Origin of the sequence: Streptomyces sp. NBC_01460, assembly GCF_036227405.1 — a bacterium.
Taxonomy (GTDB): domain Bacteria; phylum Actinomycetota; class Actinomycetes; order Streptomycetales; family Streptomycetaceae; genus Streptomyces.
This window is the reverse complement of the sequence record NZ_CP109473.1, coordinates 4,746,103-4,856,042: the sequence shown is the minus strand read 5'-3', so window position 1 is coordinate 4,856,042 and position 109,940 is coordinate 4,746,103. Positions and strand designations below refer to the sequence as shown.

The 109,940-nt window shown below is 72.2% G+C and carries 109 protein-coding genes, 1 tRNA gene and 5 pseudogenes (1 of these 115 running past the window's edge); 50 read left to right on the top strand and 65 right to left on the bottom strand.

Annotation, left to right across the window (positions count from 1 at the left end; genetic code table 11):
- Nucleotides 1-181 precede the first annotated feature (181 nt).
- Nucleotides 182-763, top strand: coding sequence for an RNA polymerase sigma factor (locus OG488_RS21870; RefSeq protein WP_329231638.1), 582 nt, complete (start codon nt 182-184; stop codon nt 761-763).
- Nucleotides 760-2,046: a maleylpyruvate isomerase N-terminal domain-containing protein gene (locus OG488_RS21865; RefSeq protein ID WP_329231636.1), complete on the top strand. Its 1,287-nt coding sequence runs from the start codon at nt 760-762 to the stop codon at nt 2,044-2,046. Before OG488_RS21870 ends, OG488_RS21865 begins: the two co-directional genes overlap by 4 nt.
- A 42-nt stretch (nt 2,047-2,088) precedes the next feature.
- Here the strand turns inward: OG488_RS21865 and purU are convergent, their stop codons facing one another.
- Both purU and OG488_RS21855 read right to left on the bottom strand, forming a co-directional pair.
- Nucleotides 2,089-2,988 (bottom strand): formyltetrahydrofolate deformylase, encoded by a 900-nt coding sequence (gene purU / locus OG488_RS21860; RefSeq protein WP_329231634.1) that lies wholly within the window; start codon nt 2,986-2,988, stop codon nt 2,089-2,091.
- Between the two features lie 28 nt (nt 2,989-3,016).
- Nucleotides 3,017-3,463: an SCO4402 family protein gene (locus OG488_RS21855; protein WP_329238908.1), complete on the bottom strand. Its 447-nt coding sequence runs from the start codon at nt 3,461-3,463 to the stop codon at nt 3,017-3,019.
- Nucleotides 3,464-3,637: 174 nt separating this feature from the next.
- On the opposite strand from OG488_RS21855, the gene OG488_RS21850 reads away from it, so the two are divergent.
- Nucleotides 3,638-4,897: an ABC transporter substrate-binding protein gene (locus tag OG488_RS21850; RefSeq protein ID WP_329231633.1), complete on the top strand. Its 1,260-nt coding sequence runs from the start codon at nt 3,638-3,640 to the stop codon at nt 4,895-4,897.
- A gap of 66 nt (nt 4,898-4,963) precedes the next feature.
- On the opposite strand, the gene OG488_RS21845 is transcribed toward OG488_RS21850, so the two are convergent.
- Together OG488_RS21845 and OG488_RS21840 are read right to left on the bottom strand one after the other, a co-directional pair.
- Nucleotides 4,964-6,430 carry a hypothetical protein gene (locus OG488_RS21845; RefSeq protein ID WP_329231631.1) on the bottom strand — a complete coding sequence of 489 codons (1,467 nt, stop codon included), beginning with the start codon at nt 6,428-6,430 and terminating at the stop codon, nt 4,964-4,966.
- Between the two features lie 160 nt (nt 6,431-6,590).
- Entirely contained in the window at nt 6,591-7,973 is a 1,383-nt protein-coding gene (locus OG488_RS21840; RefSeq protein ID WP_329231629.1) for a transcriptional regulator, read from the bottom strand.
- A gap of 257 nt (nt 7,974-8,230) precedes the next feature.
- Between OG488_RS21840 and OG488_RS21835 the strand changes: the two genes are divergently transcribed.
- The 3 genes from OG488_RS21835 to OG488_RS21825 are packed head-to-tail and all read left to right on the top strand — an operon-like array spanning nt 8,231 to nt 11,411.
- A complete protein-coding gene (locus OG488_RS21835) occupies nt 8,231-8,908 on the top strand; it encodes a bifunctional DNA primase/polymerase (protein ID WP_329231627.1) in 678 nt (225 codons plus the stop codon).
- A gap of 38 nt (nt 8,909-8,946) precedes the next feature.
- Entirely contained in the window at nt 8,947-9,771 is an 825-nt protein-coding gene (locus OG488_RS21830; RefSeq protein ID WP_329231625.1) for an ABC transporter ATP-binding protein, read from the top strand.
- Nucleotides 9,768-11,411, top strand: a complete 1,644-nt coding sequence (locus OG488_RS21825) for a transporter (RefSeq protein WP_329231623.1) — start codon at nt 9,768-9,770, stop codon at nt 11,409-11,411. Before OG488_RS21830 ends, OG488_RS21825 begins: the two co-directional genes overlap by 4 nt.
- A 33-nt stretch (nt 11,412-11,444) precedes the next feature.
- Here OG488_RS21825 and OG488_RS21820 read toward each other — a convergent pair whose 3' ends face one another.
- Entirely contained in the window at nt 11,445-12,338 is an 894-nt protein-coding gene (locus OG488_RS21820) for an alpha/beta fold hydrolase (RefSeq protein ID WP_329238905.1), read from the bottom strand.
- A 732-nt stretch (nt 12,339-13,070) separates the two neighbouring features.
- Entirely contained in the window at nt 13,071-13,763 is a 693-nt protein-coding gene (locus OG488_RS21815) for a metal-dependent transcriptional regulator (protein WP_277332540.1), read from the bottom strand.
- Nucleotides 13,764-13,972: 209 nt separating this feature from the next.
- On the opposite strand from OG488_RS21815, the gene OG488_RS21810 reads away from it, so the two are divergent.
- Nucleotides 13,973-14,728, top strand: a complete 756-nt coding sequence (locus OG488_RS21810) for an SIS domain-containing protein (protein WP_329238903.1) — start codon at nt 13,973-13,975, stop codon at nt 14,726-14,728.
- A gap of 54 nt (nt 14,729-14,782) precedes the next feature.
- Here OG488_RS21810 and OG488_RS21805 read toward each other — a convergent pair whose 3' ends face one another.
- Nucleotides 14,783-16,168: a PAS domain-containing protein gene (locus tag OG488_RS21805; RefSeq protein ID WP_329231621.1), complete on the bottom strand. Its 1,386-nt coding sequence runs from the start codon at nt 16,166-16,168 to the stop codon at nt 14,783-14,785.
- Nucleotides 16,169-16,573: 405 nt separating this feature from the next.
- Entirely contained in the window at nt 16,574-17,206 is a 633-nt protein-coding gene (gene pdxH / locus OG488_RS21800) for a pyridoxamine 5'-phosphate oxidase (RefSeq protein ID WP_329231619.1), read from the bottom strand.
- A gap of 258 nt (nt 17,207-17,464) precedes the next feature.
- Here pdxH and OG488_RS21795 point away from each other — a divergent pair, with 258 nt between their 5' ends.
- Nucleotides 17,465-18,574 (top strand): citrate synthase 2, encoded by a 1,110-nt coding sequence (locus OG488_RS21795; protein WP_329231617.1) that lies wholly within the window; start codon nt 17,465-17,467, stop codon nt 18,572-18,574.
- Nucleotides 18,575-18,761: 187 nt separating this feature from the next.
- On the opposite strand, the gene OG488_RS21790 is transcribed toward OG488_RS21795, so the two are convergent.
- From OG488_RS21790 to OG488_RS21730, 13 genes are all read right to left on the bottom strand, one after another.
- Complete coding sequence (locus OG488_RS21790) at nt 18,762-19,511, bottom strand: ATP-binding cassette domain-containing protein (protein WP_329231615.1); 750 nt, start codon at nt 19,509-19,511, stop codon at nt 18,762-18,764.
- The gene (locus OG488_RS21785) at nt 19,508-20,083 is read right to left on the bottom strand and encodes a hypothetical protein (protein WP_329231614.1); all 576 of its coding nucleotides are present in this window, start codon (nt 20,081-20,083) and stop codon (nt 19,508-19,510) included. The genes OG488_RS21790 and OG488_RS21785 overlap by 4 nt, the downstream gene beginning before the upstream one ends.
- An 8-nt stretch (nt 20,084-20,091) precedes the next feature.
- On the bottom strand, nt 20,092-21,381 hold the full coding sequence (locus tag OG488_RS21780) for a magnesium transporter (RefSeq protein WP_329231612.1): 1,290 nt from the start codon (nt 21,379-21,381) through the stop codon (nt 20,092-20,094).
- Nucleotides 21,382-21,480: 99 nt separating this feature from the next.
- Entirely contained in the window at nt 21,481-21,822 is a 342-nt protein-coding gene (locus OG488_RS21775) for a hypothetical protein (RefSeq protein WP_329231610.1), read from the bottom strand.
- Between the two features lie 505 nt (nt 21,823-22,327).
- On the bottom strand, nt 22,328-22,930 hold the full coding sequence (locus OG488_RS21770) for a TetR/AcrR family transcriptional regulator (RefSeq protein WP_329231609.1): 603 nt from the start codon (nt 22,928-22,930) through the stop codon (nt 22,328-22,330).
- Nucleotides 22,918-23,652 (bottom strand): enoyl-CoA hydratase family protein, encoded by a 735-nt coding sequence (locus OG488_RS21765; RefSeq protein WP_329231606.1) that lies wholly within the window; start codon nt 23,650-23,652, stop codon nt 22,918-22,920. The genes OG488_RS21770 and OG488_RS21765 overlap by 13 nt, the downstream gene beginning before the upstream one ends.
- Nucleotides 23,649-25,226 (bottom strand): 4-coumarate--CoA ligase family protein, encoded by a 1,578-nt coding sequence (locus OG488_RS21760; RefSeq protein WP_329231604.1) that lies wholly within the window; start codon nt 25,224-25,226, stop codon nt 23,649-23,651. Before OG488_RS21760 ends, OG488_RS21765 begins: the two co-directional genes overlap by 4 nt.
- Before the next feature lie 83 nt (nt 25,227-25,309).
- Nucleotides 25,310-26,473 (bottom strand): acyl-CoA dehydrogenase family protein, encoded by a 1,164-nt coding sequence (locus OG488_RS21755; RefSeq protein WP_329231603.1) that lies wholly within the window; start codon nt 26,471-26,473, stop codon nt 25,310-25,312.
- Nucleotides 26,470-28,497: an acetyl/propionyl/methylcrotonyl-CoA carboxylase subunit alpha gene (locus tag OG488_RS21750; RefSeq protein WP_329231601.1), complete on the bottom strand. Its 2,028-nt coding sequence runs from the start codon at nt 28,495-28,497 to the stop codon at nt 26,470-26,472. Before OG488_RS21750 ends, OG488_RS21755 begins: the two co-directional genes overlap by 4 nt.
- A gap of 7 nt (nt 28,498-28,504) precedes the next feature.
- Nucleotides 28,505-30,100, bottom strand: coding sequence for an acyl-CoA carboxylase subunit beta (locus tag OG488_RS21745; RefSeq protein ID WP_329231600.1), 1,596 nt, complete (start codon nt 30,098-30,100; stop codon nt 28,505-28,507).
- Nucleotides 30,097-31,800 (bottom strand): acyclic terpene utilization AtuA family protein, encoded by a 1,704-nt coding sequence (locus OG488_RS21740; RefSeq protein WP_329231597.1) that lies wholly within the window; start codon nt 31,798-31,800, stop codon nt 30,097-30,099. The genes OG488_RS21745 and OG488_RS21740 overlap by 4 nt, the downstream gene beginning before the upstream one ends.
- The gene (locus OG488_RS21735) at nt 31,797-32,603 is read right to left on the bottom strand and encodes a TIGR03084 family metal-binding protein (protein WP_329231595.1); all 807 of its coding nucleotides are present in this window, start codon (nt 32,601-32,603) and stop codon (nt 31,797-31,799) included. Before OG488_RS21735 ends, OG488_RS21740 begins: the two co-directional genes overlap by 4 nt.
- Before the next feature lie 123 nt (nt 32,604-32,726).
- The gene (locus OG488_RS21730; RefSeq protein WP_329231593.1) at nt 32,727-33,089 is read right to left on the bottom strand and encodes a signal peptidase I; all 363 of its coding nucleotides are present in this window, start codon (nt 33,087-33,089) and stop codon (nt 32,727-32,729) included.
- A 143-nt stretch (nt 33,090-33,232) separates the two neighbouring features.
- On the opposite strand from OG488_RS21730, the pseudogene OG488_RS21725 reads away from it, so the two are divergent.
- Both OG488_RS21725 and OG488_RS21720 read left to right on the top strand, forming a co-directional pair.
- A pseudogene (locus OG488_RS21725) lies at nt 33,233-33,433 on the top strand (CopG family transcriptional regulator); the annotation flags it as partial.
- A gap of 2 nt (nt 33,434-33,435) precedes the next feature.
- Nucleotides 33,436-33,867: a PIN domain-containing protein gene (locus OG488_RS21720; protein ID WP_329238900.1), complete on the top strand. Its 432-nt coding sequence runs from the start codon at nt 33,436-33,438 to the stop codon at nt 33,865-33,867.
- 15 nt (nt 33,868-33,882) lie between these two features.
- Here OG488_RS21720 and OG488_RS21715 read toward each other — a convergent pair whose 3' ends face one another.
- From OG488_RS21715 to OG488_RS21705, 3 genes are all read right to left on the bottom strand, one after another.
- Nucleotides 33,883-34,050 (bottom strand): hypothetical protein, encoded by a 168-nt coding sequence (locus OG488_RS21715; protein WP_329231591.1) that lies wholly within the window; start codon nt 34,048-34,050, stop codon nt 33,883-33,885.
- Nucleotides 34,051-34,151: 101 nt separating this feature from the next.
- Complete coding sequence (locus OG488_RS21710; RefSeq protein ID WP_329238898.1) at nt 34,152-34,670, bottom strand: mycothiol transferase; 519 nt, start codon at nt 34,668-34,670, stop codon at nt 34,152-34,154.
- Nucleotides 34,671-34,788: 118 nt separating this feature from the next.
- Nucleotides 34,789-35,736: an EamA family transporter gene (locus OG488_RS21705; protein WP_329231589.1), complete on the bottom strand. Its 948-nt coding sequence runs from the start codon at nt 35,734-35,736 to the stop codon at nt 34,789-34,791.
- A gap of 141 nt (nt 35,737-35,877) precedes the next feature.
- Between OG488_RS21705 and OG488_RS21700 the strand changes: the two genes are divergently transcribed.
- Together OG488_RS21700 and OG488_RS21695 are read left to right on the top strand one after the other, a co-directional pair.
- Nucleotides 35,878-36,798: a LysR family transcriptional regulator gene (locus OG488_RS21700; RefSeq protein ID WP_329231587.1), complete on the top strand. Its 921-nt coding sequence runs from the start codon at nt 35,878-35,880 to the stop codon at nt 36,796-36,798.
- A 73-nt stretch (nt 36,799-36,871) separates the two neighbouring features.
- On the top strand, nt 36,872-38,035 hold the full coding sequence (locus OG488_RS21695; RefSeq protein ID WP_329231584.1) for a serine hydrolase domain-containing protein: 1,164 nt from the start codon (nt 36,872-36,874) through the stop codon (nt 38,033-38,035).
- Nucleotides 38,036-38,074: 39 nt separating this feature from the next.
- Here the strand turns inward: OG488_RS21695 and OG488_RS21690 are convergent, their stop codons facing one another.
- Both OG488_RS21690 and OG488_RS21685 read right to left on the bottom strand, forming a co-directional pair.
- Nucleotides 38,075-40,882, bottom strand: coding sequence for an FAD-binding and (Fe-S)-binding domain-containing protein (locus OG488_RS21690; RefSeq protein ID WP_329231583.1), 2,808 nt, complete (start codon nt 40,880-40,882; stop codon nt 38,075-38,077).
- 232 nt (nt 40,883-41,114) lie between these two features.
- Nucleotides 41,115-42,881, bottom strand: a complete 1,767-nt coding sequence (locus tag OG488_RS21685) for an LCP family protein (protein WP_329231581.1) — start codon at nt 42,879-42,881, stop codon at nt 41,115-41,117.
- 450 nt (nt 42,882-43,331) lie between these two features.
- On the opposite strand from OG488_RS21685, the gene OG488_RS21680 reads away from it, so the two are divergent.
- The 8 genes and pseudogenes from OG488_RS21680 to OG488_RS21645 all read left to right on the top strand — a co-directional run.
- The gene (locus tag OG488_RS21680) at nt 43,332-44,846 is read left to right on the top strand and encodes a sensor histidine kinase (RefSeq protein ID WP_329231579.1); all 1,515 of its coding nucleotides are present in this window, start codon (nt 43,332-43,334) and stop codon (nt 44,844-44,846) included.
- Nucleotides 44,843-45,292, top strand: a complete 450-nt coding sequence (locus OG488_RS21675) for a roadblock/LC7 domain-containing protein (protein WP_329231577.1) — start codon at nt 44,843-44,845, stop codon at nt 45,290-45,292. Before OG488_RS21680 ends, OG488_RS21675 begins: the two co-directional genes overlap by 4 nt.
- A complete protein-coding gene (locus OG488_RS21670) occupies nt 45,289-45,660 on the top strand; it encodes a DUF742 domain-containing protein (RefSeq protein WP_329231576.1) in 372 nt (123 codons plus the stop codon). Before OG488_RS21675 ends, OG488_RS21670 begins: the two co-directional genes overlap by 4 nt.
- Nucleotides 45,641-46,294, top strand: a complete 654-nt coding sequence (locus OG488_RS21665; protein ID WP_329231575.1) for a GTP-binding protein — start codon at nt 45,641-45,643, stop codon at nt 46,292-46,294. Before OG488_RS21670 ends, OG488_RS21665 begins: the two co-directional genes overlap by 20 nt.
- Nucleotides 46,291-47,526 (top strand): cytochrome P450, encoded by a 1,236-nt coding sequence (locus OG488_RS21660; RefSeq protein ID WP_329231572.1) that lies wholly within the window; start codon nt 46,291-46,293, stop codon nt 47,524-47,526. The genes OG488_RS21665 and OG488_RS21660 overlap by 4 nt, the downstream gene beginning before the upstream one ends.
- A complete protein-coding gene (locus OG488_RS21655; RefSeq protein WP_329231570.1) occupies nt 47,523-48,731 on the top strand; it encodes a cytochrome P450 family protein in 1,209 nt (402 codons plus the stop codon). The genes OG488_RS21660 and OG488_RS21655 overlap by 4 nt, the downstream gene beginning before the upstream one ends.
- Nucleotides 48,732-48,826: 95 nt before the next feature.
- A complete protein-coding gene (serC, locus tag OG488_RS21650; RefSeq protein ID WP_329231568.1) occupies nt 48,827-49,945 on the top strand; it encodes a phosphoserine transaminase in 1,119 nt (372 codons plus the stop codon).
- 140 nt (nt 49,946-50,085) lie between these two features.
- Nucleotides 50,086-50,510 (top strand): annotated as a pseudogene (locus tag OG488_RS21645) (Uma2 family endonuclease); the annotation flags it as partial.
- A 59-nt stretch (nt 50,511-50,569) separates the two neighbouring features.
- On the opposite strand, the gene OG488_RS21640 reads toward OG488_RS21645, so the two are convergent.
- The 4 genes from OG488_RS21640 to OG488_RS21625 all read right to left on the bottom strand — a co-directional run bounded on the left by OG488_RS21640 (nt 50,570) and on the right by OG488_RS21625 (nt 54,883).
- The gene (locus OG488_RS21640; RefSeq protein WP_329231566.1) at nt 50,570-52,321 is read right to left on the bottom strand and encodes a GAF domain-containing SpoIIE family protein phosphatase; all 1,752 of its coding nucleotides are present in this window, start codon (nt 52,319-52,321) and stop codon (nt 50,570-50,572) included.
- Between the two features lie 88 nt (nt 52,322-52,409).
- On the bottom strand, nt 52,410-52,964 hold the full coding sequence (locus OG488_RS21635; protein WP_329231565.1) for a GNAT family N-acetyltransferase: 555 nt from the start codon (nt 52,962-52,964) through the stop codon (nt 52,410-52,412).
- 21 nt (nt 52,965-52,985) lie between these two features.
- Nucleotides 52,986-53,816: an ABC transporter permease gene (locus tag OG488_RS21630; RefSeq protein WP_329231563.1), complete on the bottom strand. Its 831-nt coding sequence runs from the start codon at nt 53,814-53,816 to the stop codon at nt 52,986-52,988.
- On the bottom strand, nt 53,813-54,883 hold the full coding sequence (locus OG488_RS21625) for an ATP-binding cassette domain-containing protein (protein WP_329231561.1): 1,071 nt from the start codon (nt 54,881-54,883) through the stop codon (nt 53,813-53,815). Before OG488_RS21625 ends, OG488_RS21630 begins: the two co-directional genes overlap by 4 nt.
- Before the next feature lie 100 nt (nt 54,884-54,983).
- On the opposite strand from OG488_RS21625, the gene OG488_RS21620 reads away from it, so the two are divergent.
- Nucleotides 54,984-55,757, top strand: coding sequence for a TetR/AcrR family transcriptional regulator (locus tag OG488_RS21620; RefSeq protein ID WP_329231559.1), 774 nt, complete (start codon nt 54,984-54,986; stop codon nt 55,755-55,757).
- 44 nt (nt 55,758-55,801) lie between these two features.
- Nucleotides 55,802-56,203, top strand: a complete 402-nt coding sequence (locus tag OG488_RS21615) for a PPOX class F420-dependent oxidoreductase (protein WP_329231557.1) — start codon at nt 55,802-55,804, stop codon at nt 56,201-56,203.
- Nucleotides 56,204-56,274: 71 nt separating this feature from the next.
- On the opposite strand, the gene OG488_RS21610 is transcribed toward OG488_RS21615, so the two are convergent.
- Nucleotides 56,275-57,123, bottom strand: a complete 849-nt coding sequence (locus OG488_RS21610; protein ID WP_329231556.1) for an oxidoreductase — start codon at nt 57,121-57,123, stop codon at nt 56,275-56,277.
- Between the two features lie 106 nt (nt 57,124-57,229).
- Here OG488_RS21610 and OG488_RS21605 point away from each other — a divergent pair, with 106 nt between their 5' ends.
- A complete protein-coding gene (locus tag OG488_RS21605) occupies nt 57,230-58,159 on the top strand; it encodes a LysR family transcriptional regulator (protein WP_329231554.1) in 930 nt (309 codons plus the stop codon).
- 85 nt (nt 58,160-58,244) lie between these two features.
- On the opposite strand, the gene OG488_RS21600 is transcribed toward OG488_RS21605, so the two are convergent.
- The 6 genes from OG488_RS21600 to OG488_RS21575 form a co-directional block, all read right to left on the bottom strand.
- Nucleotides 58,245-59,036 carry an ABC transporter permease gene (locus OG488_RS21600; RefSeq protein WP_329231552.1) on the bottom strand — a complete coding sequence of 264 codons (792 nt, stop codon included), beginning with the start codon at nt 59,034-59,036 and terminating at the stop codon, nt 58,245-58,247.
- Complete coding sequence (locus OG488_RS21595; protein ID WP_406463882.1) at nt 59,033-60,037, bottom strand: ATP-binding cassette domain-containing protein; 1,005 nt, start codon at nt 60,035-60,037, stop codon at nt 59,033-59,035. Before OG488_RS21595 ends, OG488_RS21600 begins: the two co-directional genes overlap by 4 nt.
- Nucleotides 60,038-60,113: 76 nt before the next feature.
- The gene (locus OG488_RS21590; RefSeq protein ID WP_329231548.1) at nt 60,114-60,959 is read right to left on the bottom strand and encodes a DUF4097 family beta strand repeat-containing protein; all 846 of its coding nucleotides are present in this window, start codon (nt 60,957-60,959) and stop codon (nt 60,114-60,116) included.
- 86 nt (nt 60,960-61,045) lie between these two features.
- The gene (locus tag OG488_RS21585; protein WP_329231546.1) at nt 61,046-61,576 is read right to left on the bottom strand and encodes a toxin-antitoxin system HicB family antitoxin; all 531 of its coding nucleotides are present in this window, start codon (nt 61,574-61,576) and stop codon (nt 61,046-61,048) included.
- 270 nt (nt 61,577-61,846) lie between these two features.
- Nucleotides 61,847-62,515, bottom strand: a complete 669-nt coding sequence (locus OG488_RS21580; RefSeq protein WP_329231545.1) for a histidine phosphatase family protein — start codon at nt 62,513-62,515, stop codon at nt 61,847-61,849.
- A gap of 63 nt (nt 62,516-62,578) precedes the next feature.
- Complete coding sequence (locus OG488_RS21575; protein WP_329231544.1) at nt 62,579-63,577, bottom strand: WD40 repeat domain-containing protein; 999 nt, start codon at nt 63,575-63,577, stop codon at nt 62,579-62,581.
- Nucleotides 63,578-63,635: 58 nt separating this feature from the next.
- Here OG488_RS21575 and OG488_RS21570 point away from each other — a divergent pair, with 58 nt between their 5' ends.
- Nucleotides 63,636-64,334: a GDSL-type esterase/lipase family protein gene (locus tag OG488_RS21570; protein ID WP_329238895.1), complete on the top strand. Its 699-nt coding sequence runs from the start codon at nt 63,636-63,638 to the stop codon at nt 64,332-64,334.
- Between the two features lie 22 nt (nt 64,335-64,356).
- Here the strand turns inward: OG488_RS21570 and OG488_RS21565 are convergent, their stop codons facing one another.
- Complete coding sequence (locus tag OG488_RS21565) at nt 64,357-65,646, bottom strand: SUKH-4 family immunity protein (protein ID WP_329231543.1); 1,290 nt, start codon at nt 65,644-65,646, stop codon at nt 64,357-64,359.
- A gap of 167 nt (nt 65,647-65,813) precedes the next feature.
- On the opposite strand from OG488_RS21565, the gene OG488_RS21560 reads away from it, so the two are divergent.
- Entirely contained in the window at nt 65,814-66,716 is a 903-nt protein-coding gene (locus tag OG488_RS21560; RefSeq protein ID WP_443074236.1) for an endonuclease/exonuclease/phosphatase family protein, read from the top strand.
- A gap of 11 nt (nt 66,717-66,727) precedes the next feature.
- On the opposite strand, the gene OG488_RS21555 is transcribed toward OG488_RS21560, so the two are convergent.
- Nucleotides 66,728-67,372, bottom strand: coding sequence for a TetR/AcrR family transcriptional regulator (locus OG488_RS21555; protein WP_329231540.1), 645 nt, complete (start codon nt 67,370-67,372; stop codon nt 66,728-66,730).
- 314 nt (nt 67,373-67,686) lie between these two features.
- Between OG488_RS21555 and OG488_RS21550 the strand changes: the two genes are divergently transcribed.
- Complete coding sequence (locus OG488_RS21550; protein ID WP_329231538.1) at nt 67,687-68,058, top strand: cupin domain-containing protein; 372 nt, start codon at nt 67,687-67,689, stop codon at nt 68,056-68,058.
- A 52-nt stretch (nt 68,059-68,110) separates the two neighbouring features.
- Here the strand turns inward: OG488_RS21550 and OG488_RS21545 are convergent.
- Nucleotides 68,111-68,233: pseudogene (locus tag OG488_RS21545) on the bottom strand (NAD(P)-dependent oxidoreductase); the annotation flags it as partial.
- Nucleotides 68,234-68,406: 173 nt separating this feature from the next.
- Between OG488_RS21545 and OG488_RS21540 the strand changes: the two are divergent.
- On the top strand, nt 68,407-68,778 hold the full coding sequence (locus OG488_RS21540; RefSeq protein ID WP_329231536.1) for a VOC family protein: 372 nt from the start codon (nt 68,407-68,409) through the stop codon (nt 68,776-68,778).
- Nucleotides 68,779-68,793: 15 nt separating this feature from the next.
- On the opposite strand, the gene OG488_RS21535 is transcribed toward OG488_RS21540, so the two are convergent.
- Complete coding sequence (locus tag OG488_RS21535) at nt 68,794-69,288, bottom strand: DUF6924 domain-containing protein (protein WP_329231534.1); 495 nt, start codon at nt 69,286-69,288, stop codon at nt 68,794-68,796.
- Nucleotides 69,289-69,466: 178 nt separating this feature from the next.
- Between OG488_RS21535 and OG488_RS21530 the strand changes: the two genes are divergently transcribed.
- Nucleotides 69,467-70,132 (top strand): rhomboid family intramembrane serine protease, encoded by a 666-nt coding sequence (locus tag OG488_RS21530; protein WP_329231532.1) that lies wholly within the window; start codon nt 69,467-69,469, stop codon nt 70,130-70,132.
- A gap of 31 nt (nt 70,133-70,163) precedes the next feature.
- On the opposite strand, the gene OG488_RS21525 is transcribed toward OG488_RS21530, so the two are convergent.
- Both OG488_RS21525 and OG488_RS21520 read right to left on the bottom strand, forming a co-directional pair.
- Nucleotides 70,164-71,057, bottom strand: a complete 894-nt coding sequence (locus OG488_RS21525; RefSeq protein WP_329231530.1) for a DUF4429 domain-containing protein — start codon at nt 71,055-71,057, stop codon at nt 70,164-70,166.
- 63 nt (nt 71,058-71,120) lie between these two features.
- Nucleotides 71,121-72,149, bottom strand: a complete 1,029-nt coding sequence (locus OG488_RS21520; RefSeq protein ID WP_329231528.1) for an aldo/keto reductase — start codon at nt 72,147-72,149, stop codon at nt 71,121-71,123.
- 110 nt (nt 72,150-72,259) lie between these two features.
- Between OG488_RS21520 and OG488_RS21515 the strand changes: the two genes are divergently transcribed.
- Nucleotides 72,260-72,874 carry a TetR/AcrR family transcriptional regulator gene (locus OG488_RS21515; protein WP_329231526.1) on the top strand — a complete coding sequence of 205 codons (615 nt, stop codon included), beginning with the start codon at nt 72,260-72,262 and terminating at the stop codon, nt 72,872-72,874.
- Here OG488_RS21515 and OG488_RS21510 read toward each other — a convergent pair.
- Both OG488_RS21510 and OG488_RS21505 read right to left on the bottom strand, forming a co-directional pair.
- The gene (locus tag OG488_RS21510; protein ID WP_329231524.1) at nt 72,859-73,899 is read right to left on the bottom strand and encodes a hypothetical protein; all 1,041 of its coding nucleotides are present in this window, start codon (nt 73,897-73,899) and stop codon (nt 72,859-72,861) included. The genes OG488_RS21515 and OG488_RS21510 overlap by 16 nt on opposite strands.
- A 160-nt stretch (nt 73,900-74,059) precedes the next feature.
- Nucleotides 74,060-74,485, bottom strand: coding sequence for a hypothetical protein (locus tag OG488_RS21505; RefSeq protein ID WP_329231522.1), 426 nt, complete (start codon nt 74,483-74,485; stop codon nt 74,060-74,062).
- A 118-nt stretch (nt 74,486-74,603) separates the two neighbouring features.
- Between OG488_RS21505 and OG488_RS21500 the strand changes: the two are divergent.
- A pseudogene (locus OG488_RS21500) lies at nt 74,604-74,882 on the top strand (helix-turn-helix domain-containing protein); the annotation flags it as partial.
- A 105-nt stretch (nt 74,883-74,987) separates the two neighbouring features.
- Nucleotides 74,988-75,227 (top strand): DUF397 domain-containing protein, encoded by a 240-nt coding sequence (locus OG488_RS21495; RefSeq protein ID WP_329238892.1) that lies wholly within the window; start codon nt 74,988-74,990, stop codon nt 75,225-75,227.
- 18 nt (nt 75,228-75,245) lie between these two features.
- On the opposite strand, the gene OG488_RS21490 is transcribed toward OG488_RS21495, so the two are convergent.
- The 3 genes from OG488_RS21490 to OG488_RS21480 all read right to left on the bottom strand — a co-directional run bounded on the left by OG488_RS21490 (nt 75,246) and on the right by OG488_RS21480 (nt 78,133).
- Entirely contained in the window at nt 75,246-75,926 is a 681-nt protein-coding gene (locus OG488_RS21490; protein ID WP_329231521.1) for an SMI1/KNR4 family protein, read from the bottom strand.
- Between the two features lie 74 nt (nt 75,927-76,000).
- The gene (locus OG488_RS21485; protein WP_329231520.1) at nt 76,001-77,341 is read right to left on the bottom strand and encodes an FtsX-like permease family protein; all 1,341 of its coding nucleotides are present in this window, start codon (nt 77,339-77,341) and stop codon (nt 76,001-76,003) included.
- Between the two features lie 3 nt (nt 77,342-77,344).
- The gene (locus tag OG488_RS21480) at nt 77,345-78,133 is read right to left on the bottom strand and encodes an ABC transporter ATP-binding protein (RefSeq protein WP_329231518.1); all 789 of its coding nucleotides are present in this window, start codon (nt 78,131-78,133) and stop codon (nt 77,345-77,347) included.
- A gap of 210 nt (nt 78,134-78,343) precedes the next feature.
- On the opposite strand from OG488_RS21480, the gene OG488_RS21475 reads away from it, so the two are divergent.
- The 3 genes from OG488_RS21475 to OG488_RS21465 all read left to right on the top strand — a co-directional run bounded on the left by OG488_RS21475 (nt 78,344) and on the right by OG488_RS21465 (nt 79,399).
- Nucleotides 78,344-78,622 (top strand): metal-sensitive transcriptional regulator, encoded by a 279-nt coding sequence (locus OG488_RS21475; RefSeq protein WP_329231516.1) that lies wholly within the window; start codon nt 78,344-78,346, stop codon nt 78,620-78,622.
- 100 nt (nt 78,623-78,722) lie between these two features.
- Complete coding sequence (locus tag OG488_RS21470) at nt 78,723-79,016, top strand: ArsR/SmtB family transcription factor (protein WP_329231514.1); 294 nt, start codon at nt 78,723-78,725, stop codon at nt 79,014-79,016.
- Complete coding sequence (locus OG488_RS21465) at nt 79,013-79,399, top strand: VOC family protein (RefSeq protein ID WP_329231512.1); 387 nt, start codon at nt 79,013-79,015, stop codon at nt 79,397-79,399. The genes OG488_RS21470 and OG488_RS21465 overlap by 4 nt, the downstream gene beginning before the upstream one ends.
- Before the next feature lie 39 nt (nt 79,400-79,438).
- Here OG488_RS21465 and OG488_RS21460 read toward each other — a convergent pair whose 3' ends face one another.
- Together OG488_RS21460 and OG488_RS21455 are read right to left on the bottom strand one after the other, a co-directional pair.
- Nucleotides 79,439-79,933: a hypothetical protein gene (locus OG488_RS21460; protein WP_329231510.1), complete on the bottom strand. Its 495-nt coding sequence runs from the start codon at nt 79,931-79,933 to the stop codon at nt 79,439-79,441.
- Entirely contained in the window at nt 79,930-80,334 is a 405-nt protein-coding gene (locus OG488_RS21455) for a winged helix-turn-helix transcriptional regulator (protein WP_329231509.1), read from the bottom strand. The genes OG488_RS21460 and OG488_RS21455 overlap by 4 nt, the downstream gene beginning before the upstream one ends.
- A 155-nt stretch (nt 80,335-80,489) precedes the next feature.
- On the opposite strand from OG488_RS21455, the gene OG488_RS21450 reads away from it, so the two are divergent.
- The 3 genes from OG488_RS21450 (at nt 80,490) to nadE (ending at nt 82,988) form a co-directional block, all read left to right on the top strand.
- The gene (locus OG488_RS21450) at nt 80,490-81,383 is read left to right on the top strand and encodes an NADP-dependent oxidoreductase (RefSeq protein ID WP_329231507.1); all 894 of its coding nucleotides are present in this window, start codon (nt 80,490-80,492) and stop codon (nt 81,381-81,383) included.
- 112 nt (nt 81,384-81,495) lie between these two features.
- Nucleotides 81,496-82,077 carry a hypothetical protein gene (locus OG488_RS21445; RefSeq protein ID WP_329231506.1) on the top strand — a complete coding sequence of 194 codons (582 nt, stop codon included), beginning with the start codon at nt 81,496-81,498 and terminating at the stop codon, nt 82,075-82,077.
- An 80-nt stretch (nt 82,078-82,157) separates the two neighbouring features.
- Nucleotides 82,158-82,988, top strand: a complete 831-nt coding sequence (nadE, locus tag OG488_RS21440; RefSeq protein WP_329231504.1) for an ammonia-dependent NAD(+) synthetase — start codon at nt 82,158-82,160, stop codon at nt 82,986-82,988.
- 27 nt (nt 82,989-83,015) lie between these two features.
- Here the strand turns inward: nadE and OG488_RS21435 are convergent.
- A tRNA-Trp gene (locus OG488_RS21435) sits at nt 83,016-83,089 on the bottom strand.
- Between the two features lie 352 nt (nt 83,090-83,441).
- Between OG488_RS21435 and OG488_RS21430 the strand changes: the two genes are divergently transcribed.
- Both OG488_RS21430 and pip read left to right on the top strand, forming a co-directional pair.
- Nucleotides 83,442-83,957, top strand: coding sequence for a hypothetical protein (locus OG488_RS21430; protein ID WP_329231502.1), 516 nt, complete (start codon nt 83,442-83,444; stop codon nt 83,955-83,957).
- A 24-nt stretch (nt 83,958-83,981) separates the two neighbouring features.
- Nucleotides 83,982-84,953 carry a prolyl aminopeptidase gene (gene pip / locus OG488_RS21425; protein WP_329231500.1) on the top strand — a complete coding sequence of 324 codons (972 nt, stop codon included), beginning with the start codon at nt 83,982-83,984 and terminating at the stop codon, nt 84,951-84,953.
- Between the two features lie 72 nt (nt 84,954-85,025).
- Here pip and OG488_RS21420 read toward each other — a convergent pair whose 3' ends face one another.
- A complete protein-coding gene (locus OG488_RS21420) occupies nt 85,026-85,484 on the bottom strand; it encodes an FG-GAP repeat domain-containing protein (RefSeq protein WP_329231498.1) in 459 nt (152 codons plus the stop codon).
- On the bottom strand, nt 85,430-85,651 hold the full coding sequence (locus OG488_RS39295) for an FG-GAP-like repeat-containing protein (RefSeq protein WP_406463842.1): 222 nt from the start codon (nt 85,649-85,651) through the stop codon (nt 85,430-85,432). Before OG488_RS39295 ends, OG488_RS21420 begins: the two co-directional genes overlap by 55 nt.
- Nucleotides 85,652-85,863: 212 nt before the next feature.
- On the opposite strand from OG488_RS39295, the gene OG488_RS21415 reads away from it, so the two are divergent.
- Nucleotides 85,864-86,010, top strand: a complete 147-nt coding sequence (locus tag OG488_RS21415) for a hypothetical protein (RefSeq protein WP_329231496.1) — start codon at nt 85,864-85,866, stop codon at nt 86,008-86,010.
- A 61-nt stretch (nt 86,011-86,071) separates the two neighbouring features.
- Nucleotides 86,072-87,067, top strand: coding sequence for an aldo/keto reductase (locus OG488_RS21410; RefSeq protein ID WP_329231494.1), 996 nt, complete (start codon nt 86,072-86,074; stop codon nt 87,065-87,067).
- A 158-nt stretch (nt 87,068-87,225) separates the two neighbouring features.
- Here OG488_RS21410 and thpR read toward each other — a convergent pair whose 3' ends face one another.
- From thpR to OG488_RS21395, 3 genes are all read right to left on the bottom strand, one after another.
- Nucleotides 87,226-87,798, bottom strand: a complete 573-nt coding sequence (gene thpR / locus OG488_RS21405; RefSeq protein WP_329231492.1) for an RNA 2',3'-cyclic phosphodiesterase — start codon at nt 87,796-87,798, stop codon at nt 87,226-87,228.
- Between the two features lie 106 nt (nt 87,799-87,904).
- Nucleotides 87,905-89,239 (bottom strand): MFS transporter, encoded by a 1,335-nt coding sequence (locus OG488_RS21400; RefSeq protein ID WP_329231490.1) that lies wholly within the window; start codon nt 89,237-89,239, stop codon nt 87,905-87,907.
- Between the two features lie 94 nt (nt 89,240-89,333).
- Nucleotides 89,334-89,774, bottom strand: a complete 441-nt coding sequence (locus tag OG488_RS21395) for a MarR family winged helix-turn-helix transcriptional regulator (protein ID WP_329231488.1) — start codon at nt 89,772-89,774, stop codon at nt 89,334-89,336.
- A 134-nt stretch (nt 89,775-89,908) separates the two neighbouring features.
- On the opposite strand from OG488_RS21395, the gene OG488_RS21390 reads away from it, so the two are divergent.
- A complete protein-coding gene (locus tag OG488_RS21390; protein ID WP_329231487.1) occupies nt 89,909-90,124 on the top strand; it encodes a hypothetical protein in 216 nt (71 codons plus the stop codon).
- A 51-nt stretch (nt 90,125-90,175) separates the two neighbouring features.
- Here OG488_RS21390 and OG488_RS21385 read toward each other — a convergent pair whose 3' ends face one another.
- Nucleotides 90,176-91,627, bottom strand: a complete 1,452-nt coding sequence (locus tag OG488_RS21385) for an NCS2 family permease (protein WP_329231485.1) — start codon at nt 91,625-91,627, stop codon at nt 90,176-90,178.
- 186 nt (nt 91,628-91,813) lie between these two features.
- Between OG488_RS21385 and OG488_RS21380 the strand changes: the two genes are divergently transcribed.
- Together OG488_RS21380 and OG488_RS21375 are read left to right on the top strand one after the other, a co-directional pair.
- On the top strand, nt 91,814-92,098 hold the full coding sequence (locus OG488_RS21380; RefSeq protein WP_329231483.1) for a DUF2530 domain-containing protein: 285 nt from the start codon (nt 91,814-91,816) through the stop codon (nt 92,096-92,098).
- 122 nt (nt 92,099-92,220) lie between these two features.
- Nucleotides 92,221-94,629, top strand: a complete 2,409-nt coding sequence (locus OG488_RS21375) for an HAD-IC family P-type ATPase (protein ID WP_329231482.1) — start codon at nt 92,221-92,223, stop codon at nt 94,627-94,629.
- A gap of 4 nt (nt 94,630-94,633) precedes the next feature.
- On the opposite strand, the gene OG488_RS21370 is transcribed toward OG488_RS21375, so the two are convergent.
- The 3 genes from OG488_RS21370 to OG488_RS21360 all read right to left on the bottom strand — a co-directional run bounded on the left by OG488_RS21370 (nt 94,634) and on the right by OG488_RS21360 (nt 99,950).
- Nucleotides 94,634-95,500 (bottom strand): DUF5707 domain-containing protein, encoded by an 867-nt coding sequence (locus OG488_RS21370; RefSeq protein WP_329231480.1) that lies wholly within the window; start codon nt 95,498-95,500, stop codon nt 94,634-94,636.
- Nucleotides 95,501-95,716: 216 nt separating this feature from the next.
- Nucleotides 95,717-98,890 (bottom strand): sacsin N-terminal ATP-binding-like domain-containing protein, encoded by a 3,174-nt coding sequence (locus OG488_RS21365; RefSeq protein WP_329231478.1) that lies wholly within the window; start codon nt 98,888-98,890, stop codon nt 95,717-95,719.
- Nucleotides 98,891-99,017: 127 nt separating this feature from the next.
- A complete protein-coding gene (locus tag OG488_RS21360) occupies nt 99,018-99,950 on the bottom strand; it encodes a DUF3027 domain-containing protein (RefSeq protein WP_329231476.1) in 933 nt (310 codons plus the stop codon).
- 463 nt (nt 99,951-100,413) lie between these two features.
- On the opposite strand from OG488_RS21360, the gene OG488_RS21355 reads away from it, so the two are divergent.
- Genes OG488_RS21355 through OG488_RS21340 form a run of 4 tightly spaced genes read left to right on the top strand, consistent with a single transcriptional unit; the run spans nt 100,414 to nt 103,977 of the window.
- Nucleotides 100,414-101,844, top strand: coding sequence for an MFS transporter (locus OG488_RS21355; RefSeq protein ID WP_329231474.1), 1,431 nt, complete (start codon nt 100,414-100,416; stop codon nt 101,842-101,844).
- Between the two features lie 27 nt (nt 101,845-101,871).
- Nucleotides 101,872-102,354: a DUF2771 domain-containing protein gene (locus OG488_RS21350; protein WP_329231472.1), complete on the top strand. Its 483-nt coding sequence runs from the start codon at nt 101,872-101,874 to the stop codon at nt 102,352-102,354.
- A 26-nt stretch (nt 102,355-102,380) separates the two neighbouring features.
- The gene (locus OG488_RS21345; RefSeq protein ID WP_329231470.1) at nt 102,381-103,100 is read left to right on the top strand and encodes a futalosine hydrolase; all 720 of its coding nucleotides are present in this window, start codon (nt 102,381-102,383) and stop codon (nt 103,098-103,100) included.
- Entirely contained in the window at nt 103,072-103,977 is a 906-nt protein-coding gene (locus tag OG488_RS21340; RefSeq protein WP_329231469.1) for a 1,4-dihydroxy-6-naphthoate synthase, read from the top strand. The genes OG488_RS21345 and OG488_RS21340 overlap by 29 nt, the downstream gene beginning before the upstream one ends.
- A gap of 36 nt (nt 103,978-104,013) precedes the next feature.
- Here OG488_RS21340 and OG488_RS21335 read toward each other — a convergent pair whose 3' ends face one another.
- On the bottom strand, nt 104,014-104,397 hold the full coding sequence (locus OG488_RS21335) for a cold-shock protein (RefSeq protein ID WP_329231467.1): 384 nt from the start codon (nt 104,395-104,397) through the stop codon (nt 104,014-104,016).
- A 165-nt stretch (nt 104,398-104,562) separates the two neighbouring features.
- Here OG488_RS21335 and OG488_RS21330 point away from each other — a divergent pair, with 165 nt between their 5' ends.
- On the top strand, nt 104,563-104,799 hold the full coding sequence (locus tag OG488_RS21330; RefSeq protein WP_329231465.1) for a hypothetical protein: 237 nt from the start codon (nt 104,563-104,565) through the stop codon (nt 104,797-104,799).
- 16 nt (nt 104,800-104,815) lie between these two features.
- Here OG488_RS21330 and OG488_RS21325 read toward each other — a convergent pair whose 3' ends face one another.
- The 3 genes from OG488_RS21325 to OG488_RS21315 form a co-directional block, all read right to left on the bottom strand.
- Nucleotides 104,816-106,462, bottom strand: a complete 1,647-nt coding sequence (locus OG488_RS21325) for a bifunctional aspartate transaminase/aspartate 4-decarboxylase (RefSeq protein ID WP_329231464.1) — start codon at nt 106,460-106,462, stop codon at nt 104,816-104,818.
- Nucleotides 106,463-106,572: 110 nt separating this feature from the next.
- A complete protein-coding gene (aspT, locus tag OG488_RS21320; RefSeq protein WP_329231463.1) occupies nt 106,573-108,249 on the bottom strand; it encodes an aspartate-alanine antiporter in 1,677 nt (558 codons plus the stop codon).
- 176 nt (nt 108,250-108,425) lie between these two features.
- On the bottom strand, nt 108,426-109,052 hold the full coding sequence (locus OG488_RS21315; RefSeq protein WP_406463821.1) for an HAD family hydrolase: 627 nt from the start codon (nt 109,050-109,052) through the stop codon (nt 108,426-108,428).
- A 110-nt stretch (nt 109,053-109,162) separates the two neighbouring features.
- Between OG488_RS21315 and OG488_RS21310 the strand changes: the two genes are divergently transcribed.
- Nucleotides 109,163-109,729 carry a hypothetical protein gene (locus OG488_RS21310; protein ID WP_329231459.1) on the top strand — a complete coding sequence of 189 codons (567 nt, stop codon included), beginning with the start codon at nt 109,163-109,165 and terminating at the stop codon, nt 109,727-109,729.
- A 177-nt stretch (nt 109,730-109,906) separates the two neighbouring features.
- Here the strand turns inward: OG488_RS21310 and OG488_RS21305 are convergent.
- Nucleotides 109,907-109,940 (bottom strand): annotated as a pseudogene (locus OG488_RS21305) (NAD(P)-dependent oxidoreductase) (its annotated part continues 134 nt past the right edge of the window); the annotation flags it as partial.

Below are 109,940 nucleotides of genomic sequence, written 5' to 3'. Positions count from 1 at the left end.
GCACAGGATTCGTACAGAAATGATCACTTCAGGATCGTTTACGCGATCAGGAAAAGGCAAGGGGTGAAGCGTTCCCTATCATTCGGCGCCACTCGAGGGACGTACTTGCCGGAAAGGTGCATGCCCCGACTGTGCCGACGACTACATTCGACGTGACGAGAGGCACAGGGCTGGGGGCTGGATGGCGAAGGACGCACCACCGCGCTGGGACCGCCGGATGCAGCAGCGGCTGGCGCGTGGCGAGGCGGCGGCCCTCGGTGAGCTCTACGACCGGTTCGCCGCCCTCGTGCACAGCCAGGCCCACCGCATGCTCGACGACGAGGACGCGGCGGACCAGGTGACGCGCGAGGTCTTCGGCTACGTCTGGGAGAACCCCGACGCCTACGACCCCAAGCACGGCTCGATGCGCTCCTGGGTGGCGCGGCTCACCCACCGCCGGTCGGTGCGGCGGCTGCGGGACACGCACGGCGAGGACGAGGGCCCCGACGGCGACGGGCGGGCCGAGGAGATGGAGCACCGGGTACGGAAGGCCACCGCCGCCGCCCGCGCCGACTACATCGTCGCCTCCATGCCCGCGCCGCTGCGCGCCGCGCTCGAGCTCGCGTACGTCCAGCGCCGGGACTACCGGCAGGCGGCCGCCGACCTCGGCGTCACCGGCGACGAGGCCAGGCGCCGGCTCCGCCTCGGGCTCCAGCTGCTCTCCACCGCGAACACCCGCCTCACGGCGGACTCGGCGCCTCCCGGCTACGGGCCGACACCGTGAGCGGGAGCCACGGCGGCGACGGCCGCGACGGGGAGCGGCCGGTCGAGCGGCGCATACCGGGGCCCCGGGCCGCCGCGGACGACCAGGAGCGGCTTCCCCCGGCCGTCCCCTCCGGGGGCTCGCAGCCGCCGGAGCCCCCGGATCCTCCCCTTCCGCCGGAGCCACCGGATCCACCCGCCCCGGCGCTCCCCCACCGGGTGCTCAAGTCCCTCCTCGGCGCATGGGCCCTGGCCGCGTGCTCCGCGCAGGAGACCGCGGCCGTCGAGGACCACCTCACCGCGTGCGCACCCTGCGCCGACGAGGCGCTGCGCCTGCGCGACGCCGTGGGGCTGCTGCACACCGACGGCACCCTGGACCTGGACCCGATGCTCCGGTCCCGGGTCCTGGAGGGCTGTCTGGGCCGCCGCCCGGCGCGCATCCCCGTCCCCTCCTGGGCCGCGCCCTACGACGCGGAGACCGCACGGCTCGACGCGCTGCTGCGGGACATCGGTGACGCGGAGTGGCACGCGCCGGTCCGGCTGAAGTGGTTCGAGGACGACCGGCAGGTGAACCGCAGGACGACGGTCGCCGGGGTGATCGGCCACCTCGTGGCCGTCGACGGCCTGGCGTCCAGGGCGCTCGGCCTGGACGACCCGCTCGGGAAGGGCGACAGGCCTGTGGCGCCGACCGAGCGCACCGAGTCGTACTGGTCGGCCGCTCTCCGCCCGCCCACCCGGGCCGTACGGGAGCCCTGGCGCGACCAGAGCCACTCCCTCGTCCGCACGGTGTCGTTCGCCGGCCGCGGCGTCGCGGAGCTCTCCGTCCCGTACGGGGGCTTCGCCCTCCCGCTGCAGGACTCGCTCCTGGAGCGGGCCTTCGAGTGCTGGATCCACGGCGGTGACATCGCGGACGCCGTGGACTACCCCTACGAGCCGCCGGCCGCCGCCCATCTGCACGGGATGATCGACCTGGCGGCCCGGCTGCTGCCCGCCACCCTGGCCGGGCGCCGCCGCGCGGGGCTGGCGTCACCGGCCCGCCACCTGGTCACCGCGGGATCCCCGGGCCGCTCCCTCCACCTGGAGGTCGAGGGCCGTGGCGGTGGCGACTGGTACATCGCCCTGGACTCGCCGGCCGCCCTCGGCTCCCCCGCCCACACGGTCGCGCAGGTCGCGCTCGACGGGGTGGAGTTCTGCCGGCTCGTCGCCGGCCACGTGCTGCCGGTCGAGGCCGCGGCGGGCCAGGAGGGCGACCGCGAGGCGATCCGCGACGTCCTCTTCGCCGCCGCCTCCCTCAGCCGTCTCTGAACCGGCCGGGCGCCGGCCGCGGCGGGCCCGGGTGCCGCGGGATCAGTCGAAGACGACCGTACGACGGCCGTTGAGCAGGATGCGGCGCTCCGCGTGCCACTTGACGGCGCGGGCCAGTGCCTGGCACTCCACGTCGCGCCCGACGGCCACGAGCTGGTCCGGCGTGACGCCGTGTCCGACGCGCTCGACCTCCTGCTCGATGATCGGCCCCTCGTCGAGGTCCGCTGTCACGTAGTGCGCCGTGGCACCGATCAGCTTCACACCGCGCGCATGGGCCTGGTGGTAGGGCTTCGCGCCCTTGAAGCTCGGCAGGAAGGAGTGGTGGATGTTGATGATCCGGCCGCTCAGCTGCTTGCAGAGGTCGTCCGAGAGGACCTGCATGTAGCGCGCCAGGACCACGAGTTCGACGTTCTCCCCGCGGACCAGCTCCAGCAGCTGCGCCTCGGCCTCGGCCTTGTTCTCCCTGTTCACGGGGATGTGCCGGAAGGGGACGCCGTACGAGGCGACGAGCTCGGCGAAGTCCGTGTGGTTGGAGACGACCGCGACGATCTCGACGGGCAGCGCGCCCGTGCGGGAGCGGAACAGCAGGTCGTTGAGGCAGTGCCCGAACTTGCTCACCATGAGGACGATCCGCATCCGGTCGCTCGCCCGGTGGATCTGCCACTCCATCCGGAACGAGTCCCCGATCGCGGCGAAGCTGGCCCGCAGCTTCTCCACGCTGACCGGGGAGTCCGCCGAGAAGTGGACGCGCATGAAGAAGAGACCGGTGTCGTGGTCGCCGAACTGCTGGCTGTCCTCGATGTTGCAGCCGGTCATGAAGAGGTAGCTCGACACGGCGTGCACGATGCCCTGCTTGTCGGGGCAGGAGAGCGTGAGGACGTACTGCTCGGCGGGGGCGTCCGAGGCAGCGGGTACGGATTCGGCGGGCTGCTGCGCGGTCATCCCCGTAGGGTGCCACACCGCCCGCGGGTCACGCCGATCTGGTCATGATGCGGAGCACGTCCAGGGACCGCGGCGGGGTGTCGGGGTCCTCGCCGTCGTTGGTGGCGAGCATCACATGGGCCTCGCGGGCGGCCACGACCGCCTCCTGCCAGCCCGGGTGCTCCAGGTAGGCCGAGACGGGGGCGTCGGCGCCTATCTGGTGCATGATGCGCAGCACCCGCAGGGCGGCGACGTCCACGAGGGCGGCCTCGGCCGTGTCGCGGAAGATCGTTCCCACGTATTTCTCGGCGGACCAGTTGTCCAGCCAGGTGTCCTCGACCAGGCGGTACACGGCGTCGGTGACGTCGCCGTACCCCTCCCGGCCGGCCAGCCAGCACTCGTGGTGGAAGACGGGGTCGGAGAGCATGTGCAGCGCCGAGCGCACGTTGCTGCGCCAGCGCCACCACGGCATGTCGTTGAGCGGCATGCCGCCCATGGTGGAGGAGCGACGGCCGCGACGGGAAGTGTTCTCCGAACCTTGCTGCACGGTTGCCGATCGTACGTTCCCTCCCGGGGGCCGCGCACGGGCCCCCGCAATTCACCTCCGCGTCACCGTGCGTTGACCACGGCACACCGGGGCGTTACCCGTGAACCGCAAAAGTTCATGCCCATGACCGGATGGCGACGCTCCTCCTCCCCCCGCCCCTGCACAGTCCTCACATCTGTGGCGGCCGGGGCGCTGCTGATGTCCGGCTGCGGGGTGATCCCTGGAGTCCCGGGGGGCTCCAGGGAGCCCGTCACCGTGATGACGTGGGCTCCCGACACCACCGGCGCCGACTCCGTGAACATGGCGGGCATGCCGGCCATGGCGAGGACCTACGCCCGCTGGATCAACGAGAAGGGCGGCATCGACGGCCACGAGCTGCGGGTGCTCACCTGCAACGAGCAGGACACCGCGGCCGGGGCCTCGAAGTGTGCGCGCCGGGCGGCCGACGAGGACGTGGCCGCGGTCGTCGGTTCGTACAGCCGGTACGGCCGGGCCTTCCTCGCTCCGCTGGAGGCGGCCGGGATCCCGTACATAGGAGGGTACGGCGCGTCCGCCGACGAGTTCACCAGCTATCTCTCCTACCCGGTCAACGGCGGGCAGCCGGCGCTCGTCGCGGGCAACGGCGAGCAGCTGGCCGCCGGTTGCGAGCGGGTGTCGCTGGTGCGGCCCGACACCCTGGTCGGCGACACCATGCCCGGGCTCCTGGACGCGAGCCTGGGCCGGAGCGACCGCGCCGCGTCCTACGACATCAGCGCGGCCGAAGGGGCCACGTCGTACGACGCCGAGGCGGCCAAGGCCCTCGCCCACGCGGGCGGCGGCTGTGTGACGGCGGTGCTGGGCAAGGGGACGGAGACGTTCTTCGACTCCTTCCGGCGCCTGGAGCCGGAGGGCAGCGAGGTGCGGATCTCGTCCGTGCTCGGCAGTGTCGGCCAGGGCCTCATCGACCGTACGGGCGGGCCGCACAGCCCCTTCGAGGGGGCCCTCGTCACCGGTTGGTACCCGGAGTCCGGCGATGCCCGCTGGAACGAGATGCGCGAGGTGATCCGCAGGTACGCCTTCGGGGACAACCGGATCGATCCCGCGGACACGGGCGTGCAGACCACCTGGATCGCCTACACCGTGCTCAAGGCGGTCGTCGAGGCGATGGACGCGCCGGACATCACGGCGGGCGCGATGTCCGTCAGCCTCAACCGCGGTACCGAGGTGGACACCGGGGGCCTCACCCCGGTCCTGCGCTGGCGCTTCCAGGACATGGTCGGCACGGCCCCCTACGCGCGCATCGTCAACGGACGGGTGACGTTCCAGGTGGTCCGGAACGGGCGCCTCACCGCCGAGCGGAAGGGCTTCGTGGACGTCAGGGACGCCCTGGTGAACGCACCCTAGGGCGGCCGACGGCCGCCCGTCCGCCTCCGGTCCGCGGTGAGGACACCGGGACCGGAGGCAGCCGCGTCAGAGCTGCGTGGGGGCGCGCTCGGTCAGCCCGTACTTCTGGGCGATGGAGTTCCACAGCCCGGAGGCCTTCCCCTTGGCCGTGGTGGCCTCGCCGCTGGACGCGTTGGCCCGGGCCGTCGCGTCGGTGGAGCGGGCGCGGCCGCCCTTGCAGACCTTCTTGTTGCCCTTGGCCTGACCGGCCCACGCCGCGTAGTGGTCGTCGGCCTCGGCCGACGCCTGCCACGCCTTGGTCAGGGATGCCTTCAGCTCGGCGTTGTCCGGGAGCTGGTCGACGCTCAGCGCCTCGAGCCGGGTCACCAGGCCGCGGCGCTGCTGGGCGGCGCCCTTCAGATCGCTCGCCGCCTGGTCGAGCGCCTGGCAGGCCTTGATCTTCTCGACGGCGCCAATCACCGCAGACCGGCTGTTGTTGCTGTCCGCGAGCAGCTTGTCGAGCGCCTCGGCCTGCGGCTTCGCGGGATCGGCCGCCTCCGCTGAGGGTTCGCCCGCGGACGAACTCTGCGAGGCCACCGGCTGCTTGTCGTCCGAGGGGCTCTCGTCGCCCCCGCTCATGAGGGCGCCCGCGCCGAGCCCGATGACGGCGCAGCCGACGACGACGGCCGCGATCAGCGGGATGTGCGGGGACCGTCTGCGCGCCGGGCCCGGGTCCTGGTCCGGCTCCTGCCCGCCAGGGCCTCCGTAACCGTCGTGGGGACCCTGCGGACCCCCCGCGTACGGCTGACCGCCCTGCGGCTGCTGGGGGTGCTGCTGCTGCCCTGGGTCGAAGCGGGGCATCTGCTGCGTGGAGCCCGCGGGCCCGTCGTTGCGGAAGAGACTGTCGAACTCCGCGGGGGGCTGCCGGTCGCCGGGGGTTCCGGGCCGGATCCCGTACGGGGCGCCGCCGGGCACCGGGGGTATGTACTGGGTCGCGTCGGCGTCGGACGGCTGCCCGGGGGCGGCGTTCCGCCCCATGTACTGCGTGGCGTCCGCCGGGCGCTCGGGCGGCAGCCCTCCGGGGAAGGCGCCGCCGGGGACCGGCGCGATGTACTGCGTCGCGTCGGCGTCCCCGCCCTGACCCGTGCCCGGCCCCGGGGAACCGGCCTCGGGCGGCAGCGGCTGCGCGTACGCCTGCGGCTGCTGGTGCTGCGGCTGCTGGTGCTGCTGCTGCTGGTAGGCGTCATGCGGCTGCTGCGGGTACCCGTACTGCTGCTGCGGGGGCTGGTACTGCCCGTGCTGCTGCTGGTACGGGTCCTGCTGGTGCTGCTCCGGTGGCAGCTGACCGGGTGGCAGGCCGTCCTGGTGCGGGTCCTGCGGCCCCCAGGGCCGGCCCCACGGCTGCCCGCCCGCGGGGACGGCCTGGCCCTGCTGCCCGCCCGCCGTGCCACCTGCCTGCCAGGGGGCGCCACCCTCCGCGGGCAGTACGACACCTTCGTGCGCGGGCCGTACAGCGGGAAGCTGCGGCTCGTCGCCCTCTCCGCTCTGCGTCACCGGGACTCCTACGTGTGAACCTATGGAATCGTCGGCTCACGCTACCGGGTGGCCACGGCCCGGCGCCAAGCGCCCAAGGGCGCTCACCACCCCTTCACACCGCGGGTGACGCGTGAGGCGGCCACGGCGCTGTTCATGGTCAACTCGCGGAAGGGGCCGGTCAGGCGGCCTGGAGCTCCAGCCGCGCGCCGAACTCCCGGACGGACGGCTCGTTCGCGTACGGCTCGAACCGCTGCTGGAGGTCGTCGAGATATTCGGCACCCCGGCTGGAGCGCACCGTCCCCAGCAGCTCCATCGCCCGCAGCCCGGTGTGGCACGCCTGCTCCACCTCGCGCTGCTGCACCTGTGCGGTGGCCAGCAGCACGAGGCCGATGCCCCTGCGCCGCGTCCGGGACTCCGGGAGGGACGCCAGTGCCTCCTTCGCCCGCCGGGCCGCCGGCTCGGCCTGCCCCAGGTCCCGGTGGCAGTGCGCCAGCTCGTCGGCCAGGTAGCCCGCGTCGAAGTGGGCGATCCAGGCGGGGTCGTCGCCCGTCTCCGGGTCGGCCTGGTCCAGTGCCGCGAGCGCCCGGCCCGCGGCCGCCTGGCAGGTCCGGGCGTCGCCCATCAGCGCGTGGCCCCGGGCCTCCGCCGCGTGGAACATCGCCTCCGCCCGGGGGGTCACCCGGCCCCGCGCGCCCTCCTGCGCGGCCCGCGCCAGCTGGGCGATCTCGCGGGGGTTGCCGAGCTGCGCCGCGAGGTGGCTCATCGACGCGGCCAGCACATAGCCCCCGTACGCCCGGTCCCCCGCCGCCTGGGCCAGGCGCAGCGCCTGGATGTAGTACCGCTGCGCCAGCCCCGGCTGGCCCGTGTCGACGGCCATGTACCCGGCGAGCTCGGTGAGTCTGGCCACCGCGCCGAACAGCTCGCGGCCGACCGAGTCGCGGTAGGACCCCGAAAGGAGGCCGGACACCACGCTGTTGAGGTAGTGCACCAGGACGGGCCGGACGTGCCCGCTGCCGAAACGGTGGTCCAGGTCGACGAGCGCGGCCGTCATCGCCCTGACCGCCGCCACGTCCGGCATGCCGACCCTGCTCCCGGCCGTCCGCGCCACCTGCGGGTCCGCACCCGTGATCAGCCAGTCACGGCTGGGCTCGACCAGGGCGGAGGCGGCCACCGCCGACCCGGACAGCAGGTCGCGACGGCCCACGTCGCTGCGCCACAACTCGCAGACCTGCTCGATGGCGCCGAGCACGGTGGGCGCGAACTGCAGGCCGACGCCGGAGGCCAGGCTCTTGCCGTTGGCCATGCCGATCTCGTCGATCGTGACCGTGCGGCCGAGCTTGCGGCCGATCGCCTCGGCGATGATTCCCGGCGCCCTGCCGCGTGGTTGCTGCCCGCGGAGCCAGCGGGCCACGGACGTCTTGTCGTAGCGGAGGTCCAGCCCCCGCTCCGCCCCGACCATGTTGACCCTGCGTGCGAGGCCGGCGTTGGAGCACGCCGCCTCCTGGATGAGCGTCTGGAGCCGTTCGTTCGGCTGGCGGGCGACGAGAGGCCTGGCTGCCATTTTTTTCCCCCTGGGACCGCAGTGATTCAGTGAAGCAATCAATGCCCGGCACGGCACGAGAAATGCGCATATTCATCTGTATCTGGTACGAGCGGTGGTGAGTTGGCACAGTCCAGCAAGTGGTTACCCCCGCATCGGTGCACTCGCTCACACGCGCCCCCGCCCGTGCCTCCGTGCGCCCCATATGCAGGATCGATCCCTCCGGAAGGGCGCACGCGCGCCCGTAACCCCAGGTGACGCCGGGAGTTGAGTGGGGCGTGGAAGAGCCCATCGGAGTGACGGAAGCCCCCCAGGTCCCCCAACAGCGCGGCGAACAGCTGCTCGAGGCCGCTGCCTGGTACGCCCAGGAGCGGCACTGGGACGTGTTCCCGGGCACCTGGCTCGAGGCCGTCGGGGGGACGGAGCGCTGCTCGTGCGGTGAGGCCGCCTGCGGCGCCCCCGGGGCCCATCCCACCCGGCCGGACTGGGCCGGCCAGGCGACCGGCAGCGCCGCCGCGGCTCGCCGGATGTGGTCCCGGCAGCCCGGCTCCTCGGTCCTCCTGCCGGCCGGCCGGACCTTCGACGCCCTGGACGTACCGGAGTCGGCGGGGTTCCTGGCCCTGGCCAGGATGGAGCGGATGGGTCTCACGCCGGGGCCGGTGACCCGGACGCCCGACCGGCGCATGCTGTTCTTCGCCCAGCCGGGCGCCGCGGCCAAGGCGCCCGACCTCGTACGGCAACTGGGCTGGGACGCCAGGGCGATCCGGCTGGTGGGGCGCGGCGAGGGCGACTACGTGGCCGGGCCTCCGACCCGGCTGGCCGGACGCGGCGCGGTGCAGTGGGCCCGCCGGCCCTCCCGCGCCAACCTGTGGCTGCCCGACGCGGACGAGCTGATCAGCCCGCTCGCGTACGCCTGTGCACGGGAAGCGGCCGACGCCCGGAGCCGTCTTTCGTAGGGTGGTCCCCACAGGCGGGGATATCGAAAGGCAGTGCCATGCCGGACCAGGCGGACAGCGCGGGCGGGACCGACGTGGCGGGGGCCGTTCCGGCGCCACCCCCGGCCGTGCGGGTGGAGGGACTGTGGAAGCGGTTCGGCGAGCAGGTCGCGGTCGGAGGGATCGACCTGGAGCTGCCCGCCGGCAGGTTCATCGGCCTGGTGGGCCCCAACGGCGCGGGGAAGACCACCACGCTCTCCATGGTGACCGGGCTGCTGAGGCCCGACATGGGCCGCATCGAGGTCGGCGGCCACGACGTGTGGCGGGACCCGGTCGAGGTGAAGTCCCGGATCGGGGTGCTCCCGGAGGGGCTGCGGCTCTTCGAGCGCCTCTCCGGCCGTGAACTCCTCGGCTACACGGGACGGTTGCGCGGCCTGCCGGGCGCCGAGGTGGACAAGCGGGCCACCCAGCTGCTCGACGTCCTGGATCTCGCGGGGTCCCAGCACAAGCTGGTCGTGGACTACTCGACCGGGATGCGCAAGAAGATCGGACTGGCGTCCGCGCTGCTGCACAACCCCGAGGTGCTCTTCCTCGACGAGCCGTTCGAGGGCGTCGACCCGGTGTCCGCGCAGACCATCCGCGGGGTGCTGGAGCGCTACACCCGCTCTGGCGCGACCGTGGTCTTCTCCAGTCATGTGATGGAGCTCGTCGAGTCCCTCTGCGACTGGGTGGCCGTGATGGCGGCGGGACGGATCAGGGCCCAGGGCACGCTGGCCGAGGTGCGCGGCGAGGCGGCCTCCCTCCAGGACGCCTTCCTCGAACTGGTCGGCGCGGGCGTCCGGGACACCGGGGAGTCCCTGGACTGGCTGGGCGGTGCCCGGTGACGGTACTGGACGCCCCCGCGGGAACCGCCGTCCCGGCCGTGCGCGGTCAGGGCCTCGTCCCCGTCTTCGTACGGCTCAAGCTGACGCTGCTGCGCAACGGTCTGCGCCAGTCGTCCGGGCGGCGGGCCGCCTACGTCGCGTCGCTCGTCGTCACCGTGCTGCTCGCGGCGGGCCAGGTCGTCGGTCTGGTCGCGCTCCGCGGCCACGCGCAGGCGGGCACGCTGGTGGTGCTGATGACCGCGGTGGTGGCGCTGGGCTGGGCGGTCATGCCGCTGTTCTTCCCGAGCGGCGACGAGACCCTCGACCCGAGCCGGCTGGTGATGCTGCCCCTGCGGCCCCGCCCGCTGATCGGGGCGCTGCTGGTGGCCTCGCTGATCGGCATCGGGCCGCTCTTCACGCTCGCCCTGGCCCTGGGCTCGGTGATCGCGGTGGCGCACGGCGCCGCCGCGGTGGTGTTCGGGCTGGCGGCCGTGCCGCTGACCCTGCTGGTCTGTGTGGCGCTGGCGCGGTCCGTCGCCACCGCCAACATCCGTCTGCTGACCTCGCGCAAGGGCCGCGACCTCGCGGTGCTCAGCGGTCTGGTGATCGCGGTGGGGATCCAGTTCGTCAACTTCGCCGCCCAGAGCCTGGGCCGGGCGGGCGGGCTGTCCTCGCTCGAACCCGTCGCGGACGTGGTGCGCTGGCTGCCGCCGGCCTCGGCGCTCGGGGCGGTGGCGTCCGCCTCCGAGGGTGCGTACGGGACGGCGCTCGCGCAGCTGCTCCTCGCGGTCCTCGCGCTGGCCGGCCTGATGTGGCTGTGGCAGCGGAGCCTGACGAAGCTGATGACCTCTCCGGACGGCTCCACGGTCGCCGCCGCCGAACCGTCCGCCAAGCGGTCCGGCGCGGACCGCTCCGGGCTCTTCGCCCTGCTTCCCGAGGGGCGTACGGCCACGGTGATGCAGCGGAGCCTGCGGTATGTGGTGCGGGATCCGAAGACCAAGGCGTCCTGGGTGACGGCGCTGGCGATCGGCCTGATCGTGCCGGTGCTCAACGCGGCGCAGGGGACCGGGTCCGCCTACTTCGCGTGCTTCGCCGCCGGGATGCTCGGCATGCAGATGTACAACCAGTTCGGCCAGGACACCTCCGCCTTCTGGATGGTGGCGCTGTCGGTCTCCTCGACCCGGGACGCCTACCTCGAACTGCGGGCGCGGGCGCTCTCCCTGCTGCTGATCACCCTGCCGTACACGGTCCTGGTGACGGCGGTGACCGCGGCCGTGCTCGGCGACTGGGCGGCGCTGCCGGGGGTCGTGGGCCTGTCGTTCGCCCTGCTCGGCGCGATGCTGGCGACGGGCGCGCTGGCGTCGGCGCTGTTCCCGTACTCGATCCCGCAGGACGGGGCGTTCAAGAACGTCGTCCCGGGGCAGGCCGGGCTCGCCTGGATCTCCATCCTCGGCGGCATGGTGGCGGCCGCGGTGCTCAGCGGGCCGGTGATCGGACTGACGGTCTGGCTGCACGTGGCGGACCGTCAGGACCTGTTGTGGCTGCTGCTGCCGGTGGGAGCGGTGTACGGGGCGTTCATCGGGTGGCTGGGTGTACGGCTGGCGGCACCGCGCGTGGCGGACCGGCTCCCGGAGATCCTGGCCGCGGTGAGCAAGGGCTGAGGGAACCGGGCCGAGGGGGCGGGGCGCCCGGGATCAGGGTCTGACGGGTTCCCGGTCGCCCCGGACGTCCTCGGCGAGCTGCTCCAGGAACGGCTCCACCGCCCTGCGCCAGCCCTCCGGCCGGTCGTAGTGGACGAGATGGCCGGCGTCCTCCACCTCCGCGTACTGCCCGCGCGGCAGGACGCGGACCATCTCCTGGGCCTCCGCCCTGCCCAGCTCCCCGTCGATCCCGCGCAGGACCAGGGTGGGGCAGCGCACCTGTGCCAGCTCCTCCCAGTGGGCGTCGTAGACCCAGGTGGCCCGGGACGTCAGCATCTGCTCCTGGGAGAAGACGGGCCGCCAGCCGTCGGAGCTCTCGGCCATCACCTCGGCGAAGAACTCACCGCGGGAGGGGTTGGGCCGCTCCACCCAGGGGTCGTCCTCGCCGAACCACTTCCGCACCGCGGCGAGGGTCGCGAAGGGGAGCGGCCAGGTCTTGAACCAGTCCTCCCACTCGCGCTGGGAGGCCGCCCCGAGGGCGGAGGCCCGCATGTCACAGATGATCAGCGCCTTGACGAGGTCGGGACGCTTCGCGGCGAGCTGCCAGGCGGTGAGGGCGCCCATCGAGTGCCCGATGAGCGTGACGGGTCCGAGCCCGAGCTGTTCGATCGCGGTCTCGGCGTCGGAGACGTAGGCGTCACGGGTGTAGGGGCCGTCGGCCGGCTTGGCGCTGCGCCCGTGGCCGCGTTGGTCGAGGCCGACCGGCCGGTGGCGTTCGGAGAGCCAGCGGGCGGTGGAGGCCCAGTGCGTGGCCCGGCCCATCAGTCCGTGGAGCAGTAAGATCCCGGGCGCCTGCCCGGCCTCCGGACGCCCTTTGGGCGGATCGGCGAACTCCCAGGCCGCGAGGCTCACGCCGTCCGACCCGGTCACATCGATGCGCCGCACCATAGGTTCTGGCACCCCCTTCAGGTCCTCGATCACCGTGCGTTCGTGCGCGCCAGACTATCGAACTCTTATTCGAAAACCTGCTTCCGGCTCGCAACATCCCACGTTTGAGTGACAGCGGTTCAGGATTGATGACGGCCCCCCAGGGGAGACCTTCTCCGGGAAGCGGACCACTCGGGGACAGGGGTCCGCGGGGACTGACCTCGAGAGCTCGGGGCTCCAGGTCAGCGCAGGGGAGGACCGGCCCCGGCACCTTCGGGCGCCGGGGCCGTCCCCTGTTCCGGAACGGATGAGGCCGCGCCCGGGGCGGCTCTCCGGCATCGCGCGGCGGACGGACGGGGCGGCGCGGGGGCCCATCGGAGCGGGGCGGCGGACGGCGGCCGTGGCCGCTCCGCGGATCACGGGGACGGAGCGACGGACGGACGCGGAGAGGGGAACGGACCGCACGGCCGGGGAGGCGGAGGGAAGCGCGGGGGCGCGGAAGCGCCCGGCAGTCACCTCGCGGTGCACGTGCCACTGCGACGGGCGCATTCCCTGCTCCCTCCCCGGACCGCGCGGCATACGCTGCCGGCACCCTCAGGTCATATGCCTGGCCACAGCCTGGCACGCGTTTCGCCCGGGCGCTGCGATTCCGGGCGGAAAACAGAAAGCGGGCTTACCGGCTCACATCTGCACGTGCATCGGCACCGGCGCCTGCATGTGCGGGCAGGCCACCGGTCCCTGCGAAAGGCCTGGTCAGCGCTTCGCGACGAAGACGTGGGAGGCGACCTCGGAGTCCAGTTCGGCCGCTTCCCCGCTGGAACCGACCAGCACCCCGCCGGCCGACTCCGTCACGCTGACGACCGAACCGGGCTGCACGCCCGCCCGCCGCAGCGTGTACATCAGCTGTGCGTCGGTCTGGATCGGCTCACCGATCCGGCGCACCACCACGGTCTTGCCCTCCGCGCCCGGATCGAGCTCGGCCAGGCTCACCATGCCCTCGTCCAGGAACGGATCGGCCTCGGCCTTCTCGCCCAGCTCCTCCAGACCCGGGATCGGGTTGCCGTACGGAGACTCCGTCGGGTGGCGCAGCAGCTCCAGCACCCGGCGCTCCACGGCCTCGCTCATCACGTGCTCCCAGCGACACGCCTCGGCGTGGACCTGCTCCCACTCCAGCCCGATGACGTCGACGAGCAGGCACTCGGCGAGCCGGTGCTTGCGCATCACCCGGGTCGCCAGGCGGCGCCCCTCCTCGGTCAGCTCCAGATGGCGGTCGCCCGCGACCTGGACCAGGCCGTCCCGCTCCATGCGCGCCACCGTCTGGCTGACGGTCGGACCACTCTGGTCCAGCCGTTCGGCGATACGGGCGCGCATGGGGACCACGCCTTCCTCTTCGAGCTCGAGGATGGTGCGGAGATACATCTCCGTTGTGTCGATCAGTCCGGACATACGTGCCCCTCGATGCTGTGACATGAAGTCGTCGTGCGATGGCCCTCCACCAATTCTGACGCATAGCACGGACAACCGTGCCCCGCAGTCGGGAGTCGGTGCGCGGGGCCGGTCCCGAGCCCTATTGACAGTCCACTGGTCCAGACCGCAACGTGATCCGCGACACGGGCACCGCACGGGCCCGCGACCCCGCCGGAAAGGCCTCCTCGATGAGCGACAGCAAGCTCGCCGGTCAGTTCTTCGACGCAGCGATCGGTCTGCTGGAGCGGGTGCGCGACGAGGAGTCCGAAGCCGTGGCCGCCGCGGGGGCCGCCATCGCCGACACCGTCGCCGCCGGCGGCCGCCTCTTCGCGTTCGGCGCCGGGCACTCCTCGCTCGCCGCGCAGGACGTCGTCTACCGGGCGGGCGGCCTCGCTTTGATGAACCTGCTCGCCGTGCCCGGAACCGTCGGCGTCGACGTCATGCCGGCCACCCTCGGCTCCGCGCTGGAGCGGGTGGACGGTCTCGCGAGCGCCGTGCTCGACTCCAGCCCGGCCCGCTCGGGCGACCTCCTGGTGATCATCTCGCTGTCCGGGCGCAACGCGCTGCCGGTGGAGATGGCGCAGAACGCGCGGGCGCTCGGACTGACGGTCGTGGGGGTCACCTCGGTCGCGTACACGACGGGCACCAAGTCCCGGCACGCCTCCGGCGGATTCCTCCGGGACCACTGCGACATCGTGCTCGACAGCAAGATCGCGATCGGTGACGCGGAGCTGACGGCGGAGGGCGTCGAGGCGCCGTTCGCGCCCGCGTCGACGGTCGTCACCAGCGCGCTGATGCAGGCCATGATGGCCACTGCGGCGGAGGAGCTCGTCGCCCGCGGGATCGAACCGCCGCTGCTGCGCTCGGGCAACGTCGACGGCGGGCACGAGTGGAACGGGCGCGTGATGCGGGAGTACGGCGACCGCATCTTCTACCGGCACTGAGACCCGGCGGAGTTGCGGACCCCGAACCCTGCGGGCCCCTCCTCCTCCGGCCCCTCAGAGCCCCGGCTCGGCCGTCAGCCGGGCCAGGTCGACCGCGGCGGCGACCCGGACCGCCACGCTCTCCGCGTACACCACGTCCGGCCGTTCGAACGCGCTGCGGTTCGCCGCGCGCAGGAACGTCACCACGCCCAGTGTCCGCCCCCGGCTCCGCAGCACCACGCACAGGGCGTGGACCGAGTCACCGGGCCACTGGTGCTCCACCGCCCATGCCGCGCCGGACCCGGCGGGCGCGGCGGCACGGACGGACCCCGCGCGCTCCACGGCCTGGAGGGCCGGGTGCCCCGGGGCGTACCGGACCGGGAGCGGGCCGCCGGAGACCGGCAGGCAGGGGCCCGGGGCGTCGGACGGGGTGGCCGCGGCCCGTACGAGCCGCTCCCCCGCCGCGAGGTCCGCCATCAGGTCCACCACCACGTGGTCGGCGAACCCCGCCAGGGCGTAGTCCAGCGACGTGGTCGCCGCCTCCATCGGGTCCTCGCACTCCGCCGCCTGGCGGGCGGCCCGGTGCAGCTGGTTCGCACGGAAACGCACCCGGTCGGCGTCCTGCTCCGCGAGCTTCGCCGCCGTGACGTCCCGGAACAGCCACCCGACCCCGAGCGGAACCGGTTCCTCGGCCAGCGGGGAGGCCAGCCGCAGGAAGCCGCTGCGCCAGCAGCGCCGCCGGTCCCCCTCGGAGGTCCGCAGGGTCACCCACAGCTCGGCCGGGGCCGACGGGGGGCCCTCGGCGAGGACGTGCTGCAGCGCGCCCTCCAGGTCCTCGACGCCCTGCACGATCAGCTCGCCCAGCGGGCGCCCCAGCAGCGTGGTGCGCCCGCCGCCCAGCGCTCGGGCGGCGTACGCGTTGACCACGGTCGGCCGCAGGTCGACGTCGACGGCGACCACGCCCCAGGAGGCGTCCTCGAACAGGGCCTCGCTGAGCGCGATCGACCGCTCCAGATCGATCTGCGCGTGCACCTCGCTGAAGGCGCAGTACACCCCTGCGGGCTTCCCGTCCTCGCCTCGGACCCCCGAGGACTGGGTACGCACCAGGACGCGTCCGCCGTCCTTGCGCAGCAGGGCGAACTCGTGGACCTGGCGTCCGGGTGCGTCCATGACGGCCAGCAGCCGCCCCTGCACGTCCCCCGCGTCCGCGCTCCGTACGGCCCACCCCGCGAAGCCCCGCCGCCCGACGGCCTCCGCGGCGGTCCAGCCGAGGATCCGCTCGGCCTCACGGTTCCAGTGGGTGATGGTGCCGTGCGCGTCGAAGGCGCAGAGCGCGGCGTCCATACCGTCGAGCAGCGCGGCGAGGAGCCGGGAGCCGGGGATCACCGCCGTAGGCATCCGCTCCGGGTCTTCGTCGGGGCCGATCGCGTCGGTGGTCCCGGTGCTCCTGGAAGCACTCACTCCGTACCTCCCGCAGGGCGTGTTCCGCTTCGCGTTCCGCATTGCCGCACGTCAGACCATTGAACTCGAACGTGAGCCACCACACAGCCACTTCCCGGAAATCCGGTGTCCACCGGGGGTCCCGTTAATTCGGTTGTGCGGTCGCGGGGGAGGTTCCTAGGCTGTGCCCACACGTTGAAAGGAGGTGATCCGAAAAGTGCAGTCTTATCGGATTCGTGAGGTGGCTGCGGGCTGACAGCCCGTCGTCGCACACTGTGCACCTCGGCAGGCTGTCTGCCGAAACCCAAGCAGTCACCGACCCGCAGGCTCGCCGGTAGATCCGGCCGGCTCCTCCGTCAGGAGGGACCAGAGCCTGCGGGTTCCTGCGTTCTCGGGGCACCGGCCGGCAGGTCACCGGCCGCGCCCTCACGGGCAGAGCCGCTCCACACGCCACGCGGCGTCGGGGGTGTCCCGGACGTACCGGAGCCGGTCGTGCAGACGGTTCTCGCGGCCCTGCCAGAACTCGATCGCGTCCGGCACGACCAGGAAGCCGCCCCACTGCGGCGGCGCCGGGACCTTCTCGCCCTCCGGGTAGCGGGCGGCCAGCCCCTCGTAGCGCTCGGCCAGCTCCTGCCGGGAGCCGATCACCGTCGACTGCTCACTGGCCCAGGCACCGAGCTGGGAGCCGTGCGGGCGGGTGCGGAAGTACGCGACGGTTTCCTCCCTGCTCACCCGCGCCGCGGTGCCGGTGACGGAGACCTGGCGGGCGAGCGGGTGCCAGGGGAAGAGCAGCGAGACGTACGGGTTCTCCGCCAGCTCGCGGGCCTTGCGGGAGCCGTAGTTGGTGAAGAACACGAAGCCGCGCGCGTCGTACTGCTTCAGCAGCACCGTGCGGGAGGACGGCCGCCCCCGGGAGTCGGCCGTGGAGACGACCATCGCGTTCGGCTCGTGGAGCGCTCCGCCGCCCGCGACCTGGCGGAACCACCGGGCGAACTGGTCCATGGGATCCGCGGCCAGGTCCTTCTCGACGAAGTCCTCGGAGCGGTACTGCTCGCGCATCGCGGCCGGATCGGTGGTGCAATCGGATGACGGGGTGCGAGAGGAGGCGGAAGCGGAAGACGGAGTGGCATCTGCTGTGGGCACGGGGCCATCCTGCCGCAGCGGGCCGGTGTCCCTTGCGGCAAGGGTGCGATCGCCGGTTCCGCGAGCCGACGGGCTGTGCCGGACGTCACCCTTCCCCGCGTCGTGGTAACCCGCCAGTATCGTGGTCAGGCCTTCGTGGCCGTCATGCAGCCGCCGAGCCGAGGGAGCCGCCCGATGTCCGACTTCGTACCCGGACTTGAAGGAGTCGTCGCGTTCGAGACGGAGATCGCCGAGCCCGACAAGGAAGGCGGCTCGCTCCGTTACCGCGGCGTCGACATCGAGGACCTCGTCGGCCACGTGTCGTTCGGCAACGTCTGGGGTCTGCTGGTGGACGGGGCGTTCAACCCCGGCCTCCCGCCCGCCGAGCCGTTCCCGATCCCCGTGCACTCGGGCGACATCCGCGTGGACGTGCAGTCCGCGCTCGCCATGCTGGCGCCGGTGTGGGGCCTGAAGCCGCTGCTCGACATCGACGAGGAGACCGCGCGCAACGACCTGGCGCGCGCCGCCGTCATGGCCCTGTCGTACGTCGCCCAGTCGGCCCGCGGCCAGGGGCTGCCGATGGTGCCGCAGAGCGAGATCGACAAGGCGGAGTCCGTCGTGGAGCGGTTCATGATCCGCTGGCGCGGCGAGCCGGACCCGAAGCACGTCAAGGCCGTCGACGCCTACTGGACGTCGGCCGCCGAACACGGCATGAACGCCTCGACGTTCACCGCCCGCGTCATCGCCTCCACCGGCGCGGACGTCTCGGCCGCCCTCTCCGGAGCGGTGGGCGCCATGTCGGGCCCCCTGCACGGTGGTGCCCCGTCCCGGGTGCTCGGCATGATCGAGGAGATCGAGCGGACGGGCGACGCCACGGCGTACGTGAAGCAGGCACTGGACAAGGGCGAGCGCCTGATGGGCTTCGGCCACCGCGTGTACCGCGCCGAGGACCCCCGCGCCCGCGTCCTGCGCCGCACGGCCCGTGAGCTGGCGGCCCCGCGCTTCGAGGTGGCGGAGGCCCTGGAGAAGGCGGCCCTGGAGGAGCTCCACGCCCGCCGTCCCGACCGTGTCCTGGCGACGAACGTCGAGTTCTGGGCGGCGATCGTGCTGGACTTCGCCGAGGTCCCGGCGCACATGTTCACGTCGATGTTCAGCTGCGCCCGCACGGCGGGCTGGTCGGCGCACATCCTGGAGCAGAAGCGGACGGGCCGCCTGGTGCGCCCCTCCGCGACGTACGTCGGCCCCGGCACGCGCGACCCCCGCGAGATCGCGGGCTACGACCAGCTGGCGGACCTGGGGAACTGAGGTGACGGCCCGGATCCAGGAGAGGGCCGTGCTCGACCAGCCCGAGTTCACGCCCGGGCGCTGAGCGGGCCTCTCCGCCCCCGCTCAGCGCCCGTTGAACCCCAGGACACCGTGCGGCAGCGGCAGAGGGCTGCCGGGCCGGACACGGCCCGGATGCCGCTGCCCGCTCAGCGCCACGTCCGTCCGCTCACCGCGAACCATCGAGACGCATGAGGGCTGAGTACGCCGACTCCGCCCGCCGTCCCGGGGCGGCCTCAGGGCGGGCGTGGTCGAGGAAGCTCCGGGTTCCGCCGTGGTGGCGTACCTTCCCGGAGTCCATGAGGGTGACGGTGTCGGCCTCGTCGGCGAGATCGATCACGTCGTGGGTCGACATCAGCACCGGTGTGGCCGCCGCGACTTCCCTCAGCACATCACGGAACACGGACCGCTGATGGGGGTCGAGACCAGCTGTCGGTTCGTCCAGCAGGATGACGCGGGCGTCGTGGGCGAGGGCGCAGGCGATACCGACACGCCTGACCTGTCCCCCGGAGAGACCGGCCGTCTTCTGCCCGGACTGTTCGGTGAGGCCTACCTGTTCGAGGGCGGTGCCGGCTCGCTCCCACGCGCGGGCGCGGTTCTCGCCCTTGAGCCAGGCGATGTATGCCACGTACTCGCGTGCGGTCAGCTGCGGGGACGTAGGCACCCGTTGGGGGAGCCAGGCCACGTGACGGCGGAACTCGCGGGTGGCGGAGGTGATCTTCGAGTCGGTGAACAGGACGGTGCCCGCGGCCGGTTCGACCGTCCCGGCGAGAAGTGCCAGCGTCGTGGACTTTCCCGCCCCGTTGGGGCCGAGCAGGATCGTCAGGCCTTGTCGGGGCACCTCGTAGGTGAAGCGGGAGAGGACAGGACGCAGCCTGCGGCGGTAGGTGAAGGTGACGCGGTCGAGCAGGAGAGTCATCGGTCGGTCCTTGGCACGAGGCAGGTGAGGAGAACGAGCCCCGTCAGGAAGACGAGGACAGCGCCCGTCGCGGCATGGACGACATCGGCCTTCTCTGTGACGATCACCCAGGGATAGGGGTCGTCGGGCCGTCTGCCCCCGGTGAACATGGCGAGGATCATCCAGAACACGGGGACGAGGACTGCCCGGTGTCCGAGGAGGGGCCAGCTCCCGAGGGCGAGACCGCAGAAGAGCAGGCTGTTGCGCGCGGCTGTCCACATGGCGTCCGGGTCCAACGGAGTCAGGGCCGCGGCAGCCACGCCGGCAAGGAGCGAGAAGCCCGTCACCAGGGCGATGTCCCTCGCGTCGAGCCGGCGCACAGCCGATCGTTCCATGCCGGGCAGGCGTCTTTCGAGGCACGCGACGAGGGCGAGGGAAGGCACGAGGCAGAAGAAGTCGCTCAGCTCGGTCGGTACGGGGTGGCTGCCGAGAAACGCGGGAAGAACGAGGACGAGATCCGAGGTGAGAGCGATGCTCAGGATGAAGACGACCAGAGCGCAGGGCAGCAGGTCGAGGGCGCCGCGTTGACGCAACCACCAGATCATCCCGATCGGCCGCCCTGGCAGGAGAGCCGGAGCTGCTCGACGTACCAGGTCTTCTGCTCGTCCGGCGGAAGGGCGTTCACCCTGTCCATCTCCGCGAGGAGTTGTTCCTTGCCGTCCCCGGTCCGGAACGAGCGCGATTCGCGGGAGAGCCAGGCGAGGTAGTCGTCTGCCACCCCCATGGTCCGGGCGGTCCACAGAGTGCTGTAGTGCAAGGTGTTCCAGTCCGGCGTTCTGCAGGGCATGCCCACGACGCCGATCGCCACGCCGTCCCAGGGGACACCGCCCGGGCTCCCGGCCGCGAGGTCGAGTGTCCACTCCTTCCCCGCGGTGTCCGACTGCCGAGTGCGGGACACGGTGATGTCGGTGACACGGGTGGGGATCTCCGAGATGATTCCCCTGGCCCGCAGCCTCGTCGTCATTCCGGCGAGTTCGGTCTGGACCTCCCCGAGATCTTCCGAACCTGCGGCGGGCATGCACACCTCCGGTGCGCCGCCCTCGCAGGTGACCGGGGCCAGCCCCTCGGCCACAGGAGCGAACGAGCTCCACTCCCGGGTGATGGCGTAGGCGCCCAGCAGACCACTGGCGGCGATGGCGAGGGACAGCACCACGGCGCCCACACGGATCCGTCGCGGGCCGATGGCCACGACGAGGGCGAGGGCCAGGCAGACCGTCGGCACAACGGCGGCGATCGTCATGGGGAGGGAGTACGCCTCACCGAAGCTTATCCGGCCGATGGCCCCGGTCACGTGGTGCGCCCACCAGTTGCTCGTGCCCAAGGGGAAGCTGATTCCGACGAACACGGCTATGGACACGAGCGGTGCGGAGTACAGCGCATGGAAACGTTGCCCGAGGAGGAACCCGATGACCGCGTGCGCGGTGAGCAGGACCACGACCATGCCGAACAGTTGCAGCACGTATATGTCGGGAGCCGCTCCCGCGATCGACAACGCACCCGCCGTGACGCAGGCCATCAGGGTCGCCATGGTGAGCACGACGAAGAAGACCGGCTGGACCGCGATGCGCACGGCGGAGCGTGCGGGACCCGTCTCCCACACTCCGAGCGCCCGTAGCCGGGTCGCCTCCACCGCGGCCAGTCCTGCGGCCGCGGCGGCAGCCAGAGGAACTGGCGCGTGTATGGCGAAGGCGGCAGCCTCGGCCGGCCAGGGAAGAGAAGCGAAATGACTCATTCTCCCCTTGGTCGCGAAAAAGACGTAGGCGAAGAAGAGACCGGTCACCGGCAGAGCCAGCACGGCGGCATTGGTGCGTAGTGCGGTGAAGAAACGCATGGAGCCTCGAAGAAATGCAAGGCGGGCCGCTGCGCGGAGGCGCAGCGGCGCGGCGGGATCAGTCAGCCTGAGTCGTGTCCACGACGATCTTCCTGACACTTACCACGCAACTGACGCACGCAGCACCGTTTCGAAGTAGTACGTGCCGTACGGGAGGCCGGACTGCGTGTCCGTGCTGACGGCGTCCGTGCCGTTGAAGCAGTTGGTGAATCTGAATTTATCGCGCTGAGTGTCCTGTCCCCAGGTGACCAACTCCCAGCGCTCGACCTGGATCCATTCGGTCGTCGCCGTGTGAAAGTCCTTGAAATTGATCTCGTTGTAGGACTCGTCGACCCATTCCTGCGACGTGTCGTTATCACCCCACATGGTGGTCGCATTCGTCTCCCAGGCCCAAGCGGACGGACTGGCGGCGAGCGTGACCACGGCAGCGGATGCCATCACGACTCAGGCGTTGCGCAAGCGTATTCCGAGCACAGAAAACCCCCCTGCCCGTTCGGTTGATGAGGCCCCCCTCAAAGCGAAACCGAACGACCGCGTGACTGTAGCACCGGTGTCATTCATCGACAGAGGAAATATGTTGAGCGGATACGGCGTGGACTCGCCGTCGACTGTCGCGCTGGTAGGCCTTTGTCACGTGGCATGCAAGTGATCACCTTGGTGGTTTCTTTCCGCTACGGGGGTATATGAACGTGCCACGTGCCGGAGCCGACGGGAGGAGTCGGCGGGGTGGTTCGCTCGGGGCGCGTACCGGCCGACGGGCGCGCGTGCCGACCGACGGGCGCGCGTACCGGCCGACGGGCGCGCGTACCGGCCGACGGGCGCGCGTGCCGACCGACGGGCGAGGGGCGGGACGTGTTCACGGGGGCCTGCTGCTGGACGAGCGGCGCACGTCGCCGCAGCCGATGGCCACCGCACGCGCATGTCGCGCCTACGGCTCCGCCGAAGGTCAGCCCAGAGCCTCGTCCAGCAGCGCCGCCCACTGCGCGACGACACGGCCACGTCTCACGGTGTCGTCCGTGAGCACGTTGGCGAGGCCCAGGCCGCGGGCCATGTCCAGGAGGCCCTGCACGGTCTCGCGTGCCCCGGGGCGGGTCTCGTCCGCGCCGAGGAGTTCGACGGCGATGCGGTGGGTCTCGCGGCCCACGCGCGCTTCGAGTTCGGTGACCCGGGGCCGCAGCTGGGCCTCGTTGGACGCGGCGACCCAGAGCTGGAGCGCGGCGCGGAAGAGCGGCCCCGTGTAGAGGTCGACCAGGGCGGCGACCACCGCCGTGCGGCCCTGGACGGGCAGGGCGCGCAGGGCGGCGGAGCGTTCCTCGGCGACGTATTCGACGGCGCCGGTGAAGAGGTCCTCACGGGTCGGGAAGTGGTGCTGGGCGGCGCCCCGGGAGACCCCGGCACGCTCGGCGACGACGGAGACCGTGGAGCCCGCCCAGCCGTGTTCGGCGAGGCAGGCGACCGCGGCTTCGAGCAGCCGCTGGCGGGTGGCGCGGCTGCGGTCCTGCTTGGGCGACTTCGCGGCGGGGGTTCTGGGGGGTGTCACAGCACCCATGAGGGATCCCGTCGTTCCAGGAAGGCCGTCATCCCCTCCCGTGCTGCGTCGGAGGCGAAGAGTGCTGCCGAGCGGGCGATGAGGTCTTCGGCGTGACTGTCGAAACTCTGCAGCACAGTAGCCGTGACCAGCTCCTTCGACGCGGCCAGCCCCTGGGGGGAGGCCCTGCGTAGTCCGTCGAGTACCGGTACGAGCGCCTTGTCCACGTCCTCACCGGCGAGGGTCACGAGGCCGATGCGCGCCGCCTCCGCCGCGTCGAAGCGCTCCCCGGTGAGGTAGTAGCGGGCGGCGGCGCGGGGGTCGAGGCGGGGCAGCAGGGGCAGGGAGATGACCGCGGGGGCGAGGCCCAGGCGGGACTCGGTCAGGGCGAAGGTGGCGTCCGGTCCGGCAGCCGAGATGTCGCAGACCCCGAGGAGCCCGAGGCCGCCCGCCCTGACGTGCCCGGTGACGCGGGCGACGACGGGTTTGGGCAGGGCGACGACGGCCCGCATCAGGGCGACGAACGCCGCGGGGTCGGGTGGCGCGGTCAGGTCGGCGCCCGCGCAGAAGGTGGTGCCGGTGTGGGTGAGGACGACGGCCCGTACGGTGTCGTCGGCCGCGCAGCCGGCCAGGGCCTCGGTGAGTTCGCCGACGAGCCGGGCCGAGAGCGCGTTGCGGTTGGCGGGGGAATCGAGGGTCAGGGTGGTGACGCCCCGTTCGTGGACGGCGGGTGCCAGGGTCATCGCGGCTTCTCCCGGTCACGCAGCTCGCGCCGCAGGATCTTGCCGGACACCGCGCGGGGCACGGCCTCGATGAACTCGGCGCGTCTGACCTTCTTGTACGGCGAGACGCGGTCGGCGACGTAGGCGATGACGTCCTCCTCCGTGAGGGCCTCGACGCCGGGCCGGCGGACGAGGAAGGCCTTGGGGACCTCGTTGCCGTCGGCGTCGTAGACCCCGATGACGGCGGCGTCGGCGATCGACGGGTGGGTGAGGAGCAGGGCCTCCAGGTCGGCGGGCGCGACCTGGTACCCCTTGTACTTGATGAGCTCCTTGACCCGGTCGACGACGTACAGCCAGCCGTTCCTGTCGACCCGGCCGACGTCCCCGGTGTGCAGCCAGCCGTCCTCGTCGATCATGGCGGCGGTGGCGTCGGGGCGGCCGAGGTAGCCCTTCATCACCTGGGGGCCGCGGATGAGGATCTCGCCGTCGGTGCCGCTGCCGACGTCGATGCCGGGGTCGGTGAGCGAGACGATCCGCATCTCCGTGCCGGGCAGCAGCTTGCCGACGGTGCCGGGCGGCGGGTTCTCGGCGTCGAGCGGCACGACGTGGGTGCCGGGCGAGAGCTCGGTCATGCCGTAGGCCTGCCGGACGGCGGGGACGCCGAGCCGGGTGGAGCACGCGGCGGCGAGTTCGGCGTCCAGAGGGGCCGCGGCGCTGACGATGTACTCCAGCGACGAGAGGTCGTAGTCGCCGACGAGCGGGTGCTTGGCGAGGGCCAGCACGATCGGCGGGGCGACGTACAGGCCGGTGATGCGGTGGGTCTGGACCGTCTCCAGGAACTGGGCGAGCTCGAAGCGGGGCAGGACGACGACCGTGGCGCCGTAGCGGAGCGGCCCGTTCATGAGGGCGGTGAGCCCGTAGATGTGGAAGAAGGGCAGCACGGCCAGGATGCGGTCGCGCTCGCCGAGGGGGACGAAGGGCCGCAGCTGCTCCAGGTTGGTGGCGATGGAGCGGTGGGTGAGCATGACGCCCTTGGGGGTGCCGGTGGTGCCCGAGGAGTACGGGAGGACGGCGATGTCCTCGGCCGGGTCGAAGTCGATCTCGGGTTCGGGGGCGGTGGAGCCCAGCATGTCGAGGACGGAGGTGTGGCCCTCGGCCTGGTCGCAGACGTAGATCTCCTGGATCCCGCCCGCGAGTTCGGCAGCCCGGCGGGCCGTGTCGAGGAGCGGGGAGACGGTGACGATCCAGCGGGCCGCCGAGTCCTGGAGCTGTTTGGCGAACTCCTCGGGGGTGGCGAGCGGGTGGATGGTGGTGACGGTGGCGCCGGCGCGGGTCGCCCCGTAGAAGACGGGCGGGTAGGCGATCGTGTTGGGGCTGTGCAGGGCGAGGACGTCGCCCTTCCGCAGCCCCGCGGCGGCGAGGTACGCGGCGATGCGCCGGTGGAAGGCGTCGAGCTGGCCGTAGGTGAGGGTCATCCCGTTGGTCCCGTCGATCAGGGCCGGGGTGTCACCGAAGTCCGCCGCCCTGCCGAGGACGGCTTCGTGGATGGGTGTTTCGAGGGGCGGGACGTCTGCGTACTCGCTGTGGAACACCATGGCGGTCCCCTTCGACGCGGGTGGGAGAGCCAGAATCGCCCCTGCGGGGGCGGATGGGGAGACCTGGGACATGACCGAACATGTCAGTACGACTTCGGCAGGCCCAGGGTCTGGTGGGAGACGTAGTTCAGGATCATTTCCCGGCTGACCGGGGCGATCCGGGAGACGCGGGCGGCGGTGATGAGGGAGGCGAGCCCGTACTCGCGGGTCAGACCGTTGCCGCCGAGGGTGTGGACGGCCTGGTCGACGGCCCTGACGCAGGCCTCCGCGGCGGCGTACTTCGCCATGTTGGCGGCCTCGCCCGCGCCGATGTCGTCGCCCTCGTCGTAGAGCCGCGCGGCCTTCTGCATCATCAGCCGGGAGAGTTCCAGCTCTATGTGCGCCTGGGCGAGCGGATGGGCGATGGCCTGGTGGGAGCCGATGGGCGCGCCCTTCCAGACGGTGCGGGTCTTCGCGTAGTCCACGGCCCGTTCGACGGCGTAGCGGCCCATGCCGATGGAGAAGGCGGCGCCCATGATGCGTTCCGGATTCAGCCCGGCGAAGAGCTGGAGCAGACCGGCGTCCTCGTCGCCCACGAGTGCGTCGGCCGGCAGCCGTACGTCGTCGAGGACCAGCTCGAACTGCTTCTCCGCCGCCTGGAGTTCCATGTCGATGCGGGTGTGTGTGAAGCCGGGGGCCTCGCGCGGGACGATGAAGAGACAGGGCTTGAGGCTGCCGGACCTCGCGTCCTCGGTGCGGCCGACGATCAGGGTGGCGTCGGAGATGTCGACACCGGAGATGAAGACCTTGCGGCCGCTGAGTATCCAGTCGTCGCCGTCCCGGCGCGCGGTGGTGGTGATGCGGTGGGAGTTGGAGCCGGCGTCGGGCTCGGTGATGCCGAACGACATGGTCAGCGAGCCGTCGGAGAGGCCGGGGAGCCAGGCCCGCTTCTGGGCCTCGGTGCCGAACCGGGCGATCACGGTGCCGCAGATCGCCGGGGAGACGACCAGCATGAGGAGGGGGCTGCCCGCCGCGCCGAGCTCCTCCAGGACGATGGAGAGCTCGGCCATGCCGCCTCCCCCGCCGCCGTACTCCTCGGGGAGGTTCACACCGAGGTAGCCCAGCTCGCCCGCCGCGTCCCAGAGTTCGCGGGGGTGTTCGCCCCTGCGGGCCAGGTCGGTGGTGTAGTCACGGCCGAACCGCTTGCCGAGTGCGGCGACCGCGGCGCGGAGGGCCTGGTGCTCTTCGGTTTCGAGGACGGTGCTCATGGAGTCGTCTCCTCCTGGTGCGCGGTTGCGTCGGATGCCTGCGTGGGTGCGTCGGATGCGTGCACGGGTGCGTCGGATGCGTGCACGGGTGCGTCCTGTACGACGGCGAGCAGAGCGCCGACCTCGACCTGGAGTCCGGGGGCGGCGTGGAGCGCGGTGAGGGTGCCGGAGGCGGGGGCGAGGATGCGGTGTTCCATCTTCATCGCCTCCAGCCAGATCAGCGGCTGCCCCGCCTCGACGGGCGCGCCCGGGGCCAGTCCGTCCGCGAGACGCACGACGGTGCCGGGCATCGGGGCGAGGAGGGAGCCGGGTTCGGTGCGTTCGGCGGGGTCGGTGAAGCGGGGCAGGACGGTGAAGGTGTGGGCGCCGGCGGCCGTGTCCACGTGGACGCGGTCGCCGTGCGCGGTGACGGCGAAGTGCCGTGTCACGCCGCCCGTTTCGAGGGTGACGGCGTCCGGGCGGGCCGAGAGGACCCGTTCGCCGGTGACGGGGGCGGGGACGCCGTCCCGGCCGGTGCGGTAGGCGATCTCGTACGCGCTCCCGTCGGGCTCGGCGCGGTAGCGCCTGGTCTGTGCCTGCGAGGCGAGGTTGCGCCAGGCCCCGGAGCGCGCGGGGCCCGGTCCGCTGCTCGCGGCCGAGGCCGCGGCCAGCGCCGCCGCCGTGGCGGCGACGCGGCGGGCGTCGTCGTCACCGGGGGCTCCGGTCGCCGTCAGTACGCCCAGGTGCCGGTCGTAGAAGCCGGTGTCGAGGTGCCCCGCGACGAAGTCGGGGTGACGCAGGGAGCGTACGAGCAGCTCCCGGTTGGTGACCGGGCCGTGGACGCGGGCGCGTTCGAGGGCCCGCGCGAGGAGGCGGACGGCCTCGGTGCGGGTGGGGGCGTGGGCGATGACCTTGGCGAGCATCGGGTCGTAGTGCATCCCGACGGTGTCGCCGCCGGTGTATCCGGTGTCGAGGCGGATGCCGGGTGCGTGGGGCACGTCGAGCGTGAGCAGTGCTCCGGTCTGCGGCTGCCAGTCACGGGCCGGGTCCTCGGCGTAGAGCCGGGCCTCGACGGCGTGTCCGGCCGGCTCCGGGGGCGTGGCGGCGGGCAGCGCCCCGCCCTCCGCGACCCGCAGCTGGAGGGCGACCAGATCGAGGCCGAACACCGCTTCCGTGACGGGGTGCTCGACCTGGAGGCGGGTGTTCATCTCCAGGAAGTACGGGCGCCCCTCGGCCGACACGAGGAACTCGACGGTCCCCGCGCCCCGGTAGCCGACCGCCCGCGCGGCGGCGACCGCCGCGTCGTGGAGCATGCCGCGCAGCTCCTCGTCGAGGCCGGGTGCGGGAGCCTCCTCGATCACCTTCTGGTGGCGGCGCTGGAGGGAGCAGTCGCGGGTGCCGAGCGCCCACACCGTGCCCTGCCCGTCCGCCATGACCTGGACCTCGACATGACGGCCCCGCTCCACGTAGGGCTCGGCGAAGACCTCGCCGTCCCCGAAGGCGGAGGTGGCCTCGGCGGAGGCGGCGGTCAGCTCCTCCGGCAGCGCGGAGAGCTCCCGGACGATCCGCATCCCGCGCCCGCCCCCGCCCGCCGCCGCCTTCAGCAGCAGGGGGAGGTCCGACGCGGTGGCGCTCCCCGGGTCGACCGGGGCGAGGAGGGGGACCCCGGCGGCGGCCATCAGCTCCTTGGCCCGGGTCTTGGACGCCATCAGCTCGACGGCCTTCACCGGCGGGCCCACCCAGACGAGGCCCGCGTCCTGCACGGCCCGGGCGAACCCGGCGTTCTCGGAGAGGAAGCCGTACCCCGGGTGCACGGCGTCGGCACCGGCGGCGAGCGCGGCGGCGACGACGAGGTCGCCGCGCAGATAGGTGTCGGCGGGGGCGGACCCCGGCAGGCGTACGGCGGTGTCGGCCTCCCGTACGTGCAGGGCGCCGGCGTCCGCGTCGGAGTACACGGCGACGGTGGCGATGCCCAGCTCCCGGCAGGTGCGGAAGATCCGGCAGGCGATCTCGCCCCGGTTGGCGACGAGCAGTGCGGTGATCATCTCTGCCTCACATCCGGAAGACGCCGAAGCCGCGCGCGCCTTCGACCGGTGCCGTGTGGATCGCGGACAGGCACATCCCGAGGACGGTCCTGGTGTCGCGCGGGTCGATGACCCCGTCGTCGTACAGCCGCCCCGACAGGAACATCGGCAGCGACTCGGACTCGATCTGCTGCTCCACCATGGCGCGCAGCCCGGCGTCGGCCTCGTCGTCGTAGGGCAGCCCCTTCGCGGCGGAGGAGGCGCGGGCGACGATCGAGAGGACGCCCGCGAGCTGCTGGGGGCCCATGACGGCGGACTTGCTGCTGGGCCAGGCGAAGAGGAAGCGGGGATCGTAGGCCCGGCCGCACATGCCGTAGTGACCGGCGCCGTAGGAGGCGCCCATCAGCACGGACAGGTGCGGGACGCGGCTGTTCGACACCGCGTTGATCATCATCGCGCCGTGCTTGATGATGCCGCCCTGTTCGTACTCCTTGCCGACCATATAGCCGGTGGTGTTGTGCAGGAAGAGGAGCGGGATGTCGCGCTGGTTGGCCAGCTGGATGAACTGCGCGGCCTTCTGCGACTCCTCGCTGAACAGCACGCCCTGCGCGTTGGCGAGGATGCCGACGGGATAGCCGTGCAGGCGTGCCCAGCCGGTGACCAGGCTCGTCCCGTAGAGCGGCTTGAAGGCGTCGAAGTCCGAGCCGTCGACGAGCCGGGCGATGACCTCGCGCGGGTCGAAGGGGACCTTGAGGTCACCGGGCACGATCCCGATCAGCTCGTCCTCGTCGTACTTCGGCGGCTCGGCGGGGCCCGGATCCGGGTGTGCCTTGCGCCAGTTGAGCCGGGCGACGATCCTGCGGGCCTGGCGCAGCGCGTCGTGCTCGTCGACGGCGTAGTGGTCGGCGAGGCCGGAGGTGCGGGCGTGCATCTCGGCGCCGCCGAGCGACTCGTCGTCGCTCTCCTCGCCGGTGGCCATCTTCACCAGGGGCGGACCGCCGAGGAAGACCTTGGACCGCTCCTTGATCATGACGGTGTGGTCCGACATCCCGGGGACGTACGCCCCGCCGGCCGTGGAGTTCCCGAACACGACGGCCACGGTGGGGATCCCGGCGGCGGAGAGCCGGGTGAGGTCGCGGAAGAGGGCGCCGCCGGGGATGAAGATCTCCTTCTGCGAGGGCAGGTCGGCGCCTCCCGACTCCACCAGGGAGACGCAGGGCAGCCGGTTGGCGAAGGCGATCTCGTTGGCGCGCAGGGCCTTCTTCAGGGTCCAGGGGTTGGAGGCGCCGCCGCGCACGGTCGGGTCGTTGGCGGTGATCAGGCATTCGACGCCCTCGACGACGCCGATCCCGGTGACCAGTGAGGCGCCGGTCGCGTAGTCGCTGCCCCAGGCGGCCAGCGGGGACAGCTCGAGGAAGGGGGTGTCGGGGTCGACGAGCAGCTCGATCCGCTCGCGGGCGAGGAGCTTGCCGCGCCCCCGGTGGCGGGCCGTGTACTTCTCGCCGCCGCCCGCGAGAGCCTTGGCGTGCTCGGTGTCCAGCTCGGCGAGCTTCGCGAGCATGGCCTCGCGGTGGGCGGCGTACTCGGGCCCCGCGGTGTCGAGCGCGGTGGGCAGGACGGTCATGCGTTCACCTCCGGTGCGTCCAGCAGCTGTACGGGGACGGGGACGTGTCGGGACCTCAGCCACTCCCCCACCGCCTTGGCCTGCGGATCGAAGCGCGCCTGTGCGGCGACGCCTTCGCCGAGGAGGCCGTGGACGACGAAGTTGAGCGCCCGCAGCCGGGGCAGGACGTGGCGTACGACGGTGAGTCCGGCGGTCTCCGGCAGCAGTTCCCCGAAGCGGGCGACGGTCAGCTCGTGGGCCAGCCACCGCCAGGCGTCGTCGGAGCGGGCCCATACGCCGACGTTGGCGTCCCCGCCCTTGTCGCCGCTGCGGGCGCCGGCGACGTGTCCGAGGGGCACGGTCCGGGTGGGTCCGGCGGGCAGCGGATCGGGCAGGGCCGGTTCGGCGACCTCGGCGAGTTCCCGGTACGGGCCGGCCGTCGGCACGGTCTCCCGGGACCCGTCGGGGAGCACGGCGACGTGCTCGACCTCGCCGGCCGGCACGTACGCGGCCTCGAAGACCCCGTACGGCGCGCCCTTCCCGGGCGGGGCGGTCACGTGGAAGCCCGGGTAGCTCCCGAGCGCCAGCTCGACGGCGGCCCCGGACACGGCGCGTCCGACCGCCTCCGGATCGGGGTCACGCACGACGAGCCGGAGCAGGGCGCTCGCGGTCTCCTCGGTGGCGGCGTCGGCCCGGTCGGTGCGGGCGAGCTCCCACCGCACCTCCTCCGGCTTCGAGCCCGCCCGGTCGAGGGCGTCGGTGAACTGGTCCCGCACGAGGCGGGACTTGGCCTCGATGTCGAGGCCCGTCAGCACGAACACGACCTCGTTGCGCCATCCGCCGAGCCGGTTGAGCCCGACCTTCAGCGTGGGGGGCGGGGCCTCGCCGCGTACGCCGTCGATCCGCACCCGGCCGGGTCCGTCCTGCGTGAGCCGTACGGTGTCGAGCCGGGCCGTGACGTCGGGTCCGGGGTAGCGGGCGCCGCCGGTCTCGTACAGCAGCTGCGCGGTGACGGTGCCGAGGTCGACGACCCCGCCGGTGCCGTCGTGCTTGGTGATGACGCTGCTGCCGTCCTCGTGGATCTCGGCGAGCGGGAACCCCGGGCGGCGGACGTCGTGGTCGCCGAAGAAGGCGTAGTTGCCGCCGGTCGCCTGGGTCCCGCACTCCAGGACGTGCCCGGCGACGACGGCTCCCGCGAGGGCGTCGTGGGCGTCCGGCCCCCAGCCGAAGTGGGCGGCCGCGGGCCCGGTGACGAGGGCGGCGTCGGTGACCCGGCCGGTGACGACGACGTCGGCGCCCGCCCGCAGACAGGCGGCGATGCCCCCGCCGCCCAGGTAGGCGTTGGCGGTGAGGAAGCCGTCGGGCACCGGGCGGCTGTCCCCCTCGACGTGCGCGACGCGCACGGGCACGCCGGTCCGGTCCGCCAGCTCCCGCACGGCGTCGGCGAGTCCGGCCGGATTCAGCCCGCCGGCGTTGGCGACGATCTTCACGCCCCGCTCGTGGGCGAGCCCGAGGCTCTCCTCCAGCTGCCGCAGGAACGTCGTGGCGTAGCCGCGTGCCGGGTCCTTGAGGCGGCTCCGGCCCAGGATCAGCATGGTGAGTTCGGCGAGGTAGTCCCCGGTGAGGACGTCCAGCGGGCCGTCGGTGAGCATGTCGCGCACGGCGTCGAAGCGGTCGCCGTAGAAGCCGGACGCGTTGCCGATGCGCAACGGCCGGGTCATCGGTCCGCCTTCGGGGGGCGGCCGGATCCCGCGGGCCCGGCGAAGGCCTGCGCGATGTCCAGCCACTGCCCGGCGTCCGGGCCCACCGCCTCGACGGCGAGGTCGTCGCGGTGGGCTCGCTGGGTGACGAGCAGGCAGAAGTCGAGGAGCGGCCCGGTGACCCGCTGGGCGGCGTCCTCGGGCCCGTACACGCTCAACCCGCCGTCCTCGCCGCGCAGTTCCACCCGGAACTGTTCGACGGGCGGTTGCAGTCCCCGCACGACGTAGGCGTAGTCCCGGGCCCGTACGCCGATCCTGGCGACGTGCCGCAGCCGGGCGGTGGGCTTCCGGGTGACCCCGAGGGCGTCGGCGATGTCCTGGCCGTGCGCCCAGGTCTCCATGAGCCGGGCGGTCGCCATCGAGGCGATGCTCATGGGCGGGCCGTACCAGGGCAGTTTCGTCCCCGCGGGCGCCGCGCGCAGGGCCTCCTGCAACCGGGCCCGTCCGGCCCGCCACTCCACGAGCAGCGCCTGGGGCGTCAGGGCGGTGACGGCCTCGTCGGCCGCCTCGTCGACGAAGGTCTCGGGGGCGGCCAGGGCTCTGTCGACCTCGGCGGCGAAGGCGTCGGGCTCGGCGGCGGCGACCAGGGCCACCTCGTCGGTCCAGTTGAGGTGGGCGATCTGGTGGGCGACGGTCCATCCCTCGGCGGGCGTCGGCACGGTCCACTCGTGTGCGCTCAACCCGGCTACCAGCAGGTCGAGTTCGTCGCTCTCCTCACGCAGGTCGTCGAGCACGGCGGCGGTCACGGCCGATGCGTCGGGCACGGTGCGCTCCCCTCGGGGCGTGGCGGTGTGCCCCGGAGCATGCCAGCGGCCCATAAAACAAGCAAGCATGCTTGCATGATTTTATTCGAGGGCCCACGCTCCCACCCTCCGGACCTGCGGGGGTCAGCCGGCGCGGTAGCCGGGGACGGAGGGCCAGCGCACGGTCAGCACCACCGACTCCTCCTCCGCGCACCAGGAGTGGTCCACGCCCCGGCCCCATACGACGTAGTCGCCCTGGCGCTCCAGCAGCACGTCCCGCTCGGGGAACCGCATCCGGAAGCGCCCGCTGATGAGCACGAGCAGCGCCGTGCGCTCCTCGCCCCGCACCCACTCCGGCCGCTCCTCACCCTGCGGATGGACGCCCCACTTGATCTCCAGGGCCTCGCTGTGGCGCGGATCGGAGGGGTCCTTGAAGTGGCCCAGCAGCCACCCGTGATCCAGGGCCGCGTCCGCCGCCGCGCGCCCCACGTACACACCGTCACCCATGGTCCGGAACGTAACAGGCGACCGACGCCTCAAGGTCCGTACACCATCGGACGACCCTCTGTTACCGCCCTGCCCCACGTAGGGCAGGGCGGTACGGTGAAACCGTGATAAAGACGACCGTGTACCTCCCGGAGGAGCTGGAAGTGCGACTGGACGCCGAAGCGTCCGCCACCGGGACAAGCAAAGCGGAGCTCATCAGGCGGGGCATCGCCCTGATCCTCGACCACGCGGAGCGGCCCGAACGGAGCGACAAGCTCCCGGTCTTCGACAGCGGGCGCCCCCTCACGGCCGAGGCCATGGACGACGCGGTGTACGCGCACATCAAGGAACGAGCGGCGCGCCGTCGATCATCTTCGCCGACACGTCCGCCCTCCACGCGGCCTTCGACTCCGCACAGCCGGAGCACTCCGGCGCGGCAGAGATCCTCGCCGACGAGACACTGGCCATCTCCCCGTTGATCGTCACGGAACTGGACCACCTCGTCCACCGGGATCTGGGCTTCCCGGCCACCATGCAGGTGAGGGAAGCACTCAACTCACGCATGGCGGACGGCCAGTGCAGGCTCGCCGATCTGAAGCCCGCCGGCCTGAGAGCGGCGCACGCGGTGCGTCACACGTACGCAGGGCTCCGGCTGGATCTCGCGGACGCGGTCGGCGTCGTCCTCGCTGACCGCTGCAGGACCGACCGCATCTTCACGCCGGACCAGCGCGACTTCCGGGCGATCACCCCGCTCACCCCCGGCCTGACCGCGGTCAGGATCCTTCCGGTCGGCGGCTGAACCACACCCCCACCGCTACTCCGCGCGGTCGCCCTCGGCCTGCGAGGGTTCGGTCCGGGGGACGTCGGGGTGGGTCTCGGCGGCCGTGCCGCGCACGGCCGGTTCGTCGCGTTCGCCCTCGGCCTGGGAGGGGGTGTGGGAGTACAGCCCGGCGTACTCGTCGGTCTCCTTGGTGGATCCCATGCGCGGGCCTCCTTCCTTCGCTCCCCTCCATCGTGCGCCTCGCGCCCGCTCCCGGCGCGGTGACGCCGCGCCGGGAGCCCCGCCTCCGCGCGGGGACCTCGTCACTGCCCCTTCGACGCCGCCTCGGCCATCTTCGCCGTGGTGCTGGCACCGTCCAGCGCCTCACGGATGATGTCCGCGTGGCCGCTGTGGTGGGCGATCTCGCGGAAGACGTGCCACAGCACGCGGCGGACGGTCCAGCGAACCGGCTCCGGGGGCGACCAGGGATACGAGGGCAGCGTGACCTCGCGGTCGAGGTCGGCCTCCTCGCGCACCGTACGGTCGAAGGCGGCAGCCGCGGTGTGGAAGGCCTCCAGCAGCCCGGGCACCGTCTCGCCGTCGGTCATCCGGTTGCCGTCGGGGTCGAGGTCCGCCCAGTCGACCTTGGCGGGGGCCGTGCCCTCGACGACGTCGAGCCAGCTGCGCTGCACGAGTCCGAGGTGCTTCAGGAGTCCGCCGAGGGTCAGCTCGCTGACCGTCGTCCGGGCGCGGGCCCCGGCGTCGTCGAGCTCCGCGACGGTGTAGAGAAAGTTGGTGCGCTGATCGGTCACGAGCGCGAGCAGATCGTCGCGTTCCGGCATGTGTTCCTCCAGGTCGGCCATCACGACCACCCTAGGATCGGACGCCCCGCCGCGCAGGAGAACGGACGGACCCCCGGAAGGACCGGCCCATGGACGGACGGACCCCGGCCCGACGGCCTCACCGCTTCCGGGAGCCCCGCCCCTGGCTGCGCACCGCGCCGATGCTCGCACCGATGACGAGGGCGATGGCCAGGGCCTCGGTCGAGGAGAGGGCCTGGTCGAGCAGGAGGAAGCCCGCCGTGGCCGCGATGGCCGGTTCGAGGCTCATCAGGACCGCGAAGGTGGGCGCGGGCAGCCGTCGCAGGGCCATGAGTTCGAGGGTGTACGGCAGGACCGAGCTCAGCAGCGCCACGGCGACACCCAGGCCCAGCGTGGACGGGACGACGAGCTTGGAGCCGGACTCCATGATGCCGAGCGGCAGCGAGAGGACCGCCGCGACCACCATCGCCAGGGCCAGTCCGTCCGCCTGCGGGAAGCGGCGGCCCGTCCGGGCGCTGAAGAGGATGTACACCGCCCACATGGCGCCCGCGCCCAGGGCGAACGCCGCCCCGGCCGGGTCCAGGCGGTCGAAGCCCCCGCCGCCGAGCAGGACGACACCACCGAGCGCCAGGGCCGCCCAGACGAGGCTGACCAGCCGGCGGGAGGCGACGACGGACAGGACCAGCGGGCCCAGCACCTCCAGGGTGACGGCCGCGCCCAGCGGAATGCGGTCGACGGCCTGGTAGAAGAGCATGTTCATGCCGCCCATCGCGACGCCGAAGGCGGCCACGGTGCCCCAGTCGGCCCGCGAGTGCCCCCGCAGCTTCGGCCGGCAGACGACCAGCAGGATGAGGGCTGCGGCGGCGAGCCGCAGGGTGACGACGCCGAGCGCGCCCGCCTTCGGCATCAGCAGGACGGCGACCGCCGCGCCGAACTGGACGGAGAGCCCGCCCGCGACCACCAGCGCGACCGGACCGAGCGCGGCGCCGCGGCGAACCGGGCCGCGGCCCGGCTCGTCGAGCGCGGACACCGCCTCGGGGACGGCGACGGCTGCGGCCGACTCTGTGGCAACGCGGGGGTCGTTCACCGGGCACCTTTCCTACAGTTCACTGGAGTGCACTACCCGGTCCACAGTACGGCACCGACGGCGAGGCGCTCACGCCCTCACGGTAGAGACCCGCGCGCCTCCCGTGAAATGCCTGCTGTGCTCCCGTTATGCTCCGGCGGCATGAGCACTGGACAGGGCATGGGGAACGGCGGGCGCGGGATGGAGATCCGGCATCTGCGGGCCTTCCTCGCCGTCGCCGACGAGGGCAGCGTCACCCGCGCCGCCGCCCGCCTCCGGGTCACCCAGCCCGTCGTCTCCCGTACGCTCGCCGCCCTCGAACGGCATCTGGGCGTCCGGCTCGTCGACCGGTCCACCCACCACCTCGCCCTCACCCCCGAGGGCGTCGCCTTCCGCGACAAGGCAGCCGCGGCGGTCGGCGCCTTCGACGAGGCCCTGGACCCCGGCCGGCTGCACGACTGGCCGCTGCGGCTGGGACACGCCTGGTCCGCCTTCGGCCCGTACACCACACCGCTGCTGCGGACCTGGCAGCGGCGCCATCCCGGGACCCCGCTCGAACTCCTCCGCATCGACGACCGCACGGCCGGCCTCACCCGGGGCGAGGTGGACGCGGCGCTGCTGCGTGGGCCGGTGGACGCCCCGGGGCTCGTCACCGAGGTGCTGTTCACGGAGGGCCGGGTGGCCGCCGTCGCCTCCGACGGCCCGCTCGCCGCCCGCGCCTCGCTCTCCCTGGCCGACCTGACCGGCGACGCCGTCGTCCTGAACACCGTCTCGGGCGCCACCACGCTCGCCCTCTGGCCCCCGCACGACCGGCCGGCGGCCACCCTCACCGTCGCCAACACCGACGACTGGCTGACCGCCATCGCGGCCGGACGCGGCAGCGGGGTCTCGGGGGCCTCCACCGCCGGGATGCACCCGCACGCGGGGGTCGTCTACGTGCCGCTGACGGACGCGCCGCCCCTGCCCGTCCTGCTGGCCCGCCGGGACGGCCCCGGCCATCCGGCACTGCCCCAACTGGTGTCGCTCGCCCGGGAGATCGTGGCGCGGGAACAGCGGGAGCCACCCGGAAATTCCACTCGGTGACGGGGAATGAAGCCCTGCGGTGCGGGAGTTGGGAGCCGTGTACCGATCGGGTCGATCACTCCAGGGGGAGCTCATGACGGACACCAGGGACACCGTCACCGTGCACGGCACGGTCACGACCGGCTTCGAGGGCGTGCGGGACGAGTTCGCCGCCGTACTCGCCGCGGACCACACGGAACCCGGGAGCCAGCTCGCGGTGTACCACCGCGGCGGACTGGTCGTGGACCTCTGGGCCGGGGAGGGCATCACCGGGGACTCGCTCCCCGCCGTGTACTCCTCCACCAAGGGCGCCGCCCACCTCGTCGTGGCCCTGCTCATCCAGGACGGAGCCATCGACCCGGAACGCACGGTGGCGTCGTACTGGCCGGAGTTCGCCGCCGAGGGCAAGGGCCAACTGACCTTCCGTGAGCTGGTGTCGCACCGCTCCGGGCTGATCTGGGCGGACGGCGGGCTGGGCATCGAGGACCTGGCCGACGACCGGGGCGTCGCCGCACGGCTCGCCGGCCAGCGGCCCTACTGGACGCCCGGCACGGGGTACGGCTACCACGCGCTGGTGATCGGCGCCCTCACCGGCGAGGTGGTCCGGCGGGTCACCGGGCGCTCGATCCAGGAGATCTTCGAGGAGCGGGTGCGCGCACCCCACGGCCTGGACCTCCACCTGGGCCTGCCCGAGGCGCTCGAACCCCGGTACACGGCGATCCGTCCTCCCGTCGCCACACCCGCGCAGGCGGCCGAGGCGGCGGCGAACCCACTGGACCCGGACAGCCTGCGGGCGCGCGCGTTCGGCTTCGCCGCGGACCCGCCGCTCGACCTGATCGCCCTCGTCAACACCCGTGCGGTGCGGGCGCTGGGCCCCGCCTCGTTCGGTGGCGTCGGCTCGGCACGGGGGCTCGCGGGCATGTACGCCGCGGCGGTCGACGGGCTGGACGGCCGGGCACCCCTCCTGACCCCCGCGACGGTGGCGGAGGCCGGCCGGGTGCGGTACCGGGGCACCGACCTGGTGACCGGACAGACCGACCACTTCGCGCTCGGCTTCGAAACGGTGGGTGCCGACTACCCGGCCCTGGGCGAGGGCGCCTTCGGCCACTCGGGAGCAGCTGGATCGCAGGCCTACGCCGACCCCGTCAACGGGGTGGCCTACGGCTACACCCGGCGCCGCTTCGCCCTCCCCGGCGGCGCCGCCCCGGAGAACGAGCGGCTCTCCGCGGCGGTGAGCGAAGCCGTCGCGAAGCTCTGACGCCGGCCCCGCCGCCCCGTCCCCGGCTCCCTCAGGGCGTCACGCCCGCCGCTGCGCACCGGGGCCGTCGGGTGGAGCGGCGGGGAGCCCCTCGGCCAGCACCTCGGCGAGGTGCCGGGCCCGCCGTCCCGCCAGCTGGTCCAGCTGGGTGCGGCAGGAGAAGCCGTCGGCCAGCAGCTCGGTGCCGGGTTCCGCCGCCCGCACGGACGGCAGGAGCTGTTCCTCCGCGCAGGCCACGGAGACGTCCCAGTGGCCCTTCTCGAAGCCGAAGTTGCCGGCCAGCCCGCAGCAGCCTCCGCTCAGCTCACCGGTCAGCCCCGCCCGCTCGCGGAGCCTGCGCTCGGCCGCGTCGCCGAGCACGGCGTGCTGGTGGCAGTGGGTCTGGCCGGCGACCCGCCGGTCCAGGCGGGGCGGCGTCCACTCGGGGGCGTACTCCTCCAGGTACTGGGCCAGGGTGCGGACGGAACCGGCGAGTCCGGCGGCGCGCGGGTCGTCGGGGAGGAGCTCCGGCAGGTCCGTCCGGAGCGCGGCGGCGCAGCTCGGCTCCAGGACGACGAGCGGCCGGCCGAGGAGCGGGCCCATCCGGTCCAGGGTGCGCCGCATGACGGAGCGGGCCGCGTCGAGGCGGCCCGTCGACACGTAGGTGAGGCCGCAGCAGACACCGGGGGCGGGCAGCACCGGGGTCCGGCCCGCCGCCTCCAGGACCCGGACCGCCGCCCGGCCGACCTCGGGCGAGAGGTGGTCGGTGAAGGTGTCGGGCCAGAGGACGACGGCCGGCCCGGCCTCCGGTGCCCCGCGGGTCCCGGCCGACGCCCGGAACGTGCGACGTGCCAGGACGGGGAGCGTCCGCCGCGGGTCGATCCCGGCGAGCCGCTTGGCGAGGGCGGCGGGCAGGCGCATCCGTGCCAGGGCGTTGAGCGCGCCCGCGAAGGGGGCCGCCATCCGCAGCCAGCGCGGGAGCCCGCCCATGGCGTAGTGCGCGGCCGGGCGCAGGCGGCCCTTGTAGTGCTGGTGGAGGAACTCCGCCTTGTACGTGGCCATGTCGACGCCGACCGGGCAGTCGGTGCGGCAGCCCTTGCAGGACAGGCAGAGGTCGAGCGCGTCCCGTACCTCGGTGGACCGCCAGCCGTCCGTGATCACCTCGCCGGCGAGCATTTCGTGGAGCAGCCGGGCGCGGCCCCGGGTGGAGTGGGCCTCCTCGCCGGTCGCCCGGAAGGACGGGCACATGACGTCCGGACCGGGCTGCGCCGTACGGCACTTGGCGACGCCGACGCAGCGGCGTACGGCGGCCGAGAAGTCGCCCCCGTCGTTCGGGTAGCCGAAGGCGACGTCCACGGGGCGGCCGGGGAGGACGGCGAAGCGGAGGTTCTCGTCGAGCCGTGCGGGGCGGGCGAGGATGCCCGGGTTGAGGCCGCCGTCCGGGTCCCAGAGGTCCTTGAAGCGGGTGAACAGGCCGACCATCTCGTCGCCGTACATCCGGGGCAGGAGTTCGGCCCGCGCCTGCCCGTCGCCGTGTTCACCGCTGAGTGAGCCGCCGTGCGCCACGACGAGGTCCGCCTGGTCCTCGGAGAAGCGGCGGAAGCGGGCCACGCCCGCCTCGCTCAGCAGGTCGAAGTCGATGCGCACGTGGATGCAGCCGTCGCCGAAGTGCCCGTAGGGGGTGCCGCGCAGGCCGTGTTCGGCGAGCAGGGCCCGGAAGTCGCGGAGGTACGGGCCGAGGCGTGCGGGCGGTACGGCGCAGTCCTCCCAGCCGGGCCACGCCTCACTGCCGTCCGGCATCCGGGTGGCGGTGCCGGCGGCGTCCTCACGGATGCGCCACAGGGTCCGCATGGCGGCGGGATCGGTGACGACGGTGGCGTCGAGGGCGTCGGCGGCGCGCACGATCCTGGTCGCGTGGTCCTGGGCCTCGGCGGGGGTGGCGCCGCCCGTCTCGACGAACAGCCAGGCGGCGCCGCGCGGCAGCCCGGCCGGTTCGCGTACGAGGTCGGCGGCCATGCCCTCGACGGTGAGCGGTCCGTACGGGAGGAGGCCGGGGGCGGCTTCGGCGGCGGCCGGCTCGTCGGCGTACCCGAGGACGGCGAGCGCGCGGGCGCGCGGCGTCCCGACCAGGCGGACCGTCGCCTCGGTGATCACGGCGAGCGTGCCCTCGCTGCCGCAGAGGGCGCGGGCGGGGTCCGGGCCGTGCTCGGGGAGCAGCGCGTCGAGGGCGTACCCGGAGATGCGGCGCGGGAGTGCGGGGAAGCCGGTGCGCAGGAGGGCCAGGTGGCCGGCGGCGAACGCGTGGAGGCCGGGCGGCGCGTCGGGCAGTCCGCGGCCGAGGTGCAGGGCGTCGCCGCCCCCGTAGCGCACGACGCGCAGGCTCCGGACGTTGTCGGCGGTGGTGCCCCACGCCACGGAGTGCGAGCCGCAGGAGTTGTTGCCGATCATTCCGCCGAGCGTGCAGCGGCTGTGGGTGGAGGGGTCGGGGCCGAACGTCAGCCCGTGCGGGGCGACGGCGGCCCGCAGGTCGTCGAGGACGACACCGGGCTGGACGACGGCGGTGCGGGAGGCGGGGTCCAGCTCCAGGATCTGCCGCATGTGGCGGGTGAAGTCGAGGACGACACCGGTGCCGGTGGCCTGACCGGCGATGGAGGTGCCTCCGCCCCGGGGGACGACGGGCGTGCGGTGCTCCCGGCAGACGCGGAGGGCCTCGGCGACGTCGGCGGCGTCGCGGGGTGCCACGACCGCGTGCGGGACGCGGCGGTAGTTGGACGCGTCCATGGTCGTCAGCGCGCGGGCGGCCGCGCCGGTCTCCACGTCGCCGCGGACGGCCTGGGCCAGGGCTCGGGTGAGGTCGGTGGCGGGCATGGGCCCAGCATGCCGGTCCCGGGGGCCGGGGGTGGCCCTCAGCCGCCGGGCGTGCCGGACGGGTTGCGCCTGTCCGGGCGGACGGGTGCATCGGACGGGCGCCCCAGGCAGACGCATCGGACGGGCGCCCAGGCAGGCGCCGCCCCGGGCGGGCGCCGCCGGACAGGCGCGGGGTCTCAGGAGCCGGACACGCCGGGACGGCCGGGCAGAGCGGGAACTGCCCGGCCGGCGGTCACTTGGCGCAGACCGCCTTGTCCGCCTCCACGCGCTGGATGTCCTCGGGCGCCTTGCTCGGGGCCGAGAGCGGGCTGCCCGCCTCCGTGAAGTCCGGCCCCAGGGTCAGCTTCATCGGTTCCATCTCGCCCGCGTCCGTCGTCGTCGGCTTGAGGGCCGAGGCCGAGAGGCCCATCAGGTCGGCCAGCCTGCGGGCCTGGTCGGCCTGGTTGGGCGCGTAGACGAGGGTGGTCTTCTTCACGTCCTCCGGCGCGTTCGCCTGGTTCGTGGACTTCAGCACGCCCTCTTCGTTCTGCAGCCAGTCCAGGGCGTTCTGCGCGGAGCCGGGAGGCGCGCCGCCGTTGTAGACGTCGACCCGGACGTCCGCCGCGTCGGCCATCTCGCCCTTGAGCTTGGCGGCGTCCGCGGCCTTGGCGGCGGCCTTCTCCTTCTTCTCCACCTCGGTGAAGGACACGTCCTCGCGCATCATCGAGAAGACCTGCTGGGCCTTGGACTTGTCGAGGATGACGGTGGCCTTGTCGTTCGGGTTGTCCAGCACCGGGACCGTGGTGAAGGTGATGTTCTTGGGGTCGACCGAGGCCAGCTCCATGCCCAGTTTGCGCAGCTTGTTGATGTCGTCGATCTTGTCGTCGACGGTGAGGGCCTTGGTGGCGGCCTCCGCGAGCGACCACATCTTGGTGGGGCTGGTCAGGGTGTCGTTGGACTTCAGCTTGCGCATCAGCGAGCCCAGGAACTGCTGCTGGATCTCGATGCGGCTCAGGTCGCTGCCGAAGCCGACGGAGTGCCGGGTGCGCAGGAAGGCGAGGGCCTGCTCGCCCTGGAGGGTGTGCTCGCCCTGGGACAGCTTGAGGTGCGAGTCCTTGTCGTCGATGTCCTTGGCGAGACAGACGTCCACACCGTCGACGGCGGTCGTCAGGGACTTGACGGCGTTGAAGTCGGCCACCATGAAGTGGTCGGGCGTGATGCCGGTGAGCTCGGTGACGGTCCGCATGGTGCAGCTGGGCGTGCGGTCCGACTGCCCGAGGCTGGTGTTGAAACGCCCGCCGCTGGTCGCGGGGATGTCCTTCTCGGAGCCGTCCTCCATGGTGGTCGGACAGTTCGGGATGTCCGTTATCAGGTCGCGCGGGATGCTCAGCGCGGTGGCGTTCGTACGGTCCTTGGAGACGTGGAAGAGGATGTTGGTGTCGGCGTGGCCGACGCTGCCCGCGTCCCCGTAGCCCTCGTTGCCGTCACCGGTCCGCTTGTCGGTCCCGATCACCAGGACGTTGATCGCCCGGTCCTTGCTGAAGCCGCCCGTGCCGGCACCGTCGGTGGAGACGGAGGTGATGTTGCCGTTGAAGTGCTGGTACACGAAGTAGCCCGTGGTGCCGACACCCACCAGCAGGAAGGCGAGCACGCCGCCGGTCCACACCAGGGCCTTCTTCTTCCCGGACTTCCTGGGCTTCGCCTTGCGCCGCCCGGTGGCCGGAGCGGCCGCCCGGCCGCCCTGCTTCCGCGACTCCTCGCGGCCCCCGCGTCCGCCGCCGGCACCCCGGCGCCCGCCGCGCTGACCGGGCACGGCGGCCCGGTCGCCGGACGGCTCCGCCTCCGGCTTCGTCCTGCGGCGCGGTCCCGGCGCCGTTCTGGTGTCGGAGGTACCGGCCGCCGCGGATGATCGCCCTGAGGAGGGGGTCAGTCGCAGTTCGTAATCACCGGTGTCGGGGTTGAGTACCCACTGGTCTGCGGGGTCGATGCCCTCGTCCCGCCCACGGCCTTGCGCGTCCACGGTTGCCTGCGTCCTCCGTCGGGGCCACGCGGCGCCTCCCCCTTCAAGGCGCGCGGTGTGTCTTACGGCAGTGCCGACCTGGCAGATCGACTGCACCGGAGCGCTCACCCTAGCTGGCCACCGGCCCACGAGCGACGATCGTGACAAATCAAGCACCGCACACGGGGCATAACGCCACATACGGCACTACTTACCCGTCCACACCTGGGGTTGACCCGGGCAACACCCGTCACAGAACGCGACCGCAGTCGGTTCCAGCCAGATTTCATACAGAAGTGGCCACAAGGAATCCCCAAACAAGTCGCCAATTCTCCTATAGTTGCCGTGACTTGATCAGGAACAATCAGCTCCAGTTGTGGCTCTTTCACCATCACCACACCGATACATCCTGATCGCCCCATACGTCACACCTGTCCCCTTCCTCCGCACCGTCCGCCCCGAGGACTCCGATTGCGCCCTTCACTCCGGCCGACCGCACTCGCCCTGCTGATATCGGCAGCCGTTACCGGTGCTCTGTGCCTGTGGGCGGTCGCCGCCGCTCCCGCCTCGGTACGGACCGCCCTCGCCTGGGGGACGGGCACCGCCGCCGTCCTGCTGTGCGTCGCGGTGACCGTCACGGTCCACACGCTCGCCACCGCCCGCAACCTGCGCGCCCTGCGGGCCACCGACTCCGAACGCTTCACCGCGGAGACCTCACGCCTCGTCTCGACCTCCGCCGCCGAGGCGCAGCGCTTCACCGCGGAGACCGCGCGCATCAGAGCGGCCGCCTCCGCCGAGACCGCCCGCGCCATCGCCGAGGCGGACGACCGGGTCGCCCGGGCCACCACCGAGGCCGCCGAGCAGCACGAGCGGCTCACCGCCGAGACCGCGCGCCTCACCGCCCGCGCCCGGCGCAGCGAGACCGAGCGTTCCGCGGCGATCTCCGCGTGTGCCAACGCCGCGGGACGGATGCAGGCCCTGGCCACGAGCATGCTGGCCGACCTGCGCGAGATGGAGCACCGGCACACCGCCGAGGACGTCCTCGGCGACCTGCTGCACCTCGACCACCGCACGGCCCAGGCGGGCCGCCTCGCCGACTCCATCGCCGTACTGACCGGTGCGCGCTCCGGGCGCCGCTGGGCGAAGCCGATCGTCATGGAGTCGATCCTGCGCGGCGCGATGGGCCGGATCGGCGGCTACCAGCGCATCCGCCTCCACTCGACCAGTGACGTGGCGATCGCCGGCCACGCCGCCGAGGGCGTCATGCACGCCCTGTCCGAACTCCTTGACAACGCTGCCAACTTCTCGCCGCCCACGGCGGAGGTCCACGTGTACGTCGAGGAGGTCCCGGCGGGCATCGTCGTCACCGTCGAGGACAGCGGCCTGGTGATGAGCGACGTGCAGCTGCGCCGCGCCGAGCGCGCCGTGTCCGCCGACAACCAGGACCTCACGGGCATCTCCGGCACCCGCCTCGGCCTCGCCGTCGTCGGCCGGCTGGCCAGGAAGCACGGCCTCACCGTCTCCTTCCGGCCGTCGGCGCGCGGCGGCACGGGCGCGCTGATGATGCTGCCGCAGGAGCTCATCTCCCGTACGCCCACGCCCGCGCCCGCAGCCGCCCCGGAGCCCGCCCGGCACCCCGAGCCGGAGCCGGACCACGCGACGCCGGGCACCGAGGACCGGGCCACGGCCACCACGACGGCGGGCTCCCCCGGGCCCGCTTCGCGGGCGGACGAGGCGTCCCGGAGGCCGGAGTCCGAGTCCGAGTCCACCGGCACCGTCCCCCAGATCGGTGAGAGCGGCCTGCCCAAGCGCCGCCGCGGCCGCACCCTGGCCGCAGCCGAAGCCCGTACAGGCAACGCCACCCCCGGCGGAGCCGATTCCCCCAGGCCCCGTGCCACCGACCCGAAGGTGCAGGCTGCCCGCTTCAGCACCTTCAGCCAGGCGGTACGAGCCAATTCCCCGCACCCGGAAGGCAACACCCGATGAGCGCGACCACCGACGAGAAGCTCAACTGGCTGCTGGAGGGGCTGCTCGACCGCACGCCCGGCGCCCGGCACGCCCTCGTCCTGTCCCGGGACGGCCTGAAGCTGTGCCGTACCCCCGAACTCTCCGTCGACCAGGCCGACCAGCTGGCCGCGATCTCCGCCGGCATCCAGAGCCTCTCGCACGGCGCGTCGATCGAGTTCGGTGACGGCAGCGGCGGCGTACGGTCCGCGATGACCGAGTTCTACGGCGGCGTGCTGTTCATCGTCGAGGCGGGCGCGGGCGCCCACCTGGCGGTCGTGGCCGCCGAGGACTCCGACGTCGGCCTCGTCGGCCACAACATGAGCGAACTCGTCGAGCAGCTCGGCGAGTACCTCGTCGCCCCTCCGCGCGACCCCGCGGGGCCCGGTGACTCAGCGGCCTCGGTCGCGGAAACCGCGGACGTATGACGCCGGTCCCGCGCCCCCGCCCCGGACGCGACGACGACCCGGACCGGCTGTACACCCTCACGGGTGGCCGCAGCCGGTCCGACTCGGCAGCGTTCGACCTGGTGACACTCGTCGTCGCCGAATGCGAACCGAACCCCGGGATGCAGTCGGAGCACGTCGCGATCCTGCGGATGTGCGACAGCCCCACCGCGGTCGTCGAGATCTCGGCCACCCTGAATCTGCCCGTCAGCATCGTCCGCATCATGCTGTGCGACCTGCTCGACACCGGCCGGATCAGCGCCCGCCACCCCCGTACTGCACGTGTCGAGGACCGGCTCCCCGACACCGACACCCTGGAACAGGTGCTCGTTGGACTCCGCAACCTCTGACCGTGCCGCCCTGCAGGCGACGGCCGACAACGGACTGAAGATCGTCGTCGTCGGCGGCTTCGGGGTCGGCAAGACCACCATGGTCCGATCCGTGAGCGAGATCCGTCCGCTCAACACGGAAGAGACCATGACCCGCGCGGGCGAGGCCGTCGACGACCTCGACGGCGTGCACTCCAAGTCGTCCACCACGGTCGCCTTCGACTTCGGCCGCATCACGCTCGACGCGCGATCGGTCCTCTACCTCTTCGGCGCGCCCGGACAGGAACGCTTCTGGTTCCTGTGGGACCGCCTCTTCTCCGGCACCCTGGGCGCCGTCGTGCTCGTCGACACCCGGCGGCTCGCGGACTCCTGGTACGCGATCGACCGGCTGGAGCACCACGGCACGCCGTTCATCGTCGCGTGCAACGACTTCGGCGGCCCGCTCCACACGGAGCAGCAGATCCGCGAGGCCCTCGACCTGTCCCCCGACGTCCCGCTCGTGGAGTGCGACGCCCGGGACCGCTCGTCCAGCAAGTACGTCCTGATCACGCTGGTCGAGCACCTCCACGCACTCTCCCTGGCCCGCGCGAAGGACGCCGGAGCGGCGCTCGCCGGCGACCGGACCGCGGCGATGACCCCGGAGCGCACCCCGTGACCCAGTGCCCCGTGTCCCACGGTTCCGTACCCCTGTCCGGCCCGCGGTTCCAGACCGACCCCGTGCAGCTGTACCGGGACATGCGCCGGGACCACGGCGCCGTGGCCCCGGTCGTGCTCGACGGCGACGTGCCCGCGTGGCTGATCCTCGGCTACCGCGAGCTGCACCAGGTGACCAACGACCCGGTGCTCTTCAGCCGGGACTCGGACCTGTGGAACCAGTGGGAGAACATCCCGGACACCTGGCCGCTGCTGCCGATGATCGGACGCAGGCAGCCGTCGATCCTCTACACGGTCGGTGAGCGGCACACCGTCCGCGCGGCCATGATCAGCAACGCGCTGGAGGCCGTCGACCCGTTCGCGCTCAAGCAGTACGCGGAGGAGTTCGCCGACGACCTCATCGACCGCTTCTGCTCCACGGGCCGGACCGACATCATCGCCGAGTACGCGATGCTGCTCCCGGCCCGTGTCCTCGCGAGGCTCTACGGCTTCAGCGACGAGGTCGGCGGCCCCCTCGTGGGCGCGCTCAACGACATGATCGACGGCCGTGAGCGCGCGCTGGCCGGGCAGCAGCACCTGGGCGCCGCCATGGGGCAGCTCCTCGCCGACAAGCACGCCCGGCCCGACGACGACGTCGCGAGCCGGATGCTCCAGGACCCGGGCGGCTTCACCGTCGAGGAGGTCGCGCAGGACCTCATGGTGATGATGGCCGCGGGCCACCAGCCGACCGCCGACTGGATCGGCAACTCGCTGCGGCTGATGCTGACCGACGACCGTTTCGCCGCGTCGCTCTCCGGCGGCCGGCACAGCGTCGGCGAGGCCATGAACGAGGTGCTCTGGGAGGACACGCCCACCCAGAACGTGGCGGGCCGCTGGGCTTCCCGCGACACCCATCTCGGCGGACGCCACATCCGCGCCGGCGACCTGCTGCTCCTCGGCATCGCCGCCGCCAACGGCGACCCGCAGGTGCGCACCGACGGCTCCGCGCTGACCGGCGGCAACAACGCGTTCCTCTCCTTCGGCCACGGCGAGCACCGCTGCCCGTTCCCGGCCCAGGAGACCGCGGAGGTCATCGCCCGTACGGGGATCGAGGTGCTCCTGGACCGGCTCCCGGACGTGGACCTCGCCGTCCCCGCGGACAAGCTGACCCGGCGTCCGTCCCCGTGGCTGCGCGGACTGACGGACCTGCCGGTGCACTTCACGCCCACTCCCGCCCTTGGAGGCCAGAAATGACCCGGATCGTCCTCGATCCCTTCGTCGCCGACCTCGACGCCGAGAGCGCCACCCTGCGCGCCGCGGGCCCGCTGGCCGAGGTGGAGCTCCCCGGAGGGGTGCACTGCTACGCGGTGACGCATCACGCGGAGGCCCGTCAGCTGCTCACCGACAGCCGCGTGGTGAAGGACATCGGCGTCTGGAACGCCTGGCAGCGCGGCGAGATCCCCATGGACTGGCCGCTGATCGGTCTCGTCAACCCGGGCCGCTCCATGCTGACCGTCGACGGGGCCGACCACCGCAGGCTGCGCACCCTGGTAGCGCAGGCGCTGACGGTGAAGCGGGTGGAGCGGCTGCGGGCGAGCATCGAGGCGCTGACGAACGCTTCCCTGGACCGGCTGGCGGCACTGCCCAAGGGCGAGACCGTCGACCTGAAGGCGGAGTTCGCGTACCCGCTGCCGATGAACGTCATCAGCGAGCTGATGGGCGTGGACGCGGCCGACCACCCCCGGCTCAAGGAGCTGTTCGAGAAGTTCTTCTCGACGCAGACCCCGCCGGAGGAGGTCCCGCAGATGATGGCGGACCTCGGCACCCTCTTCACGAAGATCGTCGACGACAAGCGGGCGAACCCGGGCGACGACCTGACCAGCGCCCTGATCGCGGCGTCCGAGGACGGCGACCACCTCACCAACGAGGAGATCGTCAACACGCTCCAGCTGATCATCGCGGCCGGCCACGAGACGACGATCAGCCTGGTCGTCAACGTCGTCGAGGCCCTCCAGACCCACCCCGAGCAGCGCAAGCGCGTGCTGAACGGCGAGGTCCCGTGGGAGAACGTGATCGAGGAGACGCTGCGCTGGAACACCCCGACCTCGCACGTCCTGATCCGCTTCGCGACCGAGGACATCGAGGTCGGCGACACGATCCTGCCGAAGGGCGAGGGCCTGCTCATCTCCTTCGGCGCGCTGGGCCGCGACGAGAAGCAGTACGGGCCCACCGCCGGTGAGTTCGACATCACCCGCTCCCCCAACCGCCACATCGCCTTCGGCCACGGTCCGCACGTCTGCCCGGGCGCCGCGCTGTCCCGGCTGGAGGCGGGGGTCGCCCTGCCCGCGCTGTACGAGCGCTTCCCCGACCTGGACCTCGCGGTACCGGCCTCCGACCTGCGGAACAAGCCGATCGTGACCCAGAACGACCTGTACGAGCTTCCGGTCGATCTCGGCTGAGCCGGGCCCGCGACGGCCGCCCACGATCCGGAGCGTGTGTCTCATCCGACGGACACGGTCCTCGACCGCTTCCGGGAGGGACTACGCTCCGGGTCGTGGCTGACATCCAGATTCCCGCTGACCTCAAGCCCGCCGACGGACGTTTCGGCGCCGGGCCCTCCAAGGTGCGGACGGAGGCGGTCGACGCACTGGCCGCGACCGGCACCTCCCTTCTCGGTACCTCCCACCGCCAGGCCCCGGTCAAGAACCTGGTCGGCGAGGTGCGTGACGGCGTGCGCAGCCTCTTCTCCCTCCCCGAGGGGTACGAGGTCATCCTGGGCAACGGCGGCTCCACCGCCTTCTGGGACGTCGCGACGCACGGTCTGATCGACAACAAGTCCCAGCACCTGAACTTCGGCGAGTTCTCGTCGAAGTTCGCGAAGGCCGCCAAGCTCGCCCCGTGGCTGGCCGACCCGACCGTCATCGCCTCGGACCCGGGCACCCACCCGGACCCGGAGGCCGAGGCGGGCGTCGACGTCTACGCCTTCACCCACAACGAGACCTCGACGGGTGTGGCGGCTCCCGTCAAGCGGGTCGCGGGCGCCGACGAGGGCTCCCTCGTCCTCGTGGACGCCACCTCCGGTGCGGGCGGCCTGCCGGTCGACATCACCGAGACGGACGTCTACTACTTCGCCCCGCAGAAGTCCTTCGCCTCCGACGGCGGCCTGTGGATCGGTGTGTTCTCCCCGGCGGCCCTGGACCGCGCCGCGCGCGTCCACGCCTCGGGCCGGCACGTCCCGGAGTTCTTCTCGCTGCCCACGGCGATCGACAACTCCCTGAAGAACCAGACGTACAACACCCCGGCGCTGGCCACCCTCTTCCTGCTGAACGAGCAGCTGAAGTGGATGAACACCCAGGGCGGTCTGGACTTCACGACCGGCCGCACGGCCGCGTCCTCGCAGCACCTGTACGGCTGGGCCGAGGAGTCCAAGTACGCCACCCCGTTCGTCACCGACCCGGCGAAGCGCTCGCAGGTCATCGGCACGATCGACTTCGAGGACGGCATCGACGCGGCGGCCGTCGCCAAGGTGCTCCGCGCCAACGGCGTCGTCGACACCGAGCCGTACCGCAAGCTGGGCCGCAACCAGCTGCGCGTCGCGATGTTCCCGGCGATCGACCCGGCGGACGTCCAGGCGCTCACGGCCTGCATCGACTACGTGATCGACAAGCTCTGACGGTCATCCGTCCGGAACGGCCCCGCACACCCTCGGTGTGCGGGGCCGTTCCTGCTTCACTCAGCCGGGTGATGAATCGCCTGCGGGACGAATCCGGGCAGCCCGTCCTACGATGATGTCCTCGACACCAGCCGTTCCAGGAGGGCCCGCTCGACGACGGGGAGACGGCAGTCCTCCAGGCCATCGGTCTGTGGCTGCCCGGCGGGCCCGAGGACTACGCCATCCCGGACCTCGCCGTCGTCGACGCCGACTTCGACGCGCACCTGGTCGGGAACAACTCTACGACCCGGCGGTCTTCCGCCTCGTGCTGGAGGTCACCTCCAGCAACTGGTAGAGCGACCTGCGCAACAAGGTCGCGACGTACGCCGAGGCCAAGATCCCGGTGTACGTGATCCTGGACCGCCGCCATGGCCGCATCCACGTGCTGACGGAGCCCAGCGGCTGCACGTACGACAGCCACGAGGTCTACGCCCCGGGCCAGTCGGCCGCGCTTCCCGCGTCGATCGGTGCGGAGATGGCCCTCGACGTCGCCGAGCTGGTCAAGGCGGGCCGCCCCCGCGCCTGAGGCAGTGCCTTCACCGGGTGCCGGACGTCGTCCGCGCGCATCGACGGGACCACGGGTGCTCACCCCACGTCCTGAGCCCCGGGATCTCCGTCGACCCGGACGACGAGGACCGCCACGTCGTCCCGTTGCGGGACGTCCGCCAGCCCGTGGGAGAGCGCCTCCAGGAGCTGCGGGAGCGGCTCGTCGCCGTGTGCCGCCAGGACGGCCGCCGTCTGCTGGATGCTCACGTCGATGTCGCTGTCACGGCGCTCGACCAGCCCGTCGGTGTACAGCAGGAGCACGCTGCCCGGGGGAAGTTCCTCCGTGTGGTCGTGACGGCCGAGGCTGCTGGCGGCGCCGAGAAGGAGGAGGTCGTGCGCGCGCAGGGCCCGGACACGGCCGTCGGGTGTGCGCAGCAGTGGCGGGGGATGACCGGCGTTGGACCAGGTCAGCCACCAGCGGGCGCCGTCCTGGTCGAGGCGGGCGTGGACCGCGGTGGCGCCGGGGCCGAGGGGCAGCGCGTCGAAGGCCCCGTCGACCGAGGCCAGCGCGGCTGCGGGTGAGTGGGCGGGGTGGCCGAGGGTGGCCTGGCGGAGCATGCTGCGGACCTGGCCCATCACGGCCGCGGCCTGGACGTCGTGGCCGATGATGTCCCCGATGGACAGCATCAGGGCGTGCCCCGTGGCGTCCGGGAGCCCCGGCAGGAGGTAGGCGTCGTACCAGTCGCCGCCCACCATGTCCTGGTCGGTGGCCGGCAGGTACAGGGCGGACATGTCCAGGCCGGGCACGGCCGGAAGGTCCGTCAGCATCGCGGCCTGGAGCCGTTCGGCGGTGCTGAGCCGGTTCTCGACGAACAGGGTGCGTTCCACCGCCTGGCTCACGTACCCCGCGACGGCGGTGAGGGCCGCCTCCTCCGTCACCGCCAGCACATGGGGCTCGGGCCAGCACCACATCAGCACGCCCCGGCTGCCCGCCAGCGGGACGCACAGCACGGAGCGGAGCCCCAGCGAGTCGTACCCCGCCACGGCTTCGGCGCTGTATCCGGCCTCAAGGGTCTCGTGGTCCGGGACGAAGACGGTGCGCTGTTCGCGCATGGCCAGGGTGCTGGGGTAGCCGGCGTCCAGGTCCAGCCGGTCGATGGCGACCTCCACCGGCCGTACGTCGTCGGGGTCGACCACGCGCCGCAGTCCCTGGCCGTCCGCGAGCAGCAGGCCCACGAAGGACGGGTCCGAGGGGCCGCGGAAGAGGCTGCGCAGGCGGCGGGTGAGGTCGGTGAGGCCACGGGAGTGGCCCAGCTCCACGGAGGCGCGCAGCAGGAGGTCGGCGTGGTCGCGGTCCTGCCGGATCTGTTCCGAGGCGATCCGCAGGCGCAGTTCCACCGAGCAGGCGGCGGTGAGGTCCCCGAGGTCCTGCAGTTCGCCCTCGGTCCACTTCCGCGGCTTGTGGTCGATGGCGCAGAGGGAGCCGAGGACGTGCCCGTCGGCGTCGGTCAGCGGCATCCCGGCGTAGGCGATCACCTGGAGGTCCGGGATGGCCAGGCTGGCGCAGGTGCGCGGGTGCACCCGCGTGTCCTCCAGGATCAGCGGGCGGCCGTCCACGACGACGTGCTGGCAGAAGGAGTGGCTCAGAGGGGTCTCGCGCCGCCCGGCCCAGGGCTCGGCGAGTCCGACCATGCCGGGGAAGACCTGCCGGTCGGCCTCCAGCAGCGAGACCAGGGACACGGGGACGCGGAGGAAGCGGGTGACCAGCCTCGCGAACCGGTCCATGCCCGGATCGGCCGCCGCGGTGAGCCCCGCGAGCCGCAGGGCTTCCAACCTCCCCAGTTCGCCCACCCCAGGGCCTCCGTCGATCGCTTGGCAGGCTGCGGCCTCGTGTACCGCCTACCAATGAAGGTATAAGACAATTCCTGCCATGTCGTGATCAGGAACCGTTACCGGAGGCCATCGGGCGTTCCGCCCCCGTCCTCCCGGGCTCGTCCCGCCGCCACCGCACCTCGCCGTCCGCCCGCTCGTCCGTCGGCAGGAGCCCCGCGGCGGCGGCCACGGCGGCGGAGGCGGCGTGGTCCGGGTGGATGTGGGCGACGACGGTACGGACGGCACCCTGGTCCAGCAGGTGCCGGACCAGCCCCGCCGCGGCTTCCTTCGCGTATCCGTTGCCCTGCCACCGGGTCCCGACCACCCAGGCCACCTCCGCCCGTGCCCCGCGCACGGTGGCCTGCACGTACCCGGTCAGGTACCCCTCGGTACGCAGGCGCAGCACCCAGTTCCACCAGAGCTCGGCGGGGTCGGGCGAGCCGGCGCTCTGGCGCTGGTAGCGGGCGCGCAGGGCGCCGGCGTCCTCCGGGGCGCCTCCGGTGTACGTGTGGAGGGCGGGGTCGAAGAGGACAGCGGCCATCTCCTCCGCGTGTCCGACGTCGAGCGGGATCGCGTCGAGGCGGGGAGTGGAGAAGGGTTCGGGGGCACCGTCGGCCTGCATGGGCGGGAGCCTACGCGCCGGTCAGCGGCTGAGCCGCCGGAATCTGCGTACGGCGAGCGGCAGGAAGAGCAGGGTGATGACCAGCGGCCACACCACCGCCATCAGCAGCGCGTGCTCCTCGACCCAGGTACCTCCGTTCGCCACCGGATTGCCGAACAGCTGCCGGGCGGCGGTGACGGTGGAGGAGACCGGGTTCCAGGCGGCGACCGCGCCCAGCCAGTCCGGCATGAGCGAGGGGGCGACGAGGGCGCTGGAGATCATCGTGACCGGGAAGGCGACGGCGTACAGACCGCCGGCCGACTCGGCGTTCGGGACGACCAGCCCCAGCCAGACGCCCACCCAGATCAGGCTGAACCGCAGGAGCAGCAGGAGCCCGAACGCGCCCACCGCCTCCAGCGGGGTGCCGCCCGCCCGCCAGCCGATCGCGAGCGCCGTGGCCGCCAGGATCGTCAGCTCGGCACAGGCCACCACGAGGTCGGCGGCTCCCCGACCGGTGGCGACGGCGGACGGGGCCATGGGCATGGACCGGAAGCGGTCGATGACGCCCTTGCCCGCGTCGGTGACGACGGCCATGGCGGTGCTCATGAAGCCCATCGTCATGGTGGTGGCGAACATGCCTGGCATGAGGAACGCCCGGTAGTCGCCGCCCCCGGGGACCTTCATGGCGCTGCCGAAGATGTAGCCGTACAGCAGGACGGAGATGATCGGGAAGCCGAGCTGCCAGACGATCGCGAGGGGCTGCCGCTGGTAGTGGGTGAGGCTGCGACGGGTGACGTTCCAGCAGTCGGCGACCGCCCAGTAGGCGCGACTCCGCTCGCGGGCGACGGTGGTGTGCACTCCGAGCGTGGTCATGCGGCGGCCTCCATGCCCTTCACGGTCCCGGCGTCCTGTCCGGTCCCGGCGTCCCTCATGGTCCCGGCGTCCTGTCCGGTCCCGGTGTCCTGCGCCGTCTCCGCTCCGTGTCCCGTCAGCCGCAGGAACACGTCGTCCAGGCTCGGCCTGCGCAGTCCGATGTCCTCGACCGCGATCCCCTCGTCCTGCAGGGTCCGCGCCACCTGGGTCAGCGCGGCCACGCGGTCGGCGACCTGGGCGTGCACGCGCCGGTCCGGCGCCTCCGTCACCACCGGTCCGCCGCCGGCGACCCGGCCCACGGCCTCCGCCACCGCCGGCAGATCGGCCGGCTCGACGACGACGACCTCGATCCGGTCACCGCCGACCCGGTCCTTGAGCCGGTCCGGACTGTCGTCCGCGATCGCCCTCCCCCGGTCGATGACCGTGATCTGCGAGGCGAGCCTGTCCGCCTCGTCGAGGTACTGCGTCGTCAGCAGCACCGTCGTGCCGCCGGCCACGAGCGCCCGCACGGCGTCCCAGACCTCACCGCGGCTCCGGGGGTCGAGCCCGGTCGTGGGCTCGTCCAGGAACAGCACCGCGGGCGCGAGGATCATCGAGGCGGCAAGATCGAGCCGCCGCCGCATGCCTCCGCTGTACTCCCTGACCCCCTTTCCCGCGGCGTCCACCAGGTCGAACCGCTCCAGCAGCTCACCGGCCCGCCGCCGGGCCCCGCCGCCGCCCAGATGGAAGAGGCGGCCGAACATCTCCAGGTTCTGCCGGCCGGTGAGCACCTCGTCCACGGCGGCGTACTGCCCGGCGAGCCCGATCCGGCTCCGTACGCGGTGCGGTTCGCGCGCCACGTCCAGACCGGCGACCTCCGCCCTGCCCCCGTCGAACCGCAGCAGGGTGGCGAGCACCCGTACGGCGGTGGTCTTGCCCGCACCGTTCGGCCCGAGCAGCCCGTGCACGGTCCCCGGCCGGACGGCCAGGTCGAACTCGTCGAGGGCGTACGTCTCCGGGGCCCCCTTCCTCGCCCCGTACCTCTTCACCACTCTCTCGGCCAGCACGGCATATCCGGACGCGGACATGGCACCCACTCCCCTTCCAGGTCACCCAGCAACTGGGTACACCGTACCCGAATACGAGTACACCGTACCCAGTTTCATGGCGGAGGCTTACCCTGAGGCCATGACGAAGAGCGGACCGGCAGACGGCACCACCACCGGGAGTGGCGACATCGCCCGCAGTCTGGAGCTCCTCTGGGGCACCGGCGAGCGCCCCAGCCGCGGCCCCAAGCCGGGCCTCACGCTCGACCGGATCATCACCACGGCCGTCGGCGTCGCCGACGCGGAGGGCCTCGACGCCCTCTCGATGCGCCGGCTGTCCACGGAGCTCGGCACCGGCACGATGACGCTCTACCGGTACGTCCCCGGCAAGGCGGAGCTGCTCGACCTGATGCTGGACCGCGTCCAGGGCGAGCCGCTCACAGTGGACGCCTCGGAGGTGCCCGGGGACTGGCGGGTGGCGGTCGACGTCATGGCCCACACCTACCGGGCCACCCTCCGGGCCCACCCCTGGCTCCTCAAGATCAACCAGGCTCGCACGGTCCTCGGGCCGAGCGCCCTGCGCGGCCTCGAACTGGCCCTGACCGGGCTCCGGGGGATGGGCCTCACCGACCCGGAACTGATCGGCGTGATCATCACGGTGAACAGCTTCGTGGAGGGCCTCGCCCGCACCGAGACCCACGCCGCGGAGGCCGCCAGGGAGACGGGCCTCAGCGACGCCGCCTTCTGGGAGGGCCAGCGCCCCTACCTGGAGCGGGCCATGCTGAGCGGTGGCTATCCGCGCATGGCCGCCCTGTCGGAGGACGCGTTCGGGAGCGACTTCGACCACTTCGCGTTCGGCCTCGGCCGCATCGTCGACGGCCTGGAGGCCCTGGTCCGGAAGCGTGCGGGAGTGTAGAACGAAAGGCCCGGATCATCCCGTTTTCATGCACCATGGAATACATGGAGACGATCCGTGAGCTAGAGCCTTTCGTGAAGCAGTACACCGTCCTGCTCAGCAGCCGCAGGCCGGACGGATCAGCTGCCCGTACGCCGGTCAGCATCGCCGTGGAGGGCGACCACGCCTACATCCGCACGTTCTCCTCGGCCTGGAAGGTCGACCGGATGCGGAACCACCCGGTGGTGGAGATCGCCCCGTGCACCGTCCGGGGTGCGCCGACGGGACCGCCCGTGAAGGCCTGGGCGCGGCTCCTGCAGGAGGGATCGAAGGAGGACACCCACGCCTCCCGGACGATGTCCAGGAAGTACCCGGCCCTCCAGGGCGTGGCGGTCCCGCTCGCCCACCGGCTGAAGCGCGACCACACGCTCCACTACGAACTGCGGCCGGTCACCGACGAGATCTGAGCCGATCGGGCGGGGCGTGCGGGTGCGGCGCGCCCACACACCCCGGCCGTCGGAGTCGCTCGCTGTCGGGGTCACTCGCTGTCGAAGTCCGTGCCCCGGGAGACCTTCTCCCACTCCGTGAGTTCCGCCCGGACCGAGTCCAGGTGCCCGACGAGGGCGTCGACTGCGTCCCCGCCGAGGGGCAGTCGCAGGGGCGTGCGCTCCGCCTCCAGGGCCTGGCGGATCGCAGCCGCCGCCTTCGCGGGGTCGCCCGGGGCGTCACCGCCGCCGGCCCCCACCACCTGCCGGGTCCGGCCCGCCGTGTCGGCGTACGCGGGGTTCTCCTCGCTGAAGTACGCCGCGCCCTGGCCGAAGAGATTGGTCCTGAAGCTCCCCGGCTCCACGATCAGCACCTTGATCCCGTAGGGCCGGACCTCGTCGGTCAGCCCCTCGGAGAGCTGTTCCAGCGCAGCCTTGGTGGCGCTGTACGCGGAGAAGCCGGCGAACGAGAGCTGGCCGCCCATGCTGCTCATCATGACGACCGACCCGCTGCGCCTCTCCCGCATGCTCGGAAGGAGCGCCCTGGTCAGCCGGGCGGGCCCGAAGACGTGCAGGTCGAAGAGGGCCCGCAGCTCCTGCTCGGTGGTCTCCTCGAACGCACCGACCTGGGTGCGCCCGGCGTTGTTCACCAGGACGTCCACCCTGCCGTAGCGGGCCAGGACATCGGCGGCGACCTCGTCGATCCGCTCGCCGTCGGTGATGTCCAGGGCGACCGCCTCGACCTGGCCGGGGTGGGCGGCGACCAGATCGTCGAGGGCCGAGGTCCGCCGGACCGCCGCGACCACGGTGTCACCGGCGGCGATCGCCGCCTCCGCGAGGGCACGCCCGAAGCCGCTGTTCGCTCCGGTGATCAGCCACACCTTGCCGTCGTTCACGCTCATGATGGTCTCCCTCGCCGTCCGCCGCCCGGGAACCCCCCGCCGGCACGACCCATCCTTCGCCCGGAAGCCGGGGCGCGTCCAAGACCTCCTGTGATAGCCATGGGTTATGGACGTCCACGGGCGCGATCTCCGCTACTTCACAGCCGTGGCCGAGGAGTTGAGCTTCACCCGGGCCGCCGAGCGGCTCTTCGTCTCCCAGCCCGCGCTGAGCAAGCAGATACGGATGCTGGAGAAGCAGGTCGGTGCCGAACTCTTCGACCGGGACCGGCGCACCGTCCGGCTGACCACCGTGGGAGAGGCGCTGCTGCCGCACGCTCGGGCGGTGCTGGCGGCCTGGGAGGCGGCGGAGGCGGCCCTGGAAGCCGCGAAGGACTCCGAGCGGGGAACCCTCACGGTGGGGATGTCCACCAGTCCCGGGCGTGGGCTGCTCCCCGCCCTGCGGGCCCGTCTCACCGCCCGCTTCCCGTCGGCCCGCCCGGTTCTGCGGCAGGTCAACTGGGCTGACGGGAGCGCGGGGTTGGCGGACGGCTCGTGCGATGTGGCGTTCGTCTGGCTTCCCTTGCCCGACGCCGAGCGCTACCGCTGGGTGGTGGTGGCGCAGGAGCCGAGACTGATCGCGCTGCCGGACGACCACCCGCTCGCGGCGCGGGCGTCCGATGACCCGGAGGGGACGGCCGACTTCGCGGACTTCCTGGACGAACCCTTCCTCTCCCTGCCTCCGGAATCCGGACCGATGCGGGACTACTGGCTGGCCCTGGACGCCCGGGGCGGCCGGGAGCCGCGGATCGGCGGAGTGGTCGGCAGCGCGGAGGAGGCCCACGAGGCCGTGGCCAACGGCGAGGGCGTGGCACTGCTGGCCTCCGGGAACGCCCCGCTGATCGCCCGGGACAACGTCGTCTGCCTGCCGGTCCGCGGGGTCAGCCCGTCGCAGCTGGCGGTGGCGGCGCGCCGCGACGACGAACGGCCGCTGGTCCGCGCCTATCTGGCCGGGGCGCGGGAGCTGGCCGCCGGTACGGGACCACACACCGGCCGGTGACCGGCGTCCTCGCACACGGACGGGACGGCGTACGCCGGCGGGTGTGCCGGGGTACGCCGTCCTCGATCGGGACGAGCCTTCCGTCCTACTTCGGGTCGCGCTTGAACATCGAGGTCGACCAGTAGTAGCCGAGTCCGGTCAGGGCGACGGTCCAGGCGAGGGCGAGCCAGCCGTTGTGGCCGATCTCGGTGCCCAGGAGGAGGCCGCGGAGGGTTTCGATGGCGGGGGTGAAGGGCTGGTACTCGGCGATCGGCCGGAACCAGCCGGGCATGGCGTCGACCGGGGTGAAGGCGCTGGAGATGAGGGGCAGCAGGATCAGCGGCATCGCGCTGTTGCCGGCCGCCTCCACGTTCGGACTGGCCATGCCCATCCCGACCGCGATCCAGGTCAGGGCGAGGGCGAAGAGGGCGAGGAGCCCGAAGGCTGCCAGCCACTCCAGAGCGGTGGCGTCCACGGAGCGGAAGCCGATGGCCACGCCGACGGCTCCCACGAGGACGACGGCGGCGATGGACTGCAGGACGCTGCCGAGGACGTGCCCGATGAGCACCGACCCGCGGTGGATCGCCATCGTCCGGAAGCGGGCGATGATCCCCTCCGTCATGTCCATCGAGACGGACACCGCGGCCCCGACGACGGCGCTGCCGATGGTCATCAGCAGGATGCCCGGGACGATGTACGCGATGTAGTCGGAGCGGTCCGCACCGCCTCCGCCGATGCCGGCGCTCATGACGTCGCCGAAGATGTAGACGAAGAGCAGCAGGAGCATGACCGGGGTGAGCAGCAGGTTCAGGGTCATCGACGGGTAGCGGCGGGCGTGCAGGAGGTTGCGGCGCAGCATCGTGGTGGAGTCACGCACGGCGAGGGAGAGGGTGCTCATCGGACATCCGCCTTCGGCTGGTTCGGCTGGCTCGGCTGGTTGTGGTCGTCGGTGGTGCCGGTGAGGGCGAAGAAGACGTCGTCGAGGTCGGGGGTGTGGACGGTCAGCTCGTCGGCCTCGATGCCGGCGCTGTCCAACCAGTCCAGGATGGAGCGCAGTTCGCGCTGGCTGCCGTCGCTGGGGATGCGTACGGTGAGGGATTCGTCGTCGCCGGTGGCCTCGTTCAGCGTGGTGGTGGCGGAGCGGTAGGCGGCGGGGTCGGTGAAGCGGAGGCGGACGTGTCCGCCGGGGACGAGCCGCTTGAGCTGGTCGGCACTGCCTTCGGCGGCGATGCGGCCGTCGTGGAGGACGGCGATGTGGTCGGCGAGTTCGTCGGCCTCCTCCAGGTACTGCGTGGTCAGGAAGACGGTGACCCCGTCGGTGACGAGCTCGCGGATGATGCCCCACATGGTGTGACGGGCCCGGGGGTCGAGCCCGGTGGTGGGCTCGTCGAGGAAGATGATCCGGGGGCCGCCCACCAGCGTCATCGCGATGTCCAGTCGCCGCTTCATACCGCCGGAGTAGCTCGCGGCCGGCTTCTTCGCCGCCTCCACCAGATCGAAGCGCTCCAGGAGCTCCGCGGTCACCCGCCGCCCCTCCGCCTTCGACAGGTGGTGCAGGTCCGCCATGAGGAGCATGTTCTCCTCACCCGTGATCAGCCCGTCCACCGCCGAGAACTGACCCGTCACACCGATCACACTGCGCACCGCCTCAGGCGAGGCGGCCACGTCGTGGCCTCCGACCTGGGCCTGACCACCGCTCCCGGAGATCAGCGTGGACAGGATCTTCACGACCGTCGTCTTACCGGCACCGTTCGGCCCCAGCAGCGCGAAGACCGACCCCGCGGGAATCCGCAGATCGACGCCGTCCAGGACCGTCTTGTCACCGTAGGACTTCCGCAGCCCGACCGCGGAGACGGCGACGGACGACGGCTGGACATCACCTTGACTAGGCATGGGCATGACAGAAAAAGGCATGGAGTCCTCCGTTTGAAGGCTGAGGTGGGCGGGAGCGCGCTGGTCTTCGGAGAGGTGGTGCTCAGGGCTTGGCGCGGCGGATCTCGATGTTGCCGAAGCGGGTACGGGCCTTGACCTCGACGGTGTCCTCGGACGACTCCGGGCTCTCGGAAGCGGTGAGCGCGTTGTGCACCTGGCCGGAGCCCGAGCCGGCGTCGATCCAGGCGGCCGTGCCCTCACGGATGCCGATCTCGATGGCCCCGTAGGAGGTCTCCAGCTGGACGGTTCCGCGGGCGACGTCACCGACGCGCAGGGTGCCGTGGGCGGTGGTGGCGGAGACCGAGGCCTCGGCGCGCTCGATGTGGATGTCTCCGTTGGCGCCACGGACGCGCAGGTCCCCCAGGGCCTCGCCGATGATCGTGGTGCCGTGCGAGTTCTTCAGGACGGCCGTGCCCTCGATGGTGCCGACGCGCATGCTGCCGGAGCTGGTGGTGATCTCGGCGGACCCCGCGACGTGCTCCACGGTGATGCTGCCGTGGGACGCGGTCAGGTGCAGCGGCCCGGTGGTGTCGAGGCGGACGTCGCCCGACGAGGTCTTCACTCGGACGTCGCCGAGCCGGCCCTCGCCGTACACCTGGGCCCAGGCCCCGGTCATCTCCACCTTCGACCCGGCGGGCAGCTCGACCGCCACGTCGACGGTGCCGGTACGCCCGACGAGATAGCGCTGCTTGGGGGTCCTGAGGGTCAGCAGGCCGTTCGCGCAGTGCACTTCGGTCTGCTCGGCGGCCCGCACGTCTTGGTCCTTCTTCGGGTCACGGGGCCGTACCTCGACGAGCGTGTCGAGACGGTCGGTGGCGATGAGGCGGATGGATCCGGCCTCCACGTGGGCGGTGACCGAGATCGCTGCGGGGGTGTCGAAAGAAGGCATGGCTGTCCCGTCCTCTTGGGTCTTCGCGGCGTCCCTGCCTACGGGACGTGGTGTGGGTGAAGTGGTGCGGGGTGGGCGCGGCCCGGCTAGCGCACCCAGCCGGTGAAGCTCTGTCCGACGGTGCGGGTGGCACGGGTCTTCTCCGCCGTACGCGACGGGTGGCCGCCGTCGACCGCGGCCGACACGGCCCGCACCAGCCACGCGTTGACCGACAGGCCCTCGCTGTTCGCGGCCTCCTCGGCGCGCGCCTTGAGGTGGGCGGGAAGGCGCAGGTTGACGCGGGCGGTGCCGCCGTCGTCACTGTCGGCCGGCGCCGGGGTCGGCGCCTTGAGCGGCTCGGCCGGACGCTCGGCCGCCTCGTACGCCTCGGCGCCGGCCGGCCGCGTCACCACGAAGTCGGGGTCGAGCCCGCGCAGCCGGACGTCGACGGAGCCGGGGGCGAGCTCGCGGGTGATCTCGTCCATCGCGGCGGAGAGCACGTTGAGCATCGTCAGGCGGGTCGCCGACTCCAGTGGAGCGGTGAGCCGCTCGGCCAGCTCGCGGGCTTCTTCTCCGCCGGCTTCGGCGGCCACCGCGAGTTCACGGCGGAGGGTGTCGACATACGGCGTGAGGTCCATGACGCCATCATGGCACCACAATGGCGCCACACGCAAGCCCCCGCGACGACCACCTGGGGACCGACCTGCACTCAACGGCCCTGACCTGCGAAAACGAGCCGACTACGCGGCGCGCCAAGGCGGTGCCACGCGGAAACACGAGGTTCCAGACACCCCCAATGGCACCTCGTGGCACCTTGTGGCGCCACATGGAGCTCCGCGGTGCCACATGACGCCATGCAGTGCCACGCAGAGCCCCCATGGCGCCCCGCACGGTCCGGGCGAGGGGCCCTAGCCCTCGACGCCCTCGACCGCCTCCCCCGCGGGTCCGCTCGACCCGGTCCCGCTGTCCTCGGCGCCGACCGCACGTCCCTCCCAGTGGAGGACGCTCCAGCCCTCGTCCGGAGAGCCGGAGAGGATGACGACGCCGGTGTTCCGCAGCTCGCGAGCGGACGCGTAGGGGATGTCGACGTTCTCGGCGCGGGCCGCCGACCACATGCGGATGGCGGCGCCGTGGCTGACCATCGCCACGGTCCCGGCCCCGGTGCCCGCGGCCTCCTCGACGACGGCGTCGAAGCGGCGCAAGGCCTCCACGCCGTTCTCCCCGCCCGGCATGCGGAGCGCGGTGTCCCCCGCCGCCCAGGCGAAGACCGTGGTCATGTACGTCTCGATGGCCTGGTCGTCCCCGCACTTCTCGAGGTCGCCGGCGGACAGCTCCCTGATGCCGTCTCGGACCCGGACCTCCAGCCCCGTCCGTGCCGCCAGGGGCGCCACGGTGAGCTGGGTGCGGAGCAGCGTCGAGGCGTAGAGGGCCTCGATCCTCTCCCCCGCGAGGGCGTCCGGGAGAGCGGCTGCCTGCTCCTGCCCCAGGGGGGTCAGGGCCGCGCCGGGCTCGGCGGTGTCCAGGACGCGCTTGACGTTGGAAGGGGTCTGACCGTGGCGTATGAGCAGCAGCCGCATGAGGGGATCGGTCTCCGGGAGGCAGATGGGTCGGACTTCCACTGTGCCACTGCGGGCACCGTCCTAGCCTCGGCGGCGCTTGGCCGCGAGCAGGGCCAGCACGATGACGACGACGGCCACGACACCCCCGGTCGCGGTGCCCTTGCCGGGACCGCCCTCGTCCCCGTCACCCCCGGGCGTCGTCCCGCCGCCCCCGCCGTTCGGGGAGGGTGTCCTGCCGCCCTCGCCGTCGCCGCCGCCCTCCACGTCCACGCGGACGACCTCGCTGTTCTCCCCCTCGGAGCCGAACATCATGGCGGAGCCGTCCGCCGTGTACGTCACCGACTCGGACTGCCCCTGGAGCGGCACGCTCACCGCGTGGTCGGCACCGAGCCTGCCGCCTTCGAAGGCGTAGCCCCGGGCGCTGAAGTACGAGCGGAAGACCACGTTCCTGCCGTCCGGCGAGAACGCCCCGTCCGTCACCCACGGCACCTCACCGACCCGCCGGAACACGTTGTTCCCGCCGGTCGTGAGCTTCTGGGGGCCCTCGTAGAGACCGCCGCCGTCCTCGTTCTTCGAGGCGATGTAGACCCGCCCGGACTTCGGATGGACCATCATCGCCTCGGCGTTGCGCGCCCCGTCCGCGTACGTCACGTCGAACTGCGTCGCCCGCACCGTGGCGTCCGCGAGGCGCTTCGGTTCGGGGAAGCGGTAGATCCAGACGTGGTCCCAGGAGCCGTCGAGGTTGTCGCCGATGTCACCGACGTACAGGTTCCCGTCGGGGCCGAGGGAGATCGCCTCCACGTCCCGGGGCTCCCCCACCCCCTTCATGGTGATCGTCGCCACGGTCTTCCCCGTGCGGGAGTCGACGGCGTAGACGTACGGGCCGTCCTCGCTGTCGTTGTGCGTCCAGTAGACGCCCGGGTGGATGCGGCTGGCGGCGAGCCCGCTGGACTCGGTGATCCGGGGGTCCTCGATCGTGAAGGTCCTGTCCGCCCCGTCCCCGTCGTCCGCGACGGCGGGCACCGCCCCCGTCAGGAACAGGAGGGCAGCGGCGGCGGAGACGGTCAGCAGCGATCTCATCCCACAAGTGTCCACTGTCACGTCGCAGGCCGGAGTGGTGATCCGCCATGATGTCGCCATGCGTTTTCTCTTCGTCGGTGACTCCATGACCATCGGGCGTTCCGGCGACTTCACCTGGCGCTACCGCATGTGGCAGCACCTCCGGGCGACCCTGGGCGACGGCGGCTACGCGATCACGGGCCCGCGTGCCGAGTTGTACGACACCGAGGCCGGCGCCCCGCTCTCCCACGCCTACGGCGACCCGGACTTCCCCGCGCCCGCACGCCGTCACCTGGCGGGCTGGGGCGAGGGCTGGCTCCACATGGCGCCCGTCATCGCGGACACGGTGACGGCGACCCGCGCCGACGTCCTGCTGGTCTCGCTCGGCCTGATAGACCTCGGCTTCTACACCGACAGCGGTCAGACGGCGGTGAACGTACGGGAGTTCATCACCGCGGCCCGCGCTGCGAACCCGCGGATCAGGCTGGTGCTGCTCCCCGTCATACCCAACGTCCGGGCGGAGTCCGACGCCCCCTTCGCCGCCGAGTGCGACCGCTTCAACACGCTGCTCGCGAAGGCGGTGGCCGACCTGGACACCCCCTCGTCCCCGGTCCTGCTGGCCCCGCACCCCGCCGGCTACGACATCCACACGGACACCTACGACGGCACCCACCCCGGCCCCACGGGCGAGCACAAACTGGCCGGGGCCTTCGCCGACGCGATGCACCAGGCCTGGGGCGTGGGCGGCCCGTACGCGGGAGCGCTGGCAGCGGCCTGACCTCGGCCACGGGCCCGCCCTGTCACAGCACTCCGCCCGCCGCGTCGTGGAACACCTCCGGCCAGTAGCGGAAGTCGTCGGGTCCGGTAGTGGGGAGGCAGGCGACGGGGTCGGCCGTGGCGAGCACGGCGATCATCGTCTCCGCGAGCTCGTGGTAGAACTCCCCCGTATCGCCCATGAGTCCGTGCTCCTCCTCCAGTTTCTGCTGCCGGCTGTGCATCCACACGGTGAACGCCAGGGTCGACACGTCGGCGTTGACCGGGGTCACCGTCGAGGTGCCCATGGGCGCGTAGTGGACCTCGCCCGTGCGGCCGTCCACGATGACGTCGAAGTCGTGCATCAGACCGCCGATGACCAGCAGGTGATCCGAGCCGTCCGGCAGCTTCCCGGCGGTACGGAGGTGTGCCGGATCCGGGTTCGCCTCGCTCTCCGCACGGGTGGTGGTCACGGTCTTGAGGAGGTCCTCCGGTTCGTCCAGCCAGAACATCAGCCCGTGCCTGGGCAGCCCGACCTCGGACAGGAACCGCCGGGTCGGCTCGTGCTCCAGCGCGTCGGGCAGATCCGCCGGGGCGGTCCGGACGACCTCCTCAGGCCCGAACTCCGCCTCGATGAAGTCCGGTGGCAGATCGAGGCACAGCCCCCTGCCCGGTGCCCCGATCAGGGTCATGGGCCGGAACAGGGCGGCTATCCGCCAGAACGGCGGCACCCCGCCGTCCCACTCCACGTCCCCCCAGCCGTCCTCGCCCCAGTCCTCGTCCGTGAAGACGGAGAGCAGAAGTGCTGATGCCTCCTCGGTGGCCGCGGGCCCCGTCCGGCCTTGCAGGTGCGCGAACCGGCCGCTGAGTGAGCGCAGTTCGTCGACGGCCGCCAGGAAGCGGCCGAGTGCGTCCAGCGAAGGGGCGAGCGGATGGAGCTCCGCGTGTGCGGGGGCATGCATGTCCAGGCTGAATACCCGGCCCCCCTCCCCGTCCAGGACGACCGCCTGCGACGCGTACACGTCGATCATCAGATGGCCGACGACCACGGTGCCCGCGATGCGCGGATCCAGATCGCCCGGGTCGTACGTCTCCTCGACCAGGTGCACGGCGGTGACCATGCGCGACTCGGCGAGGTAGGGAAACGCCATGATCTCGTGCGCGGCCGGCAGCACGCCGGCGGTGAGCGACCGCCGTGTCGCTCCGTGCGTGATCTCCGGATGAATGGACTCCTCCGGTACCGCCACCGCGATGAACGTCCCCGTCATGACACCCCGTTGCACGTCGTCCGTCGTGGCCTTGCCGACCACCTCCACAGTAAGGACGACCACTGACACCGGGCCCTCGCCCGCACCTGCCCGTGCTCCGGAACCGCCCCCAGCGGCTCCGCGTCCTCCTGACGTACAGGGCCGCATGAGAGACGTCCGGACCGGAGCATGAGCGAGTGGCGAGGAAGCTGGGCACACAGCCGCCGGCCCCGAGGCGGGCCCGGACGTGGGGCCGCGTGGTTGCCGCGCTCGGCGTCCTGGTGGCGGTCCTGCTGGTCTTCCCCGGCCTGGTCCCCAACACCCCCGGCCACCTGGGCAGTCTGCTGGAGACGTTCCTCCCCTGGCTCGGCCTGGCCCTCCCCGTCCTGCTGCTCGTGGCGCTCCTGTGCCGCTCACGCGGGGCGGCCGTCGCGCTGCTGCTGCCCGCCGTCGCCTGGCTGAGCCTCTTCGGCGGCCGGCTGTCCACGGGTGGGGCGGAGGGCGGCGCGTTCACGGTGGTCCAGCACAACATCAGCGATGTGAACCCCGATCCGGCGGCCACCGCGCGGGCGTTGGCCGGGACGGACGCCGACCTCGTCGCGGTGGAGGAGCTGACGGCCCCGGCCCTGCCCGCCTTCGCAGCGGCCCTGGCGGCGGACTACCCCCATCACACGACGAGGGGCACGGTCGGGCTCTGGTCGAAGCACCCCCTCACCGGCGTACGGCTGGTGGACATCAGGCCGGAGGGAGTGGGGAAGGGCTGGGACCGTGGCCTGCGGGCCGCCGTCCGTACCCCTCAGGGCGAGACCGCCGTGTACGTCGCACACCTGCCCTCGGTCCGCATGGGTCCGACGACCGGGCTGACCTCCGGACGCCGGGACGAGAGCGCGGCGCTCCTGGCCGAGGCCCTCACCTCCGAACCCCTGGACCGGGTGATCCTCCTCGGCGACCTCAACGGCACGCTGGACGACCGCGGCCTGGCCCCCGTCACCTCGCTGATGAGCCGCCCGGACCCCTCGTTCGCCTTCAGCTGGCCGGCGACTCTGCCCCTGGCCCGGATCGACCAGATCCTGACCCGGTCCGCACAGGTCACCGCCCTGTGGACACTCCCGGCCACATCCAGCGACCACCTGCCGGTGGCGGCCCGCATCGCGCTCTGACCGCCGGGGGCCTACTCCGTCTTGGGCGCGGCTCCCAGCATCTCCAGCCCGAGCCGGGTCAGCTCCTCCGAGACCTCCTTCGGCCGGGCCCTGCGCGGGCGGCGGGCGTGGTGGGCCATGAGTTCGTGGACCGTACCGACCATCACCATCACCACGACCCGGTGGTCACGCTCCTCCGCCTCGCCCCGCACCGCCGCACGCTCGGCCTCACCGGTCAGGAAGTCGGCCCACAGATCACGCCACCCCTTGCAGTGCGCGTCCACCGCCGGGCTCACGCCCAGCACTTCGACGAAGGTGACCCGTGCCGCGCGCAGGTCCTGGGTCACCGCCGACACGTAGGCGTCGAAGAGCCTGCGGAAGCGCTGCTCCATCGGGCAGTCGTCCATCCCCTCGGAGAGCAGGGCCACTTCCGCCGCTCGCAGTCCGGTGGTGGTGATCTGGTTGTGCAGCGCCGTCAACAGGCCCTCCCGGGAGCCGAACTCCTCCCAGAGCACCTCCTCCGGCACCCCGGCCATGTCGCACAGGGCCTGCTCCGACGTCCGGGCGTAGCCGTACACCCCGAACAGCTCCAGGCCGGCTTCGAGAAGCTGCCCACGGGCCCGCGCACGCGCACCGTCGACCACGCCGGTCAGTTGGTCCACCGGGACATCCACCACGGGTCCTCCTTGTTCTGCCCCATGCCCGGTGCGCGCGCCTGCCGTCGAGCGCGTCGCGAGGGCCGGAATGGGCTCGGGCGCCTCTGGGATGGCGCGTGCGCCATTGTCCCGGTACGTCCGCCGCTTTTCCTCCCACACGGCGTGATTCGGCCCGAAGTACGCCAGGAACGGTGAGTGCTCGCACAGGCGTACCCAGAAGGTCCACGGATCGGGTCCCCGTCGGAAACACACAGGACGGGAAGAAGCGGCCCCGGCAGACTCGTACGTGCGAGCGGGGGCCGCCCCGGCTCGACCGGCATCCGGAAGGACTTCCCATGACTCAGCCTCCCGTCCCCGTCAGTCTCGCCGACAAGCTCTCCCGGTTCTCCGAGCTGTGGTCGCCGAAGATCGTGGCCGGTGTCAACGACTACGAGGTCAAACTCGTCAAGGTGAAGGGCGAGTTCGTCTGGCACACGCACGAGGAGACGGACGAACTGTTCCTGGTCGTCACCGGCCGTCTGACGATCCAGCTCAGGGACGGGGACGTCGTGCTCGGCCCCGGCGAGCTCTTCGTGGTCCCGCGCGGCGTCGAGCACTGCCCCGTGGCGGAGGAGGAGACCTCCGTGCTCCTCCTCGAACCTGGGGGGACGGTCAACACCGGCGACGCGGGCGGACCGATGACGAAGGAGCCCGTCCCGCTCGACTGACCCGTGGCGGGTGCGTACGGGTCGCAGCGGCCCGTACGGGTCGGCCCGCAGGTCAGCGCCCCAGCAGGTCGATCACCCCTGTCAGGTCCTCCTCGCCGCCGCCCTCGGCCAGGCGGCGGCGCATCAGCTCGAAGTACGGGTCGAGCAGTTCCGGGCTCACCCCCTGCTGCGAGGACGGCACGCGCCTCAACGAGGCGCTCCAGCCCTTGGCCGCCTGGGGACGCGGACGCCCTGCACGAGGGGAGCGCTCCGGCGGCCTCACAGCCAGGCCGCCGGAGCCTGCCACCGGTGCCGGTCTCCGGTCCTGATCCGGGGCTCCGTGGGGTCAGCACGGGCACACTGGCCGTCATGCCTCTCGCACTGCACCACATCGTCATCGACACCCACGACCTGCCCACCCTGGCCCGGTTCTGGTCCGAGGTCCTGCGCTGGCCGATCCTGTCCGAGCGCGAGCGGGAGATCGTGATCGGGCCGCACGAGACCGCCGAGGTGGGCATCTGCTTCATGCCGGTGACGGACCGCAAGGCGGACAAGAACCGCCTGCACCTCGACCTGACCTCCGCGCCGGAGGACCGGGAGGCCGAGATCGAGCGTGTCCTCGCGCTCGGCGCCCGCCTGGTGGACGTCGGGCAGACCGGTGACGAGTCATGGACGGTGCTGGCCGATCCGGAGGGGAACGAGTTCTGCGTCGTCCGCCCGAAGACGACCCTCATCGGCTAGGGCTGCCCCTGGCGCTCACGCCGTCGGGGATTCGGAGAAGCCGCGGAAGACTCCCTCGGGATCGCTCCTGGCCGCCTCCGCGAAGTCACCGAAGTCCATGGCGGCGATCATCAGGTTCGCGTTCATCTCGTGGATTCCGTACGGCACCACCCGGAACGCGCCGCCGTACGCCTCGAACTCCTCGTCGTCCTCACACCGGTCCCTGGTCAGGAGGGACAGCGCGAGCAAGGTGACAGGAGCCTCGCGCATCGAGGTCCGGTCGGCGAGATGGACGACCTCGTGCCGCTCCGCGTGCGCCGACGCCTCGTGGAGCGCCTCGGCGGGTGTGGTTCCGGCCCACTCCGGATCGTCGACGATGTGGACGAAGGGCTCGATGTCGCCGTTCTCCCCCCAGGCCGTCATCAGCGCCGCCCTCACCGCCGCCCACGCCGGTTCGTCGTCGTAGTCGGTCCTGATGATCAGCGCGGCGTCCTTGTCCCGCTCGGCCGGCCACTTCGCACGGTCGCTCATCCCGCTCCGCCCTCCCCTGCGCACAGATGTGTCGGGCGTGCACGTTACGCGGGAGCGCTGACATCCCATGAGCCGCTACATACGAGGGCAACGCCCGCTCTGTGCAGGACATTTGTCATCGCGCTTCCACCACAGGGATCACTGGTGGCCGGCACCGGGCGCGCGGCAATATGGCGGCATGAGCTTGCACACGGTGGTCCTGTACGGCTGCGCGGCCGCTGTCGTCGTCCCGGGCACGCGCCTCGTCATGGACCAGGTGGAGGGACGTCGGTCCGGTCCTGGCGGGCTGCTCGCGGATCTGTGGCGGCGGCCGGTGCCGAGGGCCGCCGCTGTGCTGGTCGGCCTGATGGCGGCGATGGCCGTGGTGCAGACCGCCGTCCCGGGTGTCATGCCCCACCTGGAGCGGGATCCCCACGGGCCCTGGTGGCGGGTGGTGACCGCACTGCTGGTGCAGACGTCGGGCTGGGGCCAGCTCGCCCTCAACCTGGCGGCCCTCGCGGTCGTCGCGCCGGCGGCCGAGCGCAGGCTGGGCACGGTGTGGATGCCGGTGGTCCTCGTCCTGTCCGGTGTGGTGGCCCACGGGGTGAGCACGGCGGGCTGGAGCGTGCACGGTGGGGGTGACTCCGTAGGGATCTGCGGGCTCGTCGGTGCTCTCGCGGCGTCCTGCGCGCTCACCGGCCGGCGACGGCCGCTGCGGCTGGTGTCCTTGCTCGTGCCGGCCGCCGGTGTGGTGCTGTGCGTGGCGGAGAACAACCATGGCGCCGGCGTGGTGACCGGCGCGGTGCTGGGGGCAGCCCTCGCACTCGTCCCGGAGGCCAGGAGCAGACGGACTGTGGCCGCGTAGCCGTGGCAACCACCAAGGGCGGGAGGCTTGTTCAGAGCCGCTTCAGCACCGCCCGCTTGGCGAGGGCGAACTCCTCGTCCGTGAGAATGCCGGCCTCGTACAGCTCCCCCAGCTCGCGCAGTCGCCGCAGCAGCACGTCGTGGTCGTCGGGGTCCCGGGCGACCGCCGGGGCGGACGCCGGCGTGAGCGCCGCTACGGCCTCCTGCGGCGCGGCAGTCACAGCGGGTGCGGCGGTTCCCGGCAGGCGTACGAGTACGGCGGCGGCGACCAGGACAGCGGTGTACTCCCGCTTCGACAGCCCCCACAACTCCAGGGAGTACGGGTCGAACTTGGCCGGCGCGGACGACACGGCGCCGCCCCGGTCGAAGCGCAGGGAGCCGTTCTCCAGCCCGATGGAGGGCACCCAGCGCACCCCGGTCACCTCAGCCAGCGGGAGGGTGACGGGGCCGCCCGCTTCCTTCGACTCCTCGGCCTTCCAGTTCCAGGTGAGGCGGACCGCCTCGCCGTCGAAGGACGCCGTGCCGTCCCCGCCTCCTCCCGACACCGGCACCGACGGCCCGGGCAGCAGGAAGCGGTCCACCGGCCCGTCGGGCACCTGCTCGATCAGCAGGGCGTTGCGTATCTCGTCCACGAGGTACTCGGCCACGCCCGTACGGCCCTTCTCCACCAGGAGCTGATAGGGGTCGGAGGCGTCCTTGAGCCGTCCGTCCGCCGCCCGCAGGACGGGGCACGCGCCGGTGCGCAGCCTCAGCCGCAGTCGGCCGCCCTTGCGGTCCGGCTCGAAGGAGACGCCCGCCACCGCCTGGAGCGGGACGGCGCATTCACCGAGGGCCTGCCGCACCGGGTGCACCTTGCTGCCGGGGACGATCCGCACGGTGTCCCCGTCGAAGCCCCATGTGCCGTCGCGCGAGATGATGTCCGCCATACGGGCGATTCTGCCAGGCACTCGCTCCTCCGCAGGGGCGTGAGGAGCCCGGCCCCTGGCGGCTCAGACGGCGGAGCGCTCGTCGGGCAGACGGCGGCGCAGGCGGGCCTGCGCGATGGCCGGGGGCTGGTAGGCCATGTCGAGCGTTCCGATGTCGGTCCCGGGCGGCACGACGGCGTCGATCCGGTCGAGGAGCTCGTCGTCCAGCGTGGTCCCCGCACCCGCGAGGAGGTCGTCGAGGTGCTCCATGGTGCGCGGGCCGATGATCGCGGAGGTGACGCCCGGGTGGGCGATCGCGAAGGCGGTCGCCATGTGGGTCAGCGGCATCCCGGCGTCCTGCGCGACGGTGATGAGCTGCTCGACGGCGTCGAGCCGCCGCTCGTCGCTCAGGTGCTTGAAGCCGTACGCCGCCCGGTGGGTGTCGGCCGTGCGGCCCTTGCGGTAGCGGCCGGTGAGCAGGCCTCCCGCGAGAGGGCTCCAGACCAGGGCGCCCATGCCGTAGCGCTCGCAGGCGGGCAGCACCTCGCGCTCGACGGCCCGGTTGAGGATCGAGTACGGCGGCTGCTCGGTGCGGAAGCGCTCCAGGCCCCGCCGCTCGGAGACCCACTGGGCCTCGACGATGTCCGAGGCGGGGAACGTCGAAGCGCCGATGTTCCGGACCTTGCCCGCCCGCACCAGGTCGGTGAGCGCGGAGAGCGTCTCCTCGACGTCGGTGTCCGGGTCGGGCCGGTGGACCTGGAACAGGTCGACGTGGTCGGTGCCCAGGCGGCGCAGGGAGTCCTCCAGGGCGCGGACGAGCCAACGCCGGGAGTTCCCCCGCATGTTGGGGTCGTCCCCCATCGGGAGGTGCGCCTTGGTGGCCAGGACGACCTCGTCCCGGCGCCCCTTGAGCGCCTTTCCGACGATCTCCTCCGACTCGCCCCGCGAGTAGGCGTCGGCGGTGTCCACGAAGTTGATGCCCGCGTCGAGCGCCTTGTGGATGATCCGGACGGACTCGTCGTGGTCGGGATTCCCCATGGCGCCGAACATCATCGCGCCCAGGCAGTACGGGCTGACCTTGATGCCGGTCCGGCCCAGTGTGCGGTATTTCATGAAGCTCCTCGCGCTGTGGCTCACGCCCGGTGCGGGCACTAAGCTGAAAAACGGAACAACGTTCAGCACCGACAATACGGAACACTGTTCCGTTTAGCAAGGGATTCATCGTGAGCGAGGACACGGCCCGGGAAGCCGAGGGCGGCGCGGCGGCCACCGACCTGCCCCCCAAGCGCGTGCGCGCAGACGTGCGCCGCAACACCGACGCCCTGCTCACGGCGGCGGCCGAGGTGTTCCTCGTCGAGGGGGTGGACGCGCCCGTACGACGGATCACCGCGAAGGCGGGCGTCGGGGCGGGCACCCTCTACCGCCACTTCCCGCAGCGCTCGGACCTCATCGCCGCCGTCTTCCGCCACGAGGTCGACGCCTGTGCCGACGCCGCACCCGCCCTCGCCGCGCGGCACGCACCCGCCGACGCGCTCGCCGAGTGGCTCCAGCGCTTCGCCCTCTTCCTCGCCACGAAGCGCGGGCTCAGCGCCGCCCTGCACTCGGGGGACACGGCCTACGACAGCCTGCCGTCCTACTTCGACCAGCGCCTGATGCCCGTGCTCACCACGCTCGTCGGCACCGCCGTCGAAGCCGGTGAGATCCGCTCCGACATCAGCCCCGACGACCTGCTGACCGCCACCCGCAACCTGACCCTCTCCGCCGAGGAGGACGACAGCGGCCACACCCGGCGGATGATCGCCCTGCTCGTCGACGGACTGCGTTACGGGGCGGCCTGAGCCGCCCCCTCCCCCTCGGTGGCCACCCCCAGTTTCGCGAAGCGCTGCCGCCACGACCGACTGTCGGCCTCCGGGTCGGCCAGGGCCCGGTGCCGCTCCCAGTACGCCCACGCGGCCTGCCGACGGCAGTCGCGGCATTCGGTCTCGTCGGCGACGGGCCGGAAGACGTGCTCCTCGCCCTCCGAGGCCGCCGCGCAGGTCAGCAGCTCGGGCACGCGAGGAGGCGCGGCAGCCTGCGGGACAGCTTCCGTGGGCAGCTCCGGCGGCATCTTGTGCAGCAGCCTGAACCGCAGGAAGCCCACCGCCGACCGCACCCCGTCACGGGGCAGTTCACTGGTCAGCACGCGCCGCAGCTCACCCGCCGACACCCCGCGCAGCAGCCAGCGGGCCGCGAGCTCCGCCAGCCCTCTGGCCTCCCTCACCCCGAGGTACAGCTCCCGGCGCACATGACGCAGCGACAGCAGGACGCGCTCCCCCTCCACCGCCTCCGGACTGAGCTCGGGCTCGGGCTCGGGCTCGGGCTCGGGTTCGGCCTCCGGCCCTCCACGATCCGGCAGTTCGGCGCTCGGCTCGGCTTCGGAGGGTGGGTGGGGATAGTTCTTCTCTTGTTCTTCGTCTACCGGTACTTGAGGACCGACCACCCGACCGGCTGGTTCACCGACCGTCGGTTTCCGATCAGTCGGAGGCCGCTCAGCCCGCACCCCGCGCAGTGCGGCCGCCTCCTCGGGCGAGAGGGGCACGTTGGACAACAGCTGCTCCGTCACCCAGCGCCCGCGCTCCCCCTGCTCGCGCCACTCATGGACGTACCCATGCGTGACCAGCAGTTCCTTGGACTTCTGGTAGGCCCGCCCCGTGATGCCGAGCCTCCGCGCGTGCTCACCGAGCGGCCGGCTGGCCTGATCGTCGGGGAGCCCCTGGACGGCCAGGAGCAGAATCTTCGCGTCGCTGGTCAGTCGCGCATGGCGTACGACGTCGTGCGAAGCCTTCGTGAAGCGCCGAGAGGGCGCGATAGCATGCCGAAGCATCTCGGTGGACCTCTAATCCACTCGTGGGTGAAGGCCCTCGGCCGGGTGTTGGTAGCACCCCCGGGGGCCGCCCGCACACACCGCGTGCACGGAACGTGATGACGCGATTACGGTACCGCACGACACGGGGTGCTTTTTCGCATATGCCCCCACGCCTCGATCACGGCTCAACTGGCCCCGCCAGCACCTCCACTGCCACCTCGTACAGCAGTTTCGCGTCCACGAACGGCGCCTCCCCGGTCGGCCGCGACCGCCAGTCCAGCGGCCAGGTCCTCCCCTCCAGCGCGGGGATCCCGACGAACGCGTCGCACCGGAGGTCCCGCCCTATCAGCCGCGCCCCGGCCGGCCACCGGTGCGCGGCGGCACTCTGCGGCGGCAGCAGGAAGCACGTACTCAGGTCGCCGACCCGCGACCGCACGATGGGGCCCGCCCGGAAGTCCGTGAACTGCATCAGCTCGTACGCCACCTGATCACCCGCCAGCCCGATGAGACGCACGGCGTCGAAGTGGACGCCGACGTGCCGGAGCGCATGCCCGCTCGCGGGAACCCAGCAGGGCGCCGGGTCCAGTGAACTTCTCTGATCCATGAGCCAAGCGTGACGGTGAACACGTAACGTGACCAGCGTCACAGGCCGACTGTGCACTGTTGTGTACTTAGGAAGTGGAGTTGTGCACTCCGGTGAACCTGGAAGTGGTAACGCGGAGATGTTCGGCGCACTGCTGCGGTTCCACCGCGAACGGTCGGGACTGTCGCAGGAGGCGCTGGGCGCGAAGATCGGTTTCTCCAAGTCCCAGGTGGCGATGGTGGAACGCGGCGCGAGACCACCGAAGGGCGACTTCGTCCCACGCGCGGACGAGGTGCTGGGTGCACAAGGTGCACTGGTCGCGACTGCTACAGAACTGTCCCTCAGCCATTTGGCCCCGTGGTTCCGCGAGTTCGCGGAGGAGGAGGCCGTTGCCTGCGCTCGCCACGAGTACGAGGCGCACCTGGTTCCTGGCCTGCTCCAGACCGAGTCCTACACCCGCACGCGCCCAGGCTCTGAGCCCCGAAGAGTCCGCGCAGCTCATCGAACAGGTGGCAGCGAGAACATGAGCACCGGCCTCAGCTGGTTCACGAGCAGTTACAGCGGCAACCAGGGCGGAGACTGCGTAGAGATCGCCTTCTCCTGGACCGCGTCCACGTACAGCGGCGATCAGGGCAACTGCGTGGAGGTGGCCACCTGCCCCCACGCCGTCCACGTCCGCGACTCCAAGGACCGCACGGTCCCACCCCTCACGCTCTCCCCCGCCACCTGGACCGCCTTCCTCGGCCACGACTGGCAGTGCTGACCCCTACGGCGGCCGGCCCTACAAGGCCGGGAGCGCGGTGTGTTCGGCCTTCTCCAGCCAGCCGGTGTACCAGCGGGCGAAGGTCACCGGCGCACCGTCCTCGTCGAGGAGGGGCGCGAGGTCGATGTCGTCCGCCCGGCAGTCGGACCAGATCGTGCCGCGGTGGGTGCCGCTGACGATCAGCCACTCCCTCTGCGCGCAGCCCAGGTGGCAGATCACGAGAGCTCCAGCGGTGCGCTCCGGGGCGAACATGACGGAGCCCCACCGCTCGTCCCACGCCTCCATGGCGTCGTCGAAGTCCTCGATGTCGTCCAATTCCTCCTCGTCGGGGTGTTGGGCGAGGAGTTCGGCGAGCAGCTTCGGGTCCGGGCCCTGGTCGGGAAAGGGCTCGGCGAGCATCGACAGGTCGGCGAGGTCCGCGCCGTCGCCTTCCCAGCACCAGCCGCCCTCCGTACGCCGCACGGGGAAGAGGCCGTACGCGGGACCGGCGCCGCCCGCGCCGACGTACAGGAGGAACGCCCGGTACTCCTCGGGCAGTCGCACGCCGAGCTGCGCTTCGAGAGCGGCGAGCTCATCCGGGGTGAGCGGGTCCTCCAGGGCCCACGCGTGCCCGAGCGCCCCGAACACGTCGCCGCCCCCGGCCCCCGTCCCCGCCGCCTCGACCCGCTCGCGTACGCCCGCCCACCACTGTTCAGCCATGAGCAGACCGTATGCGCAGCCACTGACACCGGGCCGTGCTGCCCCTACGCGCGCGACAAGGCCGGAGGCCGCCGTCACGCCGCCACGGTGACGGCGTCGATGGCCGGCGTGCGGAGGGTCCTGCGCGCGGTCCCGAGGCTCGTGCCGAGGGTGGCCGCGGCGGCGACGGCCATGATGGCCAGCCAGGTGCCGGGCCCCTGGTCGGGAAGGACCTGGTCGGTGCGGACCATGGTGAAGGGGATGACCCCCGCGATCCCCGCGACGGTGCCGAGGACCAGGCCGGTCAGCGTCAGGACGGCCGCTTCCCATCCGACCACCCCCAGGACCTGGCCGGGCGTGGCCCCCGCGAGGCGCTGCTGCCCGAACTCACGGCTGCGGTACGTGGTCGCCGCGTAGAGGCTGTTGACGAGCATGATGCAGGAGAAGACGACGATGATGCCGACGACGACGAGGTTGAGGGTCTCCAGGTTCTTGTCCTCGACGGTCTTGTCCAAGCCGGACGAGGCGACCCAGTCGCTCTCCACTCCCTGCATGTACAGGGTGGCGGTGGCCATGCCGGTGAAGACGATCATCGGCATGAGCACCCCGGCCAGTTCGGCACCGCGCCGGCGGAGGTTACGGACGCTCAGGTAGCCGCCCGCACCGCCCACCGCGGCCAGGGGCCCCCGCAGCAGTCCCAGCAGGCGTCCGAGCAGGGACGGGGCGAGGACGGCGAAGCCGACGGAGAGCAGGATCGCCCCGTAGGCGGGGAACGCCATCAGCATCTCCTCGGTGCTGTCGACGGCGTACGTGGTCAGGACTCCCCCGGCCCCCGCCACCAGCGCGGCACACCCGGCCAGGGTGCGGCCCTTGCGTCGCGACGGGCGGCGGAAGGCGGCGCCCGCCCTGGTGGCGCGGCGTACGGCGAGGAACGCGGCGCCTACCGAGGCGAGGAAGGCGATGGCGAAGCCGGAGCCGAGCGCCATCGCTCCGAAGGCCGGGTCGACGTGTGCGGCGACCTGGCCGCTGTCCTTGAACAGGTCCAGGAGGAGGCGCCCGCCGAGCACCGCGGGCCCGATGGCGAGCACCGCTCCGGCCAGCGCCACCACGGCGGACTCGCCGACGACCATGCGGGTGATCTGGGCGGGGGTCGCCCCCGTGCAGCGCAGCAGATGGATCTCCTCGGCGCGCTGGCGGACGGCGACGGTGAGGGTGGAGGCGATGGCGAAGAAGACGAGGAGCGAGCCGTATCCGCCGACCACGCTCGCGGAGATGGTCATGGACTCCGAGCTGACCTCGTCGACCCCGGGTGCCGCGGCCGTGTCGTGCAGGGAGCTGAACGTCATGATGATCACGGCACCGAGGAACGCCGAGAGCAGGGTGGCGAGGAAGCGCCCCGGACGCTTCCGGATCGAGCGGACGGCCAGGAACAGCATCGGTCACACCTCCATCGCGTACTGCTCGGCCGCCTGGTCGCCCAGGTGGGCCATGCGTGCGGCGACGGCCTCGGCGGTGGGTGCGGAGAGGCGCCCCGCCAGCCGCCCGTCGGCGAGGAAGAGCACCGAGTCGGCGTAGGAGGCGGCGACGGGGTCGTGCGTGACGAGGACGACGGTGGTTCCGTGCAGGCGGACGCCCTCCCGCAGCAGGCTCAGCACGTCGCGTGCGCTGCGCGTGTCCAGGGCGCCGGTGGGCTCGTCGGCGAAGATCACGCCCGGCCGGGTGACCAGGGCGCGTGCGATCGCGACGCGCTGGCGCTGTCCCCCGGAGAGCTCGTCGGGGAGGTGGCCGAGGCGGTCGCCGAGCCCCACCTGCGTGAGGATCGCGCGGACGCGCTCCGGGTCGGCCTTCCGGCCGGCGAGCCGCAGGGGCAGCGAGGTGTTCTCCTCGACGGTCAGGGTGGGCAGCAGGTTGTACTGCTGGAAGATGAAGCCGATCCGGTCCCGCCGGAACTTGGTCAGCGCCGCCTCGCTGCCGCCGCTCATCTCCTCGCCGTCCACGAGGATCTGCCCCTGGTCGGGCCGGTCCAGGCCCGCCGCGCACTGGAGCAGCGTGGACTTGCCCGAGCCCGAGGGGCCCATGACGGCGGTGAAGCTCCCCGCCGGCAGGCTCAGGGTGACCCTGTCCAGGGCGGTCACCGCGCTGTCCCCGGCCCCGTACGCCTTGCTCACCGACACCAGCCGCAGAGCCTCCGCGCTCCGCCTCCTGGACTGCCGCTCGCGAGCGAACATGGTCTCCCCCTCTGCCCGTCGGACGCCCTCTGCGCCACGTCGTCGACGCTACGGACGGGAGCGGGCGGGCACATTGGGTGTGCCCCCCAGGTCATGGGGTGGTGCTGACTGAACCCTGTCCGGGGGTGAGCCCCCGGACACATCTCGTACGATACCCCTGGGGGTATACGAACCCGCATCGACCGGCACGCATCGCACACGGGAGGAACCATGCAACTCGACATGGCGGCAGATGAGTTGAAGTCGGTCCTGAACCGGCTGCGCCGGGCCCAGGGGCAGATCGCCGGGGTCATCAGGATGATCGAGGAGGGCAGGGACTGTGAGGACGTCGTCACTCAACTGGCCGCCGCGTCCCGGGCCCTGGACCGGGCGGGGTTCTCGATCATCGCCACGGGGCTCGAACAGTGCCTCGCCGACGAGGGGCAGACCCCGGCCGACAAGGACCGGATGCGCGCCCGCCTGGAGAAACTGTTCCTCTCCCTGGCGTGACGACACGACGACGCGACCGGACACGGCAGGGCGGCACGGGGCACCGGACGGGCGACCGGTCGCCTTGATAGGCAAGTCGATGCTTGCCTATGGTGGGGTCATGACGCAGGATGTCTTCAAGGCACTGGCCGACCCCACCCGCCGGCGCATCCTCGACGAACTGGTGGACCGCGACGGGCAGACCCTGTTCGAGATATGCGCACGGCTGGTGACCAAGTACGGCCTGGGGCTGTCCCGCCAGGCGATCAGCCAGCACCTGGCCGTCCTGGAGTCCGCGGGTCTGGTCCTCTCGCGGCGCGAGGGCCGCTACAAGTACCACGACCTGAACACCGAACCCCTTGAGCGCATCGCGAACCGCTGGCTCAGGCCCGACACCCCGGAGAGCACCCCTTGAAGATCCAACGGACCAGCGTCTTCGTCGACGACCAGGAGAAGGCCCTGCGCTTCTACACCGAGGTGCTCGGTTTCGTGAAGAAGCACGACGTCCCGCTGGGCGAGCACCGCTGGCTGACCGTCGTCTCGCCGGAGGCCCCCGACGGGACCGAACTGCTGCTGGAGCCCTCCGGCCACCCCGTGGTGAAGGCGTACCGGGACGGCCTGGCCAAGGACGGCATCCCGCTCGCCGCCTTCGCCGTGGACGACGTGCCCGGCGAGTTCGACCGACTGCGCGGACTCGGCGTGCACTTCACCCAGGAGCCACTGGAGATGGGCGCGGTCACCACGGCGGTCCTCGACGACACCTGCGGCAACCTGATCCAGATCCTCCAGGGGGCGTAACCGTCCAGGGGGCGCGGGGCGGCCCGCCCCCGTGCGCGGCTACCGCTCCGGGAACGGCTCCCCGCACGCGCTGCAGAAGGCGGGCGCCCGGTCCGCCGACAGCCGCCCGCACTCCGGGCACACCAGGTCCCGCATGCAAGGTGCCTCGCCGCCCTCGTGCGCGGGAGTCCGCACGGCCGGCTTGATCATGAGCCCGGGGCGTCGCCGGTGCACCGTGAGGGAGACCAGCCCGTCGGGCCCCGCCTCCAGGGAGCGCCGCGAGGTGCGGGGCAGCCAGGTGACCGTCATGGGGGCGAGGTCCAGCACGTCCCCGCCGCCCGTGCGCAGGCGGCCGCCGCCCGCGAGGACGACGAGGAGCACGTCCAGCACGTCCTCCTGGTGCTCGCCCACCTCCGCACCCGGCGGCAGGCGTACGACGTTGGCGTCCAGCTCCCGCCCCTGCTCGGCCAGGTGCCACAGCGCTCCGCGCTCGTCGGGGGCGGCGGAGGCGAGGAGCGCGTCCAGCGCCGCCAGGACCCTCGGGGTGGCGTTCACGCCGCGGCCTCCTCGTCGTACCGCTCGCGGGCCTCGTGGACCTGGTCGAAATGGGTCTCCGCCCACGTCTTCACGGCGAACAGCAGTCCGCTCAGGCTGTGCCCGAGCTCCGTCAGTTCGTAGTCCACGCGCACCGGCACCGACGGGGTCACCGTGCGGGTGACGAGCCCGTCGCGCTCCAGGGTGCGCAGCGACTGGGTCAGCATCTTCTGGCTCACCCCGGCGATCCTGCGGCCCAGGTCGCTGTAGCGCATCGGGCCCTCGCGCAGGGCGCTGACGATGAGGCTGACCCACTTGTCGCCGAGGCGGCCCAGCAGCTGGTTGGTCGGGCACTCCCTGAGGAAGGCGTCGTACGCGGATCGGGCGTCCTCGCGGCGCTGGGCCGCGGTGCGGGTCGCCATGGGTCCTGCCTCCGGTCCTACCTGGGGGTGGCCTACGCACCTCGAAGTACGTACTTACCGAAAGAGAGTAACTCTTCCTAGGTTTGTGGGGCGGGAAAAACCGGCGGGAGAAACCGGCGGGAGAAACCCGCCCCCCTTACCGAGGAGTTGTCGACATGCGTGCAGTGGTGATCAGGAAGTTCGGCGGGCCCGAGACGGTGGAGCTCGTGGAGACCGCGGTGCCCGAGCCCGGCCCGGGCCAGGTCCGGATCAAGGTGGCGGCGGCCGCGGTCAACCCGGTGGACGTGGCGTACCGTGCGGGAGTACTCGTCCCGCTGCCCGAGGACGGCCTCCTGGGGCTCGGCTGGGACGTGGCGGGCACCGTGGACGCGGTGGGCGCGGAGGCCCCGTACGCCGTCGGAACCGATGTCGTCGCGCTGGCCTACGGCCCGGCGCCGGTCAAGGCACAGGCGGAGTACGTGGTGGTGGACGCCTCGGCGGTCGCCCCCGCCCCCGCCTCCGTGGACGCGGTCCACGCGTCGACCGTGCCGCTGAACAGCCTCACCGCCGCGCAGGCCCTGGACCTGCCGGCTCTCGCCCCGGGGTCCACGCTGCTGGTCACGGGCGCGGCGGGTGCGGTCGGCGGATACGCGGTGCAGCTGGCCCACCGGGCGGGCATCGAGGTCACCGGGGTGGCCGGGCCCGCCGACGAGGCGCTCGTACGGTCCTTCGGCGCGGACGGGTTCCTGCGGCGCGGCGAGGAGGCCGGCCTGTTCGACGCCGTCCTGGACGCCGCCGTGGTCGGCGCGGACGCGCTGGCGTACGTGAGGGACGGCGGCGACTACGTGGGCGTCATCCCGCACGCGGGGCCGCCGAGTGTGCGGGACATCCGCGTCCAGGTGGTGGAGGTGGCCGCCGACGGCGAGCGCCTCGCCACCCTGGTCGCCCTGGTCGACCAGGGCGTCCTGACTCCCCGGGTGGCCGGGACGTACCCCTTGGAGGAGGCGGGCCGCGCACACACCCGGCTCACGGAGGGCGGCGTACGGGGCCGGCTCGTCCTGATCCCCTGAAACCCGCAGGTCAGGACCGCGCGGGGCGGAGGTGGAGCCTCCGGAAGTGGAGGCATTCCCCCTCCGTCCCGAAACCGCCGGCCGGGCCCGGTGGCCGCTGTAGCCTCGCCGCATGATCCAGCCGACGCCCGCGACACCCGCCGCCCCGGACGCCGAGTGCGCCGCGCTCACCCGGACCCTGCGCCGCCGTGGCACCGTCGTCCTGTCGGTGTTCGCCCTCGTCTGGGCCTTCGCCGGGGCGTCCGGGCTCACGTCGGGAGGCGCGGCCCTGGCCGTCGAGATCATCGCCGTACCGGTCACCGCGCTGGCCGTGTTCCTCGCCTACCGCGAGGGCGCCGCCCCGTCGCCCCGCATGGTCGACCTGCCCCGGAACTGGGCGCGTTCGGTCGGCATCGTGAACGTCGTCGAGCTCGCGGCGATCTTCGCGGTGATCGCCGCCTCCAACGCCTCGGGGCGGCCCTCGTTCATCCCGCCGGCCATCGCGCTGGTCGTGGGCCTGCACTTCATCCCCCTCGCGCGCCTCTACGACCAGTGGCAGTACAAGGGGACGGCCGCGCTGCTGAGCGCCGCCGCGGTCGTCGGCTTCGCCCTCGTCGGGGCCGGCCTCTCGGACGGAAGCGTGCGCGCCGTGGTGGGCCTGGCCTCCGCGGTGACGCTGTGGGCCTCCGCCTGCCACGTGGCCGTCAGGGGCTGAGCGCACACCGGACCGGCCGGAATCCGGCCCTGGGTAGGGTGGGCGCGACAGACCGTCGTGAACCGGAACGAGGAGCAGACGTGAGCGAGCCGGCGTCCATCGCCCTGCAGCAGGAGATCGCCCGGGAGCTGGAGGTCGCGGAGACCTTCGACGCCGAGAAGGAGATCGAGCGCCGGGTCGCCTTCCTCACCGAGCGGCTGACCTCCACCGGGCTGCGCTCCCTGGTGCTCGGCATCAGCGGCGGCGTCGACTCCACCACCGCCGGCCGGCTGTGCCAGCTCGCCGTCGAGCGGGCCCGGGCCGCCGGCCACGAGGCGCGGTTCTACGCGATGCGCCTGCCCTACGGGGTCCAGGCCGACGAGCACGACGCCCAGCTCGCGCTCTCCTTCATCCGGGCCGACCAGGTGCTGACCGTGGACATCAAGCCCGCGACCGACGCCACGCAGGCCTCCCTGCTCGACGGCGACGTGGCCTTCCGCGACCCGCACCACCAGGACTTCGTGGTCGGCAACGTGAAGGCCCGGCAGCGCATGATCGCCCAGTACGCGGTGGCCGGAGCGCACAACGGCCTCGTCGTCGGCACGGACCACGCGGCCGAGGCGGTCTCCGGCTTCTTCACCAAGTTCGGGGACGGCGCCGCCGACCTGGTCCCGCTGACCGGACTCACCAAGCGCCGGGTCCGCGCCGTCGCACAGACGCTGGGCGCCCCCGCCGAGCTGGTCGGGAAGGTGCCGACCGCCGACCTGGAGACGCTCGACCCGGGCAAGGCCGACGAGCACGCGCTCGGCGTCACCTACGACACCATCGACGACTTCCTGGAGGGCAAGCCGGTGGACGAGCATGCCTTCGAGACGATCGTCACCCGTTACCGCCTGACCGACCACAAGCGCCGTCTGCCCATCGCGCCGTAGCGGACCCGCACGGCCCGGCGGAAAGGGCGGAGCCGGCCGGAATCGAACCGGCGTCCTCACGGTTTTGGAGACCGGCGCGACGACCTCTGCGCTACGGCTCCGCCCGGTCGGACACGCTACCGGTGCCCGTCCGCGCGCACCACGGTGCGCCGGGCGGAAGGTTCCGGCCCCTCCACGGCGTACGGAAGCCCGTTCCCACTCACTCAACGGCCGCCAACTCCGCTGCGGTGCAAGGAAATTGAACGGCTCCGGTCACTCTCGGTCTGTATTCTGATCAGCTTCGCCGATCGTCACGACCAGCAGGGGGATCTCCGCGTGTCCGAGCCCAGCCCAGCGCCGCCACCCGGCCCTCCTGTCCCGCCCCGGCCCGCCGGACCCCCGGTACCGGCCCCGCCCACCGGCCCTCCTGTCCCGCCTCCGCACCCCCCGGCCCCGCAGGGCGGAAGCCATCCGGTGCCGGTCATCGCGGCTGTGATCACGGCGGTGGCGACGATCGCCGCCGCGGTCATCGCCGCCGTGGCATCAGGCGGGGACAGTCCCCCGGGCGGCCTCGGGGCCGGGCCCGCCCTGACATCGGTGACGGCAGCGGCCTCGACCGCCGAGTCCACCCCCTCCGCCGACCCGTCGGGCCCCGCACTGGAGACGCTGCCGGCGAGCGACCCCACGACCCCGGACTCCGGGCCGCGGGTGACCGTGACCCCCTACACGGCAGCCGTGAACGACAAGGTGACGATCGAGGCCGGCGGCTTCGCGCCGGGAGAACAGGTCCGCATCACGCTCCGCGACAGCGGATCCGTGGAGACCGACGTGCGGGACGTCACCACTGATCCCGAGGGCCGGTTCGCCGTGCAGATACGCGTGCCCGCCGAAGTGGGTTCGGGCCATGACACCCCCATGTTCCGCGTGTGGAGCGTGGACGACGTCGACTCGGAGAACACGGCCGACACCCCGTTCACCTACACCGAGTAGCACCACCGACCGAGGAGAGCCGCCGTGGACAGGCAGCCCGACGGGAAGTACCCGCCGATCGAGCCGTACGACCAGGGGATGCTGGACGTCGGCGACGGCAACCTCGTCCACTGGGAGGTCTGCGGCAACCCGGCGGGCAAGCCCGCCCTCGTCGTCCACGGCGGCCCGGGCTCGGGATGCGGCGCACGGCCCCGGCAGTACTTCGACCCGGACCTCTACCGCGTCGTGCTCTTCGACCAGCGCAACTGCGGCCGCTCCACCCCGCACGCGAGCGATCCGGCCGCTGACATGCGGCACAACACGACGGCGCACCTGGTCGCGGACATGGAGCTCCTGCGCGCGCACCTCGGCATCGAGACGTGGCTGCTGTACGGGGGATCGTGGGGCTCGACCCTGATCCTCGCGTACGCCGAGCAGTACCCGGAGCGGGTCTCGGAGATCGTCATCTCCGCGGTGACGACGACGCGGCGCAGCGAGATCGACTGGTTGTACCGGGGCGCCGGACAGATCTTCCCCGAGGCCTGGGACCTGTTCCGGGCGGGCGTCCCGGAGGCCGGGAGCCCGACGGGCCTCGTCGCCGCGTACGCCCGGAGGACGGAGAGCCCCGACCCGGAGGTGCGGGCGAGGGCGACGGCCGACTGGTGCGCCTGGGAGGACGCGGTGCTCTCCATGGAGGCGTACACCGGGCCGGCCCCCTACGGCGGCAGGCCCGGCCGCGATCAGCTGGCGTTCGTCCGCATCTGCGCGCACTACTTCTTCCACGCCGCGTGGCTGGAGGAGGGGCAGCTGATCCGCGACGCCGGCCGCCTGGCGGGCATTCCGGGCGTCCTGGTGCACGGCCGCTTCGACCTGGGCTCCCCGCTGACCACCGCCTGGGAGCTGGCGAAGGCCTGGCCGGACGCGGAACTGACGGTGATCGACGACGCGGGACACCTGGGCGGCGCGGCGACGTCCCGCGCGGTGCTGGCCGCGCTGGACGGGTTCGCGCGGCGGTAGGACGCACTATGTGGCACGCACGAGGTGCCGGTCGACAGCCGACCGGCACCTCGTGGGGTCGGGAGACCGCGGTCAGACGAGGTGCTTGACGGTGGCCCAGCCGTGGCCGATGACGCCGGCGCCGGTGATGTCGTCACCACTGCTCGTGTACAGGTTCAGATCACCCGTCGCACGCCCCGTCGCGACCACATCGGCCTTGCCGTCGGCATTGATGTCGGCCAGCGTCAGACGATTCATCACCTGGAAACTCGAACCGATCTGCTTCGAGAAATTCACATCACCGCCCGTACTCACATACAGATTCAGCTCACCCGAATCCGCACGGTTCGCCACCACATCCGCCTTACGGTCACCCGTCACATCACCCACCGCGAGATTCGTCATCGAACCCCACCCCGTACCGATCACCTTCGTGTAATCCACATCGCCACCACTCCCGGTGTACAGACGAAGCTGCGCATCCGTCTTGTCCACCGTCACGATGTCCGCCTTCCCGTCACCGGTGACATCACCCGCCGCCAGCTCACGCACATTGCCCCAGCCATGCCCGACGTCGAAACGACATCACCGTCACCGTCACCATCGAAATCCGCCGCCGCAACCTGCACCATCGAACCCCAGCCACCCCCCACGACCGACCCCGAGAACGAATCACCCCCGGAGTTCCGGTACAGGTTCAGCTGGTCGTCCGCATCCACCGGACAACTCGTCCCCACGGGCGGGAGGTCTCCCTGGACGCAACCGTCCAAGACCGTTTCAGTCCACCCGTCCGCTCTTCCTGGGCGCCTGAGCTGCGGCTTAGCTGTGACCACCGGACGGAACGACGCCACCGCGGGGCGCCGGACCGAACGGGCAGCAGCTTCCCGCCTCCACGTGCCGCCCTGCGGCACACCCGGAAGGAACAGCCCTCATGAACGTTCTCCGTCTCGCCAAGGCCGCCGCGGTCACCGCCCTCGCCGTCATCGCCCTGGGCCTCGCAGCCCCGGCCGGCGTCGCCGCCCCGGCCGACGTCGACGGGCCGGCCCCCGCCACGGTGCAGGACATCCTCTGGATGTGACCGTCGGCAGGCGAGGGTCGCCCTTGCTTCGAGCACGCTCGAAGGAGTTGGCTTGGGGACCATGAAGTACACGCAGCTCGGACGCACCGGACTCAAGGTCAGCCGCCTCGTCCTGGGGACGATGAACTTCGGCCCCCAGACCAACGAGAGCGAAAGCCACGCGCTCATGGACGCCGCCCTGGAGGCGGGCGTCAACTTCTTCGACACGGCGAACGTCTACGGCTGGGGCGAGAGCAAGGGCCGCACCGAGGAGATCCTCGGCACCTGGTTCGCGCAGGGCGGCGAACGCCGCGACAAGGTCGTCCTCGCCACCAAGGTCTACGGCAACATGGGCGCGGACGGTGAGGCATGGCCCAACCACGACAAGCTGTCCGCCCTCAACATCCGCCGCGCCGTCGACGCCAGCCTCAAGCGGCTGCAGACGGACCACATCGACCTGTACCAGTTCCACCACGTCGACCGGGACACCCCGATCGACGAGATCTGGCAGGCCATCGACGTACTGATCCAGCAGGGCAAGATCCTCTACGCGGGCTCGTCCAACTTCTCGGGCTACAAGATCGCCCAAGCCAACGAGCGGGCCCGTCAGCGGGGCAGCTACGGCCTCGTAAGCGAGCAGTGCATCTACAACCTGATGGAGCGCGGGGCGGAGATGGAGGTCATCCCGGCCGCCCAGGAGTACGGCCTCGGCGTCATCCCGTGGTCGCCGCTGCACGGCGGGCTGCTCGGCGGGGCGATCCGCAAGGAGCGCGACGGCAGCGGCTCCCGGTCCACCTCCGGCCGGTCCGGCGACGCGCTGGCGGACCCGAAGGTCCGGGCGCAGATCCAGGCGTACGAGGACCTGCTGGAGAAGCACGGTCTGGAGCCCGGTGAGGCCGGTCTGGCCTGGCTGCTGACCCGGCCGGGCGTCACGGGCCCGATCTCGGGCCCGCGCACCCGGGAGCAGCTCGACTCGGCGCTGCGCGCGGTGGAGCTGGAGCTGTCGGACGAGGTACTGGCGGCCCTGGACGAGATCTTCCCGGGCCCTGGCCCCTCGCCGGAGAACTTCGCCTGGTAGGCACGTCTCCTGGCAGGAAAGCGGTACGCGGCTTCCGCCCCGGGGCTCAGCCTCCGAGGGCGGAGGCCGCCGCCACGACGACGAACATCAGCACGAGCACGGCCGCCATGATGCGGTTTCTGGTCTTGGGATCCACCCGACGAGCGTAACCGCCCGGCTCACCGGCCCAGCGGCCAGGCCCGCACCACCTCGTACCGCGGCTGCTCCCCCGGTACCCCGTCCACCGGAAGGTTGCTGCGTACGAGGCTGAGCTCAGCCGCCTCCCAGCCCATGCCCTCGAAGCCCTCCAGCGCCGCCGTGTACGGGGTCAGGTCCGTGGGGACCCGGCTCCGGGCGAGGGTGAGGTGCGGGGTGTAGCGGCGGTGCTCCTCCATCGCCACCCCGGCCCTGCGCGCGGCGGCATGGGTGCGTTCCGCGAGCAGCCTCAGCATGTCGAGGTCCCCCGCCGCCCCCGCCCACAGGGCCCGCCCGTCGAACCGTCCGCCGCCGTGGATCCGGAGCGGGAGGGGCTGCGTCCGGTGCGCGGCCCGCTCCAGCCTCGTGTACAGCTCGGGCAGCAGCTCCTCGTCGACGTTCCCGAGGAAGGCCAGCGTGTAGTGCCACCCCGCGCGGGCGGTCCAGCGCAGGTTCACCGCGCCGGGCAGACCGTGCAGGGCCGCGACGGCCCCGGCCAGCTCGTCCGCGGCAGCGACGGGGGGCAGGACGGCGGCGAAGAGTCTCTGGCTGCTCATGCGGCGAGTGTCCCAGCGTCCCGGCGTGTCCGGGGGCCGGGCCCCCGCGCCCCGAACGACGATGCCGCCCTCCCCCGGAGGGGCAGGGCGGCATGCGCGGGACGGCTCAGGCCGCCGTCGCCAGCTGTTCGCGTGGGACGAACCGCACGTGCGGGCGGCCCGGGCGCAGGTCGACCTTGAGGCGCAGGCCGCCGACGCGGGTCAGCATGAAGCCGACGCCGAGCGCGGCCACCATCGAGATCGCCCCGCCGGCCGCCATGCCGGTCCGGGCGCCGTAGACGTCGCTGATCCAGCCGACGATCGGGGCGCCCACGGGCGTGCCCCCGGCGAAGACCATCATGTAGAGGCTCATCACCCGGCCGCGCATCTCCGGGTCCGCGGCCATCTGGACGCTCGTGTTGGCGCTGATGTTGGTCGTCAGGCCGATCATGCCGATCGGGACGAGCAGCAGCGAGAAGAACCAGACGGACGGCGACAGCGACGCCGCGATCTCCAGGGCACCGAACAGGGTGCCCGCGGCCACGAGCATCCGGAGCCGCGAGGAGCGGCGGCGGGCGGCGAGCAGCGCTCCGGCGAGGGAGCCGGCCGCCATCAGGATGTTGAAGAACGAGTACATCCCGGCGCCGCCGTGGAAGATCTCGTCCGCGAAGGCGGTCAGCCAGATCGGGAAGTTGAACCCGAAGGTGCCGACGAAGCCGACCAGGACGATCGGCCAGATCAGGTCGGGTCTGCCCGACACGTAGCGCAGTCCTTCGCGCAGCTGGCCCTTCGCGCGCTTCACGGTCACGGACGCGTGGAGCTCGCTCGTGCGCATCATGAGCAGTCCGACGAGCGGGGCGATGAACGACAGCCCGTTGAGCAGGAAGGCCCAGCCGCTGCCGACCGTCGTGATCAGGACGCCCGCGACGGCGGGGCCGATGAGCCGGGCGGACTGGAAGTTCGCCGAGTTCAGGCTGACCGCGTTGCGCAGCTGCGCCGGGCCGACCATCTCGGAGACGAACGACTGCCTGGCCGGGTTGTCGACGACGGTCACCATGCCGAGCAGGAAGGCGATCAGGTAGACGTGCCAGACCTCGACGACGCCGGAGAGGGTCAGGGCGGCGAGTGCGATGCCGCACAGGCCGAGCGCTGCCTGGCTGATGAGGAGCAGACGGCGCTTCGGGAGCCGGTCGGCGATGACGCCGCCGTAGAGCCCGAAGAGCAGCATCGGGAGGAACTGGAGGGCCGTGGTGATACCGACGGCGGCGGCGGACCCGGTGAGGCTCAGGACGAGCCAGTCCTGCGTGATGCGGGACATCCAGGTACCGGTGTTGGAGATCACGGCGCCCGTGGCGAACAGGCGGTAGTTGCGGATCTTCAGCGACGAGAAGGTCCCGCCGGTCTTGCTCTCGTGGGTGGAAGTCGGTGCGGGGGCGGAGTCTGCTCCGGATCCCGTACTCAAAAGAGTTCGCCTCCTCGGGCGTATACGACGTACGGACTGACGGGGACGTGACTGCGGGCGCCGACAGGGCCGTGGCCCTGTGCGCCCGCCGGGATCACAGGTGGGCGAGCTTCTCCAGCACGGGCGCGGCGGCCCGCAGCTTCTCCCACTCGTCCTCGTCCAGGCCTTCGGCAAGGCCGGCCAGCCAGGCGTTCCGCTTGGAGCGGGACTCGGCGAGCATGGCTTCCGCCTGCTCGGTCCGGCTGACCATCTTCTGCCGACGGTCATCGGGGTGCGGTTCCAGTCTGACCAGGCCCTTGGCTTCCAGCAGCGCGACGATGCGGGTCATCGACGGCGGCTGCACGTGCTCCTTGCGGGCCAGCTCACCGGGAGTGGCGGAACCGCAACGGGCGAGTGTGCCGAGCACCGACATCTCGGTGGGGCTCAGCGACTCGTCGACGCGCTGGTGCTTCAGGCGCCGGCCCAGCAGCATCACGGCGGAGCGAAGGGAGCTCACGGCGGCGGCACTGTCGCCGTCGTGGATCAGGTCAGGCATGTTCCTTAGCGTAACTCATTAGCCATGCTAAATACCAACTGGTGGTACACGCGCGAGAAACTGATCACCCGAACGAGTGAGTAAGGGGCGGAAAGCGCCGCGAAAGAGCTCCGTGTGCCGCGACCCTGCTTGGCATGGGATCGACAGTGCTCAGCCTGCGCATAGACGGTGAGCTGCTCGAGCGGCTCCGCCGGCACGCCGCCAGACGCGGCATGACCGTCCAGGACTACGTGGTCCGGACGCTCGTCCGCGACGATTTCGACGAGCGCTTCCACGCGTCCGTCGACGAGACGGAAAAGTTCTACGGGGCGGATCCCCGTCACGCGGACCCGGCCGACCGGGTCACATGACGGGGATCCGCCCCGCAGGGGTGAAGGCTCCGTACGCGTGCGCGTACGCGCCTACGTGAGGCCGAGCGCCGGCATCGCGTAGTAGAAGACGAAGACCGCCGACACCACGTACATGGCCACCGGGACCTCACGGCCGCGGCCGGCCGCCAGGCGCATCGCGCTGAAGGCGATGCAGCCGATGCCGATGCCGTTGGTGATCGAGTACGTGAGCGGCATCATCAGCATGGCCATGAAGGCCGGGATGGCGAGCGTGTAGTCGCTCCAGTCCACGTCCCGCACGTTGCCCGCGAGGATCAGGAACCCGACGGCGATCAGCGCCGGGGTCGCCGCCTGCGAGGGGACCATCGTCGCCAGCGGCGTCAGGAACAGCGCCACCGTGAAGAGCAGCCCGCTCACCACGCTCGCGAGCCCGGTACGGGCGCCCTCGCCGACTCCGGCCGTGGACTCCACGAAGCAGGTCGACGCCGAGGAGGAGCTGATGCCGCCCGCGGCGACGGCGACACCGTCGACGAGGAGCACCTTGTTGATGCCCGGGAAGTTGCCGTCCTTGTCCATCAGCTTCGCCTCGTCGCCGACACCGAGGATGGTGCCCATCGCGTCGAAGAAGCACGACAGCAGCACGGTGAAGACGAAGAGGATGCCGGTCAGGAGACCGACCTTCCCGAAGCCTCCGAACAGGCTGACCTGGCCGATCAGCCCGAAGTCCGGGGACGCCACCGGATTGCCGGGCCACTCCGGGACGGTCAGTCCCCAGGCGCCCGCCGGCAGGTCGGCGATGGCGTCGATGCCCAGCGCGACGACCGTCATGACGACGATGGAGAGCAGGATCGCGCCCGGCACCTTGCGGACGATCAGCGCGAGGGTCAGCAGCGTGCCGAGGATGAAGACCAGGACCGGCCAGCCGTTGAGGTGGCCGTCGTTGCCGAGCTGCAGCGGGACCGTGGTGTGCGCGGCGTCCGGGATGCGGGAGACGAAGCCGGAGTCGACCAGGCCGACCAGGAGCACGAAGAGGCCGATGCCCATCGCGATGCCCTTGCGGAGCGAGCGCGGCACGGCGTGCATCACACGCTCGCGCAGCCCGGTCGCGACCAGGAGCATCACGACGATGCCCGCGAGGACGACCATGCCCATCGCGTCGGGCCAGCTCATCCGGGGAGCGAGCTGGAGGGCGACGACGGTGTTCACGCCCAGACCGGCGGCGAGCGCGATCGGCACGTTGCCGATGACGCCCATCAGGAGCGTGGAGAACGCGGCCGTCAGCACCGTGGCGGTGACGAGCTGGCCACCGTCGAGCTGGTGCCCGTACATGTCCTTCGCGCTGCCCAGGATGATCGGGTTGAGCACGATGATGTACGCCATGGCGAAGAAGGTGGCGAAACCACCACGGACCTCGCGTGCGACCGTCGACCCCCGCTGGGAGATCTTGAAGTAACGGTCGAGGACACCGTGCGGCTGCTGCGGCATCGGAGGCTGATCGACCGGAGCGGTGGCCGAGGAGGACATGTGTGACCTTCAGTCGTGCATCGAGGGGATGAAACCAGTCAGATTTGGATGTTCACACGAATGAATCGAGTCATCCATAAGCAGATTCAGTATGAATACATAAGGGGAAGATCGCTATCTCCGCGCGTAGATCCTTGGGCCGACTGGCCTGCGCCGGTCCGGCCGACGCGGCACTAAGCTGAGGCCATGGAGAAGTGGACACCCAAGCACGAGGCACCCGAGCCCCTGGAGGGTCCCGTCGTCGCCACCATCACCGGCGGCACGATCCTCTGGTTCGTCCTCTTCCTCGTGCAGGTCCCCTTCTACGGCTGGTTCGACGACCGCGGCCACGCCTGGTGGATCTGGGTCTGCCTGGCCGGGGCCGGGCTGGGCCTGATCGGCATCTGGTACGTCCGGGGACGGGACGCCGCGCTCAAGCGGGCGGCGGCGAAGGCCGCCGAGGAGCCCACCCCCGGCGGCGCGCACCACTGACGCCCCGGCCCTCTCCGCCGAAGGAGCCGGCGTACGACCGTGGGACCATTCCGGTCCTCCCCCGGTCGGACCTTCCGGCGCCCGGCGGGTGAATCGCCTCCTCCGCCCGTACGGTCGGAATCATGACGCAGCGGGCACTCGACTCCTCCGGTGAGCAGCCGGACCCCGTACGGACCCCTCCCGCCCCCACGCCACCGGGCGGGCTCTCCACCGCCGAGGTCGCCGAACGGGTCGCGCGGGGCGAGGTCAACGACGTACCGGTCCGCTCGTCCCGCTCGGTCACCGAGATCGTCCGCGCGAACGTCCTCACCCGGTTCAACCTGATCATCGGCGTGCTCTGGGTGATCATGCTGTGCGTCGCGCCGATCCAGGACAGCCTCTTCGGCTTCGTGATCATCGCCAACACGGGCATCGGCATCGTCCAGGAGTGGCGCGCCAAGAAGACCCTGGACAGCCTCGCGGTCATCGGCGAGGCGAAACCCACCGTGCGGCGCGACGGCACCTCCGCCGAGGTCTCCGTCGCCGAGATCGTGCTCGGCGACCTCGTCGAGCTGGGCCCCGGGGACAAGGCCGTCGTCGACGGCACGGTCGTCGAGGCCGACAGCCTGGAGATCGACGAGTCGCTCCTGACCGGCGAGGCCGACCCCGTCGTCAAGCGGCCCGGCGACCCGGTGATGTCGGGCAGTTTCGTCGTCGCCGGCGGCGGGGCCTTCACCGCCACCAAGGTCGGCCGGGAGGCCTACGCCGCGCAGCTCGCCGAGGAGGCGTCCCGCTTCACCCTCGTCCAGTCGGAGCTGCGGAGCGGCATCAGCACGATCCTCAAGTACGTGACGTGGATGATGGTGCCGACGGCGATCGGGCTGATCATCAGCCAGCTGGTCGTGAAGGACAACAACTTCAAGGACTCGGTCGCCCGCACGGTCGGCGGCATCGTCCCGATGATCCCCGAGGGCCTGGTCCTGCTCACCTCGGTCGCCTTCGCGATCGGCGTCATCCGGCTCGGCCGGCAGCAGTGCCTCGTGCAGGAGCTGCCCGCCATCGAGGGCCTGGCCCGGGTCGACGTCGTCTGCCTGGACAAGACCGGCACCCTCACCGAGGGCGGCATGGACGTCACCGAGGTCCGCCCGCTGAACGGCTCCGACGAGGAGTACGTCCGCCGCGTGCTGGGCGCCCTCGGCTCCTCCGACCCACGGCCGAACGCCAGTCTCCAGGCCATCATCGACGCCTACCCGGACGGTGAGGGCTGGGGCGTCACGCAGACCCTGCCGTTCTCCTCGGCCCGCAAGTACAGCGGCGCCGCCTTCTCCGAGGGCGACGGCTCCCCCTCCGCCTGGCTGCTGGGCGCCCCCGACGTCCTGCTGTCCTCCGACGACCCCGCCCTCGCCGAGACCGGCCACCTCAACGAGCAGGGGCTGCGCGTCCTGCTCCTCGCCCGCGCGAGGGGCGCGCTGGACGCCCCCGACGCGGCCTCCGGGGCCGAACCCGCCGCCCTCGTCGTCCTGGAGCAGCGGCTGCGGCCCGACGCCGGGGAGACGCTGGCCTACTTCGACGACCAGAACGTCGCCGCGAAGGTCATCTCGGGCGACAACGCCGTCTCGGTGGGCGCGGTGGCCCAGAAGCTGGGGATGCCGGGCGCCGAGCACGCCCTGGACGCCCGCCGGCTGCCCGAGGACCGGGACGACATGGCGTCGGAGATCGAGCGGAACGCGGTCTTCGGCCGGGTCTCCCCGCAGCAGAAGCGGGACATGGTCGCGGCTCTCCAGTCACGCGGGCACACGGTCGCGATGACCGGCGACGGCGTCAACGACGTGCTCGCCCTGAAGGACGCCGACATCGGCGTCTCGATGGGCTCGGGCTCCGAGGCGACCCGCGCGGTGGCCCAGATCGTGCTGCTGAACAACAGCTTCGCGACGCTGCCGTCGGTCGTGGCCGAGGGGCGCCGGGTCATCGGCAACATCACCCGGGTCGCGACCCTCTTCCTGACGAAGACGGTCTACTCGGTGCTGCTGGCGATCCTGGTGGTGTGCTTCCAGGTGGAGTACCCGTTCCTGCCGCGCCACCTGACGCTGCTCTCCACGCTGACGATCGGCGTCCCCGCGTTCTTCCTGGCGCTCGCCCCCAACAAGGAGCGGGCCAGGCCGCACTTCGTGCGCCGCGTCATGCGGTACGCGATCCCGTCCGGGACCATCGCGGCGGCCGCCACCTTCGCCACGTATCTGCTGGCCCGGCACCACTACGCCGGTACGGGCGCGCTGGACGCGGAGACGAGCGCGGCGACCCTCACGCTGTTCCTGGTCTCCATGTGGGTCCTGGCGATCATCGCCCGCCCCTACACCTGGTGGCGGATCGCCCTGGTGGCCACGATGGGCCTGTGTTTCCTCGTCGTGCTCGCCGTGCCGTGGCTCCAGGACTTCTTCGCGCTGAAGCTGGTGGGCACGACGATGCCGTGGGCCGCGGTGGCGATCGCGGTGGTCGCGGCGGCCGTCCTGGAATTCGCCTGGCGAATGGTCGGCCGCCGCTTCCGTTCCTAGCTGTCTACTTCACGTCGACGAAGTCACCCGCGGTCGTGACGGCCGGGGTGGTCGAGGTGCCGGCGTAGCTGTAGCGCCAGTAGCCGTCCTCCACGGCCTTGACCGTGGTCTTCAGCGCACCGGTGCTGTTCGTGTTGATGGTCTTGACGGTGGTGTAGGTGCTGCTGGCCTTCTTGCGGAACTGCAGCTTGACGGGCTGCACGGTGTAGCCCATGTAGGTGCCGTTCTCCCAGTTGGCACGCGACAGCTTGCCGGTGGCCGTGATGGTCGCGCCCTTCCTGACCGGCTCCGGGGCGGCGTTGACGGTCAGCTTGGAGAGACGCTGGACGCGGGCCGTGGCCTGGTAGTCGTTCCACGCGAAGTCGCTCTGGTCGCCGGCGAGCGCGCCCGCGGTGACCTTCCACGTGCCGGCCAGCAGGTTCTTGTACAGGTCGTAGCCGGGGTACGCCGTGATCGTCAGGGAGCAGGTGGCGGTCGTGGCGCTGGCGTTCTTGCAGGTCGCCGCGTCCTCGTTCGGGAGCAGCACCCCGTCGAGGCCCTCGTCCACGTTCGTCCCGTGCCACAGGTCGATGTAGCCGTCGGCTATGCCGGACGGGTGCGAGGCGGTGACGGAGACGGTGAACGTCTTCGCGGCGGTGGTGCCGACGACGACGTCCTTGCCGCCGTTGATGACGACCTTCGAGATGACGGGGGTCGTGACGGCGGCACGCGCGGCGGCGCGAGGAGCCTTCGCCCCGGTGCCGAACACCTCGGCCGCGGAGGGCTTGTCCAGGCTCGGAACGTCCTGGTCACCCGCCTGCGCGGCCGGAACGGCGAGAGCGGACAGAGCCAGGGCGCCGGAAACAGCGGCAACGGTGGCACGAATACGCATGTGGTCCCCTGATGGAGATGGGACCCGCGACGGTGGAACGGTCTGCGGGCCCGTGTGATCGACGAGTCTGATGACTCGAAGGATCAGACAGGCCACCCGCGTGAATGGTTGTGCCGAAGAGGTGGATTTCTTGTGAAGATCTGCATATCCGTTCGACCCCGTCCCCGGTGAGGCCGGACGGGCTCGGGCCGGCCGTCCTCGCCGGGGCCGGACCGGTCAGTCGAACCAGCGGTCCCGCGCCAGCTCCTCCGTACGCGACGGGTCCTCCAGCAGCGCGGCCACCTCGAAGCGGCGCGGCCACTGGCCGGCCGCCCAGGCGAGACCCGCGGCCACGCCCTCGACCGTGGACGCGTGGACCACACCGTCCGGCGTGCGGCGCCAGTCCAGCTCGACGCCGCCCGCGCGCAGTTCGCCGTGCTCGACGTAGGTGTCGGGGGTCCCGGCGCCGAGCAGGATCCGTACGGAATCCGGCACCCGGTGCTCCTCGCCCTCCGTCGTGACGACGGCCTCGACGCTCTCGCCGAGCCGTCGCACCTGGAGCAGGTCCGCCAGCTCGGCCGCTCGCGCCGGGGCCACCGGCAGCAGCGCGAGCCCGCCGGTCAGCGGCAGCAGGTCCGGGGCGTCCGCGATCACCACGTCGGCCGCGTCGGCGACCCGCACCTCGTCGTCCACCACGGCCCGGAGCTCGTCGGGCAGCGTGACCTGTTCGGGGTCGAGCTCGGCGAGCGCCGTGTACAGCGAGTGCAGCTGCACGGGGCCGACGGGACGCTCCTCGTCCGCGAGCCGGCCCAGCAGCTCGGCCGCCCCGCCCGGCTCGTCCAGGAGCGCGGCCACCGAGGTCCGCACACCGAGGGCGCGCAGCACCTGCGCGTCGTCGAAGCCCGTCGCGTCGGCGGAGTCGTACAGGCCCTCCAGGCGCGGGTCGCCGCCCGCCGCACGCAGGCCGGCCGGGCGGCGGCCGTCGAGCACGGGGTGGTCGCGCAGCCACCACGCGGTGTAGGGGCGCACCGACTGCGTCGTGCCGTCCGGGAGCAGCACCCGGACCGGCTGGGTCAGCGCGTCGCGCAGCGGCGGCCGGGCCAGCATCGCGAGGGCCTGCGGCCAGGCGTCGTCGTCGACGAGGTCCAGGTCGCGTACGGCGACGAGCTCGGTGGCGACCGGCGGGACGGGGGTGTCCGGGAGCTGGTCCAGGACGTCCTCGCACCAGACGTCGACGGCGTCGAGGAGCCCGGCGTCGTCGGGTTCGGCGAAGTCGCTGTCGCGGGGCTCCAGTTCGTCCGGATCGAGGACGACGTCGGTGGCCCGTACGAGGGCGAAGGTGGCCAGCACCCCGCAGGCGGTCAGAGGCTGTTCGCCCCAGCGGTCGGCCAGTTCCGCGTCGCACAGGGCGAGTTCGCCCTCGCGCATCACCTGGGCGAACGGGCTGTCCGGCAGCACGAGTTCACCGGCGGGAGCGGGCTCGCCGTCCTCGTCGGGCAGGGCGAGCGCGCCGAGCCAGGGCTCGTCGCCCGGCGCGAGGTCCGCGTCGCGCACGAGGGTGAGGACGGTGTCGGCGAGCTCGTCCGCGTCCAGGGCGTCCTCGTCCCAGATCTCACCCGCGTCCAGCGAACCGGCGACGGCGGCCCGGACCTGCGGGGTCGTCAGGACGGCCCGGGGGGTGGCGGGCAGGGCGCCCAGTTTCTCCAGCAGCGGATGGGCGGCGTCCGGATGGGCCACCTTCAGCCCGAGGCGGGCCAGCTTGTCGAGGACGGGCGAGGTCAGCCCGTCCGGCAGCGGCAGGAGGACCTGGCGGGGACCGATGGTCGTGCGGGGCACGTCCGCGGGGCCCGCGAGGGGCACGGGGAGGCCGGAGAGCCGGTCGGGGTCGACACCGGCCAGGCTGTCGTACAGCCGCCGCCACCACTCCGGGTCACGTTCCAGACCGGCCAGCCGGTCGACGGCCTCGGTCAGCGGGACCCGGGCGACACCGAGCGTACGCAGCTCGGCGCGGCGCTCCAGACCGGCGGGCAGCAGGCAGGGCAGGACCTCGGCGAGGACCCGTACGGTCTCCGCGCCCACGCCCTCGACCACCTCGGCCTCGACCGGCCGCAGCGCGGTCGTGTCCCGGCGCGGGGCCCCGGTACCGTCCCAGTCGTCCCACTGGCCGGCCGCCTCCGCCGGGTCCCGGGGCGCGGCGGGCTCCAGGAAGGCGACCCGGGGCAGCCGCTGGAGGATCGCGGCCCGCAGGGCGCCGTCGAGCTGCCCCTTGCCGAGCGGGCCCGGCACCAGCGCGATCGTCGCGACGGACACGGGCTCCCACCCGGCGAGCAGCTCCGCGTAGGCGTCCGCCGCGCGCTCCACCAGGAAGTCGGTCAGCGGGCCCGGCGCGGGGTGCCTGCGGGCGGTGTCCAGCGGCAGCGAGGCGATCAGCAGCGCGGGGACGCCGAGGGGCTCGTCGGTGGGGGTCGGGGCGTGCACGACGGGTGCCGTACGGGGGTGCTGGGGCGCCCCGTCCTCGTCCACCGGCACGGCCCACGTCACGGACCAGTGCGGCCGGAGCCGCTCCTCGACGGGCCGGTCGGCCAGCAGCGCGGGCTCCAGGGGGCCGTGGTCCGCGACGGTGCGCCAGCGGTGGAGGCCGCGCGCGGAGTCGTCGACGTGCGTGTACGGGCCGTCCTGCGAGCGGCGCAACGTCCGTACGCCGCCGGGGGTTTCGATCACGAGCTCGTCGAGGCCGGGCAGGGTGAGGAGCAGGGCGTCGTCGACACCGTCGAGCAGCCGGCCCACGAGGTCCTCGGCCACTCCGTCGCGCAGCGGCAGGACGACGACGGTGTCGTAGCCGTCGGGCGCGGTCCCCTCGGCGGGCAGCGGGAGCCGGAGCAGCGGTACGTGTCCGTCGCGGCGGCGCAGCTCGTCGCCGAGGCCGGGGCTGCCGACGGACGCCTGCCGCGCGAGGTCGCGGGCCTCCGCGAGGGACCAGCGGACGCCGCCGTGGCGCCCGATCACGGCGGGCTCGTCGCTGACGGCCAGCACCGCGGCGAAGCCGACGCCGAAGCGGCCGACGGACGACTCGTGGCCCTCACGCTTGGCGGAGGCCCGCAGGGTGCTCAGCGACTCGACGCCGGTCGCGTCCAGGGGGGCGCCGGTGTTGGCGGCGGCCAGGACGGCGGTGCCCTCCGGCCCGTCGTGCAGGGTGAGGCGGAGCCGGCCGGGGACTCCGGCGCGGGCGGCGGCGTCGGCGGCGTTCTGGGCCAGCTCGACGACCAGGCGGTCACGGTAGCCGCCGAGGGCGAGGTCCTCCTCGGCGTTGGCGTCCTCCCGGAAGCGGGCGGGGCCCGCGCCCCAGGCGTCGAGCACGCCGCGCCGCAGTCGCGCCGTCCCGAACGGATCGGCCCCCTCGGTCGCATTCATGCCCACGCTCGTACTCCGCTCTTCCGGTGACCCGTGACGCCCAGTGTGCGCCCGAAGGTACCGCGAGCGGGAACGCCGCCCGTGCCCCGGCACCGGGGCACGGCCGCGCTCCGGGCGGGCGGGGGTGTCAGGAGTGGCCCAGGTCCTCCGTCGAACCGTCCGGCTGGGAGGGGACCGAGCCGGAGTCGTCCGCGGGGCGCAGCGAGTAGTCGTCCACCCGCATCGTGTCCAGCGCGTGCGGCGTGGGCTTCGGGGGCTTCGGCATGACCGCCGCCTCGGAGTGGCCGCCGCAGCCGTAGGAGAGCGAGACCACGCGGCCGTCCGCCGGGGCGAACTCGTTCGCGCAGACCCCGAAGGCCTGCTTCAGGGAGCCCGCCATCGGCACCAGGAAGGCGCACGTGACGCAGGAGGCGGGCGCCGCCTGCGCCATGGGGGTCTTCGCGCCGAACTCCTCGTCCCACCGGTCCGCCGCCAGCCCCAGGCCGTACCGGGACAGCACCCGCGCCCGCCGTGTGCCGAGCTCCTCCGCGACGGCGGCGATCGAGCCGCGGCTCGTCGTGGGGAGCGTGGTGAGCTCCGCGTCCTCGACGTCGGCGAGGGCGGCCAGCTCCTGCGACACCTCGGAGACCGCGGAGTTCGGCAGGGGCTCGTCCTCGCCCGTCCAGCCGGGCTCCAGACGCGGGTCCTCCGCCTCGGTGGGCAGGAGGTCGCCGGGGCCCATGTCGCCGGGGCGCAGCCGTTCGCTCCAGGGGACCCACTCGGGGGCGAGGAGCGCGTCGGAGCCGGGCAGCAGCACCGTTTCGTCAAGGGTGACGTTCTTGGCGCGGGAGGCCCTGGCGACCGTCACCGCCCAGCGCCAGCCCCGGTAGCCGGGTTCCTTGGCCTCGAAGTAGTGCGTGACGACCCGGTCCCCCTCGGAGACCAGGGCCACGTGCTCACCCACCACTCCTGGCGCGGCAGCCTCTTCCGCGGCCGCGCGTGCGAGGTCTACCGCCTCGGCGCACAGACGGTCAGGGGCGGGGGTACGGGCCGTACGGCTTCGCGTCGTCGCAGCACTCACAGGTCTCGCTTCTCTCCATACGCCGTCTCACGAGCGCGCCAGCAGCTCCATCGATGTCCGATTTCGGCCATGACAGTTGTGAGCGGAGCGGACCTGGGGGCCGCGTCGACGTCCACACCCGTTGTGCCTGCCTCGGGCGCGCCTTCTGCCACCCATTCTGCGGGATCGCGGAGAGGCGCGCGGCCAAGAACAACCGCCGGTGGCGCGTGAGTGCACGCTACCCTCTCCGCCGCCCCGCGCCCACCTGCCCGTCCCAAACAGGACCGGAACCCTTCCGGAAAGCTTTCGGATCCGCCGCCGGGCGGGGGCGGATCCGCCCGGGACGGGCGGGTGGCCGGCGGTGCGTCCCGGCCATTTCCCGGCCGTTTCCCGGTCGGGGACGACTCACCCGACAGAGCGTCCGGCGCCACGCCCCGGTCCGCTCATCGGTTCGTGACAGCGGGGGGTGGGGCACTATGACTCCGTGACCGCCGCCAGGTCGTCCGACGGATCCGGTCCGCTCCGCAGGGCGGTCCGGGCGATGGGCCGTGCCCTGCGCGCCCCGTTCACGGGCACCGCGCGGGGGATCCGCAGGGCGACGCACGCCCACGGGGCGGGCGAGTCCGGCCTCGGCAAGCTGATCGAACTGCACGCGGTCAACGGCGCGGGTGACGTGATGATCACCGTGGCGCTCGCCTCCACGGTGTTCTTCTCCGTGCCGACGGACGAGGCACGCGGACGCGTCGCCCTCTACCTCGCGGTCACCATGGCCCCCTTCACCCTGCTCGCCCCGGTGATCGGCCCCCTCCTGGACCGGCTGCCGCACGGCCGCCGCGCCGCGATGGCCGGCGCGATGTTCGCCCGGGCGGTGCTCGCGATCACCATGTCGGGCGCGGTGGCCACGGGCGGCCTGGAGCTCTATCCGGCGGCCCTCGGCGTCCTGGTCTGCTCCAAGGCGTACGGCGTGGTGCGCAGCGCCGTCGTCCCCCGCCTCCTGCCGCCCCGCTTCTCCCTGGTGAAGGCCAATTCGCGGGTCACCCTGGCCGGTCTGCTGGCGACGGGCGTGGCGGCGCCGATCGGGGCGGGGCTGCAGAGCATCGGATCCCCCTGGCCCCTCTACGGCGCCTGCGTGATCTTCCTCGGCGGCACCGTCCTCGCCTTCACGCTGCCGCACAAGGTCGACTCCGCGAAGGGTGAGCGCAAGGCCCGCCTCGTCCTCCCCCACGAGGAGGCGGCCCCGGCTCCCCCTCCCCGCACCACCAAGGGCGGCAGGAGCGGCAGCACGAAAGCCGGCAGGAGGAACGGACGGGAGAAGCCGCCGGGGCTGCGGTCCGTCGGACCGTCCGTCCTGCACGGCCTCCAGGCGAACGCCGCGCACCGCGCGCTCTCCGGCTTCCTCATCTTCTTCCTGGCGTTCCTGCTGCGTGAGCACCCCCTGGCCGGGCAGAGCGCCGCCGTCTCCCTCGGCATCGTCGGCGTCGCGGCCGGTGCGGGGAACGCCTGCGGCACGGCGGTGGGCTCCTGGCTCAGGGCACGCGGCCCCGAGGTGATCGTGGCGACGGTGCTGGGGCTCGCCCTGGGCGTCGCCGTCCTCGCGGCGGTGTTCTTCAGCACGGTGATGGTGGCCGCCCTCGCCGCGGTCGCCGGTTTCACCCAGGCCCTGTCGAAACTGTCGCTGGACGCGATGATCCAGCGCGACGTGCCGGAGGAGGTGCGCACCTCGGCCTTCGCCCGGTCGGAGACGCTGCTCCAGATGTCCTGGGTCGTCGGCGGGGCGATCGGCATCGCGCTCCCCCTCAACGGAGTACTCGGCATGTCCGTCGCCGCCGGGCTCCTCGCCCTCGGCGCGGCCGCCTCCGTACGGGGCCTCCTGGGGGCCGCACGGCGCGGCTCACCGCACCCCCGCGTGGCGTGAGCGGCACCGACCGATAACCTTCGGCGCATGACCGTTGCGTTCTTCTCCGGTAAGGGCCGTCGAATCGGCGTCGCTCTTGGTGCCGTGTCCGCGGGACTCCTTGTCCTGTCCGCCTGCGACAAGCCGACGCCGCTCGCCACCGTGACGGTCGGCGACAACTCGTTGAGCACCGAGGCCGCCTGCTACAACGACGGCAAGGCCCTCAAGGAGTCCGAGATCCAGGGCTGCCTCAACAAGAAGGCGGAGAAGTCCGTCGGGGTCGCGATGGACGACAAGGTCCACTTCGGGGTCGACCCCGAGGTCGCGGACCACGGCTGGACACTCTTCATCAACGGCCAGCAGGCCGAGCAGGAGCCGTACAAGAAGACCTACCGGACCATCCCGGGCAGCGCCTTCTTCGCCAGCCAGACCGGCGAGACCACGGCCTCCAAGACGCAGGTCAGCATCGTCGAGACCAAGGGTCAGAAGCTCACGGGCGTCTGGCACTTCCAGCTCAAGAAGACCTCCTGACCTCTCCGACTCCGAGGACCACCGCCGTGCGGGTGCTTGTCGTGACCGCCGTCCCTGCCGAGAGGGACGCGGTCACCCGCGCGTTCGGGGGTGAGCCGCCGGTGCGCCGGGTGCCGGGCGCCGAGCTGCACCGGGCGGGCCCGTTCGACGTCCTCGCGGGCGGCGTGGGTCCGGCCGCCGCGGCGGCCGCCACCGCCTTCGCCCTCGCCGCCGCGCCCGCCGGCGAGCCGTACACGCTCGTGGTCTCGGCGGGCATCGGCGGCGGCTTCGCGCCCGCCGCCCCCGTCGGCTCCCTCGTGGTGGCCACCGGCATCGTCGCGGCGGACCTGGGCGCCGAGACCCCGGACGGCTTCGTGCCCGTCACCGGTCTCGGCTTCGGCAGGGACTCCTTCCAGCCGCCCGCCCCCCTCGTGCGGGACGTGGCCGGGGCCACCGGCGCGGTGCCGGGCCCCGTCCTCACCGTCTCCACCGTGACCGGCAGCGCGGCCCGCACCGCCGCACTGCTGGCCGCGCACCCCGGAGCCGTCGCCGAGGCCATGGAGGGCTTCGGCGTCGCCGAGGCCGCCGACCGGTTCGGCGTGCCGGCCCTGGAGCTCCGGGCCGTCTCGAACGCCGTGGGGCCGCGCGACCGCGAGGCCTGGCGCATCGGCGACGCCCTGGCGGCGCTCACCGAGGCGTTCGGGAAGACCGCACCCGTAGTGGAAAGTTGGACCCCGCATGACCGACTCGACCGACACCGTGACTGACACCGCGACCGATTCCGCCGGCGCACCGCTCCCCGCGCTGCGGATCGCCTTCTCGCCGTGCCCGAACGACACCTTCGTCTTCGACGCCTGGGCCCACGGCCGTGTCCCCGGCGCGCCCGCCCTCGATGTCACGTTCGCCGACATCGACCTCACCAACGGCATGGCCGAGCGCGGCGAGTTCGACGTCCTGAAGGTGTCCTACGCCGTCCTGCCATGGGTGCTCGACGAGTACGCCCTGCTGCCGTGCGGGGGCGCCCTGGGGCGTGGCTGCGGGCCGCTCGTCCTCACGAAGGAGCCGGGCACGGACCTGACGGGGAAGACCGTCGCCGTGCCGAGCGAGCGCTCCACGGCCTATCTGCTGTTCCGGCTGTGGGCGGCCGAGGTCGTACCGGGCGGCGTGGGCGAGATCGTCGTCATGCCGTTCGACGAGATCATGCCCGCGGTGCGCGACGGCCGGGTCGACGCCGGGCTCGTGATCCACGAGGCCCGCTTCACCTATCAGAACTACGGGCTGCACAGCCTCGCCGACATGGGGCAGCACTGGGAGTCGACCACCGGTCTGCCTATCCCGCTCGGCGCGATCATCGCCAAGCGCTCGCTGGGCCAGGAGACGCTGGAGCGGCTCGCGGCATCGGTCCGCACCTCGGTGCGGATGGCCTGGGACGACCCGGAGCAGTCGCGTCCGTACGTCCTGGAGCACGCCCAGGAGATGGACCCGGCCGTGGCCGACCAGCACATCGGTCTCTACGTGAACGAGTTCACCGCCGACCTCGGCGAGAGCGGCTACGCGGCGATCCGCGGCCTGCTGACCCGGGCCGCGGCCGAGGGCCTCGTACCGGCGCTGGCCCCCGACGCCCTGTCCGTCACCGCGCGCTGACAGCGGAGGGCCGGGCCGCTCGGGCCCGGCCGTCCGTCAGACGTCGAGCTGGTCCGCGACCGCCCTCAGCAGACCGGCGATCTTCGCACCGGCTGCCTTGTCGGGGTAGCGGCCCCGCTCCAGCATCGGCGTGATGTTCTCCAGGACCGTCGTCAGGTCCTGCACGATCGAGGCCAGCTCGTCCGGGCTGCGCCGCTGGGCGGCGGCGACCGACGGGGTGGGGTCGAGGATCACGACGGAGAGGGCCTGGTCACCGCGCTGGCCCGCGACCACACCGAATTCGACGCGCTGACCGGGCTTGAGGGCCTCGACGCCGGCCGGGAGTACGGAGGAGTGGACGAAGACGTCGGCGCCGTCGTCGCGCGAAAGAAAGCCGAAGCCCTTTTCCGAATTGAACCATTTGACCTTACCCGTGGGCACGTCTGTCCTCGTCCTCGTACTCGTCGGTGTGCGGAAGAGCCGCGAAACGGCTCCGGATAGCAGTACAGCGGGTCCGTGACCCGCCGTGTCCCAGGCTAATGGCCCAGGGGCCGGACACAAGACGTCACCGACCGGTTCCGCCGAGCGGGGAACTACCCTGGCCGGGTGAGTACTACTCCTTCAGGCGCAGGCGACCGGCTCGTACAGGTCGGCGCGATCGTCTTCTTCATCGGCGCGCTGGCCACCCTGGTCACCGTGGCCCCCCTGTTCCTGGGCACCGACCCGTTCCCGTCCGTCGCGTACGCGGTGTGCATGCTGATGGGTCTGGGCTTCCTGATCGCGGCCGCCGGGGTGGTGCGGTCCGTGTGGAAGAACTCCCCGAAGCGGGCCGCGACGAGGTAGCGGCCCGCCCCGCCCGCTACGCGGAACGCCACTCCTGCGCGTAGTCGTCGAAGATGACGCGCAGGTGGTGGCCGATCTTCAGGTAGTCGAGGTCGTCCAGATTGGCGAGCGAGACCCGGACCGACCACTCGGGGCCGTCGAAGCCTCCGCCGTTGAGCAGCACCACGGAGGTCTGCTCGGCGAGCCGGAAGAGCGGGTCGACGGGCTCGTAGTTCTGCTCCAGGAAGTCGGCGAACTCCTTGCCGTGGACGCGTTCGGCCTCCGCCAGCAGATCCAGCTCGATGTAGTACGCGGCCCGCTTCGGGTCCTCCGAGATCTTCATGTGGACGCCCTCCAGGAGGAGGTCGAGCCGCTGCCGGACAATGGCGCGAATCCGGTGCTTGTACTCCTGGCCCTCGTCCAGCATGTCGAAGAGGGAGAACAGCGCCATCATCACCTGCTGCGGGAGCGAGAGCCCGGCGGTGTGGTTCAGCGCCACCTGCCGGGAGTCCGCGACGAGCCGGTCGATGAAGCGGATCCTCCCCGGCTCCAGCGACAGCGTCCCGTACCGCTTCTCCAGCCGCGCCTTCTGCTCCGGGGACTGCGCGGCCAGCATCCCGTCGATCACGTTGTCGTCGTGCAGCCCGATCACCCCGAGCCGCCAGCCGGTCGCGCCGTAGTGCTTGGAGTACGAGTAGACGAGCAGCGTGTTGCGCGGCAGGTCGGCGGCGAGCGAGCGGAACCCCTCCACGAAGGTCCCGTACACGTCGTCGGTGACGATGATCAGATTCGGGTTGCGTTCGGCCACCAGGGAGACGATCTGCTCGGAGACCCGGGTGGAGAGGGCCAGTGAGGGCGGGTTGCTCGGGTTGACGCAGCAGACCATCCTCACCGACGGGTCGGCGAGCTTCTCGATCTCCTCCGGCGGGTAGCGCCACTGGCGCACCCCGGTCTCGGTGAAGAGGCTGGCCTCCACCAGCACCACGTCGAAGCCGTAGGTGTCCAGCTCCGGGATCTCCAGGTACGGGGTGAACACCGGGACCATCAGGGCGATCCGGTCGCCCTTCTCCAGGATCCCGTTCTTCATCAGGGAGTCGAAGATGTAGCACATGGCCGCCGTGCCGCCCTCGGTGGCGAACAGGCTCATCGTCTGCCCCTCGGGCGGCCGGTGGTCGCACATCTCGTCCGCCAGATAACCGCGCACGATCTGCTCGGTGTGGCGCAGGATGCGGTCCGGCACCGGGTAGTTGTCCCCGATGGAGGAGTCGGCCAGCTCGTGCACGAAGGCGTCGGGCACGAAGCCGAAACGCTTCACCGCGAGGTCGACGCACGCCTTGAGCAGCTCGATGCCGGGCAGACCGGGGTTCGCGCGGACGAAGCGCTCGAAGCGCGCGGCGCAGCCCGACTCCTCGGGCATGCCGCCCAGGTTGTCGGCCGTCCACACCCGCCTGGACTCGCTGATCGCGAAGTAGCCGAGCGCGTGGTACGCCTCACGGGGTCCGGTGGCCACCCAGTTCGGATTGCCCCGGCCCGCGTTGAGCATCGCCTGGGCGGCCATGCCCTTCTGACCGGCCTTGTCGCTCTGCGCCTCCGTCGCGATCTGGATGAACTTGTCCTTCAGCTCGAAGGGGGAGAGCTGGGCGAAGGACCGGATCTCTTCCCGGCTGAGTCTCGTCTTCGGCATGGTGGTGTCCGCTCCCGTGCAGGTCGTGTCAGGTCAGTGGTCGAGGAGGACGGTCACGGCGCCCCGCACCGTCCGGGGTCCCGTGGCCGGCTCCGCTCGCCGCCGTGGTGTCAGGCCCCCAGCACTCCGACGAGGATGGGTCCGGTCAGCGGCAGCAGGAAGTTGGAGAGCGTGTAGGTGATCGTGTAGCCGAGGAGCGGTACGGAGCTCTGGGCCACCTGGGTGATGGAGGTGATCGCCGGGGTGGAGCACTGCTGCCCGGCGATGGCACCGATCAGGAGCGGCTTCTCGATCTTCAGCAGCTTGCGCCCGACGATCAGTGAGATCGTCGCCGGGATCAGGACCATGGCGATGCCGGCGACCGGCAGCAGCGCCCCGTACTCCTTGAGCAGCGGCCAGGCCTGGGGCCCGGCGGCCAGCCCGGTGCAGGCGATGAAGACGGCCAGGCCCATGTCCTTCAAGGTGCTCGCGGCCTGCGGCGGGAACGCGCCGAAGGTCTGGCTGCGGGAGCGGAACCAGCCGAAGACCAGTCCGGAGATCAGACAGCCGCCACCGGTGCCGAGCGACAGCGGGACGTCCCCGGCCTTGACCACGATCTGGCCGAGCAGGGAGCCAGCGACGATGCCGAACCCCAGGTAGATGAAGTCGGTGGAGTCGTTCTTCACCACCGCGCCGAGCTTCGCCACCAGCCGGTTCAGCCCGCCCCGGGCCCCGACCAGGGTGAGCACGTCGCCCCGGGCCAGCGTCGTCTCCGCGCTCGCGGGCAGGTGCTGGTCGTTGCGCAGGACGTCGGTGATGTAGACGCCGTCCTTGCGGAACTCCGGGTGGCGCTTCTCCAGCCGTTCGATGCTCGCGCCGACCGTCTCCTTGTCGGTGACGGCGACCTGACTGGTGGCCAGCGGGGTGTCGAGGCCCGGTACGGCGGGCGTCTCGGGGCCGATCTCCCGGCCCGCCTCGATGATCGCCGACCGGATGCCGACGACCTGGACCAGGTCGCTGAGCGTCAGCTCCAGACCCGCGTCCGGGGAGAGCAGCCTGCTGCCGCGCTTGACCCCCTCGACCGTGATCCGGCCGCCGAACGCACGCTCGAGATCACCGACGGTCCGGCCGTCGGCCAGGGTCACCAGGTAGGTGCGGCCGACCATGCCGGGCAGTGCCTCGCGCTCGTCGGACTCCAGGCCGCCCCCGCCGCCGCGCATCTTCTCCCACAGCTGCCGCGAGGCGGTCGCGAGGTCGATGCGGAGCAGCATCGGCATGATCTGGCTGGTGTAGAGCACGATGGTGATCAGGCCGAACAGGTAGCAGACCGTGTACGCGGTGGCCACGTGCCCCTGGTACTGGGTGATCTGGTCGGACGTCAGGTCGCTGAGCTTGCCGATGGCCTCCGTGGCCGTGCCCACGACGGCGGACTCGGTGGCCGCCCCCGCCAGGATCCCGGCGGCGGTCCCCACGTCCAGGTCGAAGGCCTCGGCCAGTCCGTAGGCGATGCCGAGGACGCAGACCAGCTCGATCAGGCAGAGCGCGAAGAAGCGCAGACTGCTGCGGTTGAGGTTGGCGAAGAACTGGGGGCCGGCCATGTAGCCCAGCGAGAAGATGAACAGGGCGAAGAAGACGGTCTTGACGTCGTCGTCGACGCTGATGTGCTGGGTGCCCAGGAGCAGCGAGACGATCAGCGTCCCGCAGATGCCGCCGAGCGTGATGGGCCCCACCCGGAGTTTGCCGACGAGGTAACCGGCGGCCAGGCAGAGGAAGAGCGAGAGGGCGGGATTGTCGCGGAGAACACCCACCCTGCCTCACCCGCCGATCGGGCAATAACGACAGTAAAGAGACATAGGGGTGAAATTAACAGCAGTGCTGAAGGACGGCACCCGCGACGGCGCCGGGTGCCGGGCGTCGGGCGCCGGGTGTCGGGCGCCGGGTGTCGGGCGCCGGGGGTCGGGCGCCGGGGGTGCCGTCCGGCGGGTCACACCGCCGTGAAGCTCCGCAGCCAGGCGGGGAAGGCGGTGAGGTCCGGCAGGATCACGTCGGCGCCCGCCGCCCGCAGCTCCTCCTCGTCGCACGGGCCGGTCGTGACACCGACCGACAGGGCACCCGCCGCGCGCGCCCCCCGTACGTCGCCGGTGTGGTCGCCGACGTAGATCCGCGCCCCGTGCTCCAGGAGCGCCTCCGCCTTGCCCTCGGCCCAGAGTCCGCCGATCACCGTGTCCGCGGGGATGCCGAGATGGGTGAGGTGCAGCTTGGCGTTCGGCTCGTACTTGGCGGTGACGACCATCGCCTGCCCGCCGAGCGCCTGGACGGCCTCGACGGCCTCCCGGGCGCCGGGCATCGCCGTCGTCGGCACGATCGCCCGGTCCGGGTAGATCGCGCGGAACCGGTCGGCGGCCGCCGCGATCGCGTCGGCGGGGAACCAGTGGGACATCTCCTCCGCGAGCGGCGGGCCGAGCCGGCTGACGACCAGGTCGGTGTCTATGTACACACCCGTCTCGGCTGCCAGCGCCTCGTAGACGGCCTTGATACCGGGCCGGGAGTCGATGAGGGTCATGTCGAGGTCGAATCCGACCGTCAGGGTGGGTGAGGGCATGGGGTCCATTGTGCCGAGTGTCCCGGCGGGCGGATGCGCCGCGGCCGCCCCCGGGGGCCGGGCCGCCGCCCGGCGGGCAGACTCGCCGCAGCAGCCCCTCCCCTGCCGAGGAATGAGAAGTGACTCCGTACTCCCTGGCCTTCTACGTCCACACCGTCACCACCGGCACCGTCCTGGGCCTCCGGCCGGCCGACTCCCCCGACCGGGTCGCCGCCGTCATGGGGACGGACTTCGCCGAGAACGCCTTCGGCAGGCGGACCCTGGTGCGCGACTACGGCCTGGCCGAGTTCCACTTCCACCGCGACCGCGGCGGCGCCCCCTGGTCGGGGCACCACTTCAGCCTCCAGGTGCACCGGCTCGCCCGCCGCGACCGCGCACTTCCGGGCGAGGTGCTCCGTGCCCGCTACGGGCGCTTCGCACCCCGGCTGCGGTTCGAGAAGCTCCAGCGCCTCCTGGACCGGCGCGGCGTCCCCCTGGTGGAGATCCCGGAGAGTCCGGCCAACGGGCCCTCCTACCGCACGTTCTGGCAGCCCGGCTCGCGGACGGCCGTCTCCTTCGTCGCCGTCCGGGGCGCCGGCGGCACCCCGGGAGACCCGCCCGTCGGTGACGTGTACAGGATCCAGGCGCCGGTGACCGCCGCCGAGGTGGAGATGCGCGGGGCCCTCGCCCGGGAACGGAGGCCGTAGGCTCTCTGCCCGTCCTCACAGCCCGCGCACGGACCTGGCCAGGCGGCTTCTCGTTCGACGTCAGCCCCGAGAAGACCGACCAGGCGGACGCGGATGCCATCTTCCACGCGACGTAGGTCAGGGCCGGGGAGTGCTGGACGGTCCGGCACTCCCTGGGGGGAGCGTCGGCCGCGGCCCTCAATAGCCGATCGTGAATCGGCGCTGGACGAAA

What these genes read in the sequence shown, in the direction of transcription:
- OG488_RS21740 (WP_329231597.1), bottom strand. Translation starts at nt 31,800, where the DNA reads ATGACCCGGCCGTTGCGCATCGGCAACGCGTCCGGCTTCTACGGCGAC.
- OG488_RS21350 (WP_329231472.1), top strand. Translation starts at nt 101,872, where the DNA reads ATGACCGTTGCGTTCTTCTCCGGTAAGGGCCGTCGAATCGGCGTCGCT.
- OG488_RS21445 (WP_329231506.1), top strand. Translation starts at nt 81,496, where the DNA reads ATGATCCAGCCGACGCCCGCGACACCCGCCGCCCCGGACGCCGAGTGC.
- OG488_RS21585 (WP_329231546.1), bottom strand. Translation starts at nt 61,576, where the DNA reads ATGGACCTCACGCCGTATGTCGACACCCTCCGCCGTGAACTCGCGGTG.
- OG488_RS21850 (WP_329231633.1), top strand. Translation starts at nt 3,638, where the DNA reads ATGACCGGATGGCGACGCTCCTCCTCCCCCCGCCCCTGCACAGTCCTC.
- OG488_RS21870 (WP_329231638.1), top strand. Translation starts at nt 182, where the DNA reads ATGGCGAAGGACGCACCACCGCGCTGGGACCGCCGGATGCAGCAGCGG.
- OG488_RS21485 (WP_329231520.1), bottom strand. Translation starts at nt 77,341, where the DNA reads ATGCTGTTCCTGGCCGTCCGCTCGATCCGGAAGCGTCCGGGGCGCTTC.
- OG488_RS21520 (WP_329231528.1), bottom strand. Translation starts at nt 72,149, where the DNA reads ATGAAATACCGCACACTGGGCCGGACCGGCATCAAGGTCAGCCCGTAC.
- OG488_RS21715 (WP_329231591.1), bottom strand. Translation starts at nt 34,050, where the DNA reads ATGGGATCCACCAAGGAGACCGACGAGTACGCCGGGCTGTACTCCCAC.
- OG488_RS21765 (WP_329231606.1), bottom strand. Translation starts at nt 23,652, where the DNA reads ATGACCCTGGCACCCGCCGTCCACGAACGGGGCGTCACCACCCTGACC.
- OG488_RS21455 (WP_329231509.1), bottom strand. Translation starts at nt 80,334, where the DNA reads ATGGCGACCCGCACCGCGGCCCAGCGCCGCGAGGACGCCCGATCCGCG.
- OG488_RS21490 (WP_329231521.1), bottom strand. Translation starts at nt 75,926, where the DNA reads ATGGCTGAACAGTGGTGGGCGGGCGTACGCGAGCGGGTCGAGGCGGCG.
- OG488_RS21605 (WP_329231554.1), top strand. Translation starts at nt 57,230, where the DNA reads ATGGACGTCCACGGGCGCGATCTCCGCTACTTCACAGCCGTGGCCGAG.
- OG488_RS21610 (WP_329231556.1), bottom strand. Translation starts at nt 57,123, where the DNA reads ATGAGCGTGAACGACGGCAAGGTGTGGCTGATCACCGGAGCGAACAGC.
- OG488_RS21755 (WP_329231603.1), bottom strand. Translation starts at nt 26,473, where the DNA reads ATGAGCACCGTCCTCGAAACCGAAGAGCACCAGGCCCTCCGCGCCGCG.
- OG488_RS21615 (WP_329231557.1), top strand. Translation starts at nt 55,802, where the DNA reads ATGGAGACGATCCGTGAGCTAGAGCCTTTCGTGAAGCAGTACACCGTC.
- OG488_RS21505 (WP_329231522.1), bottom strand. Translation starts at nt 74,485, where the DNA reads ATGGATCAGAGAAGTTCACTGGACCCGGCGCCCTGCTGGGTTCCCGCG.
- purU (WP_329231634.1), bottom strand. Translation starts at nt 2,988, where the DNA reads ATGACCGCGCAGCAGCCCGCCGAATCCGTACCCGCTGCCTCGGACGCC.
- OG488_RS21625 (WP_329231561.1), bottom strand. Translation starts at nt 54,883, where the DNA reads ATGTCCGCGTCCGGATATGCCGTGCTGGCCGAGAGAGTGGTGAAGAGG.
- OG488_RS21630 (WP_329231563.1), bottom strand. Translation starts at nt 53,816, where the DNA reads ATGACCACGCTCGGAGTGCACACCACCGTCGCCCGCGAGCGGAGTCGC.
- OG488_RS21540 (WP_329231536.1), top strand. Translation starts at nt 68,407, where the DNA reads ATGCCTCTCGCACTGCACCACATCGTCATCGACACCCACGACCTGCCC.
- thpR (WP_329231492.1), bottom strand. Translation starts at nt 87,798, where the DNA reads ATGAGCAGCCAGAGACTCTTCGCCGCCGTCCTGCCCCCCGTCGCTGCC.
- OG488_RS21745 (WP_329231600.1), bottom strand. Translation starts at nt 30,100, where the DNA reads ATGACCGTCCTGCCCACCGCGCTCGACACCGCGGGGCCCGAGTACGCC.
- OG488_RS21815 (WP_277332540.1), bottom strand. Translation starts at nt 13,763, where the DNA reads ATGTCCGGACTGATCGACACAACGGAGATGTATCTCCGCACCATCCTC.
- OG488_RS21370 (WP_329231480.1), bottom strand. Translation starts at nt 95,500, where the DNA reads ATGCGTATTCGTGCCACCGTTGCCGCTGTTTCCGGCGCCCTGGCTCTG.
- OG488_RS21325 (WP_329231464.1), bottom strand. Translation starts at nt 106,462, where the DNA reads ATGCCGAAGACGAGACTCAGCCGGGAAGAGATCCGGTCCTTCGCCCAG.
- OG488_RS21365 (WP_329231478.1), bottom strand. Translation starts at nt 98,890, where the DNA reads ATGAATGCGACCGAGGGGGCCGATCCGTTCGGGACGGCGCGACTGCGG.
- OG488_RS21375 (WP_329231482.1), top strand. Translation starts at nt 92,221, where the DNA reads ATGACGCAGCGGGCACTCGACTCCTCCGGTGAGCAGCCGGACCCCGTA.
- OG488_RS21670 (WP_329231576.1), top strand. Translation starts at nt 45,289, where the DNA reads ATGACGCCGGTCCCGCGCCCCCGCCCCGGACGCGACGACGACCCGGAC.
- OG488_RS21710 (WP_329238898.1), bottom strand. Translation starts at nt 34,670, where the DNA reads ATGCCGGAACGCGACGATCTGCTCGCGCTCGTGACCGATCAGCGCACC.
- OG488_RS21590 (WP_329231548.1), bottom strand. Translation starts at nt 60,959, where the DNA reads ATGCCTTCTTTCGACACCCCCGCAGCGATCTCGGTCACCGCCCACGTG.
- OG488_RS21790 (WP_329231615.1), bottom strand. Translation starts at nt 19,511, where the DNA reads ATGACTCTCCTGCTCGACCGCGTCACCTTCACCTACCGCCGCAGGCTG.
- OG488_RS21390 (WP_329231487.1), top strand. Translation starts at nt 89,909, where the DNA reads ATGGGATCGACAGTGCTCAGCCTGCGCATAGACGGTGAGCTGCTCGAG.
- OG488_RS21770 (WP_329231609.1), bottom strand. Translation starts at nt 22,930, where the DNA reads ATGGGTGCTGTGACACCCCCCAGAACCCCCGCCGCGAAGTCGCCCAAG.
- OG488_RS21410 (WP_329231494.1), top strand. Translation starts at nt 86,072, where the DNA reads ATGAAGTACACGCAGCTCGGACGCACCGGACTCAAGGTCAGCCGCCTC.
- OG488_RS21655 (WP_329231570.1), top strand. Translation starts at nt 47,523, where the DNA reads ATGACCCGGATCGTCCTCGATCCCTTCGTCGCCGACCTCGACGCCGAG.
- OG488_RS21595 (WP_406463882.1), bottom strand. Translation starts at nt 60,037, where the DNA reads ATGCCCATGCCTAGTCAAGGTGATGTCCAGCCGTCGTCCGTCGCCGTC.
- OG488_RS21495 (WP_329238892.1), top strand. Translation starts at nt 74,988, where the DNA reads ATGAGCACCGGCCTCAGCTGGTTCACGAGCAGTTACAGCGGCAACCAG.
- OG488_RS21550 (WP_329231538.1), top strand. Translation starts at nt 67,687, where the DNA reads ATGACTCAGCCTCCCGTCCCCGTCAGTCTCGCCGACAAGCTCTCCCGG.
- OG488_RS21380 (WP_329231483.1), top strand. Translation starts at nt 91,814, where the DNA reads ATGGAGAAGTGGACACCCAAGCACGAGGCACCCGAGCCCCTGGAGGGT.
- OG488_RS21760 (WP_329231604.1), bottom strand. Translation starts at nt 25,226, where the DNA reads ATGGTGTTCCACAGCGAGTACGCAGACGTCCCGCCCCTCGAAACACCC.
- OG488_RS21840 (WP_329231629.1), bottom strand. Translation starts at nt 7,973, where the DNA reads ATGGCAGCCAGGCCTCTCGTCGCCCGCCAGCCGAACGAACGGCTCCAG.
- OG488_RS21600 (WP_329231552.1), bottom strand. Translation starts at nt 59,036, where the DNA reads ATGAGCACCCTCTCCCTCGCCGTGCGTGACTCCACCACGATGCTGCGC.
- OG488_RS21695 (WP_329231584.1), top strand. Translation starts at nt 36,872, where the DNA reads ATGACGGACACCAGGGACACCGTCACCGTGCACGGCACGGTCACGACC.
- OG488_RS21855 (WP_329238908.1), bottom strand. Translation starts at nt 3,463, where the DNA reads ATGGGCGGCATGCCGCTCAACGACATGCCGTGGTGGCGCTGGCGCAGC.
- OG488_RS21730 (WP_329231593.1), bottom strand. Translation starts at nt 33,089, where the DNA reads ATGGGTGACGGTGTGTACGTGGGGCGCGCGGCGGCGGACGCGGCCCTG.
- OG488_RS21530 (WP_329231532.1), top strand. Translation starts at nt 69,467, where the DNA reads ATGAGCTTGCACACGGTGGTCCTGTACGGCTGCGCGGCCGCTGTCGTC.
- OG488_RS21675 (WP_329231577.1), top strand. Translation starts at nt 44,843, where the DNA reads ATGAGCGCGACCACCGACGAGAAGCTCAACTGGCTGCTGGAGGGGCTG.
- OG488_RS21635 (WP_329231565.1), bottom strand. Translation starts at nt 52,964, where the DNA reads ATGCAGGCCGACGGTGCCCCCGAACCCTTCTCCACTCCCCGCCTCGAC.
- OG488_RS21750 (WP_329231601.1), bottom strand. Translation starts at nt 28,497, where the DNA reads ATGATCACCGCACTGCTCGTCGCCAACCGGGGCGAGATCGCCTGCCGG.
- OG488_RS21795 (WP_329231617.1), top strand. Translation starts at nt 17,465, where the DNA reads ATGTCCGACTTCGTACCCGGACTTGAAGGAGTCGTCGCGTTCGAGACG.
- OG488_RS21510 (WP_329231524.1), bottom strand. Translation starts at nt 73,899, where the DNA reads ATGCTTCGGCATGCTATCGCGCCCTCTCGGCGCTTCACGAAGGCTTCG.
- OG488_RS21480 (WP_329231518.1), bottom strand. Translation starts at nt 78,133, where the DNA reads ATGTTCGCTCGCGAGCGGCAGTCCAGGAGGCGGAGCGCGGAGGCTCTG.
- OG488_RS21580 (WP_329231545.1), bottom strand. Translation starts at nt 62,515, where the DNA reads ATGCGGCTGCTGCTCATACGCCACGGTCAGACCCCTTCCAACGTCAAG.
- OG488_RS21475 (WP_329231516.1), top strand. Translation starts at nt 78,344, where the DNA reads ATGCAACTCGACATGGCGGCAGATGAGTTGAAGTCGGTCCTGAACCGG.
- OG488_RS21450 (WP_329231507.1), top strand. Translation starts at nt 80,490, where the DNA reads ATGCGTGCAGTGGTGATCAGGAAGTTCGGCGGGCCCGAGACGGTGGAG.
- pdxH (WP_329231619.1), bottom strand. Translation starts at nt 17,206, where the DNA reads ATGCGCGAGCAGTACCGCTCCGAGGACTTCGTCGAGAAGGACCTGGCC.
- OG488_RS21570 (WP_329238895.1), top strand. Translation starts at nt 63,636, where the DNA reads ATGCGTTTTCTCTTCGTCGGTGACTCCATGACCATCGGGCGTTCCGGC.
- OG488_RS21820 (WP_329238905.1), bottom strand. Translation starts at nt 12,338, where the DNA reads ATGGTGCGGCGCATCGATGTGACCGGGTCGGACGGCGTGAGCCTCGCG.
- OG488_RS21525 (WP_329231530.1), bottom strand. Translation starts at nt 71,057, where the DNA reads ATGGCGGACATCATCTCGCGCGACGGCACATGGGGCTTCGACGGGGAC.
- OG488_RS21535 (WP_329231534.1), bottom strand. Translation starts at nt 69,288, where the DNA reads ATGAGCGACCGTGCGAAGTGGCCGGCCGAGCGGGACAAGGACGCCGCG.
- OG488_RS21700 (WP_329231587.1), top strand. Translation starts at nt 35,878, where the DNA reads ATGAGCACTGGACAGGGCATGGGGAACGGCGGGCGCGGGATGGAGATC.
- OG488_RS21620 (WP_329231559.1), top strand. Translation starts at nt 54,984, where the DNA reads ATGACGAAGAGCGGACCGGCAGACGGCACCACCACCGGGAGTGGCGAC.
- OG488_RS21415 (WP_329231496.1), top strand. Translation starts at nt 85,864, where the DNA reads ATGAACGTTCTCCGTCTCGCCAAGGCCGCCGCGGTCACCGCCCTCGCC.
- OG488_RS21470 (WP_329231514.1), top strand. Translation starts at nt 78,723, where the DNA reads ATGACGCAGGATGTCTTCAAGGCACTGGCCGACCCCACCCGCCGGCGC.
- OG488_RS21830 (WP_329231625.1), top strand. Translation starts at nt 8,947, where the DNA reads ATGCCGGACCAGGCGGACAGCGCGGGCGGGACCGACGTGGCGGGGGCC.
- OG488_RS21575 (WP_329231544.1), bottom strand. Translation starts at nt 63,577, where the DNA reads ATGAGATCGCTGCTGACCGTCTCCGCCGCCGCTGCCCTCCTGTTCCTG.
- OG488_RS21810 (WP_329238903.1), top strand. Translation starts at nt 13,973, where the DNA reads ATGAGCGACAGCAAGCTCGCCGGTCAGTTCTTCGACGCAGCGATCGGT.
- OG488_RS21395 (WP_329231488.1), bottom strand. Translation starts at nt 89,774, where the DNA reads ATGCCTGACCTGATCCACGACGGCGACAGTGCCGCCGCCGTGAGCTCC.
- OG488_RS21780 (WP_329231612.1), bottom strand. Translation starts at nt 21,381, where the DNA reads ATGCGTTTCTTCACCGCACTACGCACCAATGCCGCCGTGCTGGCTCTG.
- OG488_RS21340 (WP_329231469.1), top strand. Translation starts at nt 103,072, where the DNA reads ATGACCGACTCGACCGACACCGTGACTGACACCGCGACCGATTCCGCC.
- OG488_RS21385 (WP_329231485.1), bottom strand. Translation starts at nt 91,627, where the DNA reads ATGTCCTCCTCGGCCACCGCTCCGGTCGATCAGCCTCCGATGCCGCAG.
- OG488_RS21690 (WP_329231583.1), bottom strand. Translation starts at nt 40,882, where the DNA reads ATGCCCGCCACCGACCTCACCCGAGCCCTGGCCCAGGCCGTCCGCGGC.
- OG488_RS21315 (WP_406463821.1), bottom strand. Translation starts at nt 109,052, where the DNA reads ATGGACCCCATGCCCTCACCCACCCTGACGGTCGGATTCGACCTCGAC.